Source organism: Lachnospira intestinalis, assembly GCF_040095895.1.
GTDB classification, from domain to species: domain Bacteria; phylum Bacillota; class Clostridia; order Lachnospirales; family Lachnospiraceae; genus Lachnospira; species Lachnospira intestinalis.
Map to the genome: position 1 here is coordinate 1 of NZ_JBBMFS010000007.1, position 115,343 is coordinate 115,343.

Sequence of the window (115,343 nt, forward strand, 5' to 3'; positions counted from 1 at the left end):
CCCTAGGGTATCAAACGCCTGTACAATATCGGGAAAATAACCTAAAAAAATTTGTCTGAAAAAGTGTTGACAATCCATAGCTGTAATTCCGCTATGGTGGAACATACAGCCTGTGCAGTAAATACTTCATAAGCTCTCCTTTCCACTTCTGGACATTTTGTCCAAAAGTTCCGTAAACGCAAAAAGGGCAGCTACAAACCTTTACGGTCTATAACTGCCCTTACGCTGTTGTATTTATGTTCTTTTGTTTCAAATCTGCAAACTGAAATTTTCAAGCGAATAGTGTTTCACACTCTTCTACTTCGAGAATTAATTGCTTTTTCATATCCTGTCATAAAACTCGCTATATTAAACAATTCCACCGTGCTTATATTGCTGTTCCCGAAGCTTATCCAACGATTTTGCTCCATCCGGGCTATACAAATCCAATAATTCCAAAAAATTACCAGACTCCTTACACCCATGCAATATCATACGCATACTATCCGCATCTTTACCGAATAACATACCCAACAGACTCATATCATACTGATTTTGACTATCACTTAATACTCCCTGCTGATGTAAATCCTCCATAAAACCATAAGAACGAACCTCGGTACCTATTCGCATCGCCACATTATATAAATCCGGATCAACAGTATGAAGATAATTTAGGTAGCGTGTCTCAATATTTCTATTGGGCGTGCCGCTCATCATCCAATTTGCTATATCTTCCAAAGATGCACCTATGGCAGCATCATCAATCAAATGCATCTGCCATCTTCCGCTTTCAGTCTTTGTAAAGGTATATTTTCCATCTTCCGAATACAATGTATTTGACCATGAGTTTTTTGGAGCCGCCTGGTCTCTGACAAGCACTTCAAATGCATCCATTGCAACTCTGTCTGGGATACACTTTTTCTCATCTGTTGGTAATTCCATTTTCCCCAATGCTACTGCAGTTTGCACTAGTTCATAATCCGATATGTTTTCTCCATGATAAAAATAAGAATTTTGTTCTTTCAATTTATCAAATGATGCCGGTAGTTTTACTTCTGCCAACTGTTCTTTGGAAACCTCAGTCCAATCTTCTTTTTTCTTACTACCTGCGGTCTGCATCTGCACTCTCAGACCGTTTGTAATCTTTGTACCATATTTTGCGTTTACCATATGTTCTGTTATTGTCACATGTGCAAACTGAAATAAACTCCTTTGGTTTCTTGTATTTCCGTAACCTTCAACTTTTACAGCATATGGAAATGATGACTTCGTATTCAAAACAGAGTAAGTACCTGTATAAAATGTATTTGCCGCTTGTATTCTCATAATATAACCTCCAATCCAAACAGACGCCATCCTTAGCTCATAATATTTATCGACATTTATTCATTTTTCTTTACAGAATGGAACGAAACCTGAAATTTGCAAGTGCTTATAACTTACAAATCATAATATATTCTTCGTCATTTTCATCAACAATTTCAAATCCTACCTTCCTATACATTCGGGCAGCATAATTCATCTTTTTTTATTTTCCACTAAATGTACATATTTATTTTATCATTTACAATAATCTCCTTACACTTTTAAGCCCCCTCGTGGCAAGCTACTCATATCCTATTCATTTTCCTTTTTGTCAGATGCAGGAATTTCATCCGACCTGCCATAAAATTTCTTTCTGTCTATTGCTTTTTAGTGTACTGTTGTTTAATATATTCCATGTGAGGATTCTGTTTTCATTTTTATCTTAACGAATGGGTCTTTACGCTATATGACTTTAGTCTCTGTAGAATGAATATTCAAGTTAAAGGTGAATTTTTATAAAGGAAACAGGCCAATTGCGATAATATAGGAGAAGAAAATGTATGCACGGATATTACCAAAACCTAAAAAAAATAGGTATGGAAACCAAAACAAAGAAATGCGTTAGGTCTTGAAATTGACGGTATGCCCCATGTACTCCACGCGGGCAAGAATATAGCTCACCGTCGTACCCCACCAGCGGTAGGGGTCTTCAAACTTGCTGTTTCTACGGTTACCCACGCCTTTTGCAGCAAGGTAGGCAGACGGACAAAGCACCTTTTCCTCGGACAGAATATCCGCAATCTGATACACGCCCTTGCCGTCATTGACCATGCGGAAGATGCGGCGCACAACGGCGGTAGCTTCCTCGTCGATAATCCAGCGCTGCTTGTTCTCCGGTCTTTCAGATACCCGTAGATGGGATGATTCCCGTGTGTATTCTCTGTGCCAGAGCATACTATGTGCTTTTTGAGTGGGAGCAGTACAAGGATAACCTTCTCTCCGTTTTTCAAATCAATAAGGGCGGGCTTGCCATTTATGGAGGCATCCTCGGCGGTGTTGCTGTTGTACTGATTTACTGCAAGGTCAAAGAACTTTCCTTCTGGTCGCTTGCAGATACGCTGATTCCCAGCCTTGTTCTTGGACAAGCCATCGGACGTTGGGGGAATTTTGTGAATCAGGAGACTTACGGAAATCTGATCACAAATCTAGATCTCCAATTCTTTCCGTATGATGTTTACATAGAGGAACTCGGGCAGTGGCATCAGGCGACGTTCTTCTACGAATCTGCACTGAATACACTGCTGCTGATTGTCATGCTGATCTCCTATCCGCATTTCAGAAAAAAGGATATCTGCTTCCGTTTTACATGATTGGCTATGGCGTGATACGCTGCTTTGTAGAGGGACTTCGTACTGACAGTCTATATCTGATGCCAAGAGTCCGCGTGTCGCAGGTGTTGTCTGGCTGCCTGATTCTATTGGGTGTTTTTCTTGTAGGTATTATTCGCAGAAGGAGGGATATACAGGCATGAAACTAATTTGCTCTTTATTTATCACATTCTTAAAAATCGGTGCGTTCACCTTTGGCGGCGGATACGCTATGATTGCGCTGCTTGAAAATGAGTTCGTTGAAAAGAAAAAATGGCTTGAAAAAAGCGAGTTTCTGGACATGGTTGCGGTAGCCGAATCCACGCCAGGACCAGTCGCCATCAACAGTGCGACTTACATTGGTTACAAAATTGCAGGATTTGCGGGTGCAACCATGTCCACACTTGCTGTCTGCATTCCATCTTTCTTTGTAATTTATGGTATCTCGCTGTTCTTTGATCAGTTTCTCAGTTTGCGCTGGGTTTCCTGCGCATTCCGCGGGATTCAGGTATGTGTGATCTATCTGATCCTTACCGCAGGACTGAAAATGCTTAAAAGTATTGACAAAAACACACTAAACTTGACGCTTCTCACGTTGGTCATGGCTTCCATGCTCTGTTGCTCGATCACGGCAGTTTCGTTTTCCTCTGTGTTTTACATCCTGATCTGCGGCGCGGTCGGGCTTGTTGTTTTCTTTCTGCGAAAAATCCGGAAAGGAGATGGGAAAACGTCATGATATATCTGCGTCTCTTTCTGAACTTTTTGATGATCGGTGCCTTGTCTTTCGGCGGCGGCTATGGAATGGTTTCGCTGGTACGCGAAAGGGTGCTTTCCAACGGCTGGTTGACAGAGAACGAGTTTCTGAATTTTATTGCCGTATCTGAATCCACACCGGGATCCCTTGCCGTGAATATGGCAACCTTTATCGGCTCAACACAGGGCGGAATCCTCGGTTCATTTGTTGCAACGCTGGGCGTGGTGTTGCCGTCATTTTTGATTATTCTCTTAATTGCATCCGCACTAAAGAATCTGATGAAATATGCACCCGTCAACGCCTTTTTATCGGGAGTTCGTCCGTGCGTTGTAGCGATGATCCTTGCGACCGCGCTCAGCATGGCGCTGTCTACGCTGTTTGGCCTCACAGATTTACAGGCCGGATTTGCGCCCGATTTGCGCTCTATCGCAGTATTTGCCATGCTCGGAGCAACACATCTGATTTGTAAAATAATCAGAAAAACAGCTCCATCGCCAATTCTGATGATCCTGTTTTCAGCAGGCCTCGGAATCTTGTTTTGGTGAATATTCTAGCATGGCGATTGATTTTATTTCCAACTTCAATAGCAATTCCTGCTGAACCGCGCTTATTTCATTGCGTATAATTTCGAGCGACATCACCCTTCATTCATGATGCCGCTCCGCGCTTCAACCATACCATTCTGCCACAAATGAGCTGACCATCGTTGTAATAGGGGATGTGAAAAAACTCGATTGAGTTTTTTCGCATCTCCATTTTTGTACCTGTTGTGTATAAATGACTGAAATCATGCGCAAAGAAAGCGCTCTTCCCCTACCCCATAGAAATTCTTTTTTGAATCTATGCGGCAGTTCTGTTTCTCATCTTTTTTTCTGATATTTATATAGATTGTGGCCTATCGCCACGAGTAAAACTTCCAGTTTGACTGAATGAATACCTCTTCGGATAATTCTCTTGTACCAACGGTCGTTTTTCATAATTCCGAAAGTGCCTTCTGCTTGTATCGAACGGTTCATTCGTAATAGCGCACCGTGGATACTTTCTAGGTTTTTGATTACTTCCTGATGCATAGATGATAGGTTTTCTCTCTCATTGGCTATCCCTCCATCTTTCAAATGTATTTTTGATTATCTCCACATCTTCCTCTGTATCAGAAGAAATAAATATATGTACGCTCTGAAAAGCTTTCTTTAAGCTATTGGCATAATCCAGTTCTGTGCCTTTCATCGGCAGCTTAATCAGCCTTATTCCTCTTTGCTTGCACATATATGCTTTCATTATTTCTATATTCTCATCGGCACTTTCTGACTCAATAGCCAACTTTTCTGAAGGTATGTATGTTTCAAGCGGAACTCCAAGCAATCGGTCAGAACCAAGTTCTGCTTTCAAGCCTTTCTTATTAGAATAATAGCTGACAGCCAAAGCAGGAAACAATGACAAATATTCTTGCTCACAAATTCGGCAGCCTTTATTCAATATCGTTCTTTCATTTATCTTCATACTCCACGAATGACCGTGCCTGCATTTCCACCACGCTCTCTTTGCTGAAGTTCGTGATACTTCTGTCGGCTTCAATTTATTCTGTTCATAATCCCATTCACTGAGAAGCTGATTATCTGTCGTCGCCAAATCATTATATCCGGCAAGAACTTCTCTCTCCGCACAAACGGGGCATACCGTACCTTTCACACGAGCATTGATAACTGATTTCCACTCGTTACCGCATTTACCGCATCTCCACCAGACATTTTTCCTCGACTTTGCATTTACCTCATCAGGTTTCAACGGCAAGTTTTTTTCTGACCACTCCGAAGCAATTTCAGGGTGTGTTGTCTGCAAATCGTTAAATCCTTTCAGGAATATGTACCCACTGCAATACGGGCAACCAATTTTATTTATTGTCCTGCTCTTAACAGCAGCTTCCCACTCGTGTCCTTTCTCACATCTCCAAATCACTTTCTTATGAGAACCAATAGAAACCTCTGTCGGTTTTATCTTATTCTTTTTCGACCACTGCTTTACCAGTAATGGTTCTAATGTCGCCAAATCGTTAATACCTGCAATCACTCTCGCACCGGAACATATCGGGCATTTTTCTCCATTAGAACGAGCCTTAACGCTTGCCTGCCATTCGTGACCGCAAGTACCTTTCCACCATACTTTTTTATTTGAACCGAAAGTAATGCCATCAGGTGTAAGCAGTAAATTCTTCTCTGACCACTCCGAAACAAGCTCCGGGTGTACTTCTGCTAAATTGTTGTTCATAGCCAAACCTCAACCTCCTTGTGCTTAGAGTATATGAAGTTTTGGCTTTATCTTGTAGTTTGCGAATATCCGTATAAATAGAAAAAGCCCTTTGAGAAAAGGATTTTTCCTCTCCCAAAGGGTAGTTTAACTTTTACTTAGAATTATCTTTTTTAATAACTAAGTTATAATTGCTATCATAATACAGTCCAAGTTCTCTACACATTCTATCGTTCACATTATCTAACGCTTTCTTATATTCTGCATACGTTGGAGACAGAACCATTAAATTAGGAATGAATATATCGTTATATCCTTTATTTTGTAACTCTTTCTGCATTTTTCTCTGTGCAATAAATGCTGGATGGTATTTCATTATACCGTTTTTTATTTTAGCACCTTTCCATACTTTTTCTTTTAGTCTTTCATATTCACTTTCACTCATATCACGATAATAGGCTATCATCTCATCTGCGGTTCTGGTTTCTTGTGCAATCCCACCTATCATCTTCGCACCTATTCCCATAATAAAAGGAACTTTCAATGTCGTTTCATCGCAATATTCTAATATATTCTGTAGTGCCTGCTTCTGTTCCAGAGTCTTCAACCTTACATTAAGAAATGGTTTGAAATGACTTTTAAAATAATCTCCCCATTCTTTTCCCGGTAGCAAAGACTCAATTGCATTTTCAACGGTTTGATAATCAAGTGCCTCATTTGCTTTGTCTGCGTCACCATCATCTATAAATTGCTTCAAAGCTTCAAGTTCTGAGTCTTTTAAAACTTTTTCCTGCACTTTTTCTTGATAAATACGAAGAAGAATACTTTTGTCGCCAGTTTCCAAAAGACTCTGTATGTCTTTAATACTAATACCGAGTTTTCTATATACTGAAATCTTTTTTAAAGTTTCAACATCTTGTGCAGTATAGTTACGATAACCATTGTTATCTTTATCCACTGACAGCAATCCTTTTTCTTCATAATACTTAACTGCACGCTTTGTCATTCCAACCTCATTTATAATTTCATTTAATAACATCAAATGCACCTCCTTATGATTTATGTTGATAGTATAAGCGTATACGCTGCGTGCAGGTCAAGAGTTTTTCGTCTTTCTTCTAAAAATGGGCAATCCCGATTTCAGGACTGCCCATTCATTCTGCTAATTATGCGATTTTTTCTTGCTTGCACCGATTTCTGCATCAATTGATGTAAGTTTGATGTAAATCGCTGTTTTTTTAGTTTTTTATCAAATGAAGTACGTCCCGTCTATTTTGTAAAACGGTACATCTTTACATCACGTCGACTGGCGTCTCCGTGCGTTTTTCGCCTTATGTCGGTGTTCGCAAGCGCACACCGCCGCAAGGCTCAGTTTCTCATCTTAATAGAGCTTTGCACCAGCAGGAATATGGTTATCAACCATAAGAAGATGAAGCTCTTCATCCTCTGAATCCTTAAGATTGTTTACTGCTGAAAGTAACATACCACAAGACTCAATTCCCATCATCTTTCTTGGTGGAAGATTGGTAATAGCGATAAGTGTCTTTCCAACAAGCTCTTCTGGCTCATAGTAAGCGTGGATTCCGCTTAAAATAGTACGGTCTGTGCCTGTACCATCATCAAGTGTAAACTGAAGCAACTTCTTTGACTTAGGAACTGCTACACATTCCTTAACTTTAACGGCTCTGAAATCTGACTTACTGAATGTATCAAAGTCTACCTCTTCTTCAAATAGAGGCTCAACCTTTACATTAGAAAAATCAATTTTTTCATTAGCTGTAAAGAAGCCATTATTATTTCCACAAGCTGCGCCATTATCAGATGAGTTATCCACTAAACTATCTGAGTTATTAGCAGGTGTCTTTCCGCCGAGTGTCTTCATCGTCGGGACCCTTTTTGTGGTTCTTTCATACTCGACCAAGCTGGTGTTAATACTATTAAATTCTCCATATTCCAATTATCCCCCATACTTCATATTTTTGCTCTACTTTGAGTCACTTTGCGGGCAAATGATGTAAAATATGATGTAAATGATGTAGGGCGATAGTAGTATATGCAAGAGCATAGTCATATACAAGAAATTATAACTTCTCTTATTTACAATGTCAATCCACATCAAAGTAACGCTGCCTTATCTTTTCTTGCTTCAGAACAAGAAAAAAGAACACACAACACTCTGTATGTTCTCTTTCTGTATGTGAAGTCCAATATTATCCTTTGAAGTAGCTATCCAATCCTTTGAACTCTGCCGCTTTCATTTCTTTTGTAACATCAGCATAGATGTTCAGTGTAGTTGAAATATCTGAATGTCCGAGTGCGTCTTGAATGACCTTTATATTTACTCCAGCTTCACACATTCTTGTTGTAAATGTATGTCTAAGCGAGTGACAGCTAAAATGAGGAAGTAACACATCAGGTTCATCACTGTGCAAAAACTGCTCATCATTGCAATCACGGATAATTCTTCGGATTGCTTTGTTGAGTGTGGCTTGGTGCTGTGCCTGACCAAAACGATTGATGAAAATAAAATCTGTATATCCGTCAATCGTGACCTCGCAATGAAGTCCTAAATCTTCCTGCTTCTGTTTCTCCTGTTCAAATGCTTCTTTCACAAAACCGAGCATTGGAACCTGCCTCATACTCGCCAGAGTCTTCGTTGTATTTACATTGAAATAACAGCCGCTTTTACTTCCCTCAGTTCTGTGGTCATAATATACAAGAGTATGATTAACATCAATCATTCCACTTTCCATATCAATATCACACCATCTCAATCCAGTTACTTCCCCCACACGAAGTCCAGTTCCTATCATTACTGCAAAGACCGGATACCAGTGTTCATATACAGGGTGGGTTTTCAGGAAATTCAGAAATAGCTCCTGCTCCGGTTTCGTCAACGCTCTACGCTTTTCCGACTGAAAACAATGTGCTTTTTTCAATTCTCTCAACACATTATCTGACGGGTTATTTCTGATGAAGTCATCATCGACAGCAATCTGTAAAACCTGATGAAGAACCGTATGTATATTATCAATCGTTGAAGGCTTCAAATTTCTTTCATCAACAAGATAATTGTAGTATTTCTTAATATCTGATTTCTTCAGCGTTGATATTCTTTTACTTCCAATCACTGGTCGCACAAAGGTATTGTACATATATTTGTAATTTTCAAAGGTATTATTCTTCAGCCCCCTTTTCATATTTGCCCAAAGGTCAAATAATTCATCAATGGTTGTGTATCGTGCTTCGGTCTTAATACCATCACATTTATCTTTCTGAATACGCTTTTCTTTTTCTCTCAGGTCATCTAAAGTTCTTGCGTAAACAAATCTTCTTTTCATCTGGCTGTCCTGCCAGCTAAATTGATAAGTACCGTCTTTTCTCTGAACCTCTCCGGTTTTCAGAACAACCCTTGATTTATCTTTTCTTTTTGTCGCCATTGTGTCCTCCTAAATTCTAAACTGCTTATCTATATATTTGTCCAGTCGTTCCCTCACAATATGGATTTTATTGCCTATCCATATTGCAAAGGGACAACCTGCTTGATTAGACAACTCACGCAACTTCGTTCTTCCTATACCGGAATATGCTGCGGCTTCTTCGATTGTCAGCCACTTTCTTTCCCATATCGGTTCTTCAGCATTGCTTATGAGTTTTTCCTGATATGTTCTTACTTCGGCAAGTAAGCGTTCATCATCATTCAAGGAAAGTAAGTTTTTCAATGTATTCATCAAAAATCCTCCTCTTAATCATTCGACGATTTCCTATATGAAGAACAAATGGGCATTCTTCTTGGCTTGTTAGTTTTCTCAGTCTTTCTCTACCTATGCCAGAATATTCAACTGCTTCATCAATCGTCAAATTAGACTTATGCCATATCGGCACATCATATTTTTTTCGGATAATCTTTTCTGTATCTGCCATTACGGAAGCACCTCCTTGTTTTTCTGCCCTTATGATAATTAAAAAATGGCGATGAGCCTATCATGCGAACCGACCCATCGCACATTTTACAAATCAGCTATATCGAATACGCATTATCAAGATATTCGTCCAGTTTTCTTCTTTTAATCAGTCGCTTACTTCCATTCCAAAGAACAAAAGGGCAAAACTCCGAGTCGGACATTTCTCTTAATTTTCTTGAGCCAATACCACAATAAGCTGCGGCTTCTTCTACTGTAAGATTGGACTTCTTCCAGATAGGAATAATGATTTTATTTTCTGTCATTGCTTCCCCTCTTTTCTTTCTTTGATGAATATCTGTCGGTAACAACATAATCCCAACCATCCCCATCACACTTATCACATCTGTCTTTTCGCTTTGCAAATGGGTCAAGTCGCCTTACAATATAGTCCGGATTGTGGATGTAATCATTCAGGCACTTCGGGCATAGACAACGAATATTTTCTTTTCCCTCCGGCTTGTAAACCCAAAGTCCAAAAGTCTTTTTCAAAGTTGCGTTTATCTGCCTGAAAAGTTTATCGTCATCTACCGTACCTATGTATTCACGCAAATCCTCTCTATTGACTGTCCGTATCTGCTCCAGAAGAACCATTGACGGTTTCTTCAGTCCAAACTCCTCGCCAAGAATAATGTGCGATGGCAAATATCTTTTCTTGATTACACTTGTAACCGCTGCAACAATAATCGTCGGAGCATTCTGGTTATAATCGTCTGCCTGAATGACAAGCACCGGACGTTCTCCGCTTTGTACTGAACCACTGTTATCTCCAAAGTCATAGTAGAATAAATCCCCACGACAAATCATTTTTTCTTTCATATACATAACCTCACAAGAATCTAATTTTTAAAGTGTCATTCGTATCCGGAATGAAATAACCCCTTCACTCATTTGGACAAAGGGGTATGAAATGCACACCCAAAATCAGAGATTTTCATAAAATTTGATAAAGTTTTTCTTTGCCGCAGCAATAGACTTATCTACGGAGCTGTAATATACGCCCTCCTGCTTTGCAATCGCTCTGGAACTCAGACCGCAGCACACATTCTTCATAAGGCGTTCCCTTTGAAGTGGCTGCAACATTGAAAGTGCTATCCTTGCTTTCCTGATTTCACACTGACGCAATTCTTCTCTTTCCAGTTCAAGCCTTTCTTCCTCTGCTCTTTCAAACGGGTCGTCAAACATAATGGCAAGTTCTTTATGGAACTGTGAGGACATTTCATCGTCATATCCATAGCAGTCAAGTGTGCGACTGCTTCTCTTTGCATACTTGTCCTCATTTCGGTTTGCATCGTCAATTACCTCTCCCTGTGCAATGGAAAGATGAACAAACGGAGAATATCTTTCTATAACAAGGGGATACTTCTCCCAAAGCTCTTTTACCGATAATTCCGTAATAATCGCCCATCTTTCAGCTCCGGTATAACCGTTATATTCGTATTTAAGATTTATCAGTTTACAATCCTTTACAAATAATTCTTCTTGTTCTGTTAATGTAAGTTTGTTTTTCATTTCCGTAATCTCCTTTGAATTTTGAAAAATTGATAAGTTTCAAAATTCGGAGATTACGGGTACTCAGCTATCTGGCACTGCCATACGTTATAAAACATAAAAGTCCTTTCCCAAGCAAGGGAAAAGACCTAATACTGCACGAAGCATAATCGAATAAAACAGCAACAAAAAAGCACCGTCGAATCTGGACAGCAAAGAATACTTCTATTCTTCACTTATCCGGCTTCGTACGGTGCTTGGTAGTTTAGCAAATAAATTGCTTATCTCCGCTTACTCGATTAGAAATCGTTTCGATATTTACTTGTAATATTCATCGCCTGCAATTCCTACTATATCCGTTCCTGCGGATTCTGCGGAAGTAAGCGAGATTTAAGATATGGACATTCTTGCATTTCTGACACTTCACACTCAAATGTCCGGTTGCGTCTGAAAATACTCTTTGTATCCTGAACCCACAAGTCGGGCAGAGAATATCACGCTCTTTCAGACTTTCTGCTTCTACTCTTGACAGAAGCAATCTCTTTTGTATTTCAGGTGCTACCTGAGTCTGTAACCTCATTGTGAAACACCTCCCAGATTTAGCTCATTGGAAATGTACTCAAGGATATTGTGATACTCAAATAGTCCCATATCTCTCAATCTGATAACCAAGGCTGTATAAGATACTCCGATATAAGCTGCCATTCTACGGATAACTGCTTTTTCCTTTGAAGTGATGGTATTATCGCCATAAACTTTTATCGGATTTGACTGATTATATTTCGCCAAGGCATTTTCAATAATTCTTCTCGGCATAAGAAGCGAAGCTCCCATTGTATCTGCCTGCCACTCAACAGACGCAAACATCTGAGCCAGTTCCTCTTTGGAATAACTACGCTCACTGTCATACTCTGCATGAAAGCGTCCTTCACTCGGCATTGCATACATCTTACTCAAGATATGATGTGACGCTTCGTGTGCCATTGTAAACCTGCGACGTCCCTGCTCCTTTTCGGCAAGAAGAAATTTATCAAGTACGATGGTATCTTTCGGGAAAACAAAGGGAATAATTTTTCCGTCCTGATGTACCAGCAGTGGTGTTGCTCCATCTGCCAGAAAGCCAATCCTGCCTGCATCATCTTCTGCGAAAGAAGCGTATTCAATTCGTAACATAAGAAATTCTGTAATGAAATGTTCTATGTCGATGGATTGAATCACTCGATTGCTAAACTTATTAGCATAAGCTGTTATCAAGCCTTCGCTGATTTCTTCCAACTCGGCTCTTGACATATAAATACTCAAGTTGTGTCCACCTCCGACTCCACCTTGTCCGGCGGTGCAACTCCTCCGGCAAAGTTCTGTTGTATTTCCGCACTATCCAAATTGATTAGATAGCGAATTCCTTCAAGTGTTCTCATTCGTCTGTCCTCTGCTATAGTTCTTTGATGATGTGACAAGCCACACCCTGAATGCAGCACTCATCTACAATGATGTCTTTCATCTTCTTATTTTCCGGATGGAGAATGATTTTCTTATTCTCATCATCTCGGAAGTAACGTTTCAATGTATTCTGATTATCCACAAGGGCAACTACTATATCGCCATCATTGGCTTCTACCTGCTTTTTAACAACCACAAGGTCGCCGTCATCTATCCCTGCATCAATCATAGACTGACCGCTTGCTCTTAATATGAAGAAATCTCCTTTGCCGAAAATAGCAGTAGGAAGTGATACATATTCTTCAATATTTTCTTCCTCATACTGAGGACTACCACAAGGAATAGAACCTACAATCGGTGTCTGTGTCTGTTCGCCACTGTACTTACGGGTCACATTGGTACTAATCTCCTGCCCGTCGTACTCAATCATATTCTTCTCAGCCATCTCTACCAAGTATTTATATGCTGTACCTCTGGCAATGCCAACAGCTTCCGCAATCTTTGTAGTCGATGGGGATTGTCTGTTTTGCAGGTAATAATCCTCGATATACTTTTTTATCTCACTCATAAGTTCAGGACTCTTGCTTCTCATACCTGCACCTCGCTTTCTTTTCTATCGGAAGCAATATGCTTTCGATAGTTTTATTATACCTGATGCGAAAATTTTTTCAAGTAGGTTTTTCGCAAAAGAAAAGAGGTGTCGCAATTTGCTAACACCTCTGCACCTTTTAACTCAATTTATTTCTTTTTAACTTAGTCAATGTTAAAAGTAAAGTTTTTATTTTCATTGAAAATTACAGCCCATAAAAGCTTTTTTGTTCAATAAACTTTTATTCTACAATTTGTGCAGACCGTCTGCACAATTAGATTGTTGCCTCACTGGGGCAACAATCTAAGCAATGTATAAATCTTTGGTAATAGTCGCATTGATTTTGGATTCACTGAGTCCAAAATCTTTAAGAACTCTTTTACTATGCATTATCCTTCACTCCATAATACTGATACAACATATCTGTCATTTTTATTCCATTGAAAATTTCCGCCCATAAAGGCTTTTTTGTTCAATGCAATTTGTGCAGACCGTCTGCACAAATTACTTTTTCATATCAATTCTACTTCTAATATCTTCTACGGCAGGTAATGCATTTTTCAAATCTAACGGTAAATCCGTGCATAAGTGATATTCACTGACACCAATCGGTTTTGACATATCTCTCAATGCATACTCTGCAATTGTTCTATTTTCATCTCTGCACAAAATAAGTCCCACTGATGGATTATCCTCTGGAGCTTTCACTAAATCGTCTAAAGCAGATAAATAAAAATTCATCTTTCCTGCCTGTTCTGGCTTAAACTCGCCAGTTTTAAGGTCTATTGCCACATAACATCTAAGCTTTGTGTTATAGAAAAGAAGGTCTATATAAAAATCTTTTTCCCCAACCTCAAGATGATACTGCTGTCCCATAAAGGCAAAACCAGTGCCTAATTCCATCAACAAAGAAGTAACATTTTTTACAAGTTCATTTTCTATATCTGTTTCCAACATTTCTTCCGTATAATCGATGAAATCAAACATATATGGGTCTTTCATTGTGCTTAATACCATATTCTTTTGTTCAGCCGGTAATCGTCTTTCAAAATTTGATATTTTGTTAGCAACTGCCTGTCGCTCATATAATTGACTCTTAACTTGGGAAGTCAAATCATCAACTGACCACTTATGTTCCAAAGTTTTTTCCAGATACCATATATATTCTTCTCGATTTGACACTTTACTCATCAATATCTGATGATGACTCCAAGTAATCCTTCCCAATCCGTACTCATCTACATCATCTTCCGTAAAAGTCTGTGCAAATTTCTTCATATATTTTAAATTTCTTACAGAATAACCTTTTGCACTTGGAAATCTCATCTTCATATCCTTAGACAGATTTTCCACAAATTTATTTCCCCACTCAGAATTGCGGATAATAACATTTCCAATAAATATATTTGTTTTCATTATCTCACTATTTACACTGACAGAAGCTCTGCATTTAGCCTGATTGACATAATCATTTATTTCTTCTACTGCCTGCAAATATTGATTTGACGGTGTAAGCATATTGACTCCTTCCTAATTGTGCAGACCGTCTGCACAATTTAAAAACATATCATTTTCATATTCATAATAATTGATTTTTCACACAAATTTTAAATCGTTTACGAATCACTACTCACTCTCCTGCATATCCTCATCGGCTTGTGAAATCATCTGTCTGTACTGTTCCTTCACATTTTCCGGTGCAAGTATCTGTACCTTGCCATTAAAGCCAAACACCCAACCGAAAAAGGTAGGACTGGCTGATACTTCGGTCTGTACTCTGAAGGAAGTCATATCATACGCAAGGGTTGTCACATCTTCTCCGAAACGGTCAACCATTGTTTTCATCAGACTATTATCACATCTTAAATCCACAAGAACTTTCTCGCCTGAGAACATAAAGAATACTTCCTTTGTGTAATTCTCAATATCAAAATCATCAGGCATAGAAATAATATCTTTATCCAATATCTCCGGCTTGGAAGCAATACGGTCTACCCTGAAATTGATAACCTTACTTTTCTTCTCAGAATATCCGAGAACATAATAATAGTCCCCACACCAGAGAAGTTTATACGGACTGAGCTTATATACTTCGCCCTTATTCTTCAGAACCTTCTTCTTTAATCCGGTATAATCGTAATACTGGAAAGAAATCTGTTTACTTGCATTGATAGCGTCATTTATAGCGTCGATGATGTAATATATCTGCTCATTATCGGGCTTAATGCGATTGACCACATAGTTATTACGCTTCAGCTTTGCCACCTGCCCCGGACTGGTCATCGTATGTATCTTCTCAATCAAAGTTTCGCTTTTCTTCTTGGTAATGAACTTCGATGACTCCACTGCGTCTATCAGCAGTTTCAGTTCTGGCAATTCAAACTTACGACTGGCTACAAAGTATTTGCTCTGAGTAGAATGGATAGTAACAATATCCATTCCAAACTCCTGAAGTGCAGCAATATCTTTTGTGACCGTCGTTCTATGTGCAGATATTCCGTATTCATCATTCAATATATTGATTAACTGAGTTGTGGAAAGAGGATTTTCTTCATCGGTTCTTTCCAGTAAAATCTTTTGTAAATATAAAATCCTTGGCTTTGTTTCCATAGCCTGCCCTTTCCAAATTTCTAATATGTATTATAACTCTCCTTAGCAACCATAGTTTTCTCATAACCTAATCGTTTATTCAGGAATATCATTTTCCAGTTTAATATCCTCTAATTGCTCTTACAATAGAGTCCGTATTCCATTTTACAATATCATTTGCAGCTCTTTTTACAACCAGTGATGTTCTTTCAGAAGCCCACGGCTCAATTGCAATGATTTTCTTCCCCATCTCTTGTGCCAGTTGAATCTCAATATTTATCCATTTGCTATAAGTTGAATAAACGCCTGCAAGAATCAAAACACAACTTGCGTGCTGCATTTGATTTCGAATAGCCGCCTTTAATTGATAATCATATGGTGCATTATGTATCGGGTCATCTTTAGGAACTGAATAATTCTTATAACTAAAATAAGCTTTTGAATCAAGTAGTCTAATCAAATCATTATATGTATTTGAATAATTCCAAGAGTGACTGATAAATAAATGGTATGTCATATAATCTCTCCTTTTTATTTAACAAAATTTCATGTAAACAATAGTAACAACAGCAACTCCATACAAAATGATGAACATTATTGGAAGGGTTCTCTCCAGCTTAGTACCATCTATATATTTTTTATTGTTTTTCAGTTTTTCCCACTCATCATTAAATGGCGTTACCGGAAGTCTCTTTTCGATAGTATTTATTACATTAAATTTCTCTGCATTAAGCAGCTTATAGTTTCTAATAAACAATAACCAAATAGCACAAACAACTATTCCTGCCACAAGGATAAACAAAGATTTTATATTCCACGTTATTGAAACGGCTGCAATTATCGCTAAGTTTAATGTAATAAAAATATTATTCATCGCATCTCTACGTTGACTAACTGAATTTGCCATTTCAACGCAAGTTTGCCATTGTGCTAATATAATTTCTGTTTTATCTTCTGCCACTTTCAATAAAACACCCTTTCTTTTTATTCCACACCCAACGCCTTATATACTGCATCTTCCGCACTGGAATAGAAAATCAAATTAAAGCAACCAATTAAATCCGATGGAACTGCTCCGATGTCTGCTGCTGATACGATAGGGAGCAAGACTTTCTTTGCCCCACTGTCCAAACATACCTGCAAGCTGTTTGCAAGTTCATCAACTTTGATAAGTGTTCCTGCAATACTGATTTCTCCAAGAACCGCAAGACTGCTTGCAACAGGTTTACCTAATGCCACTGAAGATAAAGCAATCAGTGTTGGCAATGCCAATTTGTCTGTCATACCAATGCCCTGCAAGTCTTGGTAATTGATGATATAATCCTTTGTCGTCGTACTGATAGAGCCACTGATACGGTTAGAATTGGCTTTCAGAAAATTAAATGCCGTGTTCGTTGCTTCTTTACATTTTCCATCAGAACCAAGACCTGAACGCTCAAATTTTCCATTACCCGGCATCATCTGAGATTCCAAACGGAATACACCAAGCATACCTGTTTTACCCTGAGCCACGGTATAGACTTGTCCCGGATTACACATTCCTTCCGGAATCAGCTTTCCACCGCCTTGCTCCGGTACGGATACATAGAATTCCTCAAATGTTTCATTATCAATGTATGAGAAATTCACATCATAGAACTCCATACCACCAAGTTTCTTTAACTGCTCTTTTACTCTGCGACGCATCTCAAGAGAAATCTTTAAAACTTCTTCCAGTTCTTCTTTTGTATATTCTCCATCAGGATAAAGCAGCTTAATAAATCCACCGACCATTTTTCTGACTGCAATCGTATCACGCTGATTTAAGTTCTTTCCAAGACGGAAATATTTATCAAGTGCATCTCCATACTGTTCTTTACGAAGTTCTCTGATAAACTCTGCAAGATAATCACTGATAAATCCATAATCATTTGTAAAGTGCTGCGGTCTGAATTTTGGAATTTCCCAACCCGGAATATAGCAATGCATACGGTCAAGGAATGCTGTATCTGTTCCCATTTCCGGTGGGAACGGAGCAAACAGACTTGATGTTTTCAACAGCACATCAACACTCTGGTTGATATTACCCACAAATACCATAGATGCAGAAGCAGATTTTTCTTCTTTTCCACGGGCAAAAGAACCGGAAGCCATATAATCTTTCATTATCTGGATACCGTCTTTATCTTTGAAATTGATACCTGCAACCTCATCAAAAGCAACACAATCCCACAAACCGACAAGACCAACTGTCTTTCTTGCCATATTGTAGAACAGATTTGCCACTGTTGTCTGACCACCGGAAACAAGAATACTGTTCGGTGAAATTTCTTTGTATAAATGAGATTTACCTGTACTTCTCGGTCCGAGTTCACACAAATTAAAATTATTTTCTACAAGCGGTAACATACGGGCAAGAAGCAGCCACTTTTCCCTTTCGGTCAGTGTATCCGGTTCCATACCGATAGAACGGAGCATTACGCTTATCCATTCATCTTTTGTAAATGCTTTTCTTCCTTGTTTCAGCTCATTGATGTCAACGTGTGGCATCTGAATCGGTGTCAATTTACGGATATGGATAGGAGAAGCATTCTTATCTTCCTCTATATATTCATATTCAAGTTGGACAATACACCAGATACCGCCACAAAGCAGGCGGTCAAATTTACTCGGATAATCTTCGCTAATCGGAATTGCTTTAATTCCAAGATTAGAAAACTCTGCTTCATAAGTATCTTTTTTAATATTCAGATTGACCGTAATCTTATCAATAACGGTATGACTTCCCCTCTGACGGAGCAATGAAAGGATTTTCTGTGCTTCGTCTGGTCGTACATAATTGTCTGCCAGTATTCTTTTTACATTCGCCACACCTTCTTCAATGATGGACGGGTCATCAGAACTGCAATACTGTCCAAGTAAAAATTCAAGCACATAAACCGGAACATTCGCACCTTCCTTGATGGATTTCGTCAAATCCTTACGGACAATCTTTCCATCAAAATAAGTACGGAGCTTTCTGTTTATATCACTCATCTCAGAAAAATTGGTGGTTTCTTCAAAGCTAAATGATGTGCTATTCTCAGTTACAATATTTTCCTCTGTTTCTACTTCTTCTATGCTTCCTTCATCATCTGCAAAATCAGCATAGCCCTGAGCTATATCTTTTTCAATGTTATCCATAATAATCTAATCCTCCTCATCGCACTTATCGGCAAGCTGCTCGATGATATGCAACATATATTCTTTCGCTATGCTGTCTTTTCCTAAGAAGTTATACTTTTCATCAAGATAATTCTCAATCTGAATCAGGATAGAAAAAATATTATTGACAATTCCAATCGGTTCATCAGTTGCGTCCGTTCCATAGAGCTGTCCACCCATTGTAAAAATCACGAGCCAAAATGAACCCAATGGATTACCTGATGAGAACATTGTTTTATAAAACTGCCCCATCTCCGTATTGTTAGCAATCTCTCTTACATATTGTTCCGGTGTTACACCAGTATGTATGCCTGAAAGTCTGACGGCATCATTCATCATTCTCAGTTTCACGGACTTTGGCTGTTTTGTCATCATTACAACATCGCAGATACAATTCAAAATCTGAAGTTCCAAATACGGAAGCAATTCTTCTTTTGAAATATCGTTTGTAATGTTTGACCTGTCAATCAAATCCTCATAGAAAAACTTCATTTCTTCTAATCGGTCTTCTATTGGTATCACACCAAGCCAGTCCACTTCCTTAATGGAAATCTCACGCACTTGGTTAATCTGATAATTTACACTGTCAATAAAGTTCTGACAGATTGTATTGGAAATATTACTGTCAGGATTTCCAAGAATCGAAAACCGCATAATGATTGACGTCGTATAATCAATCATATCCTGCAAATCTTTCTGCGTTCCGGATTTGTATAATGCACGAAAGAAGTTGACCCAAAAGCCACCTGCATAACTCTTACTTATAGATATGACATTTCGGAAATTGCCAACCTCTCCTCCGGTTCTCGCTGCACTTAAATATGCACTCTCCGAAAATGGAAAGCTCATATTATTGAAGTAAATCCTAATGATTTTACTCTGCTCTTTTGTCACTCTGCCCTGTCTTTCAATGACAAGAGCAAACGCATATAACGCAAGGTAGGTACTGCCTGAAGCTATCTCGTTCGGAATATATCGGCGTGACGCCTTTGTTACAACTTTTGATACAATATTGAATGCCCGTTCGCTATCACTGGCTATCTTTTCATAACATTCCTGATAAAACTTCTGTGTTTTAATCAGTCTTTTCTCTTTCTCTCTGCTCATATCCCGAACAGTCATTGCAACTGCAAAGGCTAAGGCATCAGAAAAGCCCCATCTTCCCATAAGGCGATACCCCCTTTTCAGATATTACCCGAAGAATCCAAAATCATCGGCAAATGCAATATCCATAATAATCTCGTGACGAAGAACTTCTATATCATTCTTATCGTCATAAGCAACCAAGTAGTATTTCTGTGATTTATCGTATTTCTTGTTCTTAAAGTTAAAGCGGAGTCTGAACATACGCTTCGTCGTATCTTTATCTTTCTTATCTGCAATAACAATATTCTCATTAGAAATCTTCTCGTTACTATCAGAAATGAAATATACTCGGTAACTTGTTTCTTTCACAACATCACTTACCGGCTCTGTCTGAACAAAATCGAGTGTCGTGATAAGATTTGTAATCTTTGAAGTCAGGCTTACAAGAGCAATCTCTGCGAGACTTGTTTCCTTTTTGCCCTTATCCACTTTCACATCAATCATTGGTACAAGCATTTCCTGCGGAGAGCAGCCGCCATGAACATAATTCTGTCCAGCTCCTGCAACCTTGAAAATATCTGAAGCAAGAGGGAACGATACAATACGCTCATCGACACTACCAAGTACCTTACCAACCGTTGTATGGCAAACGCCGTCTGCCTTGATTTCTTCGGCAGATATGGAATAACGCTGTCCAACACTGTTTGATTTTGAAGCAGCTCCGGCAATCTTATCGGTTGCCTGAATTTTATCTCTCTTATAAATAAATCCGTGGTCTGCTGTCACAATAAAATGATAAGTATTTGCCTGCGATGCAATCCTCTTTATCAAAGTATAAATTTCTTCGATTGCTTCTTCACAAGCGGTAAAGACTTCATTCTCAGAAGCCGCTTTATCTCCACGGGCATCTATCTGATTATGATAAATATACACAACGTCCTGTCCGGTAAAGATAGAACGAAGGTCTGCCTGCTTCATGGTTTTCATTGAATCGAACTGAACGCACTTACTGCTTATTTTATACTCTTTCAGAATAGCTTCCCTCTGCTCCGTGGAACTGCACGCTTTTCCGTCTACCAGTACATCATAAGACGGACTGTACTCAATCGTCTTATGCGGAAGCAGGGAAGCCATACCTAACGGTGTATAAGATGGAAGAACGCCTTGCATTGCTCCGATAGAAGCATTGCACTTCTCATCTGCCTGCATTTTTTCAAACAGCGTATGTGCAACCTCATAGCGGAGTGCATCGGATATAATAACAACAACTCTATCCTTTGAGTAATTGATGTGTCTTGCAAAGAAATCTCTCTGCAACGCAAGTCCTGTTTCTGCGTCTGCGTCTGCAAGTTCATTGTTCCAGTTCACTGTTATTCGGTTCAGATACTCATTGGTATAAATATTCTCAACCAGTTCCCTGATTTTTTCAAACTGCGTAGTATCTTCCAATTTATCAAAGTAAAAATAGAAGTATCTATAGTAGCGGTCAATCTTATAGGTTGTCTCCGTATATTCCTTAACTAAGTTTTTGATACCACTGACTGGCTGATACTTACCTTCAGCAATCATATCAAAGGCATTTTGAAGAATGAAATACTCACTGCGGAAGTTCTTTCCAAAATGTTGTTTCCTGCGTTCTACGCAAAGTTCCGGAATCGTCTTTCCATTCAACTTTGCTCCTATATCCTCATTCTCAAGTCTGCCGATAATCCAACTAATCAAAAGCTCATCAACACCTGCAAAGATATTGCAATCTACAAGTGTTTCGATTTCCATCTTCTCAAGATAATTTTTACCGTTGATTGCATTATAGATAATCTCTGAAATCTCATCAAAACGTGTACCATACAGATAACTGTTCATCAGGTTATCCATAAATGCAATGATATTACCGAATTTATAAGAAATAAATGGTTTCCAAGCCTGCGGCATATCCGTATGAATACTCTTAGCTGCATAAGTAACAAACATCGTGATAACCAATTTTTCAAGTGTTGGCTTCGGGTCATTATATCCAAATGCCACATCTGCCTGCTGCCAGAATGCAGAAAGCAAATCATACTTTTCAAACTCTGCAAGGTATTTATTATCCTGCAATCCATCGTCTGTCAAAATTGAACGCAACACTTCTTCAAAAGAAGCAGTCTTATCCTTGCAAAGAACGCTCATCAAGGCAACTTCTATCGTACTTCTGTTGAAATTTTCTATTTCCAAATCATAAAATTTCTGCGTTCTGTCTTTATTCGCAAAGAATTTAATATAATGCTGAATAACAGGCTTGTACCGTTCATCAATTCCTAAATCAAGAGTAAGCAAAGAAGCACGGTCGGCAAAAAATTCTTTGGAATATCGGATTGTATCTGCAAGATGATTATCCCTTATGCTCGGTTTCGCAAAAGGAGCATACACAAGGTAATTGGTTGTCGTATCCTCTCGTTCCAAGAAGTATTTAATATAGAACTGGTTGTCCGGCTCAAGATGTAGAACCTTTGCATTTTCCAATTCTATGCTGTCAATATCCTCCTGAAACTCCGCATTGGCATCATACCAAAACACAAGTTTACGGACATCACTTGCAAACTCACTATTTAATTTGTCTGTAATCTGTTTTAAGTTTAGTTCTGCCATAATATCTCCTAAAGACTTTTATTTATCATGAACTGATATCATATATTCGCAAAATGTGATTGCAGAGTTCATAACCAGTCTTGCTTCGCATTCTCTAATAGCTATTCTTCGGCTTCCAACTCCGTGAGCATCACTGTTGGCATTTCGCATTTCTGCAATAGATTGAACTATTTTTTCTAATCCGCTTAGCATATTATTAACTCGTTTGTCGTTTTCATTTCTCTGCTGCATATTAAACAATGATTTTACCTGATTGTATAATTTAAGCAAGTCGCCCTTTGAGATTTGCTCAACGTGGTTTTCTTCCAGTAGTTGAACAAGTATCTCTTCCATTGTGGTTCTTGATTTTGTTATGACACTGTCATAATTTCCCGAATTAAAATCATCATTGCACCGTTCTCTAAGTCCCTGAACATAAGGAATCGAACGTACATTTAGCTTTGGGGTTTCTATAACAGGGGCTTTGCCAACTCCAACAATCATAAAATGACCATTTATAAGCACAAGCTCCTTGCGGGATAATCGGATGCTATAATTGATATGTTCTATTGCCTTTTTCACAATTTGGCGATAAACCTCATCAACCTCATTCATATCAGCAATATCTTGTAAATTGGTAAACTGCTTTTCGCTAAATAGGAATCTAAACAGCTCATCACAACGCTGTTGTTCAATGGCATAATCAAGCAATTCTTCTACATAGCACCATCTACTTCCCCCAACAACATCTGTTAAACCAAACTCTGTACATAATGAACTCAGTTGTGTCGCTGTATAATATGGTAATCCATACTCTGTACCGTTATGCGTTACCAAAGACGGTCCATTTCCTTCCAAGAACTCGTATATTTCTTTTTTCTTAAGGACTTTAAAATTATCATCTTTTCCTGCCATAATCATTACCCCTGAACTTTTTTATCCTTCTCTTTTCCTAACTGATACTCGCTTTATTTAACTAAGTTCATATCCTATATATGCTTCATCTTCAGCGTATTTTTTTGCACACTGTGGACATAGCGATTTGAAATCTTCAGTATCTGTATCAGAAATTGCAGTTGTACATATCCCGTCTATATAAGGCATTTCATCTCCACATTCATCACAATAACATGACGTTTCTACTTCATAGCCACACACAAGGCATAACCATTTTCTATTTTGTAACATTATCATCGAATCATTTTCACATTGAGGGCATTCAAAAATTCTTGAATGAAGTAAATGTCTTCTTCTTCCAAATTCTCTAAGAATACCATATTGTGTTATGCAGTTTCTATCTGCCTTATGAAGCTCAGAATAATTGTCAAACTCTTCTCCACAAAACTTACACTTTATTTTTCCATTGCTTTCTAAAGCAAGGCTTTCTGTTCCGCAGTGTGGGCAACATACCTCCAAGTATTTACCATCTACATATTCTATCCTGAACCTATTTTCACTTTTTTCAAAATCCTTAACAATATCTTTTTTTCTTGCTTTATTAGCTGCAATATCTTCGTGTAAAAAATCTATATCGGCTGGTTCAATAATATTTTCATAATCCTCGAATTTTAGTCCCAAAATATCTCTGAAAATAAATTCAATCGCAGAAAAAGTTTTTGCCATAAGCTGCTTATGATATTCTCCATTTATGGAACATTTATAATGTTGAATTTGATTTCTAACACGACCAAGCTCATCAATATATGTTTCATATTGTTTTAAATCAACACCACATAATTTTTTTACTCTTTGAATTGCGTTTTTATATCCTACTGTTTGATTGTCATCATCTTGTAAATCTTTTACAGAATCAATATTTTCAAATAACAATGCCGGATGATTTCTTCTAAGTATTTCTTTAAGTAATAATTCAACACAATGAGCAGACAGAAGAATGCTAAATTTATATTGATTAGCATTATCTTCTTCATCGCCCTCGTTGTAATAATTCATTGCTTCCCTAAGTGAATCAAGAGCATTTTCTACCAACCCATATTCCAGTTCCATACAACACCTCTTATATTATTTCTTTGAAGGTGGAGTCCAACCTTCATCATAGCCAACAGTGTGAAGAAATGCTTTTTCTGTTCCCAATATCAGATATGTCTTTCCATCACGAACAACGATTGACCGATTCTGCTCGTCCTCCGTAAGTTGTAACGGTACAGATTCAATTATCCTTTTGTCACAACAACGCATATTTTCTAAACTAAATTGCTTCGTTTCATCATATTGTGTTAATATATGTTCTGCATCAAGAACAACTGACGGATACGGACAATCATAAAGCAACTTAATTGCATTGATGTAATGAATTTTTTCATTACTGTCTTTCATTACAATGTTAGCATTACAGCCTATGGTAACTTGATAACAATTCGTTGTAAAATCTTTAAACAAACTAACTGCTATATCATGCCTCATTAGTGCAGATTCCTTATCAAAATACTGCCCTTTTGCAACATTTCGGTTATGCTTAAGAAATTCCAAATTAGATATACGGCAATCACAATGGTTGTTATTCATGTGGTCAACCACATATCCCTTTTTAGTCATTTCTTCAAGCATTTCTTTTCCATACCACTTCTCCATAATATATCTATGTAATCCGCCACCCAGTGTCGCATTATATGGGTATCCTTTTTTCAAACTCCATACGTGACTCTTTATTTCGTCTACATAGTCTTCTCTGTATGTGGTTTCTACTACTTTATCCCAACCATCACGCATAATATAGAGTGTATTTCCATTTATCTCAAAGGTGTTTACGTTATTTTTCATTTTACACCTCAAATCTTCGCTAAAATCTGCATTTTCTTTCCATCGGCGGTCTGGACTTTTTCGTAATTGACTTTTACACCGTCATCAAGGTCGATGTCGATACGTGAAAGAGCCAAATGAGCGATTTTAGCATCATAGTCTTTGGTTTCCTTAATCTGTTTCTGGAGTTTTTCCTTTTGCTTTGTAGCGTTGGAAATTTCCTTGTTATCGTGGCTATTGTCTATAATTTCCTGCATACGAGCAATCTCTTTTTCATACACACGCTGAATACGATGCAGATACTCAACTCGAACATTACCAATGGTGTCTGCGTTCCAACGATGCATATAAACAAGAGCCTTAAATCCATTCTGCTTACCACTATCAAAAAGCCAATAAATCGGACGTTTCTGATAAGTCTTAATATGGTCTTTGATGAAATCTGTCAGGAAATAATTTCTGATTACTTCACGGCTTGTCTTTCCTTTATTACCAAGGGCATTCGCAATAAAATCAAGGTTTTCTTCAAGCGTATCTTCTCCGTAAACCTTTTTCAGCCAAGCACAAAACAGACCGACAATATCATCTTCAAAATATTCCTCGTCCGTAATTGGAATACAGTTATCCGCATCAGGTTCAAATGATAATTCTGTTGCAGTTTTCCAATCATCAGTATCATGGAATTTAGGATAATGATAATCCGCAAGAGATATACCTGCATAACTGCCTTCTATTGCTTCGCCATTTTTGTCTAATGCAGCCTGCCCTTTATACTTCCAATAAACATCATCGAAGTTTCCGCCTGCATATACAATCCCCTCACGTTCAAGAGAATAACGACCAAACATACAACCAACTGCATAAGAAATTAAACTCTTAATGTCCCTCTGCAAATCGGCTTTACGAACAGTTACATCTTTATCTTCTACTTCCGATGTTAATTCGTCCTGCAATCCGTAAATATCAATAAAAATGCGATTCAGTTCTTCTTCATTTGCTTTAAGCTGATCGAACCGTTCAACACATTCTTCTGACCACAATGCAAAAGCCGTTGACATTTTATTAGTAGAATAAGACACTAACGGATGCTTCTCAAAATCCCAAGATGTTTCAAAAGAATCCCAATCTTTTTTAGAAAGTTTTACTTGATGATTTACTATTGGTTCAACGCTATCACGCTCTGCTACAACAACTGGTAATTCAGCAATTCTCCCCGGTTTAAAATCTAATGTCTGAGATGTTACACCTAATACATATTTTGAAACGCAACTGTTCAATAATCCCAAAAAATACATAAGTAAATCATCATTCTTCAAATAAAGCATAGACCCTTTTGAATCGGCAAGTTTTCCTTGTGATGAAAAACGACACCCGAAATTTCCCGAACTGAGTGCAGTCCAAGAAATTCCCTGCCTGAATATATAATCCAAATTATAATTATGTGACCTGATTCTACCCGTTTTTTCGTCCTTAAAATTCATTATTTCAAAGCCGTCATTGTACCAATTTACAACATACTCATCATTGCCGTACCATTTTCTGAAATCTCCACCTTTATTATACGGGAACCATTTACAAGAACTTTGCACCGCATTATCTCTGGTTTTACAATTAGTTTTCATTCTATTTTTTTCAACTTCAAACCAATATCTCATAAAAAGGTCATTACTTCCCGTTGCCATACCTTCTCTTGTATTCCCATAGGTTGCGACAGATTGACTATGCTCAAATATTTTAAACATTATTTCCGAAACAAAATATGCAATAGGTTCATTGGGTATCTTATTAAACTCTTTAATATTAGCCTCATAAAAATAACCACAATCCTTATCCGTAATTGCTTCCAAAACTTTTTGTTTTTGAACTGCCATTCCACCTTTGAAATCAGACAGTCTGAAACACAACGCTTTCTCTGTTGCTCTCCCATTCTTTAAAACAAATGAGCAAATTGGTACGGTAGCTTCCTCAAATGCAGAGTATTCCATCTGTACCAAAGTAGTAATCGCTTTTATATCAATTATATATTTTCTTAATGCTTCATATGTCTTGATAAACAGCCATACAAACGGTGTCATAAATGCAGAATATCCATCTACTTTACAATAATCAAAGTTGCGGTAAATAAATACGCTAAACAAGTCGCCGGAATATACCTTATAATTATCAACAACAAATTTCTTTAACTGTCCTTCCAACTTATTCATATACGGCGGATTGGTACAAACAACAGCATACTTATTACTCATAATTTCAGCCTGTTTTGCAAGCTGTACCATCTGAGGAAGTATATCATTCAACCAAGCTGTTGAAAAAAGGTCTATCTGACCTGCACTGTTATCAAGGTTATTTAAATATGTAACAAATCCATTGTAGTCTTTCTTTTCTATCGTCTGTAATGTACCAATTTCCTGTGCGTCCTTATACACTTCAACTAAATATTCGCCAATTTTATTCTGTTCACTATCCGTTGTTAAACCATTACAAGCAAATTTATCAATAGAGTTACTTTCCTCAACAACTGCAAGATTATTGGATACACCTTTGGTTAATGCACGACGATTATAACTACGTGCTTTCATCATTACCGCAAAATACGCCAACTGATACGCACGCTTATCAATATCCATACCAAAAAGGTTATTTTCCACAATGCTTAATGCCGCATCTCTGTCGGAATATCCCACTTCACGGTAGATTTCCATAAGCACATCAAACGCATATACCAAAATATGTCCACTACCCATGCAAGGGTCAAAAAAGGTCAAATCAGTCGGATTGATTTTTTCATCAACATACTGGATTTCCCCGTTTTTAGGTGTGACGAAAAATTCCAGCTTTTCAGCCAACTTACTCTGTGGATTCCTTTCAATCCAATATCTTCCCAAAGAGTTGTCCACCATATAACGAACAACCCAATCTGTCGTAAACAACTGTGTTGCTGCTGGAATATCCGCTTTCTTTACTGTTCCTTTATAGATATTTACAATCTCGTCATGTTTCTTTGAAATATAATACTGATACAGCCAACCGATAATTTCAACCTGACCATCAGCCTTTATTTTTCCGTCATCAGTGTACATTTCATCGTTAATACGGAAGTCAACATCTTCAATATCGTTGATAAGATGATGAATAATCCCCTCTGGGTCCGTAAACGAAATTGTAAGAAGTAATTCCGAATAATCATCTGTCTTTTCAAACAGCTCCGGTAAAATATCGTGAAGCTTATTGCACTGCTTAATAAAAAGCATACGGAACAATTCATCCAGTTTATTATCGTCTTTTAACTGGATAATTCTGTCCTGCTCATAAGATGTAAATTCCAAATCGGTATCAAACGGTGTCGTTACTAAATCAGGCTCTTTCTTCGCCTTGTTCTCAGAAGAAAGCACACGAACACCAGAAGGCAAATAATCATTAACTTCCATAAAACGAATCGCAATCAAACGGTTGAACCAAGTATATGCTACTTCTTCAATCACATTTTCAAATGCTTCCTGATAACTTTTATAGCTGCGTTCTCTTGTTTGAATGGCTTTTACAAGAGCATCTCTCTGCTTAATTTCAACACCGGAGATTTTCATATAATCCTTTGTACCTACATCATAGAAATACGTATCACTTGTTGACTGCGGTAATTTCTCTACGATTCCATTCGCTGTAATACCAACTGTTCCGGCTTTATATTTAATATCTTCAATGAGCTTTTCTCTCGCCCACTCTGCAAATTTTCTTATTGCTGTTTTGTTCATCTTGCTCCTCCCAAAATACACTTTATACCTTCTCAACTTCATAAATTCGTACTATTTTATCAATCCTATCTTTTAATTCCTCAATAATAGCTTGACTGGTATAAATGATTTCTTCTCGCAATTTATATTTTTGTTTAATTTTTTCATTATCGTTGTATTTCTTGAAAAAATCATAATAGTAGGCTATATATTCTTCAGGAAGCATCTGCATTTCGATTACTGGCGTTCGATTTTTATATCTTTCTCCATCTATAATCACATTTAATGCAGAAGCATATATACATTTCAATTGACTATAAATTGGTTCAAACAGTCCATTTTCATAATCAATACACACTTCATCAGAATACATTCCCTCATTATTTAATAAACTCTTAATGGTTTTTTCATCAGCTACTTCTCCAACTATTTTTACAGGTTCTACAATCTCTTCTACTTCCCATTCATTTCCATCTCTATCGCTGTGATAACTTATACCATCAACGATACTTCCATATATCGCTTTATAACCATCTGTAAATATGTCCTCGATTATACTGCGTGCAATTCGTACTGGGTTAATATTATTATAGCCTTCTATTAACTGATATAAATCATTGCACTTTTTCTGTAATTCATCAGGAAATCCAAATTTATACGCATTATTTGCGATTTCTTTTAAAAGCTCAGCCTTTATTATTTCTTGAATATCCCAATCAAATTGCGAATATTTCTTTAGTTCATTTATCAATGGTTGATATATCTCATTTTTTCTCTCAATTGCAGTTGAAGATTCTTTCTTTCCTTTTATTACTCCTGCAAACCAACCGCCTACACCACCTATAATAAGCAATATAGTTCCAGAAATAACATCGCTCCATATTATATTCCAATCCATATTATTACCTTCTAGAACTCAATGTTAATAATTGTGTCCTCTTCCAGTGTATTCATCAATTTTTTTTCAAGTTCTGCAATGTACTTCTTAACATCTGCTTCATTCTCAAGCTGCCACGTAGCCGCATTGTTGATGGATTTAATACTGACTGTTTTCTTTCTTTTTACCTTTGGAGCAGGTACAGCCGGAGCAATCGTTTCTCCACCATAATTTCCGGTTTCTGCTACGTGAGCAGGCTGTTCTGCTGCAATGATTTTCGCTTCTTCTTTTTCAATCTCATTCAGACAGCGGACTTTGAGTGCGTCTGCTTCCACTTTGATATTTTGCAGCGTAGCCACATTATTACAGCTCATTGCCTTATCACTGATTTCTCTGAACAAATTTACATACTTATCCGCCAGTTTATCGTGGCATTTTTTGTTTTGCAGTTCTTCAAAGACACGCTGTCTTGCTTCCTGAATGGCATTATCTATCGGCTTCTGCATTTCGTTAAGGAGTTTGCTGTAAAGATTGATAAACGTGTCCAGTAAATCCGGTAATTTAAAGATTTCTGAATAAGGAACAGATTTCTTCAAAATAGACTTGATGTCCGCAACAACTGCTTCAATCTCACTATTTACAATGAATGTCTTACTGTCATCATAAATCTTCATCAGCTTCAGAGCTTTATCAAATATGCACTTTTGTTCTCCCCCAAAGAACTTCTTAACAGGCTCATAATCCTCAGCAAAATCGAGGAAATCATCTTTTTTATTGTCAATACCTGCAAAGAACTCATTGGAATATTTCATTTGCAGAACATCAGCCATCAGCTTTTTTCCAGAAGCAATAAGCTGTTTGCCCGGATATGCAGGCTGTGTCGCATAGTGAATATCCAATTTTTCAAGGTCATTCTTCAGATTTGATGCATAACCAAGAAAACTTCTCATAATCGCATCGTCATCATCACTTGCCGAAGTAACATTAAAGAGTTCTTTCATTACTGTACGGACAGATTTTTTCTGCTTTTCATTCGCTTTTACACGCTTCTCTGTCATCAGCTTTTCATTAAACTCTTTGCGTGTCAGATAACGGATAATTTCTTCCGTAGTCTTTGAAAACAATGTAACTGCATCGTTATTAACGAACATTGCAATTTCGCCGTCTTTGAACAACTTAGCAACAAGCCACTGTACATCAGCTTCTACAAAACCATACGGTGCTTTCAAGAAACGTTCCAGAATGGACTTCATAGAAGTTTTCATGTGACGCTGTGTGTTCAATGCAATATAGTCATTCACATCGTGCAAAGCCAATTCATTCTTTACAGTATTTGTACCTGCAAGTGTGAGCTGCTGTCCATTATTCTTAAATAATGTGCGAATATCCGACTCACTCATTGCCGTATCAATATAAGACAACTTATGATAAACAGTTGAAACTAGCTTGCCGAGGGCATCATTTATCTTGGAAGCAATTTCCTTTGCTCCACTCTGAATTTTATCGCCATTCACATAGATTTCTGCATTCTTCAAACTTTCTGAAAGGAATAACTTTGCAGCACCGTTTCTCTCACGCATTTCCACTTTCTTAGCTTCCTTAATGCTTTCAAACTGTGTAACTGCATTTGTTGCATCAAAGCGGATAAATTTTTCTATCTGCAAAGCAGAACGGATTTCATCAAGAAACGTTCTGTCGTCAGGCAATACTACAAGTACGCAACTTGACTGACCGGACAGAATTCTCATTGTTGTTTCATCTGCTCGCTCATCGCTGTTCGGAGTAAGGATTTTAAGTGTAATGTCATTATTCTGATTTGCCTTATATGGTTTATCATCAACAACCTGATTAAAAGCAAACGCATATCTTCCGTTGAATGCCGGATAGCGATACTTCTTTTCATCATAAAGACCGTCAAAAATCATCTCGGATACTTTGGCAATGACTTCTCCGGAATCTACATTTTGAGATTCAATCGCTCTGTTGATTTCCTGCTCCTCATCTGTCAGGAATACATAAATATCCCCGTTCTTCTGAACCAACGTCTGACGAACAAGACGTTTCAATGCATCTTCTACCTGCTGTGCAAGAGCCATACGGTCATCATTTACATTCGATACCATAAGACTTGTGATATTCTCAATATTTGCTTTGATTTCCTTAACGTACTTAATCATAAAGAGTGTTTTCAGTACATTAACATCAAAACATTCTTTTTCGTGATTTGGATTCAGATACTCATTATCTAAGGCACGGGAAATAACACCCTTATGAGAATGGTCAAGGAATTGCTCAAGGGCGTCATAGAACATATTAAATGGCACAATCGTTCCCGGCTCATCGTTCATAACTTTTACGGCAGATTCTTTAAACAACGCAAGCATAGAACGCTCGCCTTCTGCCAAATGCTTACCAGATGCACCGTGAGTACGAATGGAAGTCAGCACACTTCCAAGTAAATTAAACTGATATGGAATAAACGGATAGATATCCGCAAAATTTTCTCTGTCTGAATATAATTTCTTTTCAACACCATCGTTGAACAGAATCAGGTTTTTGATGACTGTTGCCTTATCATCATAAAGCAGTGTAAGCGTCTGTTTTCCTGCTTCGTTCTTTTCAAGGATTCTCTTTTTGATAACCTCATCTACATTGGCAGATGAAAGAGAAAGTCTAGTATCAAAACGTCCCTGAATTTTCGAGAAGTCATTTCCTTTTGTTTTTGTAATCGAATCAATATCCTGCTGACTTGTTACGATAATCCAAGCCTTGCCGCCGCAAGCAGTACCTAAATCTTCTGTTACAGTCTGAAGATTCAGCATCAGTTTGGAATCATCGCCTATGTACTGTCCAATCTCATCAATCAGGAATACGATATGATGATTGCTCTCTTTTTTATCAAGATATTTCTTAACAAGTCTGGCGAAATCCTCAACCTTATATGTATATTCTCCAGTAGCTTTCTCACACCAGTTTCTACCGGCTTCTATGCTCATAAATCCAATCTCATCAAGGACTTCTACCACATCGTCCTGAATGAAATCAAAGTCGCTGCGTGATTCCTCCCAAATAGAACCAAAGCTATCTTCAAATTTTTCTTTGAATAAATTGTACTTTCCTTCTTCTGTCAATTTGCGTTCCAAATCTGCAAGGAACGGATTAGAGCCACTAAATCCCTGCATTTCATTGAACACATTCTGCAATACGGAAACAATGGCAACCTTAGACTGTTTGCCATTCACTTCGCTTTTAGAGTCAATATTGAAAAGGACAACATCCGTCGGAATCGTACCTGCCAGTTTCATATCTGCAAGTACCATCTGGTCAGAAATTTTATTATCGTCGACGAAATAGTCAATCGCTTTCTTACCGCCAACTTCTTTATTTTCAAGGAGATAGGATAAAATCTTCAGGAAGTGAGATTTACCACTTCCAAAGAAGCCGGAAATCCACACGCCCATCTTGTCCGTATTTCCGATAATTCCTCTTTTGTAGCTTGCGAAGAAATCAGAAAAATGTTTCTGAAGTTCCCTTGTTACTACATATTCTTCAAGCTCTTGCTTAATATTTGCATCGTCATCTTGTCCAACTTTGATTACGCCTTTAATATCTCTGTCAATAGGCTTTGAAAACATATTCTTGATAATCATATTCCCTCTCCTCTTAATCCACGAGCTTAAATGCTCTGTAATAGTTATCGTCCTTTATCTCTCCAAACAGTACCAGTTCCTGACCGTCATAATTGCCCGGATAAAACAGCACTACCGGAACATTATCTATGACCTGATGTAAATTATTCAGTACCGTATGTGAACGCAATATCGGATAGCACTTTCCAATACCAGTAATAAACACAACCGCTTTCTCCGGCGTATTATCCCTGATATGATTCACTATCAGACTGTCTGATGATGTTATCCTCAGCATATTGCTGATGGATTTTGATACTCTCTCAAAGCCTTTTGTCTTTTCAAACTGATAACACTTTTCTAAATATCCTTTTTTGATAAGAATATCAATCATAATGTCGTAAAGGTCAAACACTACAACTTTGAAATCATCATCTGAGTTTTCACTTTTTTTCTTGATGTATTCTATCCTCTCACGGATATACAATTCTTTTTCAGCCGGATAATCAAAGATATAGTATCCGACTTCATTACCTAACCCTTTGTTCTCTCTAAACGAGGGTTTTTGTATCATTTCTTCTGCTTTATCTAATCGTTCATCAAGCGACATCATTTAGTCCACCCCCGTAATTGCTTTAATCATTGCACTCTCTCCACACGCTTCAAGATAACGCTCTAAAGCAATATCAAGAATTGGTGGCGTTATGGTTTTCTTCTTCTCAACAGCCGTTAAAAGGTTTGCATCAGTCAAATAGTTAAAATATATTGAGCGAAGCCTGCGTTTTGTACCATCTGTCCAAGCTGCAATATCTTCACTTTGAATTTCTTTATTCTTGAAAAAAATATTTACATCTGCGTCTTCGATTACTGGAATACCAAGTATATTTTTTTCACGGTACACTTCAAACATAAATTCAAAGAACAATCGGTCTGACCTGAGAATGGCAATCAAATTGATTACCTTTTGGGTTGCCAAGTCAGAAGTACAAAACAAGTCAATCAGTGTCTTATCCAATCTTTTGGCTCTATTCCAAATGTATCCATATATCCTTTTGGCTCGATACTCTTTTGCCGCACCAAAAAGATTTTCGTCTATACACATTTTTTTAATTTCTTCTTCGGACTTTCCATAGTCAATCAGCTTGATGACCTTCTTCATTTCAACAAACCAGAATGATTGGGAAATCAATCCTGCACTATATGTTTCTTCTACCATCTAATTCACCCTTTTGGTGGACATTAAGCCTTTTAATATCCAATTTTATTTTTTTACCGGAAGCTATGTTCCTTCTATTCGTCCAATATAACTTCACATATATCCCCAATATCACAATGGAACACTTTACAAATTCTCATCAGGACATCAAGAGATACTGTTTCGTTCTTATTCAACTTCGTCGCAACAGATGATGAAATTTCTGCTGCACGCATTAAATCCTGTCTTTTCATCTGATTATCAATCATAAGTTTTTGTAGTTTATTATAGCTTATTCTCATCTGTAACTCTCCTTTGTATTCTCCGTTTCTTCTGGTTACAGTTACTCGATTAACATCATACCATAAATAATCTACTTTTTCAAGATACGGACATTTATTCGCAACCCGTCATTGATTAGGTGTCATTTTTTGCTAACACCTAACAGTAAAGTAATTCAAAGCAAAAAAAAAGCTCGTCGATTAGGACGAACTTCTGTGTTTTATGGAAGTATTTGCTTTGATTGCTTTACAAGTGTATCTATGACTTCATAAATTCTGTTTCTATCTTCAGGAACAAGTTTTTCAAGCTTCTCATTCAGCATTGAGTTCTTGACTGTATATCCCGTTTCCAGAACATCTGTAAGAACCATATCTGATGATACACCTAAAGCATTTACTATCTTTATGAAAGTTTCGAGTGACGGAATTTTCTCTCCACGCTCAACCATACCAATATAATTTGTTGTCAAATCTGTTTTCTCAGCCAAATCTTCTTGGCGTAATTTCCTCGCAAGTCGGAACTTTCTTATATTCTTGCCGATTGTATCGAGCTTCATCACATCACCTCCCTCAGTGTGTTTCCATAACTAATAGTATAGGTTAAGTCGATTTCAAATCACACGCACCCAAAGGAAGTCAAACCAACCATTAGTGATGATTACCAACTATTTTTATGTTATACTATAAAAGTAGTAATTCACGATTGTTAATGGCAAAAGACAAATCACAACCCAAGAGCCAAGTCAAACAATCTCCATAGAATAAACTTAGGGGTAAAAAGGAATGGACAAACAAAAGATAATATTCAGTAATCGGTTTGAAAAAGAGAAATTTGAGGATTACAAAACAGATTTTGGAACTGGCAACGCAATCACTCCCGACTTTACGGAAGCTGATGATTTTTTGAAATTTATACAGAAAAACCGCAGAAGTGTTCCAAGTAAAGAGCGAATTGCTGACAAGGACAAATTCATCAAGACGGTTTACGAGCTATCCAATAGCTTTGGAATTGACGCTGACCTGATAGAATTTGCCGAGGGATATATCGCTAACATCTATGTAGATTATGCCTGCTACACTGGATATATCAAGAAGCTATTAGCAATTCTTTTTATCCTTGCCGATGATATTTCCTTTTTAGACGGCAGTAAAGAAAATGCCGATATGCTTTTTAGCTTCACTTATCACACACATCATATTTTCCTAAAAGACAGAGAAACAACCGATTTCTCATAATGTACCCGATGGCTACTCAACTGAGCAGCCATCTTTTCAATTTTCCAGACACCGTCTGGAATTTTTAATATGCCGGAATACCGTATCCATAGATATTGCTGCTTCCGACTGCGTACTGTCTTTGCTTGCAGGCGTCGCCTGAGTTGCCCTCTACGGTACAAACTGTGCCATTCTCACACTTCTCTACGATACCAACGTGGTCTGTTGTACCGTCGCCCTCCCAATCAAAGAAGATAATATCTCCTGTCTTTGGTTCATATGTGCGGTCTTGCCATTTTCCATTTGATTTAAACCAGTTTGCACCATCCACGCAACCTGCAAATTTCGGAACAAGTCCGCTTTCAATATATCCGCATTGGTCAGCACACCAAGATACGAAGCAGGCACACCATTCCACTCGGCTGTCAAAACCGTACCAACTCCAGTAAGGTTGTCCGCCCTGATTACCTAACTGTGTCAAGGCAACCTCAACAATCGCCTGATTACCTCCGGCAGTAAAGGCTCGTCCATACGGATAGTACCTCAGAACATGAGCGACATACTGCGTATCTCCATAACTGCTCCAACCAAGTTTGGAAGCCTGCATTGTCGAAAATTCTACCGCATTGGCATAGGAATATCCACCGTAATTCGTTTTTGCCCAAGAAATATACCCATTACCGAAATTGTAGCCTTGCAGGGCAAGTTTGATATGCTCCATATCTATCGGACTTTCCACCCCTGCCGAGGTAAGAGCCGCTTTCAATTCCTGAACTCCACACTGGATAGAATATTCAGGGTCTTTAATTCCATTGGGTTCGTGTGGATACTTCGTATTGAAACTTCCTTCTGCTGCCTGCATAGGGTCAAGTCCCCTACCGCCGCTTTCCTGCATCATAACCGCCTTGATAAGTTCTACATACTCAGGAATGCCGTACTCTTTGGCATATTTCTGTATGATAGGTTCATAGGCTTCTACCTCTGCACTTACCGGAGTATAGGAATTACTGTCACTTCCTCCTCCAAACATTGCTACGGCAGCACCAAACAATACGACAATCATAATAATCAGCACCGCTATCCAACCGCCTGCTGCGATTGCTGCTACAAGTGCTTTTGTCCCTGCAATAATCGCTTTGACTGTCGCAACAGTAGCTTTCGCTGTGGCTTTAACGGTATCTGCTGTGGCTTTCGCCGCTTTCTTTGCCGTCTGAGCTGCTTTCTGTGTTGCTTTGGCTGTTGTTTTTACTGTTTTCTGTGCTATAATGGCAGCTTCTTTTGTGGTCTTAATAGAAGTCTTTGCCGTTTGTTCTGCGGTCTTGACCGACCTTTGAACAGTATTGGTTGCACCTTTCGATACGGTCTTGACTGTCGTATTTCCTGCCGACCTTGCAGACTGTTTAATTGTTTTCTCCGTACGCTCCAGAGTTCGGATGCTCCGTTTTCCGACAGGATTGACCGATTGTTTCTGAAGCTGTTTCTCTGCACGCTTGGTCTTGAAATTCTCAATTCCCGTTTTGGCTTTCTGATAATTCTGTCTTGTTTCACGCACACCCCATCTGCCGACTTTATCTGCACGGTATGCTGTTTCGTGAACAGTCCTATCCGTTGCTGCTTCGATTTTATCAGAAGCATATTCCTCTGCGGAATTTTCCGAAGCATTCGTGGAATGTTCTGCCTTATCTTTCGTCATCACATAGGCTTTCTTCATTCGCTCCGTGGCAACTGCTGCCTTATTTATGGTCTTGATTGTACCTTTGCTTGTATCTCTTGTTTTTATATCAGCCATCGGTTTCCTCCTTTCTCGAAAAATAATAGAGAGTGGGGGTTAATCCACTCTCTTAGCGACAACAACAAGCCTGCCATTGTTTCTTGAATATTCACAAGTAGAAAGAGAAATAAGCTTGTCGCCATACTCTGCCGATACTCCGGTATCATACAAAGAAAGTTCCTTGCACTTAGCAACATACGCATCAAACTCTGTCGCATTTTCTGTGTCCGTAAACTCATAATACTTAAAGCTATCGGAGCTGTTTGTATAAACAACCGTCTTAAAGACTGCAATCACTTCATACTGGTGTCTGTCCGTCAGTGTATCAAAAGTAATATCCTTATGTTCTTCCCAAAAGCTTTTATTTCTGTACTTCATCAGTCCCGTAAACATAGAACCGTCATTCATGTGGTGTCCGTAAATAATGATGTTGTCTGAAGGTTTCTGCACATCACAATTTTCCTGCACATATGGACAGCCATAAGCAGAATAGGTCTTATCAAACTTGTGCTTCAGGTAGAAGTTCGGCTCATTTACAGACTGCACGACCGGATAGTTGATATTGGTATCCTCAACCTTTATCCAACCCACCATATCCTCATTCTGCCGATAGAGTTCAAGATATTCCGCAAGATAGTCCTTATCTTCCGAAAACGTCACGCCCTCATTTTCCTTTGGCGGCTCGTCCTCCACAATCTCCGCAAGGTTATCATAGACTTCATTCTGCTTGGCAGAGTCAATGTGATTACGGATAATAAAGAAGGTGCTTACAGACAACACTACCGTAAACACCACCGCAATAATAATATAGATTTTTCTGCTCATTTTCTCTTACCTTTCCATATCGTTTCTCTTAGGTGGAGTCAAATCTCTGCAATACTCCGGATACCTCAACTTGATACCCTCCATAAAATACGGAGCATATCCGCAACAGAACAGTTCCTCCGGTGTATAGAGATTTTCCCTGCCTTCTTCCGTAAATCCATTCCAGAGATTAAAGGCAAGGTGGCAGACCTTGACTGTGCCACTTGTCTGCCAACCGCCGTGCATACCTTCCGGTATGATACAGTCCCTCTTGAAATCAAACATCTTTCCGATGTTCATTCTCGTTTCTTCTGAAATACCCATCACATAGAAAAATGCTCTGTGATAGCAGTCATTGACTTTACACTTATCCAGATTTTCCAATACAAAATCTCTGTGTGCAGCATTGCGAAATTGAATTTTAGACATTATAAATCCCTCCTTATGCTTCGCCCGGCTTGGTCGTCATCAGTTTATAAAGTTTCGTGTTCTTAGGGAATTTGTTTGCAAACGGTACAAGAGAACTTCCCACCTTGATAAGTCCGTGTCCTGCTTCCACATTCGTGATATAGGACATCTGAAGGTCGGAAATATTCAGAAGTTTTGCAAGCTCAAGCCTGTCTGTGGAAGCCTGATTCAGCATAATGATAAACTCTGAGTTTGCAAGCATTGTTCTCGCTGTGTGGCTCTGCAAAAGGTCATCGACGTTCTGGGTAATTCCACTTGCGTATGCACCGTATTTTCTCACACGCTTCCACAAGGTAAAGAGGAAGTTTGCAGAATATTCGTGCTGGAACAGAAGATAAATCTCATCAATGAAGATAAAGGTATTCTTACCCTTTGCACGGTTCTGTGTGATACGGTTCAGGATAGAGTCAAGGACAACAAGCATACCAATCGGCATAAGCTGTTTACCCAAGTCAAGAATGTCATAGCAGATAAGGCGGTTATTGGTATCCACATTCGTCTGCTTTGCAAAAGTGTTCAGAGAACCATGCGTAAAAAGCTCAATAGCAAGTGCCAGTTCCTTTGCTTCCGGTTCGTCCTGCTGCAAAAGTTCTGCCCTGAAATCCTGCAAGGTCGGTATATGTCCCTGATAGTCATTCTGCTGATAACTGCGGTACACGCTTGCCGTGCAACGGTCAATGATAGACTTCTGCTTTGCTCCGAGATTTGTTCCGCCGATGAGCTGTTCACAAAGGGACATAATGAACTCAGATTTCAAAATGACAGGGTTTGCACCGTCGCCGTAATCCTTATTCATATCCATTGCATTGATGTGATTGTCGGAAGTAGCAGAAATATTGATTACTTCTCCGCCCATCGCATTGACAAGCTGTGAATACTCTCGTTCAGGGTCGATGATGATAATATCCGCATCTGAAGAAAGCACCTGATTGATGATTTCTCCCTTTGCCGCAAATGACTTACCGCCACCGGATACACCGAGAATAAAGGAGTTACCATTCAAAAGCTGCTTACGGTCTGCGATAATCATATTTTTGCTGATAACATTCTGACCGTAATAGATACCGTTCTCGTGGAAAATATCCTGCACCCTGAATGGGATAAATACCGAAAGGCTCTCTGTTGTAAGTGTTCTGAACGCATCAATCTTTCTTGCTCCAAACGGCATTACCGTATTGAGTCCATCTACCTGCTGAAATCTCAGTGTTGCAAACTGGCAAAGATGTTTTCTTGCTGTGGTAAGCAATGCTTCCGTATCATTCTCAAGCTGTTCCTTACTGTCTGCTGTAATAACCATTGTGATAACAGCGAACATCATTCTCTGGTCACGGGTCGTAAGGTCATCGAGGAACTCTTTCATTTCTTTCTTCTGCTGCTCCATATCATACGGAACAGTTGCAGAGAAGTTGTTATTGGCATTCTGCCTACGCTGCCAGTTTGTGATATTGGTTTCCACACCAAGCAGACGGTTCTCTGCTTCCTTTACTGCTTCATCAGTTGGAACGGGAACAATATCAATGGACATCATCAGATTTCTGTTCATATCCGTAAGTTCCGCTACCATACTGTCTTTGATATAGGACGCATATTCACGAAGAAAAAGGACTCTTCCATAACGGTTTCCCATCTTGAAATAGTCCTTTTCAAATTCCATTGTGTCGGGGCAGATATAATCCTTAAAATCGTGTCCCTTTTTTCTTGTTTCCTTAATATCAAAGTGAAAAGAACTTTCTTCTCCCACACGATAGAAGTCGTGGAAAATACGAAGTCTTTCGTCTGTTTCCAGTTCCACACACTTACTTCCAAGCCTGCCGAAGTGAGCAATCAAATCTGCACCGACACGGGCAAAATAAGTTCTTGCGTCCTCCACACTCTTTTTGTTGATGGAAATGGTAATATACTTATCCTGAACAATGGAGTTTGCACCCGTTGCCTTATCAAGAAGCATTTTGTTGTATTCCTCTCGATACTCGTCCAGATTATCTCCGGTTGTCGGAATAAGGATTGTCTGCTCAAAATCCAGTCTGTTGAGCCGACGATTATTGATTGTGATTTTTGTCGTTGCACCACTGTCAAGAGAGTTCAGAAGTTCGGAATATTCAAGGAACATCGCTTCCTTATCCTCACGGCTCGCCACTGCATAGTTAATATCCGTAAAGCGGTAGGTTTTTGAATATTTATCCTTTCCCACTTTGAAAATGCCATCATCAAAGATAGCTGCTACGGGAATCACGTCCTGCACCCCTTTCGGTACAACAAATTTTTCTTTATCCTGCTTAAACAGGTTCGTAAGAGTCTTAATCATTTGACTTCAATACCTCCTTCTGTTTCTGTTCAATGCTTGGCTTCATCAGTTCGTAATACACATTGGTGGAGTGAAACACCAGCTTCTTCGGCATCAAAAACTCCGATTTTATCCACGCATAGATTGCTTTTTCTGCGGTCATACCGTTGTACTTCACAAAGCCAAGTGCCGCAAACGGGGCAGCACCCAAAATGCACACCCACGATACGGTTTCCGTGCCAACATACGGTCTGAGCAAGAAATACAGTCCTACCGCAACGCCACAAGCGAGAACAGAAAAAATGAACTGTCTGAGCGACAGTCCAAAAAACATTGACTCTGTATAATTTCTGATTTCTCGGTTAATTTTTACTTCCATATCTGTTTCCTTTCCTGCGGTTTCGGTCTTTCCCCCTCACGCATTTATCATTCAGGCAAAAGACTTTGCCTTTTCGTTTACCGCCATAGTAAACACATTTCTTACAATCTCTTTGGTTCATCTCAAAATCTCTCCTTAAAGTCCCATCATCTCTCGGATAATACGGTCAGACATTTTCACTGCACCGACAAGAACAAGCATATTAAATACCAATTCCCCAATATATGCCCACACTTGCGTAACTGCTGCTGCGTCAGGATTCACTACTGGCGGCGATGAAGCAAATACGGAGAAAATAATACAAGCAAGTACAATGACTGCCCCTTCAAGCAGAACTGCACAATAGCTCTTGATAAAACTCTTGCCGACATTCTGTGTCGGTTCTCCTGCAAATGTGGAAAGCGGTATCGGTGCAAGTGCTGTGTACATATACAACTTGAAAAATCGTCCATACACTGTCATTATCAGAATAAACGACAGCACCGTGATAAATAATCCTCCAATAAGCGTTACCGCCCACAAAGGGATACTCTCAAAAAATCCGCAATCCTCTATGGTCGTTACCATCTCTGCGGGCAAAGTCGTCTGTTCCGAAGTTCCAAATCCGGCAGCATTCATAATGGTTGAAATCGTACCTTGCACGATATTAAATAATGCAAGCATAAGCTCCATTCCGTATGTGATAACACCTTTCGCCAGTGCAAAACGAACAAAGAGTTTCAGAGCGTGTTCCGGTTTCTTCACATCTGTAAAACTTCCGCAGGTCTTTACCATACCTATCACGAAAAACAATACAAGCAAGGCAAGCCCGATAGCCTGAACCGCACCGTTGATGTCAACGATAACCTTCCAGATATTCCCGCCCTTAAAGTTCTGCGGTGTAGTTGTGATGAGCGTCCATATTTCTGACAGTTTCTCATTCCAAGTTTCAAGGGCATTTTCAAGATTTTGAACTACCCAGTTATCACTCATTCAAAGCACCTCCTTACAATTAAGGGGTGTACCTTAACTTGGCACACCCCTCGATAACTGTGTAACTCTTATCTTAGCCTGTGATAAGAGTAAGGATTTCTTTCGCAAAAGTGATAATGACACCACCCGCAAGAGTCAGGAAGCCATTGGCTCTCTGAGAAGGGTCGTGAGATTTGAGTGAAAGACCGACCTGCACGATACCAAAGCCAAGCAAAATCATACCGATGGCACGGATAAGTCCGAAGATAAAATCGGACAGATTATTGACTACGGTAAGCGGGTCATTCGCTGCAAATGCAGTCGTTGTCATTCCAAGTGCCAACGCACCGACAATGACCATTGTGCAGTAAGCACGGAAGCCTTTCTTAACCTTTCCGGTCATAGGCAGTTTCTTTGTTTCCTGAATGTCAGTTGCTTTTTTCTTAAAAATAGTCATAGTTGAATACCTCCAAAATTTAATTTGTTTGATTGTTTATGAACAGAGCTTCCATCTCCTCCTCGGAAAGAAGTTCCCAGTTCGTTTCTTCCATTTCCTTTTCAGGAAGTGTTGCAGGGTCAATGTCCCAAATGGCAATCGAAGCAATATCTTTTGTGACTTCTCCATGCTTATAAGGACTCGCCTTTCCGTCTGTGGTAAGTGCCACATTCGGGTGTTTCATAATGTCATATTTGAAATCCATAATGGGTCTTTCCCCACGGATAAACAAAATAGCGTACTGATTATCGAGCATACGCACCTCATCAGGGGTAAGTAACTCTCTGCCGCTAATCTGATAGTTGGTGGAATAATTACCGCTTCTTCCGGTACTCTTTCCGAACGTGTTGGTATCAATGGTTTCCTTGCCCAACAGCTCCGACACATATTTATGGGTTGACTGCTCATTTCCACCAAGGTAAAGAAATTCATCGCAGTTACCCACAATGCTCTCCCACTGTTTTTCAAACAAGGCTTTAAGCTGTGCCAAGTTCTGTAAGATGATGCTTACAGATACCCCACGGGAACGCATAACCGACAGTATCTTGTCGAAGTCGTCCGGCAGTGAAACATTGGCAAATTCGTCCATCATAAAATGAACAGGCATCGGCAGACAACCGCCGTGGATATGGTCGGCTGCATAAAACAACTGCTGAAAAAGCTGTGTGTAAAGAATGGATACCAAGAAGTTGAAACTAGAGTCGTTATCCGGTATCAGTGCAAACAGTGCCACCTTTTTCTCTCCGAGTGACTGCAAATCCAGTTCATCGGCAGAAGTAAGAGCAGCAAGACTTTCCAAGTTAAACTTTTCAAGCCTTGCTGCAAGGGTTATCTGTATAGATTTTAATGTTTTGGAAGAACCGGAATGATAAGAGTGATAATACTTCAAAGCAATGTGGTCAGGATTATCTATCATCAAATCCGAAAACAGATTATCAAGCGGAGAAGGACTTGGGTCGTCCTCGTCCTCAATCGCCCCGGCTCTGAGCATTTCCATTACCATCGCAAAATTCTGTTCTTCCGGCGGTGCTTCATAATGCAGATAAAATACAAGTGCAAGCAGAAGCATTGACGCTGCCGTATCCCAAAATGGGTCATTGCTCTGTGAACCTTTCGGAGTGGTACTCTTAAAAAGATTGGTTACGAGCTTCTGCACATCATTGTCATTCTGCAAATAAACAAAAGGATTGTAACAATGGCTTTTCTCCATTGAAATCAAATCAAGCACACGTACTTCGTAACCTTTCTTCTCAAGAAGATGTCCCGTATCTCGCAGGATTTCCCCTTTCGGGTCTAATATCACATAGCTGTTTCTTGCAGCGTTCATAATATTAGGCTTTGCATAAAATCTTGTCTTACCTGCACCGGAGCCACCGCACACAAGCGTATTCAGATTTCGTCTGTGCTTCTTGGCATTAAGTCCAATGCACACATTCTGAGTCATCAGCTTATTTTCTGATAGTGGCTTTTGTCGGTACTTTTTATCAATGGCTCTGACATTGCCCCATTTGGCAGAACCGTGTTCTTCTCGTCTGCGGTAATTCTTTCTTGTCGAAAAGTAAATCCCGATACCCATTCCATAGCATAAAAGCAAAATGAGGACAGTTTTCAGGCTGTCCCCACATAATTTTATGGAAAATGGATTATCAAAGAGTGTCGCAAGATTGGCTGCTATCTCCGGCAATCCTCCGCTTATGGAAGGTGCAATCAGAAGTGCCAGCCATATGACCGGAACGATACCGACAATGGATAAAATAATGGCAGTCTGCCTGTCATTATCTCGCTTCATCTGAGCGTTTCCTTTCAATCACTTTGAACTTTTTCAATGGGGCATTTCCGACTTTTACAAGCAGGTCGTCTACTGCGTCTGCGGACTTGCCTTCCTCCATCAACTTTGTTTTCTCATCGTTTAAGGAGCGAATGACAACACCGTGTTCATAATCGTCCAAAGCAATGTGGTAGAGTTTTTCTTTTTCCATATCTGCCCTCCGTTATCTCTCATAGTCCTTTGAACGCTCCTGCTTCTTGCGGAACATTTCATCAGAGATATGACTGTGAATTTCTGCCATTGCATTTCGTGCCCTGGAAAGCTCCGCACGGATTTCTTTCGGCTCTTTGGAAGCCAGTCCCTCCGGAATACGGTTAATTGCAAAATTCTGTGTATCTACGCCATACTTCTTGCAAATCATATATCCGATACACACTGCCTGAAAGCCCATATCCCTGCGGCTGTAACTTTCGCTGTTGATGGAAAGCTGTGCGTGTCCAAGTTCCTGAGCGACACACTGAGCAACTGCTACGCTGTCGCCCACATTACGCTTCACATACAAGGTCTGCTTTTCATTATTATAGAAAGCTGCCATATTCGGATACGGAAGTTCATCGGTTGCCGCAACCTCCACCGGAGATACATCAAGCATTGTCGTAATAAGTGCTTTCGGGTCACGGTTTGCTGATACTGCCGGAGCTTTTCTTCCATTTGTCTGCGTAACATCAAATACCTTTTTGACATTGTAGGAAATACCCGGAGAACCATCTGCTCTTGTGTATTCCACTGGTTCAAGGATAGAAATACTCTTTGCCCCTTTGGTAATCTTCACATTGTCCTTACCCCAATCATCAAAATCTTTAAGCTGTGTCGCCTGCGGATACTGACTGTAAATAAGGAGAGCATTTGCTGCGGAATATCTGTCCATTCGACTCTGCGTATCAAGAAAACTCTTGAATTTCTCAGGGTCACTCACAATCTCACGGGAAGCGTCATCAATCATCTGATAGACCTTTTCTTTTTCTGCTCGCTTCTTTTCTGCATACTCCTCTTTGGATAATCTCGGCTGATTACCGCCAGCCTTTGCGGGTTTGAAATCATTTGTCATAGTGAATTACCTCTCTTTTGTTTTGGGTTTCTTCTTCGGCTGACGGTGTACCGTCTGACCGTTTTTCTGCTGCGGCTTCTTGCCGTCTTTCTTAACCTCCGGCTCTTTACGCTCTGCTTCTTTTTGCTGTTTTGCCTGTGCCTTGTAACGGTCAAGTTTCTCTTTGACCGATGGCTTTTCCACTGGCTTTGCAACACCCTTATCAGATTGCGTTTCTACCGGCTCTGAGTTTTGCCTTGACAGAGGGCTTTTGTCTGTTTTGGCGACTGAGGGGTTTGCGTTTGCTCGCTCCTCTTTCTGCATTGGATTTCTGACTGCTTCTTCCATAATGATTTCACTTTTGGATTTGGTCGGCTTTTCTTTCTCAACCGCTTCACGGTCTGCGATAGCCTTCTCTGCTTCACTGACAATCGAAGCCTTATCCACCTTGCCAAGTTCAAATCTTTCAACGATACGCTGAATTTTAGAAGCGTCCTCTGCTCTTGCAATAATATCTACCGGAGTGTTCTCTCCCTTTGTGTTCTTATCTCTGAGGACACAATAAAGAACGCCATAGCGTTTTGCCTGTTCGGTAAACTTCTTCAAATCCTTTTGCGGAATGGAAAAGACTTTCAGCTCCTTGCCTGACTTAATCATATTGGTAAGCCTTGCTTTGCCCTTCGTCTTTTGTTCCTGCTTCAGAACCGATACCAAAAGCAATGCGATATTCTTCGCCGCCGAACCGCTTAATCTTGCAGCAACTTCAAATCCTTCAAGCGAAAGCCTAACGACCTGCTCTGCTGCGTCACCACCGTTGTTCATAGCGTGATTTCTCCTTTCTCTGCTGTTTTTGTTCCTCTGTTTCGATATGCTCAAGGTTTTCTTCCATAACCTTTGACCTCTCCGCAATATCCTCGCAGAGTTTTACTTCCCGTCGGAGTTTTTTCAATTCTCCATTGATAGAAGCGATTTCATCTTTTGCCGCCTGAAGCTGACCATCATCAATATTTGTTCTTATCTTTTTTCGGAGATGTGTTCTTCCGGCAATCAGATTTTTCATCTGCTCCTCTAAGGAAGTCTTATATGAAAAAAGCTGTTCGTCCGTGGAAATATTTTCTCGTCCGAGCAGCCTTACTTCATCAGTAATCTTATCGAGCTTCATCAAATCATCTTTCAAAAGATAATGAAGCCTTGCGTTATTCTGTTTCTTATACTTGGGCAGATAACCAAGTCTGTAACAGTAATACAGATACAGCCCATAAAGTCCGCCTTTCTTTTTCAGCTTCTGCCCTCTGGTCTGCATACGGTACTGTCTTGGCTTGTAAGTCGCCCTCTGGAACGGCTCAATCTCTGCCCATCTGTCACGATTTTCTTTGATACGCTCTACAATCCGGTCATTGGTATAATCTGCTCCGAGATTTTTCAGTCGTATCGGCTTATCGTATCCCTTTGGAATGACCGTCCAGTATTTTCGGCTTGGACTTAGGTTATAGGCATATCCCATTTCCTTGAGAGCAAACTGAAATTCTTTCAGGGTCTTGCTGTGGTCGATAGCATAATCAATGGCTTCTTTTGCAACCGAGTAGCGTGTCGGCATACCTGCCTTTTCTTTCATCGTCAGATAATCCGACTGCTTACTGCGGTTCGGATTCGGGTCATAGTAAAGTCCGTACTTCTCACAAATTCTGTCTGCAACTTTTCGGAATTTGAACCACGCTTTTTCCTCTCCCCACAAATGTTTGCCATCGACAAAAGAAATAGAGTTGATGACAAAATGGCAATGCAGGTGCTTTGTGTTCAGATGGGTTGTCACAACAACCTGAAATCTTTTACCCCACACTTCATTTGCAAATTCCATTCCGATTTTCTGTGCCATCTCAGGAGATATATCTGTTTCCTTGAAACTCAAATATCCGTGATAGGCTTGGATACCGTCTGTCTTTTGGTACTGTTCCTTAACCGTTATGAACTGGTCACGGGCAATCGCCACATTACAGTTGATACCCTCAACATAAAATTCTCGCTCTGTTTTTTCTTCATCCTTTGCATAAGCAATAACATCAGCAAGAGCCTGATACTGTTCCGGTGAAAACTCCCTTTTGATATTTGCAGAAGTCTTTTCGGGATTGGTTGCATAGTCAATGACCTGACCGAGCCTTTCTGTTACCGACCACAACTTTGTTACTGCCATTTCATTTCGCTCTGATTTGGACGAAGATATGTCCTCTCAATCTCTGACTGGAACTTATTCCACTTTGCAGCTTCATTCTTCAGCATAGGTGCGTCAATGAAACCAAGTGTATTCGCTTTAGCCGCAAGCTGATTGATGTTATTACCGATAGAGGACAGTTCTCTCATCACATCATAGAAGCGGTCATCGGGTTTCTCTTTCGGCTCGTAACCTCTGATAAGTAAACGGATAAGTCCTGCTTCGGAAAGACAAGCCTTCTTTGCCTTTGCTGCCAAGTCCTGTGCTTCCTTGCGGTTAAAGCGTACAATCTTCTGAATGTTTCTCTTTCTCATAATCGGTATCTTCCTTTCTCTTTACTCTGCAATCTTTGTTAATCTGGAATAAGCACATCATCGTAACGCCAAGACAACTGCCGAGCAGTGTCCCAGCGGCGATAAGTAATAACTCTCTCAAATCAAGTTCTCCTTTCTCACGGGGTATTAGGGGCAACCCCTAACGAGCCTTTTACCGTTTGGGAAACTATGTTTATCCAAATGGTCTGCTCGCTAAGATTAAACATCTCCTCTGGGTTGCCCCGTTCTCAGGCTACTATCTCTCATAATCCTTTGATTTCGGCTTAAAAGGTTCAGCCACGATATTGCCGCCCACTTCCTTAGAAAAGCGTTCAGGATACTTGAACTGTTCCTTATACTTCTTCATCATATCGTCCGGCAAGCTCTGAAAGCTCTCACTCTCAGGCGGTGCATAACAGATAAAGAACTTGCCGCAGATAATATCAACCATCTCTTTCTTATCGTTGTCCTGCACATAAACAGCACGATTAAGCGGAAGTCCTCTCATCTTTCCTTCCTCATTACAGATGATTGCAACGTCATCATCAAAGGGCATATATTCCTCAATATCCCCGCCGACAACCTCCTGCATTGCTTCCAGACTGTCGTCGATTACAATTTCCTTCGGGTACTTTTCCGGTTCTACCAAGAGAACTTTAATCTTAGAATCATTCATCGTTCTTCATTCCTTTCGTGTATTTTTTTATTGTAAATTCCCATCCGCATACAAAGAAAATCGTTGAAGTCCTTACCTGCTTTTGGTGGCTCATCAACGATTTCATACTTACCCGGCAGAATAGTTTTTAAGGTCTGTGCTGCCTTTCTGCCCGCTATATCATTGTCAAAATGGATACGGATTTTCCTGACAGATGGGTTACTGCCAAGATACTTTTCCAGTGCAATCGGCACTTTACTGTCCTCAATTTTCTTTGCCGGAGAATACACCCCGGACAGCGAAACAAAGCTCATTTCTTTCCAATCCTGCCCGTTCAGCTTCGCAAGCGTGGCATAGGATAACAGGTCTATGGCACACTCAAAGAGGTGTACTTCCTCCAAGTTTTCCTTACCAAGCCGAAAAGAATAATCTTTTTTACTGCCACTGCAATCGCCCATAATCCTACGCTTATTCGTGGAACGGTAGGCTGCATATTTCGGTTCTTTCTTCTCGTCATAGCCTACAAACACAACATTGTGATACGGCAGGCTCTCAAAGATAAGGTCATTAGAGATACAGTAATTGATGATTTCAAAATCTATTCCTCTCCCGAAAAGATACTCTGTAATCACTCTGTTGGAAGCACATTTTTCAGGGAGAAGAAGTGGTTTATTTTCCTCTTTTGGCTGTGGTTTTTCATAGACCGGAGCCTGAATCGCTGTGTGTCCGATAATGGTTTCCACCGCTTCAAGGAAGCTGTAACCTTTAACCTTAATCAGATAATCCAAAGCACTCCTGCCACCGATACCTCTCGACCACCATATCCATTTCCCGTTTGAAATCTTCAAACTATCGTGGGTTCTGGTGCAATAGGTGTTACCTGAAAACTTAACCAGCTCATACGGTTCATAATTTCTCAGGTAGGTTAATAAGTCCATCTGCTTCGCCTGAATGATTAACTCAGGTGCGATAAATGGCATATCGACCACCGCCTTCCTGTTTATCTCTCATACGATTTCTCCTTTCTGCCGCCGACTGCTTCGCCCTCATCAGGCTCTCCGCCGACAATCTCATTTTCCTTTTTATCCATATTGAGCAGGATATTCAGCTCATCAAGTCGAGCAGTTTTTGCCCTCAATTCTTCCTCTTTGGCAAACGGCTTTTCGATTTCCTGCTTCGCTGTTTCAAACTGCTTTTCCGTATTTTCAAGGCTGTTTTTCGTATCAGCAAGTGCTTCTTCAAAGCGTTCAATGCCGTTATCTATTCTCACGATATTACCGTGAGAATCATCGCCAAGCGGTACATCTCTGCTTGTTTCGCCTTTTAATTTCACAACATAATTACGCTGAACCGTATCAAAATACAGTTCCATTTGAAAGCCACGGTACTCGCCAAGTGGTATCGCATCAGGACTGTTCATTGACTTGCAGGCATTGATGATTGCCTGACCTGCTTCGACTTTTTCGGAATAAGAAACACCCGATACCATCATTCCAAGCGGCTGCTCGTCTATCGGTTTCGGGTGTAATTTTGCTGTTTCAACATCTTTTGTAAGTCCCTCTACACGGGATTTCAAGTAAGCAATCTGTTGTGGATAGAACTTGATGACCTTATCCTCCAGTCCGTATTTCTCTGATAAGAAATTGGATTTTAACATCTTTAGCTTCTGTACTTGAATGTCTAAGTCCATCTTTTCTTTGATATATGGATTACCTGTTGCAAGCATTTTTATCTCCGCATAGGACAGTGCGGTTTCATCAATATCCTCTGCCGACCTGACCGGAGATTTGCTCGTCATAATCTGACTTGCGAACTTCTGCTTACCTTCCACAAGCTGATAGAGGTATGCATCAAAGGTCTGCTCTGTTACATAACGGTAAATATCTACCTTCGGATTTTCATTGCCCTGACGGACAATTCTACCGGAACGCTGCTCCAAATCTGAAGGTCGCCACGGACAATCCACATCGTGAAGTGCGATAAGTTTATCCTGCACATTCGTTCCTGCTCCCATCTTCTGAGTAGAGCCAAGAAGCACCCTGACTTCTCCCTTGCGGGTCTTTTGAAACAGTTCTTTTTTCTTCATATCCGTATCGGCTTCGTGTATGAACTTCACTTCACTTTCAGGAATACCTCTCTCAATCAGCTTCTTTCTGATGTCGTTATAGACGGAAAATGTGCCGTCATTCTTCGGCGTGGAAAGGTCACAAAACACAAGCTGTGCCGATTTCTTGTCGGCATTTTCTTTCCATATCCGATAGATGTTATCGACGCAGGCATTGATTTTACTGCCCTCAAAATCAGGCAGCATATCGTTTAGCATACGCTGGTCAAGAGCCAGTTTTCTTCCGTCATTCGTGATTTTCAGCATATTATCTACGCTTGAATCCACACCGCCGCCACGCACCTGCTCGGCTCTCTCTGCAAGGGAAGCAACCATCTCCTTCTGCATTTCCGATGGCTTTACTGCAATGTTATGGTACTTTGCTTCCGGTACTGGCAGGTTCAACATATCTGCTGTCTTAATGTCCGCAATCTCCTTGAACATCGCCATTAGTTCCGGCAAGTTATAGAATTTTGCGAACCTTGTCTTTGCTCTGTATCCTGTTCCTTCCGGTGTAAGTTCCACTGCCGTAATGGTTTCTCCGAAAGTGGAAGCCCAGGCATCAAAGTGCTGCAACCCATTTTTCACAAGCGTGTTGTACTGCAAATATCGCTGTATCGTATAGAGTTCCACCATACTGTTTGAGATAGGTGTACCCGTTGCAAATACGGTTCCTCGTCCTCCGGTAATCTCGTCAAGGTAACGACACTTCATAAAGAGGTCGGAAGATTTCTGTGCTTCCGTCTGTGCGATACCGCCCACATTACGCATTTTTGTATAAAGATAAAGGTTCTTGTAATAATGGCTTTCATCAACAAAAAGTCTGTCTACACCAAGTTCCTCAAAGGTTACAACATCATCTTTTTTCGTCTGGTCATTGAGTTTATCAAGTTTCTGCCTGATAGATTTCTTTGACTTTTCAAGCTGCTTTATGGAGAAGTTTTCCCCTCGGTTTCGCTTGAGTTCCGCAATTCCTCCCGTTATCTCCTCAAGCTGCTGTTCTAAGATTGCCCTCTGTCTTTCAATGGACATCGGGATTTTTTCAAACTGTGAATGTCCGATGATAACTGCGTCATAATCTCCAGTTGCAATCCTGCCGCAGAACTTTTTACGGTTCTTGGTTTCAAAATCTTTCTTTGTTGCGACAAGGATATTCGCCGCCGGATAGAGCTGCAAATACTCAGCCGCCCATTGTTCGGTCAAGTGATTTGGTACAACAAACAGTGACTTGTTACAAAGCCCAAGCCTTTTCGACTCCTGTGCTGCCGCTACCATTTCAAAAGTTTTTCCTGCTCCGACTGCGTGTGCAAGAAGTGTATTTCCTCCGTAAAGGATATGAGCAACCGCATTTTTCTGATGTTCCCTGAGTTCAATTTCAGGATTCATACCATTGAAGATGATATGACTTCCATCATACTCACGAGGTCTGACGCTATTGAATTTCTCATTGTAAGATTTGCAAAGCCTTTCCCTTCGTTCAGGGTCAGACCATATCCAGTCCTGAAATTCCTGCTTAATCATTTCCTGCTTCGACTGAGCAATCGCTGTTTCCTTTTTATTTAGGACAGCCTTTTTCTTTCCCTCATCATCTTCGATATAATCAAAGATACGCACATCTTTTAAATTCAGCGTTTCCTCAATAATCTTATAGGCATTGATGCGGGAAGTTCCGTAAGTGTTATATGCCCTTACATTTCCTTTGTCATAGGATTTGCCCTCAATATTCCACTCACTCGTAAATGGAGAGAAGTGAACTTTGATATTCCACTGTGCATAGCGTGGTGTTTCAAGCAAATGAAAGATAAACTCCTGCACATCGTCCGGTGGCAACCAAGTTGCACCAAGTCGCACGGAAATTTCACTTGCAGTCAGGTCTTTCGGCTGCACCTTTTGAAGTGCTTCTACATTGACCTTATAATCTTCCGGATAGAGTTCTGCCGAGTTCTTTGCAATCTTCAGCTTTTCCTTGACATTACCCGAAAGGTATTCATCAGCCATCAGATACTTCGGTTCGTAAGAATTTCCATACTCATAAAGCGGGTTTAGGAAGATAACACCCTTTAAGTCCTCAAAGATTTCATTCTCCGATTTACCGGAAAGCTCCATCATATAGTCCATATCAATCGTGGCTTTTTCTCCAAGAGATACCGCCAACGCTTCGCTTGCCGTATCAACAGAAGTAACCGGAGTATGCGGCTTAATTGTCCTCTTAGAAAACATATCAGCCTTACGTTCCAGTTCTCCGTCCTCTCCGATTATCTCCAATGCGGAAAGCAAAGAGAATGAACTGTCCTGCGAAAAAGCAGAGGTATTTGCACGGCTGTTAATGAGTCCGTACTTACCTGAAAAGGTATCATAAAGTCTGTTTAATCGCTCCTGCTCCGCTTTGATTTCGCTGTCAGGGTAATCTTCTGTCTGCAATTCAATCAGCGTTCTGACGGAATTTCTAATAGCAATCATACCCTTAATTCGGTTCTCTGCGGTTGCCGACACTTCCACCGGAGTCATACGGGAATTTTCACGATAATAGATTTTATTGTCCACCACTGTATAGGAAAAGTTTCTCACTGTCGGGTCTGCCGGAATAGAATTATCTTCCTCCTCCAGTTCTTCCTCGACTTCATATTCCGTGATTTCTCCGTGAATGTTTGCTACTGCTTCATCAAGCTGTGCTGCAAGGTCTGCATTTTCATACGGCACACAAGTTGCTTCCATACCGAAACGCCCCGATACCATTTTCATTTCTCCAAGTATCATTTCGGGGTGCTGCACAAAATACGAGTTCATCTTAATTCCGTTCTCATCGGCATCAAGATGAACCCAATCCGGCTCAATATCTATCAGTCTGTCACGCTTTTGCAGGATAAGAATATCCGAAACGACTTCCGTTCCTGCATTACCCTTAAAGGTATTATTCGGCAATCGAATTGCTCCAAGAAGCTCTGCTCTCTGTGCAATATACTTTCGTACTGCTAAAGTTTCCTTATCCATTGTGCCTTTGCTCGTTACAAGAGCCATCACACCGCCGGGTCTTAACTTATCAAGGGACTTGGCAAAAAAGTAATCGTGTATCAGGAACTTATGCTTGTCGTACCTTTTATCTAACACCTTAAAATCTCCAAAAGGCACATTGCCAACCACTCCATCAAAGAAGCTGTCCGGCAGATTGGTTTCTTCAAATCCTTGTGCCGCAATGGTTGTTTTCTGGTAAAGCTGCTGTGCAATCCCTGCGGAAATCGTATCAAGTTCCACACCATAAATCTTACTGTCCTGCATTGCGTCCGGCAGCATACCGATGAAATTACCGATACCGCAGGACGGCTCTAACAAGTTGCCTTCCTTAAAGCCCATCTGCTCCATTGCCTTATAAATGGCTGTGATAACTTCAGGTGGCGTGTAGAACGCAGTCAATGTGCTTTCTCTTGCCGAAGCATATTCCTCCGGTGTTAATACCGAAGAAAGTTCCAGATATTCCGTTGCCCACGCTGAATTATTTTCATCAAAGGCTTCTGAAAGCCCACCCCAACCGACATACTTTGATAAGATAATCTGTTCTTCAGGAGTGGCAAATCTGTTTTCTTCCTGACATTTTTTAAGAAGCTGTATCGCCATAATATTTCTGCGGAAGCGTTCCTTTTTACCAACTGTTTCAACCTCATTTTCTCTGAGATTAAAGGTGTGACGTTCTGCCATAGACACATCAGGGTGCAAGTCAAAACCTTTGACTTTTTTCTTCTGCTCCCAAGCGGGAACTACCGGCTCAGGCTCTTTTTCATTTCTTTCTTCGGCAGGTTCTTCCTTTACAATCAAATGCTCATTCATCGGATTCTCACGCACTTTTCTGTCAAACTCTGTGCGTGAAAATTCCTTATTGAACAGTGGCATATCATAGTCATAGAGCATTACTCTCTCATCATCAACAGATAAGATTTCGTACTCAGAAGCACCGATATACACCTTATCGCCAAGATGATATTCATATTTCACATCTTGCGATATTTCCGCTTCTTCAGGTTCTTTTTCGGCTAGTTCCTGCTCCGGTGGTGCATTAGAGAGTATCTCACGGTTTCTTTTCGTTTCCTCGATTTTGGCTCTGCGTTCCTCTTGGCTTTCGAGCCACTGAGGATAGTGTTCTTTTTCCTTTGGATTTAAGTATCTGTCCATTCGGATAAGTTCCCCGATACGCTTCTCCACCTGCGACCACGAAAGCGTGATATGTGGCTTCTCTTTACCGATACCTTTCGTAATCGTAATACCTTTTCCATCGTGGCTCTCATCAATGCCTGCTCCGATTATGACGGGATAAGAACCGCCCCAACCGTATTCATTTTTCAAGAAGTCGGCATTTTCTTTTGCAGAAAGGCTTTTTTCAAACTGCTCATAGATACGCATTTTTCCCTCAGAAAATCCGCTTCCATTCGCAAGAACAGCGTCGATAATCTCCTGAGAAAAAGTAAAGGCAGAGGTTTTCTTTTCCTCTGCCCGACCGTCTAATATGAATGTCATCTGACCGTCCATTGACGGTAATGGTTTTATGCTGTCACTTAATTCTCCCAGTAATCGCATAGCTTCAAAATGTCGGGCAATAACAGCCCAATCATAAAAGCTCTGTGCGGTTCTGCTGTCGTATTTGCCCTCCCACAAATGCAGAACGTTTTCAAAGGTCTTGTACCCTACTGTCCTGCCATCCTCTAAAGTAAGTTCGGTATAATCATTATTGAAAATACTCTTTACATACTCTGTGCGGTCTTTGTTATCAGGATTACGTTCATAATAATCTTTGATTTCTTCCAGACTTGCTGACAAATGTGGTGTCGTTCTGAGAATTTCATTGATTACTTCATCACGTCCAAAGAACGGAAGGCTTTTATCCTCGTGCGTTCTATCGTAATACTCTAAGCGAATATCACTTCCGCTTTCACGATTTCCTGTGCCGAGCTGCGAAGGGAGTTCATCAGACGAACCCATTTCATCATATCCTCCGCTTTCATCTGTTCGGTCACTCCCTCTTTCTGTGCCATCTGGCTCAGGATTGTTTCCTCCATCTTGCTGGCTCTCTGTTCCACTTCCGCCAAGTGCTGTGTCAGTTCGCCCCTCGTCAGGAGATTGTAGTAAAGGACTCTGTGATGTTCCTTCAGAAACTCTCTCCTCATCTGAGCGTATCTGCCCAGCGTCACTTCCGGCTGCTGGGGAAGTTTCAGGTTCGGAAGGCTGTAATCGCCCACCATCGTGTAGGTCAGTTCGTTCATTGTCCAAACTCCTTTCGTCGTTATTTTCAACCTTATTGTATTCATTTCTGTCCTGACCGACAATTATGCGATTTTGACGGTTGAGTGCAGTAATTGTTTTAGATATTTCCGTCAATCCCATTTCTGCAATATCACTGGTAGCAAATCCAAGTGCATTGAGTGTTTCCTGCGTATTGAAGTTAGTAACATCTCTGAAATCATCAAGTTCAAAATAGCCGTCCGTATCAACGCCAAGCCTTGACATCATCATATATGCCACACTATTTGTCACGACATTTTTATAAATGAAAGCCACAATATCCTCTTCCACTTCCTCAAAGGAACTGCCCTCGGTTGCATAGTAAAGGTCTTGCAGATAATCAGGGATATTATCCTCTGCCGCATTTCTTGCTGCTCCCATAATTGCTTCGGCAAGACTGCTCTTATTCTCAATCTCTCCGAAAGTGCTTTCCAATGTCTCAATCACATCAGCTTCGTATTCCTGACGCATATCCCAAATCGGAACTGTTCTTGAATATCTGCTTTCGTGAGTATCTGAAATATCAAAGTAATGTGTCAGTCTTTGCCGTGAACGGTTCTCATCAGCAAAAACAGCAATACCTCTTGCACCTCGGTTGACCCATCTACCAAAAATTTTGTTCCACTGCTCTATCTCAAGAACCGCTGTTGCATCGGGTCGCTGTGCATATACAAGAAGCTGTTCGTCATAGCGTAACTTATAATTTCGGCAAGCCGAAGCTAAGAATGCCTGCCAGTTCTGAGGATTTGACACAACCGTTTTGCAGGTGCGGTTGTAAAGCTCAGAAATAAGGTCATATTTTCGTGCCATTACTCTTGCACCTCCTTATCGCTGTTTTTCTCTGTTTCTGGTCTTGTTTTTTGACGGTTCGGATTGATTGATAGGTTCAACTTTGCTTCCACTAAGCTCCATTTTTTCAGCAAACTCGCATATATGATAGCAGCAATTTCCGACATACAAATGGTAGTCATCAATATACTTGCACACTCTGTCTGCTGTGTGTCCATCACGAAAAGTAATCCTGATTTTTCCACCATCGGGAATATAGAATTTTAAGTTGTAATGACTGTCTATAAATCGAATTTGCTTTTCCTGCGGCTCTGCTCTATTCTCCTGTTGCTTCATTTTCCTTACCTCTCATTTTTGTTGCTTCATCAGAACCGCCGCCCAAATACGAAAAGAGTTTACCGGACTTTGTATTCTTCTGAAGCTCCATAATCACACCCATATCAGGAATCGTGATATTCGGGATTTTCAGGATTGCTTCCATATCAAGCTGCTGCAACTTTTTCTCCGTATCACAACCGGAGTCAAAGAGTTTATTCAGCACCTTGACCTTATTCTGAAAAGTTGCTTTGTCTTTCACGAAAATACCTCCTTAGCTAATGTTGATTACAATAGAAATACTGCCGCTCTGTTCTTCTTTCTGCGGATTACGTGAATACTCAGGAAAAAGGGACTGTACTCTCTGCCTTGCCCTGCGTATGGTTTCAAAACAAGGAAGTCCGTATGCTCGGTAATTAAATACAATATCCTCAAGCGGAAGATTTCCGGCAGGTATATATCCGTATTGGTTGTAATAATGCAGAATGAGAAGCATATCATCATACCTCGACATCGGGCATTCCTTTAAGATTTCAAGCACTCGGCTCTCCACCGTTTTCTGTTGTTTCATAATGTTCCTCCAAAAATTAAAGGGACAGAGTTTTTACGCTCTGCCCCGACTGGTTAATGTTCGCTTGTTACTTACTTCTTACGGTTTTTAACCTGAAGAAAGATAAAGCCGCCGACAATAACGGCGACTAATGCGATAGCGATAATTGTCTTTGCTTCCATTACTCGTTACTCTCCTTTTTCTTCTTTTTGTGTGCAACAACAGAAGTTACAGCGATACCGACAGCAGAAAGTCCGGCAAGGACATACCAAAGTTTCATATTGGTATCATCTCCTGTTTTCGGAGTATCTCTTAACTCATTGTGCATTTTTACAACGGCTGTTTCATCAAGTTTGATAGTAACATTCTGGTCGGCAGGTGTGATATATGCGGCAGACGCATTGTTTGCCACTTCTGATACGGTATATTCGCCAATACGAAGTCCCTCAATCACGATTTCGCCGTTCTTATCTGTTTCAAATGTCATATCATAACCGTTTGCTCCGGTTACTCTGAACGCAAAACCTTTAACCTTACCATCTGAAGATGTCTTGACGATTTTCAGTGTTCCACGCATAGCTTCATTGATAAATCCAACACCAGCCTTATTCTCAACGGAATAAGTTGTTTCGTCTTTCTCAATGAAAACAGAGTATTCTCCCTTATCAAGCAGGAAGCCCTCTGGTGCTTTTGTTTCACGGACAATATATTTTCCGTAAAGAAGCTCTTTCATCTCATAAATTCCGGTTTCGGTTTCTTTAAGATTTCCGATAAGTTCATCGCCATCATCAATCTTTCCGTTCTCATTGGTGTCCTTATATACCTCAAAGGTTGCACCCGTAAGTTTGTTATCTGGATATTCAGCGTCCATCTTCGTGAGTCTGATATTGCCGTGAACATACTCATTGACAATCTCAATTTCAACTACCTGCTCGGCTTTGCTGATATTGACCTCATACGCTTTTTCATCAAGAACAAATCCCTTTGGCTGCTCGATTTCTCTTACAATCCATTTGCCATAAGGAACTTTTGCAAAAGAAAAACTACCGTCTTTTGCAGAGGTAGTCGTCATAAGTGCAGTATCCTTTGTAAATTCTGTTTCTTCGGCTTTGAAGATACCGATAACAGCACCCTCAAGTGCTGCTCCATTCTCGTCAATCTTCTTACCTGATACAGAACCATAGATAAGTTCATTCTTGATTTCTTTTCCGTCATTCACTTTGATTTCAACCGTTGCGGTATCCTGACCTGCGTATTCAAATACAACCGGATACTTCGTATCAGAGAGAATATAATGCTCATCGGTTGCAATCTCTTTGACATAGTATTTGCCAAACGGAAGGTCTGACTTCATAACAGCAGTTCCATTTTCATTTACGCTGATAATCTCAATCAGTCCATCAGCCGGAATAACGGTACCGCTTGCAGATACAATATCTTCTGCGGCATAAAGACCAAAGCTGATATTTTTGATTTCTCCGTTGTCGCCAATACCAAATGTCTTATCCTTTTCAATGGCTTTTGCAAGGCTTACCTGAACTTTCTGTCTTTCGTTATAGAATGATGTGGAAGTTTCGGTAACAGAGATATTCTGACCTGCATAAGTAAGCTCAACCGTATGTGTTTCGCCACTGATTACCATTCCATAAGGTGCGGTAATTTCCTTGACCTCGTATTTTCCGAGATAAAGTTCTTTGCTCTTAACAAATCCATCGGAGCTTGTTGTGATAGTATCTACCACTTCGCCCTTTGAATAGCGGAGTGTACCGTCCGGTGTACTAATATCTTCCGCAGCACGGACTTCATAAACTGCACCCTCAAGTCCTGCCACTTCATAAACAGGCTGATAAATAACATCACTGTCCTCAGAACCACTTACATTGACACCACTAAATACTTCTCCGGTCTTTTCAACCGTGATAGTACCTTTCTGTGCCATATTCGGCTTATTGACTTTCACAACAGTTACGCCGCCTTCCTCTGTGGAATTTTCTTCGGTAATATCAAAATATACCGGAGTATCATCAAGTACATATCCGTATGGAGCTTGTACCTCTACGATGGAATATCCCTTGCCGTAATCTAATTTCTCAGGTGTTACAAGAGAACCATTTGCGTCGGTATAGAACACATCAATCGTGGTCGGTGTCGGATAAGTAAAGGTCATTTTGACCTGATTGCCCTGTGGGTCGTAAATCTTAAATCCTGCTCCTGCATACGGAATACTCTTTCCGCTTTCTGCGTCCACCTTGACTACATTGACAAAACTCTCAAAGTTACGGTTATTGATAAGATAACGGTAGGTCTGTGCGTTCTGTGAAATGAACACATCAAAATCGTCCATCATCTCTCTGCCTTCCCAACCGGAAGTCTGGTGTACGGTATAAATACCATACGGCATATCTTTTGTCTGACCGAAGCCATTTTCATCGCATACGATAGTATCTCTCTCGTCTTTATTGGCTGCGTCATAGCTTCCGGCAGATTTCAGGTAAATCTCAAAGGAAGCACCCTTTTCAGGTGTTTCAATCTTTGTTTCTCCGTCATCGGTATGTTTGATGATAGCCACATTGCCTTTGATTACCTGCTCGGTTACATCATTGGAAGTAAGGTTGTGTTCCACCTCATAAAGTTTCGGGTCTGTACCTACTTCATGGATAGTCTTATCAAGCAAATATCCCTCTGACGGTGTAATTTCTCGGATTGTCCAGTCGGTATCACAAACATATTCTTTAGTAGTGAACTGACCGTTTTCATCAGTAACATACTTATCTACAATCGTTTCGCCCTTATAGATACCATAAACTGCTCCCGAAAGTTTGGCATTGCCCTGTGCTTCGCCTTTCTCAGCGTCGCTCTTTGTTACTGTTACAGTAAATTTCTTCAAAATGTTATTGAAGTTTCTTGTGGTTACTTCTTTCCACTTCACTGGTGCAGTCTGATTTTTCGGTACAACATAACGGATAGCTGTGTCCACTTCTTCAAGAGTATATGGTTCAGAACCACTGATAAGCACATCTTTGAAAGTTGCCACACCGTTTTTGTCTGTAACTGCATACTGGTCAACAGCAGCACCGGAAAGAGAAGTACCGAAAAGATGGAACTTCATACCTTCAACAAGATTATCTTCTGAGGACTTCACTACCTGAAGGTCGCCACGCTTCAATTTGTTATTAAAATTGACCTTTGCAACCTGTCCTGCTACAACAGTAACTCTATGTGTTTCCTGCGGCTCGTACTTATCGTATGCCTGCTCGGTTACAGTATAGATACCCGGCATAAGGTTATCAATCTGGAACTTACCGCCATTGGCTGTTGTAACCGTCTGATTGATACCGTTTCCGGTAATCGTGAAGTTAATACCGTCAACCTTGCCGTCCTCACTGGTCTTTACAATCTGACAAGAACCATAGCTGACTTTCATCTTCACATAACCGTTGATACTGTCGCTTACTTCCTGAGCATAGCTGACAACATCCTGCACACTGGAATTCTGACCGTGTTTGCCCTCTGACCATACAACCACACCTCTGCGGACTGCATTTTTCTTGGTTGCGGTAATGGTAAATTCCTTACTCGGTGCTGTATCCATAGAAACCGTAAGTTTGTTACCATTCACTGAAAAGCTCACTCCACTGATGCTTGCCTTGAAATTATATTTGGACAGCACATTATTGGAATCTGTCAGAGTAGTTGTGTACTTGCTTCCGTTCCACTCAAGTTCTATTGTCTTTGCCGAACCGGATGATTTATTACAAAAACTCGGTATGGTCGCATGGTTCTGTACACTCTGCACCATACTGTTGTAATAACTGAAAATCTTATTGCGAAGCGGATGCTTTGCATTGATGACATCTTTCACATTGCTGCAACCACTGGCTGCTACATGATTGAAGTTCACATCACGCTCTCCGATAACAGTTTCCCAGATAAGAAGCTGTGTGGCATAAGCCTGTGCAATGCTGTTTGCTGCTGCTTCATTCTGTGACCTCCAAGATGTCGAGATTGTCCCACGATAGCCATACTGTAAAATACGACCAACGAAAAGACGGATTTCATCTCCGGAAATAACCCCGTTGGATGCAAGGTTATTAAAATAATTTTCGTCATACTTATTCATTGTCTGACCGACCTTGAGCGAAATTCCAGGCTCAATACAATAAGCAACATTGCCTGAGTATGAGCCAATAGCCTTAAGATTGGTAAAATTGGAACGTCCGGTATGCCAACCATTTTTCAAGGTCAAATTGCTATGTCCCCATACCCCATCGTAATTAGCATCGCCATCACGAGGGAAATCGACCATATAAACATCGGCTTTTTCTCCCGAAGCAGCATATGCTGTTGTCGAGCCAATGCCTGCAAAAGTGGTCACACACATAAGGGTCGCCAAGAAAAGCGACGTGACTCTTTTGAATTTTGACTTTATCATTGCGTTTCCTCCTGTAAAAATTGAAAAACACACCGTATCTCTACGATGTGCCTTTGTGGATTTTCTCTTACGACAAGATTTACCTGCCGAAAAACAAATGCGGATTTTTCGTTAATTTTTCATTTTACCATACACCTCCAGTCCGTTCATACTGTGCGATTGCCCCTTAGAGATAGACATATACTTTGAGATAGTTATATTCAAGTGAGATAATATATATCATTTTCGGTAGGTAGAAGTATAACTAAGGGGTTAGAGTGTGAGAAAGGGGAACTGTAACTCAGGCTATCTGCTGTCACGTTCTGCACGATTACGCAAAAACTTGTTGTAATGCTCCAATGCTTTGCAGACAAAATCCTCCGTCTGACTGACGGGAATGTTTTTCGGGATAAGCTGTCTTACTCTGTCGCCCCTCAACACGATTTTTTCCTTTTGGTTCGGCTTTTCCTCAGACATAACAGCGTGGATTGCTTCGGTTGTAAGGTTGCCCTCGTTGAATAACTTTCGCATACGGATTGTCTGGTCGTGTGACGGGGTTGCGTCATTTAGGTCGATTTCGTCAACCACATCACGCTGGCAATCTTCATCAAGATAAGAAAGTTCCACGGCAGGACGCATTTTAATACGCCCCTCATCAACAAATTCAAGCAATTCAGGAACAAGGTTTGTCAGACGAACATATCGGTAAATTTGATTTTTGCTTTCGCCCGTCTTATCAGCAAGTTCATCGCTTGACTTTGCAAACTCTAAATTGTTCCCCACTGGGGAATTATTTTTTGCTGGTCTGCCTGCTTGTCTTTTCATTGCTTCCAAACGCATTTTATAGGCAAAGGCTTTTTCACTTGGCAATATCTCTGACCTCTGGAAATTACTCTCAACCATTAAAATGGTCGCTTCATCTCTGTTCAGGTCTACAATCTCACTTCTCAGTGTTTCAAATCCTGCCAGTTCACAAGCTCGCTTTCGTCTGTGTCCTGAAACAAGTTCGTATCTGCCGTCCTCTTTCTGCCTTACCGTTGCCGGAGTAATCACTCCTCTTTCCTTGACACTCTCCACAAGCTGCATCATATCTTCATCGTCCCTGACCTTAAACGGGTGGTCGGGGAAATCATCAATTAGCTCCAATGGAATATCTCGGATTTTTGAAAGCTGTTCTTCATCTCTCTGTGCCTGCGTGGTAAATAAATCATCGAGCTTCGTGAGAGTGAAGTCGCTCTTTCTTCCTGCCATCGGCTAACACCTCCTTTGTAAATTCAGCGTATGCCTTAGACACTGTGCTGTTTGGCTCATAAGCATAAATGCTCTTGCCTTTGGAAGAAGTTTCAGCGGCTTTTACGGCAATCGGGATTTGTGTTCGATACATTCTTATCTGATTACCGAAGTTTGCCCTGAGTGCTTCCACCGTACTCTTTGCAAGGTTTGTTCGGCTATCCACCAAAGTAAGCAGCATACCGTCTATCTTAATATCCGGATTGATATACTTCTTTACTTTTGAAATGGTCTGCACAAGCTGTGTCATCCCCTTTGCAGGCAAATACTGAGCCTGAACCGGAATGATAACACTGTCTGCCGCCGATAAAGCATTGAGCGTAACCATACCAAGTGAAGGCATACAGTCTATAATTACATAATCATATCTGTTCTTCACTTGACTCAGATAATTCTTGAGTGTAGTTTCTCTGCTCATTGCGTTTACAAGGTTAAATTCCATTGCTGAAAGCTCAAGGTTTGCCGGAACAAGGTCAACACCTTCTTCGTGGTGCAGGATACCAACCATAGGGTCTGTCATCGTTTCATTGATTACATCTGTGAGTTTCGTTGCAAGCGTGATACCCAAGCCGTCTGTATCCTGCCAACCAAGACAAGTCGTTAAATCGCCCTGCGGGTCTGCGTCTATGAGCAATACTTTCTTGCCCTGCATTGCAAGCCCGACTCCAAGATTAACTGTTGTGGTGGTTTTTCCGACTCCGCCTTTCTGGTTACATACGGAAATCGTTTTGCAGTTTGACACTTCTTTTTGCCCTCCTTTCTGAAAATTCATAGCCACCGCATTATGGCTATGTACCTGACCGACTCATTTCCTAATCGGTCATAGCAATATTTGTTCTCAACACCCCTTGCCAAGCAAAATGCTTATGGGAAGTCACTAAGGAACAGACTGCTTATCTGTATCATAGGATTCTAACCTCTGCCGGGTACTCCGCCAGCTCCGTAGAGAAGTATCATTATCATTCTGACTGTCATCGCCATATCAGGAGCAACCTGATACTCATAACCGGAGTTCTCGCTATTCTGAAATACAGAAATCACGGCGTACCTGCTAAAGTGGCTATCATCAGAAATAAAGTCTTAGTGAATGACTTATTCAATTTTCAAGCGAAAAGGCTTCCGTTTTTGCTATCCGGAATGAACCCCTTCACTCATTTGGACAAAGGGGTATGAAATGCACACCCAAAATCTCCGCTTTTCCAAAAATATTTCAAAAAAATTTTTGGAAATTAAAAAAGCCGTCTGCTCCGGTTAGGAAACAGACGGCAAAACACGTTCTAAATGTATTCAATTTTCAATTTCTTTTTCTTTGCTTCCAGCACTTTGCAGAGGACATCATCTACTGCATCGGTGTATCGTCCCTGAGCTGCTAAATTGTTCTTCAGTTCAATGAGCGATTGTATCACTCGGCTTCGTTCTTCTTCATTTAAGTATAGATGATAGGTTTTCTCTCTCATTGGCTGTCCCTCCATCTTTCAAATGTATTTTTGATTATCTCCACATCTTCCTCTGTATCAGAAGAAATAAATATATGTACGTTCTGAAAAGCTCTTTTTAAGCTGTCGGCATAATCCAGTTCAGTGCCTTTCATCGGCAGTTTAATCAGTCTTATTCCTCGTTGCTCACACATATATGCTTTCATTATTTCTATATTCTCGTCAGCACTTCCTGACTCAATAGCCAACTTTTCTGAAGGTATGTATGTTTCAAGCGGAACTCCAAGCAATCGGTCAGAACCAAGTTCTGCTTTCAAGCCTTTCTTATTAGAATAATAGCTGACAGCCAAAGCAGGAAATAGAGATAAATATTCTTGCTCACAAATTCGGCAGCCTTTATTCAATATCGTCCTTTCATTTATCTTCATACTCCATGAATGACCGTGCCTGCATTTCCACCACGCTCTCTTTGCTGAAGTTCGTGATACCTCTGTCGGCTTCAATTTATTCTGCTCATAATCCCATTCACTGAGAAGCTGACTGTCCGTTGTCGCCAAATCATTATATCCGGCAAGGACTTCTCTCTCTGCACAAACGGGGCATACCGTACCTTTCACACGGGCATTGACAACGGATTTCCACTCATTACCGCATTTTCTGCACTTCCACCAGACGTTTTTCCTCGACTTTGCATTTACTTCATCAGGTTTCAAAGGCAAGTTCTTCTCCGACCACTCCGAAGCAATTTCAGGGTGTGTTGTCTGCAAATCGTTAAACCCTTTCGAGAATATGTACCCACTGCAATACGGGCATTTACTCCCACCGGAACGGGTAGAAATAAGGGTGTTCCACTCTCTGCCGCAATCCTTACACCTCCACCAAGCCTTACGATTGGCAAAGACCGTAACCTGAGTTGAAAGTAACGGATAATTTCTGTCCGACCACTCGGCTGCTACATCCGGCAGAAGCGTTGCAAGGTCATTAAATCCTGCCAACACTTTATTGTGGGAGCAATACGGGCAACCTGTTTTATTTATTGTCCTGCTCTTAATGGCAGCTTCCCACTCGTGTCCTTTCTCACATCTCCAAATCACTTTCTTATGAGAACCAATAGAAACCTCTGTCGGTTTTATCTTATTCTTTTTCGACCACTGTTTCACCAGTAATGGCTCTAATGTCGTCAAATCGTTAATACCTGCAATCACTCTCGCACCGGAACATATCGGGCATTTTTCTCCATTGGAACGAGCCTTAACGCTTGTCTGCCATTCGTGACCGCAAGTACCTTTCCACCATACTTTTTTATTTGAGCCGAAGGTAATATTATCAGGTGTAAGCGGTAAATTCTTCTCCGACCACTCCGAAACAAGTTCCGGGCGTACTTCTGCTAAACTGTTATTCATAGCCAAACCTCAACCTCCTTGTGCTTAGAGTATATGAAGTTTTAGCTTTATCTTGTAGTTTGCGAATATCTGTATAAATAGAAAAAGCCCTTTGAGAAAAGGATTTCTCCTCTCTCAAAGGACAACCTGACAAACAGAAAGTTGCCGCTTTCCTGTACTTACCATTTTTCATTAAAGCGGCTGCATCATCTCAAGAATGATTCCATCCGGGTCTCTGAAATAAAACGCTCTGCTTTCCCCAAATCCATCTGCTCTAAAATCGAAATACTGCGGTTCAGACAAGCACTCCACATTATTATCTACGAGATGTTTGTAAGCAGAATCAATATCATTTGTGTAGAAACATACTTCCGAGATGGATGTTGTAAACAAATCAGAGGGAACTTTCTTTACTTCGTTGTTTACAAACTGAATCAGCTCAACTGGCGGTGCTTCAACAACCTTGGAGCCATTCAAATAAGCGACCCTTGCTTTGCAATTTACTCTACGAAACATTTTATCTGTTTCTTCGCCTTCCATAAAAATCTCTCCTTGAAACTCAAGCCCAAGGACATCTCTGTAGAATGCAATTGAGCGTTCCAAATCAGAAACCGTTAGTCCTACATGATAAATTCTTCCAACCATATATATTCCTCCTGTAAATTTCGATATGTATTTTTGTTTGTTTTAAAAATGGGCAATCCCGATTGGAATTGCCCACTCATTGCACTAATTATGCGATTTTCTCTTGTTTGCACCGATTTCTGCATCAATTGATGTAAGTTTGATGTAAATCGCTGTTTTTTCAGTTTTTTATCAAATGAAGTACGTCCCGTCTATTCGGTAAAACGGTACATCTTTACATCATCTTAATAGAGCTTTGCACCTGCCGGAATGTGGTCATCTACCATCAGAAGATGAAGCTTTTCTTCGCCTTCTTCTTCATGAATAGCACTGAGGAGCATACCGCAAGAGTCAATGCCCATCATAGCTCTCGGTGGAAGATTTGTGATAGCGATAAGCGTCTTTCCAACCAGTTCTTCAGGCTCATAATAAGCGTGAATACCGCTTAAAATGGTTCTGTCTGTGCCTGTTCCGTCATCAAGAGTAAACTGTAACAGTTTCTTTGACTTCGGTACTGCAACACACTCTTTAACCTTTACTGCACGGAAATCTGACTTACTGAATGTATCAAAATCAACAAATTCCTCAAATAAAGGCTCTACCTTTACCTTAGAAAAATCAATCTTTTCAGACTCAGTTTTTACATTTTTTTCAGGTGCTTCAGAAGCTGTATTATTTACATCATTTTTCTTATTTACACCATCTAAGGACTTCATTGTCGGGAACAATAAAACATCTCTGATTGCTGCGGAATCTGTCAGCAGCATAACCATTCTGTCGATACCGAATCCGATACCACCCGTTGGCGGCATACCGTATGCCAGCGCATTTAAGAAGTCTTCATCTGTGTGGTTGGCTTCGTCATCACCGGCTGCTGCCAGCGCATCCTGTGCCGCAAAACGTTCTCTCTGGTCAATCGGGTCATTTAATTCAGAGTACGCATTTGCCATTTCCCAGCCGTTCATAAACAGCTCGAAACGTTCTGTATATTCCGGTGCGTCCGGCTTCTTCTTTGTCAGCGGAGAAATATCTACTGGGTGATCCATAACAAATGTCGGCTGAATCAGATGTTCTTCTACATATTCTTCAAAGAATAAATTTAAGATGTCACCCTTCTTATGTCTTTCCTCAAATTCAATATTGTGTTCCTTTGCAACAGCTCTTGCTTCTTCAAGTGTTTCAATCTTTGAGAAATCCACATTTGCATATTTCTTAACAGCATCAACCATTGTAATCTTCTCAAACGGCTTTGAAAAATCGATTTCGATATCACCGTATTTTACAACCGGTGAACCGTTTACCTTTTCACATACTGTACGGTACATGGTTTCTGCAAGTTCCATCATGCCGTTGTAATCGGTATATGCCTGATACAGTTCCATTAATGTAAATTCAGGATTGTGTCTGGTGTCCACACCTTCATTACGGAATACTCTGCCGATCTCGTAAACACGTTCCATGCCGCCGACAATCAGTCGCTTTAAGTATAATTCCAGTGAAATACGAAGCTTTACATCTTCGTCCAGTGCATTGTAATGTGTTTCAAATGGTCTGGCAGCCGCGCCGCCTGCATTGGAAACGAGCATTGGTGTTTCTACTTCCATGAAGTTTCTGCCATCAAGGAAGTTACGGATTTCCTTGATAATCTGTGAACGCTTCATAAATGTTGTTCTGACTTCCGGATTTACAATTAAATCCACGTATCTTTGTCTGTAACGCACTTCTGTATCTGTTAAGCCATGGAACTTTTCCGGAAGCACCTGTAAGCTCTTTGTTAAAAGTGTGATTTCAGATACATGAACAGACATTTCACCCTTCTGTGTTCTGAAAACTTCACCCTTTACGCCGACAATATCGCCGATGTCAAATTTCTTAAAACGTGCATACGATTCTTCTCCGACAGAATCTCTTGCTACATATAACTGAATGTTGCCCTTTAAATCTGCCACATTGCAGAAAGAGGCTTTACCCATGACACGCTTTGCCATTAATCGTCCTGCAATGGATACTTCCTTGCCTTCAAAATCTTCAAAATGTTCTTTAATATCCTGTGTATGGTTTGTCACATCGTACTTTGTAATCTCGAATGGGTCTCTGCCTTCTTCCTGCAAAGTCTTTAACTTATCCATACGGTTCTTAATCTGTTCATTGACATCAGGCATCTGTGTATTATTCTTCTCCGCCACTGTTCTTTCTCCTTATCGACTATTCATTTATAATTTCTACAATCTTATACTCGATTTCGCCTGCCGGTGCTTCTACCTTTACGATTTCTCCAACCTTCTTGCCGATGAGAGCGGCACCGAGCGGTGATTCGTTGGAAATCTTATTGTTTAAGCTGTCTGCTTCGGAAGAACCGACGATAACATACTCAATATCTTCATCATATTCGATGTCATGCAGCTTTACAACACTTTCCATTTTAACACGGTCTGTACTCTTATCATTGTCCTGAATGATTTCTGCATTGCTTAAAATTGCTTCAAGCTCTGTAATCTGTGTTTCAATATCTCTCTGTTCGTCCTTGGCTGCATCGTATTCTGCATTTTCAGATAAATCGCCCTGCTCTCTTGCTTCCTTTAACTTCTGGGCAACTTCCTTTCTTCTGACAACCTTTAAGTTCTCCAGTAATGCAACACGTTCTTCGTAACCTTTCTTTGTAAGAAACTGTTTCTCTGCCATTTTCATCTATCCCTTTCTACATTTATAACATTTTAAAACTAGTCATAATATTATAGCCTAATCATATTCATCTGTCAATCAGCTGTATCAAACTTCACTTTGTTTCATCAGCCCCGTGTACCATATCCACCAGTTGTTCCAGTTCTTCAAAATGCTCCACCTGATTGACCCTGCCGCGCAGTGCCGCAGAATGTTTCATGCCTGCCGTGTACCATGCAAAATGCTTGCGCATTTCACGGATTCCGGTGTATTCGCCCTTTGCTTCAATGAGCATTTTGGCATGGCGCAGTATCATATCACAGATTTCTTTTGTTGTCGGCGGTGCAAGCACCGTCTTATCTTTTAAATAGCGGCTCACCTGTGAAAATATCCATGGGTTGCCTCTCGCACCGCGTCCAATCATCACGGCATCACAGCCGGTTTCTTCAAACATCCGGATAGCGTCCTGTCCCGTTAAAATGTCACCGTTTCCGATCACCGGAATTTTAACCGTTTCTTTAACCCTGCGGATAACGTCCCAGTCTGCCTTTCCCGAATAATACTGTTCTCTTGTACGCCCGTGTACGGCAACTGCCGCCCCGCCGGACTCCTCAATCACATGGGCAATTTCCGGTGCATTAATGCTTTCATCGTTAAAGCCCGCACGAATTTTAACCGTTACCGGTTTTTGAACGGCTTTTGCCATGGCTTCTACGATTTTTCCGACCAGCACCGGATTTTTCATCAGTGCCGAGCCTTCACCGTTATTGACAACCTTTGGAACCGGGCATCCCATATTTACATCAATAATGTCAAACGGCCGTTCCTCTACACGCTTTGCAATCTCACCCATCACCTCCGGATCTGAGCCAAACAGCTGCAATGCAATCGGGTGTTCGTTCGGTGTTACCTGCATTAATGCTTCTGTATTTTTATTGCCGTATAAAATTGCCTTTGCGCTGACCATTTCCGTATACAAAAGACCGCAGTCCATTTCTTTGCATAACAGACGAAATGGCAGGTCTGTAACGCCTGCCATCGGTGCCAGTACAACAGGATTTTGTATTTCTACATTTCCTATAAACATTCACACTCTCCTATTCGTTATTCTCCAAGGAAAAACACCCGGTAAAACATTTCCATCGACTCTAACAAATCCCGCTTTTCATACTGTAATTTCTTAATCAGCATACCGCAGGCAATGTCATCATAGAGCAGGTCATTTTCATCGGCTTCAGTTTTAAATAACAGCGTGCCGTTTTCGTCAAATTCAAGTGTTAAAATGCCGCCGACTTCCTCGGTAAACAGCACACACATAATTTTTAATTCATTTTTAATATCCTCCGGAAGCTTGTCAAAGGCTTCGTTCAGATAAAACTTTTTCTCATACGCACTGGATGCGCAAAGCACTACATTTTCATTAAACATATCCATATAATCCTCTCACTGATACTTCTCCTGCCGATATGACCGCCTGTGTGCCGTCCTCTTTGGTCACAAGCAATTCCCCATGGCTGTCAATCCCCGCCGCAACACCGGTAAATTCTTCTTTTGCGTCACAAATCCGCACCTGCCTGCCCGCATTGATTAACAATTCATTATAATCCTGCACCAAACCGCTTAAATCGCCTGTATTTAAAAACTTCTGATAGTATTTTGTAAATTCTTCGGCAAACAGTGCTACAATGCGGCTTCGTTTGATATTCTTTCCTGTTTCGACAAAAAGAGACGAGGCAGTTTCTTTGATTTCGTCTGCAAATTCCGTTGTGTTGACATTGATTCCAATACCAATCACTACATAGTGGATACAGTCAAGCTCTGCACTCATCTCTGTTAAAATGCCGCAGACTTTCTTTTTATTGATAACGACGTCATTGGGCCACTTAATATGACATTCCACGTCTACGCCTGTTTCCGCAACTGCCCTGCGGATTGCCATAGTCACTGCCATCGCTGCAACGATTGTAAGCATGGAGGCATTGGCAGGATTAATCTGCGGACGTAACAGCAGTGTCATCCAGATTCCGCTTCCTGACGGAGACACCCATTGTCTGCCCCGCCTGCCCCTGCCGCCGGTCTGGCTTTCCGTAATATAAAGTGTGCCGTCTTTTGCTCCGTTTTCTGCATTTCTTTTGGCTTCATTGTTGGTGGAATCAATTTCCGGCGCATAGACCACTTTTTTTACCGTATCGTCGGGATTTAACTGGCTCTCAATTTCCTCTGCCGTTAAAATGTCCGGATATCCCGTAATCTTATAGCCCTTATTCTGCACCGCCTCAATCGTATAACCTTCTTCTTTTAACTGGTTGATTGCTTTCCATACGGCAGTTCTTGACACCCCCAGCTCATCACATAACATCTGACCGGAAACATATTCATTTGTTGTTCTTAACTGTCTTAATATCTTTGTTTTCATGAATCCCTGCTCCATTAGAATCTTTCATATAGCAGGGCTGCCGCACTAAGAATCTGTCTTTTCTCTCTTAGTACGGCAGCCCATTTTTACGGCTGATGCTTCTGCCGGTTCTTACATCTTACAATACTGCCAGTCCGACTGCTGCACTTACAATCAGCAGAATCACTGCGGCAATTATCAGAAATACTCCCGACAGCCTTTTTTTATTCATAAATGCTTTTATCCCGGATAAGCCGTTGATAAGCGCTCCTGCCAGGAAAACGATTGGAAATAAGATTCCGCTGTTACTGCGCAGAAACAGGATTAAGATAAATAAAATCATAATCACTGCCGTCAGTGCAATCGTTGCATAGTCAATCAGCATTTTAGATTTCCGGTATGCTCCACTCGTGGTATAATACATCTTCTGCTCCGTTTCTTTTTTTGAATTAATAAGCGCCCAGTGTTGCTGCCATTACCGCTTTAATGGTGTGCATTCTGTTTTCCGCTTCATCAAATACAACGGACTGCTCAGATTCAAATACTTCGTCCGTTACTTCCATTTCATCTAAGCCGAACTTGTCATGAATCTGCTTGCCAATCTTAGTCTTTAAATCATGGAAAGACGGCAGGCAGTGCATAAAGATTGCATCCGGTGCTGCATTTTCCATAACTTTCTTATTAATCTGGTACGGTAACAGTGCCTTGATTCGCTCTGCCCATACTTCGTCCGGTTCACCCATGGATACCCATACATCGGTATATAAAACTTCAGCGCCCTTTGTGCCTTCTTCTACGTCTTCTGTCAATGTAATTGAACCGCCGCTTCTCTTTGCCCATGCTTCACACTGTGCTACCAGCTCTTTATCCGGGAAATATTCTTTTGCCGTGCAGGCTGTGAAATGCAGTCCGAGCTTTGCACAGACAATCATCAGGGAATTACCCATGTTGTATCTTGCATCGCCCATATAAACGAACTTCACGCCCTTTAATCTGCCGAGCTTTTCACGGATTGTCAGCATATCCGCAAGCATCTGTGTCGGGTGGTATTCGTTAGTTAAACCGTTCCATACCGGTACAGATGAATATTTTGCCAGTTCTTCCACAATCGTCTGCTCAAATCCTCTGTACTCAATGCCTTCAAACATTGTACAAAGCACTCTTGCCGTATCTGCAATGCTTTCTTTCTTGCCAATCTGGGAACCCTGCGGGTCAAGGTAGGTCACGCCCATGCCTAAATCATGTGCTGCTACTTCAAAGGAACAGCGTGTTCTTGTACTTGTCTTTTCAAAAATGAGTGCTACATTTTTACCGCGCAGCGGCTGTTCTACAATGCCTTTCTTTTTCATATCCTTTAACTTTGCGGATAAATCAATCAAGTACAGAATTTCTTCCGGTGTAAAATCCTTTAATGTTAAAAAATCGCGTCCTGTTAAGTTCATGTGTCCTCCTATCCCCTGCCTGACGGCCGGGTTCTCATTTTCTTATTCATTCATTTTATGAACAACGGTATCAATTTCTCCGACAAGCTTATTGATATCTTTGTTAATATCATTGATAAAATCGGATAACTTTCCGACTTCTCCGGCAACCACCGCAAAGCCTCTGCCGTTCTCCCCGGCTCTTGCCGCTTCAATACTCGCATTTAACGCAAGAATCTTCTGCTTTCCGTGAACGGTATTTAGCTGTACCGTCTTTTCCTTAATCCTGTTGACCAACTCTTCGGCATCCTTTGCGCCTGTACCCAGCTTTCCAATAATCTGTTTATTGTGCTTTTCCATATATTGGGCATTAATATAGTTGTTTAAAACCTGCCCCAGCAGTTCTGCACTGGCACGGATTGCTTCTTCACTGCGTATTGTGACCTTATGTAATGCTGCAATATACCGGTCTTCATTGACACCAATTTCCCTTGCGACCGCACGGAACTTTTCATCGTCCGGTGTTTCGGACAATACCTGTCCGCCAATCACAGAGCCAACCACTTCGTCCCCGATTTTTAACTCGATACCGAAATCAATCAGTCCTGCATGACAGAAATATACGCCCTTGCCTTCCCTGTCGCACTTTTCGCATCGTCTGCACCCTTCCGGACTTTTTCTTGTCAAATCAATACAAAATTCCGTAAAATTATAACACTCGGAAATGTATCTGCCATCAGCACCTACAGCGACTGTCGCAAGTCCCGTAGCTTTCGCCCAGTTGGACATAATCTGTTCAAACTGCTCCATATCACAAAAATCTTTAATATTTATCATATGAATCACCTCACGCACATATCATATTTATTCATATTATATCAAAAAGCTGTAAATATTCAAGCACTGTTTTCCATGAAAATACAGGAGTTTGTATCTGAAAATTCCATCAATATAAAGAAAACGGTACTTCTGTAGAACTGTATTCATTATTTCTGAATACAGTATACAAAAATACCATTCCATAAAAACTACTATTATTTAAATGATTAATAGAAGCAATGGCTTCCGATAATCATATAACTGTCATAAGATGAATAATTTGCGATGGAAAGCGAACGGAAAAATGTATAATTTCCTACATTGTTCACACCGGATAAAGCTTCCTTTGCTGCCTGGATACATGCCTGGTTCGGACCGCTTGACAATCTGGCTGCAAATTTTGCGGATGGATTGCCGTTGCCGTCTGATACACCTGAAAACTGCTTTGGTGCATAAATTACTGATGTAATGGAGCTGCCCCACTTGCCGCTCTTTACACGATTTAAAACAACATTTGCAACTGCAAGCTTTCCTTCATAGCTTTCGCTTCCTGCTTCCCAGTCTATGATGCATGCCAGAAGCCACACTTCCTCGTCGGATGCATCCACAGAAGAACCGTATGTCGTGCCGACACTTGAAAGCGCCTGCTTTTTCTTGGCTGCTTCCTCCTCTGCTTTTCTTGCAGCTTCTTCTGCTGCAATCCGTTCTGCTTCTTCTCTCGCCTCTTTTTCTTCTGCTTCTTCGAGCGTATAACCGGCAACAAGCTCCTTGTCCTGTTCTTCACTCTCCTGCATTACTGCCTGGGCTTCCTGTCCGAAACATAACTGCGCATTTTTTACATAGCCTGTAACATTTCCGGAAGTAATCTTTGTCCATTCTGTACCTGTTTCATCCACATATACTAAAGAATAGTCATATAATCTTCCGACTGTTTCGGCATCTTCGTCAGCACCTGCTTTGACTTCAATATAAGAATCGGTTAAAGCAACGGCTTCTGCTGCGTAATCTTGCGCGCCTGCAAAATTGGTTTCATATACTGTTTCGTAACCTGCTGCAACAATATCGGATACCTTTTCTACGTAAGATACCTGAATATTTGATGTATTATTCTGTTCTGTACTTTGCTGCTGCTCATAGGTAGTTTGTGCGTCGGCTACTACTGGCACTACTGGCATAAGACACATCACCATTGCTACTCCAGCGTACTTCGCCGCTATGCTACTTCTAAGTTTCATAAAGTTTTTCCTTTCCGGTGTCCTTTCCGACACCTGACAAAATGTTACAGAATTGTTACATTTTGTTACGAAAGTATAATACCAAAGTTACACTTATTTGTCAAATTCGTTACAAAGCCGCATAGATTCTAGGGTTTCCGTTTATTCCCCGACAGTTTCATTGATTTTTTTATAAAAAATTTAATTTTACAAACCGCCTTTTTAGAAATCCGCCTGTCTTTTATCAAGATTTTGGCGCTGTCCATGAGGTCGTTTTAACCGCATAAGCGGTATACACCGCAAGTGCGCACTAAAAAAGGGACACAGATAACTATATCCATATCCCTTCAAAATTATTACAAATTTGTTAAAAAAAGTTACAATTCTTAATTACAACACGTTATAAATCCATTTTCTACCTGACCCCTGTCCGGCGCTGGCGGACTGCTTCAAATGTAAGAATCGTACAGGCTACTGCTGCATTAAAAGACTCGACCTGCCCCTGCATCGGAATCCTTACAAGTACATCTGCCGCATCAGACGAAGCTTTTGTCAATCCGTTGGCTTCGTTTCCTATCAGAAATGCACTGGAGCCGGTATAATCCGGATGTGTGTATTCACAGTTTCCATCCAGATGCGCCGCATAGAGCCGCACACCTGCCTGCTTTAAATCCGCAAGCTGCTGTGTAAAATCTTTTGCATAAAAGAACGGAACCCTATAGACAGAACCCATTGTGGAGCGGATAGTCTTTGGATTGTAAATATCCACGGTGTTCGGACTTAAAATCACGCCGGTCACGCCCGCACCCTCTGCCATTCGCACAATTGTTCCCAGATTTCCGGGGTCCTGTAAATTTTCAACAAGCAGAAGCAGCGGTTTATCTTTCATCATATCCTGCACCGTATATTGTGCCATTTTTACAATGGCAAGCGCACCCTGCGGTGTCTTGGTATCTGACATTTGCGCGAAAACGATGTCGCTGACAAGTTCTGTCTGTTCTTTTGCAAATTTGTTTAAAAACGATACATTTGCCGCTGCAAAACTTTCCGAAAAATAGACTTTCACCAGTCTGTCCTGCGGTACTTCCGACACCATTTTCATGCCTTCGACCACAAACTGTTTCGTTTCTTTTCTGGTTTTCGCCTTTTTTTGCAGGGAAACAACTGTTTTTACCTGACTGCTGCTTGTACTTGTAATCATAGTTTTTTGTATCCTTATCTGTTATTTTGAAAGCAATGCGCTGATATTAAACTCGTATTCGTCAATATCCTTTGTCATTGCCAGTGCTTCATCGATGTCAAAATCGACAAATTTACCGTCTTTATACGCTACCAGACGGTTACTCTTGCCTTCGCAGAGCAGATCCACCGCATATGCCCCCATTACAGAAGCATAGACTCTGTCCTTGCAGGTCGGTGAACCGCCTCGCTGCATGTAGCCTAAAATGGTTGCTCTTGTTTCAATGCCTGTGGCTGCCTCGATTCTTCTTGCCATGCCGGTAGAATGTCCGATACCTTCTGCATTAATAATCAGATGATGCTTCTTTCCGCGCTTTCTTGCTTCTATAATATGGTTAATTAATGCCTGTTCGTCATTGTCATAACGCTCCGGCAGTAAAATGTCTTCCGCACCGTTTGCGATGCCACACCACAACGCGATATAACCTGCATTTCTGCCCATAACCTCGATAATACTGCAACGCTCATGGGAAGTCGATGTATCACGGATTTTGTCGATGGCTTCCATTGCCGTATTGATTGCCGTATCAAAACCAATTGTATAATCGGTACAGGCAATATCTAAATCAATTGTTCCCGGAAGTCCGATGGTGTTGACTCCGGCTTCCGCAAGCTTTTGTGCACCTCGGAATGAACCATCGCCGCCGATAACGACAATACCGTCAATCCCGTGCTTTTTGCAGACTTCTGCGCCTTTTTTCTGACCTTCCGGTGTCATAAATTCCATACATCTTGCCGTGTAAAGAATTGTACCGCCACGCTGGATGATATCGGCAACACTGCGCTTATCCATATCAATAATTTCTTCATTAATTAATCCATTGTATCCCTTCTGGATTCCTTTTACCTTCAGCCCCTTGTTAATTGCCGTTCTTACAACTGCTCTGATTGCCGCATTCATTCCCGGTGCATCACCGCCACTTGTCAAAATACCAATTGTTTTTATCTGTTTTGCCATAAGAACTTCCCCTTCCTTTCTCAATCATCTGTTATATTCCTGCTGTTTTCTATTGTATCTCATAAAAATGTGCATTTCAATATGAATATTCTATGATTTCTGTCAATTTTCCATATAATTTCTAGGTTGTTTCGACATTTTTTGTACCGAACACTTCCCGGAGCTGTGCAACCAGCCCGGCTTCTACTTTGACATTCATGGACGGCGGGAGCTGTTTTTTTAGCTTTTCCTCGGCACAGTAAATGATGACACTATCGTGTCCGTCTGACGGTGCGAGTATCTTTGTCAGTTCCTCCTGCTTTTCCTGATATTCTGCCATATTGGCAAAACGAATCCAGAGCTTCTGCGGCACACTGTCAAAGCTGACAATTTTTTCACAAATAAGTTTTCCATTCTCATCGGCATTGGCACTGACACGTCCCGTTACAAATACTTTATCGCTTGTATCAATGACACTGCGGTAGGTGTTAAAGCTCTGTGGAAAAACAAGTACTTCCACCGTGCCTACAAGGTCTTCAATCGTAAGAAATGCCATGAGCTGTCCGTTTTTGGTCGTTTTTACGGTTTTATCCATAATCATGCCGCCGATTGTAACCCGCGTATTGTCTTTTGCCTTTAATTCGCCGGTTTCCTCGTCCAGTTCAAAATCGGTCGTCATCGCAGAAATGTGCCGTTTCCACATCGCCGCGTATTCATCCAGCGGGTGTCCGCTGACGTAAACGCCCAGAATCTCCTTTTCAAATGCGAGCAGTTCTTCTTTATAATATTCCGCTACGTCCGGCATCTGCACTTCATAAGCCGTCTTTTCTTCCTCAGATACAAAATCAAACAGTGACATCTGACCGGATATGGCATCTTTACTCTGTTTTACGGCATTATCCAGTAATTGTGCATAAACAAACATCATCTGTCTGCGGTTATTGCCAAAGGTGTCAAATGCCCCCGATTTTATGAGATTTTCAATGGTACGCTTATTTAATTCGGAAAACATCCTCGTGATAAAGTCCTGCATGGTCGTAAACGGTGCATTTTTCCGTTCGTTAACAATGGCTGCAATTGTCGGTCTGCCAAGACTTTTGATTGCAGACAGACCAAATCGGATTGCACCGTTTTCAACGGAAAATCCACGCTCGGACTCATTCACATCGGGCGGTAACAGCCGGATATTCATCTGACGGCAGGCATAAATGTAACCTGCCACTTTTGCCGTATTATCGACTACGGAAGTCATCAGCGCCGCCATAAATTCTACCGGATAATGCGTCTTTAAATAAGCTGTCTGAAAGGATACCACCGCATAGCACGCCGCATGGGATTTGTTAAAGGCGTATTTTGCAAAATCAATCATTTCATCGTAAATTTTGCCGGCGATCTTTTCATCAATGCCGTTGTTGACACAGCCCGGCACATTTTCATCCGGATTGCCGTAAATAAAATTTTTCCGCTCTTTTTCCATAACGGAAGCTTTCTTTTTTGACATGGCACGGCGCACTAAATCGCTTCGTCCCCAGGAGTAGCCTGCAAGGTCACGTACAATCTGCATAACCTGTTCCTGATACACGATACAACCGTAAGTCGGCTTTAATATTGCCTCTAACTGCGGACAGTCATATGTAACCGCATCCGGGCTGTTCTTTCCTTTTATATACTGCGGAATAAAGTCCATCGGACCCGGCCGGTACAGTGAAATTCCGGCAATTAAATCTTCGATATTCTGCGGTTTTAATTCCTTCATGAACGACTTCATCCCCGCACTTTCAAGCTGGAAAATACCGTCACATTTTCCCGTACCGATTAAATCGTAAACCGCCTTATCGCTGTAATCAATCGCATCAATCGAAAATTCCGGTGTGTGCTTGCGGATAAGCTCCTCCGCATCATGGATTACCGTAAGGGTACGCAGTCCCAGAAAATCCATCTTGAGCAGTCCCAGTTCTTCCAGTGTTGTCATAACAAACTGGGCAACCACCGAACCATCCGAGCCGACTGACAGCGGTACATATTCATCAACCGCTTTCTGGCTGATTAAAACACCCGCCGCGTGCATGGAGGCATGGCGTGGCAGTCCTTCCAGACGTTTACTCTTATCAATTAAATCGCGCACCTGTTCATCGGACTCGTACGCTGCCCGCAAATCCGGATTCATTTTTAACGCTTTATCAATCGTAATCCCAATTTCGCGTGGCACCATTTTAGCAATGGAATCTACCATGGCATAGGGCAGGTCCAGTACACGGCCTACATCCTTGATAACGGCACGCGCTGCCATCGTACCGAATGTAACAATCTGCACCACACGGTCTTTTCCGTATTTATCCACAACATAATCAATGACCTCCTGCCGTCTTTCATAACAGAAATCGACATCGATATCGGGCATGGACACTCGTTCCGGATTTAAAAAACGTTCAAAAATCAGACTGTATTTTATCGGGTCAATATCGGTAATACCAAGGCAGTATGAAACCACACTGCCCGCCGCAGAACCTCGTCCCGGTCCTACCGGGATTCCGTTGACACGCGAATAATTGATGTAATCCCATACAATCAGGAAATAATCGACATATCCCATGGTCTGAATAACCGAAAGTTCATATTCCAGACGTTCTTTGATGTTGTAAATCCCCTGTGTGCTGTCAATCTCCCCGTCTGCGTTCATATCCGGGTAACGCTTTGCCAGTCCTTCATAGCATAAATGATTCAGATATGACCATGAATCATATCCTTCCGGCACTTCGTACTTTGGCACTTTTGTCACGCCAAACTCAATTTCCACATTACAGCGCTGTGCAATCTTGTACGTATTTTCAATTGCCTGCGGTGCATACGAAAACAGCTCTGCCATTTCTTCCGGCGACTTGCAGTAATACTGCCCGCCCTCGTATCTCATTCTGTTCTCGTCCGTTACCATCTTGCCGGTCTGGATACAGAGTAAAATGTCGTGTGCATCCGCATCTTCTGCATACGTATAGTGGATATCGTTTGTCGCAACCAGTTCAATATTTAATTCTTCCGACATACGGACTAACTGCTGATTGACATACTGCTGTGTGGAAATGCCGTGATCCTGCAATTCAAGAAAGAAATTGCCTTTTCCGAAAATGTTCTCATAGCGTTTTGCCGCTTCCATTCCCATCTCATACATATCACGCGCAAGATAGCGCTGCACTTCACCCGCAAGACATGCACTTAATGCGATAATGCCCTCGTGATACTCGGTCAGCACTTCATAGTCTACCCGCGGCTTATAATAAAATCCTTCTGTAAATCCCCTTGAAACAATCTTCATCAGATTCTGATAACCGGTATTATTTTCCGCAAGCAGTACCAGATGATAATAGCGGTCTTCAGATTCGCCCGGTGTCTTTTCAAATCTCGAACCTGGCGCTACGTAAACTTCACAACCAAGAATCGGCTTAATACCGGCTTCCTTCGCCGCTTTATAAAAATCAATGACACCATACATGACACCGTGGTCCGTAATCGCAAGGCTGTCCATTCCCAGCTCTTTTGCTCTCTTTGTAATCTCTCCGATTTTACTCGAACCATCCAGCAGTGAATATTCCGTATGGACATGTAAATGTGTAAAATTCATACTAATCCCCATTCCGCAGGCGATTTCTCTTCTGCCATCAAGGCAGCCTGCTCCAGCTTTTGTAATTTATTGTAGCATAAATCAAATAAAATGAGAACTTAAAAAACTATAACACAGACTGACAATCTGCCATAAAGCACTGCCGCCTGTATTTATTTTCTATAAATACAGGCGGCAGTGGAACCTTCCGGCTTATTCAACGCAGCTGTTAAATCCAGCTGTTAAAAATATACAATAGAAAAACCACAATCGGATTGCTGTTATATATGGCAAGCGTGACAGGATTCACTTCTATTTGACCATAGAGCCAGCTTCCTAATCCGGTTGTGCTGATTAAGGATACAAAATATAAAATAATACAGACAGCCATAACACCCTGCACCAGACCGAGTAAAAGTCCCAGAATTCTATTGACACCACCCAGTATCGGAATATGGTTGGCAACAATAAACATACGTTTTACAATTCCCAACAGAATGCTTAATACCAGCACCGTCAAAAAGTATGAAATACCTGTCAATATAAACTGCGTAATATATTCTGCAGCATACTGCGCAATGCCGCTCTCCTGCACAATTTTATTACCTGCCTGTGCCATGTTGTTCTCCAACTGCTCAACCATCTGCTTTGGCAGATAAATCCCCTGATTCTGCAGTACTCCTGCCGTATCTTCTCCGGTATGATCCAGCTGCTCATCTACAGACTGGCTCAAACGGTCATTGATAGTTTTTTCACAGGATTGTTCAATCGAATGATAAATTCCTGTGTGATTTACCATAAAATCTTTGACTCTGGGTGCAAGACCATTCGCCGCAATCAAAATGACAACCCATGCTGCAATGGAATAAAACACCATAAGAACACCTCTTTGGTATCCACGTACCATATTAAAAAGTACAATTCCAAAAAGTACAAGCACTACTAATGACATTCTTTTCTTTCCTTCCCTAAATATAAATTGATATTATCCCATTTCTTTTACCCTGTCAATCTTTATTTCAAAACGTGCGCTGTCAAGCGTACTGTTAAAAAATCCCCATCAGCAGCTTATTTACTGCTAATGGGGATTTCATATCTGAAACTTTTATGATTTATTGCTCTGTGTTCCGGTCTTCCTCTTTTTCTGTATTCTGTGCCGGAACATCTTTATCCGTCTGCTCTGGTGATGGCTGTTGTGCTTCTGTCTGCTGCGGGTGTTCCCACGGTGCAGGCGGTGCCTGATTGACCGTTGAGGAATAGCTTCCGTCTTCATTAAAGGATACGCTTTCTGCAACCTTTTCTGAAATCGTCATATGGCTTGTATCTACCGGTTCAGGAATTCCTTTGACCTTACGGTAAATTTCCATAAACTGCTTTCCGGTAATTGTTTCTTTCTCATACAGATATTTTGCAATCTCGTCTAATACATCGCGGTTTTCGGATAACAGCTTCTTCGCTTCCGCAAAGCACTCTTTTAACAGTTCTTTAACTTCATCATCAATCATTGCCGCTGTCTCATCGGAACAGTTCAGTCTTGCACTACCGTCCAAATATTTGCTTTCAACGGTTTCCAGACTCATCAGCCCGAATTTTTCCGACATACCGTACTGGGTAATCATGGCTCTGGCAATCTGTGTTGCCTTTTCGATATCGTTTGACGCACCGGTTGTTACCGTATCAAAAACAACTTCTTCTGCGGCACGTCCGCCAAGCAGTGTTACCAGTCTTGTCATCAGTTCGTCCTTTGTCATCAGGTACTTTTCTTCTTCAGGCACCTGCATAACGTAGCCGAGAGAACCCATTGTACGCGGTACAATTGTAATCTTCTGCACCGGCTCGGCATTTTTCTTTAATGCCGTAATCAGCGCATGACCGACTTCATGATATGCAACCGTGCGTTTTTCTTCCTTGCTTAAAATGCGATCTTTCTTTTCCTTACCGGCAATAACCACTTCCACGGCTTCAAATAAATCCTTCTGGGATACCACTTTTCTGCCGTCCTTGACTGCCGCAATCGCCGCTTCGTTAATCATATTGGCAAGATCTGAACCAACCGCACCGCTCGTTGCAAGTCCGATTGCTTCTAAATCAACGGTATCATCCATTAATACATCTTTGGAGTGAACCTTTAAGGTATCAATTCTGCCCTTTAAATCCGGCTTATCGACAATAATTCTTCTGTCAAAACGTCCCGGCCTTAACAGCGCTTTATCAAGCACTTCCGGCCTGTTCGTTGCGGCAAGGATAAATAAGCCCTTAGAAGAATCAAAACCGTCCATTTCTGCAAGCAGCTGGTTTAATGTCTGCTCACGCTCATCATTGCCGCCGCCATAGCGGGAATCTCTGCTTTTACCGATGGCATCAATTTCATCGATGAAAATGATACACGGTGCCTGCTTCTGTGCTTCCTTAAATAAGTCACGCACACGTGATGCACCGACGCCGACAAACATTTCTACAAAATCAGAACCTGCCAGCGAGAAAAACGGTACATTGGCTTCACCGGCTACCGCCTTTGCAAGCAGGGTTTTACCGGTTCCCGGAGGTCCTACAAGCAGTGCGCCCTTCGGCAGTTTTGCACCGATACTTGCGTATTTATCCGGATTGTGCAGGAAATCGACGATTTCTGTCAGAGACTCCTTGGCTTCATCCTGTCCCGCTACATCTTTAAATGTCACGCCGGTCTGCTTCTGTACATAGACCTTGGCTGTATTCTTGCCGACACCCATGCCGCCCATCATACCGCCGCCTTTAGACAGTCTTCTGTATACAAATGTAAACATCAGATAGATAAACAGAATCGGCAGTACATAAACCAGCAGAAAATCAATAATAGACGAACTCTGATCCGGAATATATCCTGAATACGTCACACCTTTATCGTCTAATTTATCTGTAATATCCTTATCTTTAATATAACCGGTATAATACGTATAGGAAAATCCGTTACTGTCTTTTTGTGAATCCGATGGCTGGATTAAGATTCTGTCCGAGTCGAACTTGACTTCTGAAACCTTATCCTCATCTATCATCTGCAAAAATTCAGAATACGTAATTTCTTTATACGTTGCATCTTTTATCATGCTGTTTAACATCGTAATCGCAATAAATGTAATTACGCCTGCAATCAGTATAATAATGATAGTATTCATATTTTTCGGCTTTTTGTCATTTTTGTTGCCGTTATTGGGGTTATTTCTGTTGTTATTATCCATAAATTCCTCCGCCGGACCGTCATTATTTTGTAAAGGGCAGTACACTGTACCCATTTATTTCTTATTATAAATACAATATCACGATAAATCAATAAAAAATCAGTAAAATTCCTTACTATTATTGTTAGCATTTGTATGAAGTATTCATAATCTTTTTAGATTCTTGTTGGCGTTTTTGCTGTGGTCTGTTATGATTAAACCCGTAACAAGATGTCTGTATTGCATAAGTGTACCGCATAAAATAATCCGCAGACATCATAACCGCAGGCTTTGATTGAGAAATGGGAACAGATAAAATGACACAATTTTTAATTTCAATTATGGATATAACACCGCTGTCGGACAGCCTTTCAGGCGACAAGGCACTGTATGACAAGGCTTTTAAACTTGTACCCGGATACCGGCAGCAAAAAATCTGTAATTTAAAAAATGATGCTGCAAAATGCCGCTCTCTTGCCGCCGGACTTCTGCTCAATTACACAACACGCGCATTTATATCCAGCTCTGTTACAGGCTCTTTGGCAGACAATACACCGCTTGCCAAAAAACTTCCATTTCCGGTCACTGTTTCAGATGCTGCCAGCGCCTATATGCAGGAATACGACTATGAAACCGCCTGCGGCGCAAACGGAAAACCTTACTTTAAAGGCCATGCAGATCTGCATTTTAACCTTTCCCACTCCGGGAATTTTGCGGTGTGTATCATTGCCGGTACGCCCTGCGGTATCGACATTGAGGGAAACCGCCCGTTTAAGCCGTCCGTTGCAAAAAGATTTTTTTCAGAAACGGAATATCACTGGATTTATGATACAGAAAATGTATCTGTACAGGCGGAACGTTTTTTCCGTCTCTGGACTTTAAAGGAAGCCTATGCCAAAGCCACTGGAAACGGGATTGCCGCAGAAATTTACGCAGCGTCCTATATCCCGGATACGGACAGCGATGGTCTGTGCTTTGCAGATTCTGAAACTGCCGCGCATTTTCAAATAAAAGAAGCCGAATACAACGGACTGCGGATTGCCGCGGTGCTGTCGGATTCTGCTTTCTGATATATTTCTTAATTTTATTCTGTTTGTAATGCGCTTGTGCAATTCCTATAATTGTAGTATGATTTACGTGAATACAAATATGGAGGATATGTATGTATTTTGACAGACTTGAAAAAAATCTGATTGATATTATTAAAGAAGAACAGGCAAAACTGGGTTTTCGCAAAGAAGCCATCCGCCTGTACTATCCACTCAGTTCCCTGAATCATTTTTTTGAAGCAGAGGATTCTGAAGCCGAAATGCTTGCAAGGCTTTCTGGATTTCCGGCTTCTCTTACGAAAAAGCTGGGAAATGTCACGGTTACGGCTAAAAAAGACCGCTTCTGCTTTCATATTCCGGAAGACGGCAGCGTCTATGTGCATGAGCATACCGATGCCAACGAATTTATCCGCAGTCTGGTAGAACTTTTACAGCACCACGGCTGTACCATGGACGATATTTTTTCCTTATTTAAGGATACTTCTGAAAATGTTATTTTTGAAGAAATGAATCACGGCGAATTTGACTGGCTGGTGCGTTTTACCGGAAACGCAGACGACCCGTATTACTACTGCTTTAAAGATGAAGGCTGTCATATCATCTATCACCGGTTTCTGCCGGAAGACTATGCAGATTTTGAGTTTTAAATGGGGAGCGTGTGAAAGAACATCCCTCAACGTTGTCACTTGACTTCGGTCTGTCCTTTCACACGCCTTTCACACGCTCCTGCAGGGTCATGGTGCCCCCGGAACAGACGTGACAACGGCAGGTCAAATGCCGTCACCGTAGTGACCGCCGCCTAATCAATCCTCCCCCCAATGCTCATTCACTACAAATAAACCAACACCAATAAAGTCCCGACTGCCACCCACCCCATAAATGATAAATGCTCCTGCCGAAGTTAAGTGCTAACGTTGAGGCAGGAGCATTTATCATTTACCTAGTTGTGTTTTTCCTGATATTCCAGTGCCGCGCCGATGAATCCTCTAAAGAGCGGATGTGGTCTGTTTGGTCTGGACTTTAATTCCGGATGAGCCTGTGTTGCTAAGAACCATGGGTGGTCTTCTACTTCTACCATTTCCACAATTCTTCCGTCCGGTGAAATACCGGAAAGCTTCATACCGTTTTCTACTAATACATTTCTGTAATCGTTATTGACTTCATAACGATGACGATGTCTTTCATGAATCGTTTCTTCACCGTATACTTCATACGCCTTGCTTGTCTTATCGAGTACACATGGATAAGAACCCAGTCTTAATGTACCGCCGATGTCGTCTACCCCTTCCTGATCCGGCATTAAGTGGATAACCGGGTGTGTTGTATCCGGCTTTAACTCAACGCTGTGTGCATCGGAATAGCCAATAACATCTCTTGCAAATTCCACGATGGATAACTGCATACCAAGGCAGAGTCCTAAGAACGGCACCTTATTTTCTCTTGCATAGCGGATTGCCTGAATCTTTCCTTCGATACCACGGTCACCGAATCCACCCGGAACAAGGATACCGGATACATCTGAAAGCAGTTCGGCTGCATTTTCTTCCGTAACCAGTTCTGAATCCACCCACTTGATTGTTACATCGGCTGAGTTGTATACACCGCCGTGCTTTAATGCTTCAACAACACTGATGTAGGCATCATGAAGCTGGATATATTTACCGACAAGTGCTACCGTAACTTTCTTCTGTGGGTTCTTCCAAGCCTTGCACATTGCTCTCCACTCGTCTAAATCCGGTTCAGGGCATTCAAGCTGTAAACATTCGCAGGCTACCTGTGCTAAATGTTCTTCTTCCATTGCAAGCGGCGCATCGTATAAGATTTCCACATCGAGGTTCTGTAATACATGTGACTTCGGTACATTACAAAACAGCGCAATCTTATCTTTGATACCCGGCTCTAACGGATGTTCGGTACGGCATACTAAAATATCCGGCTGGATACCCATTCCCTGTAATTCTTTAACACTCGCCTGTGTCGGCTTTGTCTTCATTTCTCCGGAAGCCTTCAGATACGGAATCAGGGTAACATGGATTAAAATCGCATTCTCCCTGCCGACTTCGTGCTGGAACTGACGGATTGCTTCTAAAAACGGCTGGCTTTCGATATCACCGACTGTACCGCCGACTTCGATAATGGCAATCTTTGTATCCTTTGTTGAGAAATCCCTGAAAAAGCGGCTCTTGATTTCATTCGTAATGTGCGGAATAACCTGTACGGTTCCTCCGCCGAAATCACCGCGGCGCTCCTTCTGTAAAACAGACCAGTAAACCTTACCGGTTGTTACATTGGAATTTTTATTTAAGCTTTCATCAATAAATCTTTCATAATGTCCAAGGTCCAAATCCGTTTCCGCACCGTCATCGGTTACAAAAACTTCTCCATGCTGAATCGGGTTCATTGTTCCCGGATCAATGTTGATATATGGGTCAAATTTCTGCATTGTTACAGAAAAGCCGCGTGCTTTCAGCAGGCGTCCGAGTGATGCTGCTGTAATTCCCTTTCCAAGTCCTGAAACGACTCCACCTGTTACAAAAACGTATTTTACGGGCATTAGTTCCTCCATTCTGCCGTATCCGGCAATCCCAAAATTTACAGTAAAAAGAAATATCCGGCAGCATAAAACGGCTACCGGTATGATTTCTTTACATTATTATTCGTATTATACAACGGAAATAAATATATTTCTACTGTTTTTTTATAATTTTTTACTTTGCGAACTGACTCTGATACAGATTTGCATAAAATCCCTGCTTTGCAAGCAGTTCTTCATGATTGCCCTGCTCAATAATTTTGCCATCCTTCATGACTAAAATGACATCGGCATTTTGTATCGTAGACAGGCGGTGCGCAACGATAAAGCTCGTCCTGCCTTCCATCAGCTTTGCAAATGCGTTCTGGATCTTAATTTCTGTTCTTGTATCTATGGACGAAGTCGCTTCATCTAAAATGAGCATCGGCGGGTGGCACAGCATCACTCTTGTAATACAAAGAAGCTGTTTTTGTCCCTGTGATAATCCACCGCCATCTTCTGTGATAAAGGTATCATATCCCTTTGGCAGTCGCTTGATAAAGCTGTGTGCATGAACGGCTTTTGCTGCCGCAATCACCTCTTCATCGGTCGCATCCGGTTTGCCCATGACAATATTTTCACGGATGGTTCCGGTCTTTAACCATGTATCCTGCAATACCATGCCATATCCCGCACGCAGGCTGTGTCGGGTCATTTCACGGATATCAATGCCCGATACGGAAATTTTACCGTCATTCACATCGTAAAAACGCATGAGCAGGTTAATCAGTGTCGTCTTTCCGCAGCCGGTCGGACCGACAATTGCAATACGCTGTCCTTGCTTTACATGCAGGTTAAAATCTTCAATGAGCTTCTTATCCGGCACATAAGAAAATGCTACGTGTTCTAAATCAACCGTTCCATCTACATTTTCAAGCACTGCGGCATCTTTGCTGTCCGGGATTTCCGGCTCTTCTTCGATTAATTCAAAGATACGTGCCGCACACGCAATCGCATTCTGTAATTCTGTCACAACTCCGGAAATTTCATTAAACGGCTTCGTGTATTGGTTTGCATAACTTAAAAAGCAGGATAACTGTCCGACCGTCAATCTGCCGTAAATGGCTGAAATTGCGCCGCTTACCGCAACCCCCGCATATACAAGGCTGTTGATAAAACGGGTAGACGGATTGGTAATCGATGAATAAAAAATGGCTTTGAGTGAACATTTCTGCAGACGGTCATTAATTTCATCAAATCTTTCAAGCGCCTCATCTTCATAGCAGTATGCTTGTACAACCTTCTGTCCGCCAATCATTTCATCAATCAACGCCGTCTGCTCGCCACGCGTTTCAGACTGTAATTTAAACATCTGATACGTATGCTTTGCAATAAAGCTTGCCACAAACAGGGACAGCGGAGTAATTACAATAACTACAAGTGTAATTTTTACATTAATAGATAACATAAATCCGAGTGTTCCAAGAATCGTCAGCACCCCGGAAAAAAACTGGGTAAAGCCCATGAGCAGACCGTCCGCAAACTGGTCTACATCGGCGATAACACGGCTAACGACTTCACCGTAGGAGTGTCCGTCAATATATTTTAACGGCAGCACTTCAATCTTTTCAATCGCTTCGTCACGGATATCCCTTGTCACATGATACGTAATTTTGTTGTTGCAGATATTCATAATCCACTGGGACAGTGCCGTAATTGCAATAACGATTCCGACTTCGGAAAGTATCGCCGTAATTGCCTTAAATTCTACATTCTGCGGTCCGATAATGTAATCAATCGCATTTCCGATTAAAATCGGCACATATAAAGATGATGCCACGGTCACTGCTGCCATTAAAATTGACAGAATCAAAAAGAACCAGTAGCGTTTAATGCGCAGCAGCACTTTTTTTACGGTTGTACCTGTATTTGCCTTTGCCATAACTTACGCCTCCTTTTCTTTCCGGAACTGTGAATAATAAATTTCCTGATATACTTCGCAGTTTTCAAGCAGTTCTTCATGTGTTCCGATACCTGCCACATTTCCGTCATCCAGCACGATAATCCGGTCAGCGTGCATAAGCGATGCCGCACGCTGGGATACGATAAACAGTGTCGGTGCATCTTTCATTTCACGGATTGATTTGCGCAGTGCCGCATCGGTTGCATAATCGAGTGCCGATGCACTGTCGTCTAAAATCAAAATATCCGGTTTTCTTACGACTGCACGGGCAATCGTTAAACGCTGGCGCTGTCCGCCTGATAAATTTTTACCGCCCTGGTCGACAAAGGAATCAAGTTTACCGTCTTTTTTCTCGACAAATTCCCGTGCCTGTGCAATGTCTAATGCTTCCATAATTTCCGTATCGGTCGCATCCTTTTTCCCCCAGCGGATATTGTCACGGATTGTTCCTTTAAAAAGCTGTGCTTTCTGCAAAACAATGCCAACTTTCTCTCGTAAGGCTTCAATCCGATAGTCTTTGACGTTGACACCGTCAATATAAATCTCACCCTTTGTCACGTCATAAAAACGCGGAATCAGATTGACAAGGGACGATTTTCCGGAGCCCGTACCGCCGATGACACCGATGGTCTGTCCTTTCTTTACCGTAAAGCTGATGTCTGTGAGCGATTCATCGCCCGCACCGCTGTAGCGTAAGGATACATTTTTAAATTCCACTGCCGCAGCCTGTGTATCTGTGCTTTCCGTGGTACTGCCGTTTTGCATACTGGACTTAATACTAAATACATTTTCAATTCTGCCCGCACAGGCGAGTGCCTTGGTAATGTTGATAATCAGGTTTGCCAGCTTGATTAATTCAACGAGAATCTGTGACATATAGTTATAGAGTGCCACAACCTGTCCCTGTGTCAGTGTTCCTGCATTGACACGCACCGCACCAATCCAGATCAGTGCGATAATGGAAATGTTGACAACCACATAGGTCAGCGGATTCATCAGTCCGGAAATCTTACCGACAAATTTCTGTAAATGATTAAGCTGTTCATTGGCCTGTTTAAATTCTCTGATTTCATTTTCCTGCTTGTTAAATGCACGTACAACACGCACACCGGTCAGGTTTTCCCTTGTAATGCCAAGAATCTTATCCAGTCCCGCCTGTACTTTTTTGTAAAGCGGTCTTGTGGAGAGCATAATGCCAAAAACGATGACTGCCAGTACCGGAATCGCTACCGCAAAAACAAGCGCCGCTTTGACGTCAATCGTAAATGCCATAATCATTGCACCGAATACAATAAACGGGGAACGCAAAAACAGGCGCAGTACCAGATTGACACCGTTTTGCACCTGGTTAATGTCACTTGTCATACGTGTAATCAGTGTTGACGTACCGATGGTGTCCATTTCCGTAAAGGAAAGGCTCTGGATATGCTTAAATAAATGATGGCGCATACCGGTCGCACAGCCGACTGCCGCTTTCGCCGCAAAATACTGTGCTGTAATGGCACAGGTCAGCCCGATAACTGCCAGTGTCACTAAAAGCAGGCTCATTTTTACAATGTAGCCTTTATCCGCATTGCCGATACCCGTATCAATGATTGCCGATACGACAAGCGGTACAAACAATTCAAACAGTGCTTCGAGCATTTTAAACAACGGCGCGAAGACACATTCTTTTTTGTATGCACTCAGATACATCCAAATTCGCTTCATATTTTACCCCTTTTCTATCCGCACCAGACCGCCTGTATTATCATAGGACCAGTTCTGATTTAGGACTTGATTTCATACGTTTGTTATTTTATCATAAATACATCAATACAGAAAATATTTATAATGTATATGTGATATACGTTTTTTATATAGGAAGGATTTTTGATATGGATTTGAAGCAGCTTTCTTATTTTGTGAAGATTGTTGAAGAAGGAAGTATTTCAGGGGCGGCAAAGAAGCTGTTTATGTCACAGCCGCCGTTAAGCAGTCAGATGAAGCTTCTGGAAACTGAATTGGACTGTACATTGTTTGAGCGGGGTTCACGCACAATCCACCTGACGGAAGCCGGAGAAACCCTTTATAATTACAGCCGTTCGCTGTTGCAGTTAAGCAATGTTGCAAAGCAGGAAACCATGAATGCGGCACGACATTTTAACGGTGTACTGCGTATCGGTATTGTTTCTTCCTTAATCGGTTCGGACGCGCTTGGCTGGCTGTGCGGCTTTTCCAAGCAGTATCCCGGTATTCATTATGAAATTAATGAAGCGGACACCTACCACCTGCTTTCCCAGTTTGAGACCAATGCCATCCACCTTGCACTCCTGCGCACGCCGTTTCACACGGACTCGCTGACCTGCAAGAAGCTGTTTACGGATTCACTGGTTGCAGTGGGGCAGGAATCATTTTTTGCCGACGACCGTTCTTCTTCCATTACGCTTGATGATCTTACGAAGCTCCCGCTTATCGTATACCGCCGCTGGGAACACCTTTTGCGGAAAGAATTTGAGGACAAGAACCTGAGTGCGAACTGGTTCTGTATCAATGACGATGCCCGTACAACCCTTTATTTTGTGGAAATGGGCATGGGGGTCGGTATTATCCCGCAGTCTGCCGCCACGCTGGTTCAAAAAAAAGGAATTGTATGCAAACCGGTTAAAAACTGCGATATCGCAACCGATGTTGTCCTTGCATACAATTCCACTTATCTGCCGGAATGCTCCCGCGCATTTATTGAGTATCTGGACACCCTGTACCCAGATATTCCATAAGTCTGCTCCACGCATATCTGCGTTTCGTCTTAAAATATCCGTTATACACTTCAAAATTTGTATAAGAATGTTCAAACTGGCGCGAATACAAATGCGCCAGGTCGACCTGCTGTGTAAAGGTCAACGTCTTCCCGTTTTCAAGCCAGCACTGCATATCCAGATGTTTTAAAATGAGATATCCGATGACACCGATTTTCGCCTTTAAAAGAATTTCGCTGTCATTGACCGCATTCAAAAAATATCTGTATACATAATACATCATCAGCTGCTCGTACTCGTATTCCTTCTCCTTATAATATGCCGCAAATTCAGACAGCTCCCGTTCATAGTCCTCCGCACCGCAACAGTTTTTAAAATATCTGCTGTTTCTTTCAAGACAGACGTACCAGTCCGGGTTGATAACTTCCATGCCGGCAAAGCGGTCAAAAAAATGCGGGATATTTTCATATGACGTATGATTTTTTCCGCCGTATTTCTTTTTCAAATCCTTTAAACGGTCTTGCAGATAATCCGCCTGTGCGTATGCCTGAATTTCATAATCCATTAAATCCACTCTGTCGGTATCCAGCTTCTTTTGCAGTTTTTTTGCAAAATCCAGATACAGCATACAACGCTCCTCTATTAAAAATGCCCTGTTGCGGATGATATTATACGCCGTTACCCTTGCCTGGCGCAGCTTAAAATATAACTGCGGATCGATATTATTATAGGAAGAAACGGTTTCATCTGTTTCTTCTACCGTAAATGTCAGCGGCTTTTGATAGCTAAACATCAGCTCGCCGGCTGTTTTACAGGACGGCGCCAGTCCGATTTCCCGCTCACTGCCGTATTCGTTGATAAAACGCGGAAATTCGGCGCACGTATCACACAGCTTATCTTCGCCCAGTGCAATAAATAAATCACACAGGTTCTTGTCATTTAAAAACGGGCATCTGCCGTTTTGCAGCGTAAAGGTACAGCCGCCGCCCTCCTCCGGCACCATAACCGACTGTAAGCGCTGTCCGAAACTTCCTGCAACCGTTTTGTAATAGTCATACGACTTTTCATCTACATCCACGTCCCAGCCCGCACAGCACGTATCCGTACATGCCCCTGCAATACATTTAAAATCTTTATAATATTCGGGTGTTCTAATTTTCATCATTTCCTGCTTCTTTCTAAATTTCTTTGATACCAGGGTCAAAAGGTCTAAACCCACATGAGCTTGCTCATAAGTGGGTGAATGACCTTGTGACCCGCCCTAATATGAGCATAAAAGCAGGACGATAGTTCTGCGATATGCGAATATTGGGCAGGATTGTGGGAGTGCGCAGCACGGAACAATCCGCAGGTATCATTATTGGGGGCTTTTGCCCCCAACAGCATTTTTAGTATAGCATATCTTATTTTTTTTACAAATACAGATTGTAGCATTTTCAATTACAGTGTATAATATGATACAATGTCAAAAAATAAATCGACAAAGAAAGGATAAAAGTATGCAACGTACAAAACAAAATCATGCTTGGCGCGTATTTCGCCTGCTGTTGATTTTTTTCTGTATCGGTCTGTCTTTACAGTTTACTTCCTGCGGCAAAAAGCAGGCTGAAAACACTGTTTTTTCAGTAGACGACCTTTCCGGCAAAAAAATCGGTGTCCAGCTTGGTACAACCGGCGATACGCTCGTATCAGATTATGAAACGGACGGTTCAAATACAACCGTTGAACGTTTCAACAAAGGAAACGATGCCATTCAGGCATTAAAACAGGGAAAGATTGATGCAGTTGTCATTGATGCACAACCGGCACAGTCTTTTGTTGCCGCAAACAGCGACTTAATGATTCTCCCTGAAGAATTTGCTAACGAAGACTACGCTATTGCAATTGCAAAAGGCAATTCTTCCCTGACAAGTTCTATCAACGACGCTTTAAACACATTAAAAGCCAACGGCACGCTTGATGCCATTTTAAACAATTACATCGGGGAAAATATCGGACAGACTCCGTATACCTCTCCTGAAAATGTAAACCGTTCCAACGGCACACTGGTTATGGCTACCAATGCTTATTTCCAGCCGTATGAATACTATGAAAACGGCACGATTGTCGGTATTGATGTCGATGTCGCCACGGCAATCTGCGATACTTTAGGAATGACCTTAAAAGTAGAGGATATGGAATTTGATTCTATCATCACTGCCGTATCTTCCGGTAAAGCCGATGTTGGTATTGCAGGTATGACCGTTACACCGGAACGTCAGAAAAATATTGACTTTTCAGATTCTTACACCACTTCACAGCAGGTTATTGTTGTGCGCAATAACGATGCCGTATCCGGCGGTACAAGTCTTTCTGAAAAATTTAAAACAGACTTCTTAACCGATAACCGTTATCAGTTCATCCTGACCGGTCTGAAAAATACACTGATTATCGCAGCCTGTGCCGCATTAATCGGTATTGTCATCGGTTTTTTAGTTGCCGTTGTCCGTTCAAGCCATGACAAAACCGGCAATTTAAAGATTTTAAATGCAATCTGCACCGTTTACCTGACCATTATCCGTGGTACACCAAGTATGGTACAGCTGCTGATTATTTACTATATTATTTTTGGCTCTATGAATATCAGCAAGCTGCTGGTGGCAATTCTGGCATTCGGCATTAACTCCGGTGCTTACGTTGCCGAAATTTTCCGTTCCGGTATTATGTCTATCGACAACGGACAGTTTGAAGCTGCAAGAAGCTTAGGCCTTACCTACCGTCAGACCATGCTTAGCGTTATTCTGCCACAGGCATTTAAAAATGTACTGCCTGCCCTTGCAAATGAATTTATCGTGTTACTGAAAGAGACCTCTATCAGTGGTTATATCGGACTGACCGATTTAACCCGCGGCGGTGATATTATCCGAAGCATTACATATGATGCTTTCCTGCCATTACTCGGTGTTGCATTTATTTACCTTGTACTGGTTGTTATTCTTTCGGCACTTGTAAAGAAACTGGAAAGGAGATTAAGAAGCAATGAGCGAAACTAAATCAGATGTTCTCCTCGAAGTCAAAAACCTGCACAAGGCATTTGACAAACATGTTGTTTTAAATGATGTCAATACGACCGTCCGCAAAGGCGATGTCATTGCCATCATCGGACCTTCCGGCTGCGGTAAATCCACATTTTTACGTTCGTTAAATATGCTGGAAATGCCGACCGGCGGACACGTTTTATTCCACGGCACGGATTTGACCGATAAGTCGGTCAACATCAACCAGATCCGCGAAAAGATTGGTATGGTATTCCAGCACTTTAATCTGTTCCCGAACATGACCATCCGTGAAAATATCTGTCTTGCACCGGTCAAATTAAAGCTGATGACAAAGGAAGAAGCTTCTAAAAAAGCTGATGAACTCTTAGAGCGTGTCGGCTTAAAAGATAAAGCGGATACCTATCCTGCCATGCTTTCCGGCGGACAGAAACAGCGTGTTGCAATTGCCCGTGCGCTGGCAATGAATCCGGAAGTCATGCTGTTTGACGAACCGACTTCTGCGCTTGACCCGGAAATGGTCGGCGAAGTTTTAACAATTATCAAAGAACTTGCCCAGTCCGGCATGACAATGTTAATTGTTACGCATGAAATGGGATTTGCAAAGGAAGTTTCCAACCGCTGTATGTTCTTTTCTGACGGCAATATCACCGAAGAAAATGCACCAAAGGAATTTTTTGAAAACCCACAGAGTCCGAGATTGAAAGAATTTTTATCGAAAGTACTTTAATAAAAATATCCCCCAGCCATTGTCATTTGACTCCGGCTGGGGGTGTGTTTTTATTAAAGACTTAAATCAATATCAACCGTTCCGTTGTTTGCATATTTCATATAGTCAAACAGCTTCGGTGCCGCAAGAAGTTCCAGCGGGTCTCTTTCATGTTCATCGTCTTCAAATATTTCTGCCACTTCTTTAATTTCCGGGTTTGATAAAGAATTCATATATTCTTTTAATTCCAGTACAGTCATATTAAAAAGTTCTTCTTTACTTTTCATGCGTTCATTACTCCTTTTCTTTTTCAAATTTAATCGCCAAAGCCGTTGAAAATAACCTTGCCGGCATTCCACAGTTCAGCTGTTCTTTTTGCCGCCTCAAGTCTTCCGGCATCGTCTTTAAAGCCAAATGTTGCCGACTGGCAGCCGCAGTCCATGCACATGACATAATAACCGCTGTTTTCTTCTTCTAAAATAGAAGGTCCTAAACATCTCGGACAGTCTTCTAATTCAATCATTTCATAAATTTCCATGTTAATCTCCATTCCTCAGGCATTTCACTGCCGTGATTTCAACGCTGTGGGAAAACACTTGCCGGATTTTCCCCACTTTCATGCTATTCTATTATACATGAAATTTGTCTGTATGTGAACCTAAAAATCCGGAGCAGTTCAAACTTCCCCGGATATACTCCTGTGATAACCCCGACTGTCCGGCAATCTGACCGATAATATCTTTGTCATAATAGCCTATGCCGAGTTTTTTAGCTGTTTCTTCACCGATAAAACGTCCGCCGCTTCCAAACTCTCTGCTGATTGTAATAATTCTTTTTGCCATTACTGCTTCCTCCTCAACTTAATTTTTCCACTCTATTCTTACTGATTTTCTTTAAAAATGCATATCCTGCTGCACAGGCAACAAGTTCTGTTATCGGAAATGCCCACCAAATCAGGGAAATGCCTGCTGTTCCGTTTTTTACAAAAATTGAAAAAATTCCTGCTAGTGGTAATATAATGACAAGCTGCCTAAGCAGTGAAATCACAAGCGATTCAAGACCGCCGTCCAACGCCTGATAAATGCCCTGATAGGCGACATTGATTCCCGCAAAAATAAAACTGATTGAAATAATCCGCATTGCACTGATAAAATACGTTCTTGACTGTCCCGCATTAAACAGCGTGGCAAATGCGTCCGGAAAAATTTCTGTAATAAAAATCCCTAAAATCATCAGTGCCGTCGTGTATATCAGACCATATTTGATTCCGTCCCGGATTCGTTTTTTACTTCCCATTCCATATGCATACGCTATGATTGGCGTAATGGCATCTCTTAAACCAAATGCTAAGAACAATACAAACTGCTGGACTTTATAAAACAATCCGTATGCAGTCTGTGCAGAAGGACTGAACTTCAAAATCAGATTCATGACATACACCATGACAGACATCAGCGCCTGTGCAATGATTGCAGGCAGACCTATTGAATAGATTCCTGCAATCGTTCTGCCATCCGGTTTCATGAATTTTATTCCATGTTCAAATTCCCTATTTAATTTCATATGAAAAATAAATAACAACCCTGCTGATACAATCTGACCGATTACCGTAGCATACGCAGCGCCCTCTACGCCCATTTCAGGAACGGGTCCGATACCATAAATCATTACCGGGTCCAAAATAATATTGACCACAGCACCCACAACCTGTCCGATTGTGGAATAAAGGGAACGCCCTGTTGCCTGTAACAGCTTTTCAAATAATGAAAAGAAAATAATTCCAAAAGAAAGCACACAGCATATTCTTAAATAACTTGTTCCCATTGCAATCACTTCCGTGTCAGCCGTCTGTGATGAAATGTATGCCTTCACTCCAAAAATGCCAAACAACAGACATACCGCACAAATTATCACACCTAAAAACAGACTGTTTCCGGCGACTTTCGCAGCTTTTTTGTTTTTTCCCTCTCCAAGAGTTCTTGCAAGAAGCGCATTCGTTCCCACACCGGTTCCGATTCCGACTGCCACCATAAGCATCTGTACCGGAAATACCAGTGTCAGCGCATTCAAAGCCGCTTCACTCCCCACTTTCATATTGCCGACAAAAGCACTGTCCACAATATTGTAGACTGCCTGCAGTGCCATGGATAAAATCATCGGTATTCCCATCTGCACCATAAGCTTATTTACCGGAATTTCTTTCATTTTGTTACTTTCTGCCATTTTAATCCTCCTTGTTTGCGAAGCAAATGCGACTGCTCTTTGCAGGAGCAGAGGATTTGTCCTCCTTGTTTGCGAAGCAAATGTCTGCTATGTATGCTATGCCCAATAGCTTGCATAGCATGCGCCCTTTGCAGGAGCAGCGGATTTGCCTCTTTGTTTTTTTGCACAAAAAAAGTGTGTAGTTACCGCATAAGTTGGACTTACGCTGATAAGCTACACACTTTTTAATGGCGTTATAGATTTAAAATAAAAAAAAGAGCAGCAAAACTGGATTTACGCTCGTCTGCTACTCGTTCAAGGACTATTATATTTCTGATTTTTAAAAAAGTCAAACAAAAAAGTTTTTATAAAAGAGCTTATTTTTTGAAAAAATGAAAATCACAGCAGTCACCGCCGTAACCTAAGGTTTTTGTCCGCGTAAAACCTATTTTTTTCAAGCCGCCGTATGTCACATCATCGACATCACAGAACAGGCGGCACAGATTTTCACAGCCGTTTTCCACGCAGGCGGTGTGCCACAGGCATTTTTTAATCGTAACATCATAATAATCATTTCCATATGCCTGCGTACTTTCTTGCAAATCGGTTGTACGCATAATTTTAAGAAAGATATTGCTGTAAATGGCATAAAATCCCGGTACTAATTCCATTTTAGCCGTTGAAGCGTGTTTTTTTGCTGCTACTTTATCAAGCATATATTTTCTCATATACTTATATACATCTTCTTCTGAAAAGCCTTCCTCAGACAAGCACTTATGCAACGCTATGCGTGGAAGTATCGTCTGGGCAAGGGTTTTCATCTGATTTTCGGATTTATTTTTTGTATTCTGAATCAATGTATCCAGCATTTTTTCCTGCCTGTCAGATACTGCACATCCCTTTTTATTTCCGAATTCTTCAATTAAAAATGCTTTTATCTGCTTTTGCTGTTTTATTTTCATCGTTATCACACCCCTCTTTTTGTAACTTCTAAAAAAATTCTGTACCATACCTGTATTGTATCATAAAAATAACGGCACGGTATATTCATTTTAAAAATATACCGTACCGCTATTTTACTCTATTCTACCGGACCGCTCCATGAAGAAAACAGTTTTGCATGGCTGTCTAAATCCGCCGTATTTACGGTTATCTTCCCGTCTGCAACCGTATATTGAATATTCATCGGATTACAACCGCCCGCAGTGCCGCCTACACTGTCCATTTTAAATACATTTCCGCAGTTCTGACATACTAATTTGCCGCTTCTCTTCTTGAAATACGCTTTTGGAGAAGGATTGCAGGTCTGACAGGTGTTCAGTGATAATCGTGCTGAGCCGTCAGACGCATTTACGGCAATCATCTGTATATTGGTTCCGTTTGAATCATAATTTACATATAACGGATGTTCTGTCAGTGTACCGATATCTATTGCTAACTGTCCGTTTTCTACGGCAGGCGTTATGTATGACGCAGCTGCGGCGTTTTCTGTCGAAGCTGTACTTTGAGCCGCCGTATTTTTAGAACCTGCACTTTTATCTTCTGTACCCGGTGTAAATTCATGGGTGATTCCGTAAGTCTTTACTATCATTTTGTAATTACAGCCGTTAATAACATCTTCCGGCACATTTATCGTCCATTTTACCGGAATCCCGGTATAAACCGTAATCTCCGGATACGTTCCGAAATCCAGATTGCTTTCCACATACTGAATATCCCCTGACTGCGCTATCACCGCCGTATCAAATTCCGCTGTATTGTGATATCCCTGTGAAATTCTGACCGGATTCATGCCTGCCAGACCCACTCCCTGTGAAAGCATTGCAAGTCCGAGCACCACAATCAGTATCGCGCCTGTCTGCATGACAAGCTTCGTATATTTTTCCCCAAGCGCCGATACAAGGCTTCCAAGCCCCAGCATCAGCGGAACCGTGCCTAAGCTGAACATCAGCATTGCCAGTGCTCCCGATATGGGATTGCCCAAACCGAGTGCAATAATCTGCATAGACTGCATCGGACCGCATGGCATAAATCCGTTTAACAGCCCGACAACAAACGGTCTTTTTTCTGTTCTTTTTTTCTGATTGATTTTTATGACGGACTTTCGCGGGAATCTGATTTGAAGCTTTCTCAATGCCGGAAAAATCCCCAGCATATTGATTCCCATTATCACCATAAATAATCCGGCTGTTATTTTTAATATGCCCTGTAACAGCAGCGGCATTCCACTGCCCGAACCGCCTGTCAAAATCATTCCTGCTCCGCCAAGCACAAATCCGACTGCCGTATACGAAACTACACGTCCTGCGTTGTACAGTACCGAAGGCATGATGACATTTATTCTGGATGAACTTGTATTCTCAGCGTTCCTCGAAGGAATACACTGTGAAAGATGAATCCCGCCGCACATCGCTATACAGTGAACAGATGTTAAAAGCCCTACGATAAAGAGCATGCCATAGCTCATTTGGGAATCGGCAAGCATTGACGGAACAAGTAAATTTAAAATACCAAAATGCTGTAACAGATAATACAGTAAAATAATAACCGCCAGTGTTCCAATCCTTCTAACCCATTTTAAAGAATCTGCCTGCTTTTTATCGATAACTGTATAATCCAGCTTCTCAATAATCGCAGCAATACGGTTTAATGTCACTATTTCCGGATTAAATTCTATTTCAGCCTGTCCTTTGCTATAAGAAACCTGCACTTTAGAAATTCCTGCTGTATTCTTTAATTCCTGCTCTATTTTATTCTGACAGTTAATACAGGTCATGCCATCGATAATAAGAACTTTTCTTTCCATTCCCATGTTTCATTTTCCTTTAATATTACCGGTTAAAATATACCCCTGTGGGGTATTAATATCGCAGATAATTATATACACCAATGGGGTATTTGTCAACAAAATTTTAATTGCACACTGTTTTGTCCTCTGTAAATACCGGTAAAAAATCAAAAACCGCCATAAGAAACAGACAGCTTAAGGTGACTATTTCTTTGGCGGTATTTTTTATAAATAAAGGATTACTCCCGTACCTTTAAAGCTTGATTTGTGCCATACGTTCAGCATGTGTCGATAGGGTAATTGAGATGCAATCTGCTCTACAGTAAAACCATTTATGTTTAGTTTTTCATCTATTGTAAGTTCCTTGGATAACAGTGCTCCCAGCAGACGGTGCAGTTCATACGTGTCATCATGTTTCGGCAGATTTTACATCTGGAAAATGGACAAAACCTCCAAATTTTCCGTATGCTTTGAGCTTTAATCGCATATCTAAGCGATTTTTCGTCCATAAATACATATATTTTTGATTTTATACTAGCGGTTCAATTCAATATAATCTATTGCCTGTTTCCACCCATGACCAGGCGCATCATCGCCCCAATACCTGCTGGTTATCTCATCCAATTCGTCTACACACTTTTGCAGCTTTTTTATATTGGCTTTGCGCTCCTCCCGCGTTATAGTTTTCAAGCTTTCATTCTTTACTTTATATGCCATGCTTTGTAAAAAATTAACAATATCAAAATATTCCTCTGAATCTTCAAATCTCGTGTCTCCGGGAAAGCAGTCAATTACCTTTTCAAAAGCTGTTTTCATATCTTCTGCCCCTGCCTGGCTTAATGTCTCAGCAATATAAGGTACAAATTGCACCATTTCGCACATTATAAACCACCAGCCTTCGTATCTCCAATTTCCAATCAGATTAACAAGAATATGTAAATGAACTAACTGTGGCGTAACCAGATTCTTTATATCCAATAGTGAACCTTTCTCCCATAAACAATCTGATTTCACTGCAAGAACACTCTCATCTATATCTTTAACATCACCATAGAACTCTTTTATCGTAATCATATAATTTTACCTTTCGTACAGAAATTTTAATAATTAACATTATATATGCCTAATCTATCTCCCTCTCAACAACCACCTCACAATAGACGGTTTTATTTCAAAGGTTTCACAAAGGTCTGCCAGTACATGCGGATAGCAGTTTGCCATGCCAATTCTTATTATCTTAACCAGTTTATTATTTCTTTTTCAGACTGTTCAAACGCCGCCATACATTCCTTTTTGTGTTTCCCAAAGCTTTTATACATCATGCCGACAAGCGGAATCATGCGGTATAATCTCCGGCCACGCTTCGTCTGCACCTCCCGCAATCATCAATATTCTTGCATTTGTCTTTTTGATCTCTAAATGTGCTTTTTCTTCCGCCGCCTTATCCTGATAAGCTTCATAATACGCAAGCCACATGCCCATAACTTTGTGCGAAACGCTTTCTGTTTTGTAGTATTTTGAAGCCTTTCATTTCCAGCGGACATCTGTCGGGCGTGTCCGGAAGCCCCTCTGCGCCAAACAATGATACGGCTAAGCCGGTGAATCCATAATCCGCAAACCGCTCTGCTATTTTAATCCCCGGAAGAAAGCTCTGCTCTCCGCCCATAATCACAATGACTGCTTTGCCGTTGGTCTGCTCCGGTTCTGCAAGATGTCCCACAAGACCATGTTCCTTCATATTAAAATTTATATGTTTTAATTTTACTGCTGTCTTCTTCATGCTTTCTTCCCCTTATCTCATATCATGCGTTGGCTGTCCTGCCCCTTTAAATGTCCTTTCCAATAATTTTTCCAGTCCCAACCTTGTGTCCGCCCTCCATAATCGAAAACGTTGCTCCGACACTGACCTCACTATAATGATACTCCTCAAATGTAAATTTTATAATCGCCGGAATCGGAACATCAAATCGGTCAGCCTGCAATTCAACAAATGTAATTCCCCAGTAATTTCCCGCGTTATCAAAAACAGCATCGGGTCGGTATCCCACTTGCGGCAGACTGCTTCGCTGTCCGGCATAAAAAAAGACTTCTGCTAATAAGTACATGGTGTGTTTCTCCGTTTACTTTTTCTGTTGTATAAAATAAATAGTGTTTGTAAATTAAGTAATTATTCATTTACCTATTCTATATCTGAAATCGTGCCGATAAAAAAACTTTCCTTATACAATTTCCAATAATTCGCTTATGTCATCAATTACCCAATCTGCTCCCGCCTCTAACAAACTATTTTTGCCTGAAACCCCATAGGTTACTCCACATGTATACACACCTGCATTTTTGCCCATAAGTATATCAAATGGCATATCCCCAACGACTAAAGTGTCCTGTGCATTATATGACAACTCATTTAATGTCTTTTTTACCAGTTCTGCATTAGGCTTATGCAAAGTAGTATCTTCTGCTGCTAACAAATACGAAAAATATTTTGCAATGTTCATGCTTTCAAGAAAACCAAGTAATGAATCTCGTCCTCTTGAAGTAGCAATTGTGCAAACAATACCTTTTTCATTTAATCTGTTTAATGTTTCAATCATATTAGGAAATAATAACGGCGGGATTGTTTTCTTGGTTTCATCAAAAATTTCACGATATTTTTTCATACATAAATCAATCATATCATCTGACAATTCCGGACATAACTTCTGAAATCCTATTTTTGCTGACATACCAATTGTATCGGCACAAGCCTGTTCTTCTGCCACATCTAATCCCATCTGACGTAATGTTTCCTGTTTTGAAACTACAATCGTCTTTTTGGTATCCATTATCGTTCCATCAAAATCAAATATTATAAGTTTTATATTCATAATTTGTATACCTGTTTTCCCTCTAATCCCCTAGTTTTTTCACGACTTCCTCAAACTCATAAAACAAATCAATATACTTTTCAACAATTGTATTGCAGTGCTTTTTTACAATTTCACAATCATAATCATGCGCAAGTTCATTTCTCACTTTTAACATATCCATCCATGCATCATCTGAAATTAAATTTGCCTTAAAAGCTTCCCGCAGGACTACCCTTGGCGAGCCTGCCACAAAACCTGTTATCGCGTAATACTGCACCAGTATATCTTTCATAACCTTCCATGACAAATCAAATGTTATACTAAATTTAGCACTTGTCCCACTTAATACAAAAGAATCTGATAAATCTCTTTCCCTTGCCTCCGACAACGCCTCCAGTGAATTACAAAAAGATTTAAAACGTCTGCTAAATTTTTCGTCCATATTGCTTAATATCCTCCAATAACAATTCATTCCTGCAAGTATCCATATTTAATAAATCCACGCTGTAAAGTGTCGGCAGTTCTTCTATTTTTTCAACAAGTTCGTCAAAACATTCCACTCCTGACACCGCTATATCAATATCACTGCGTTCTCTGGCTGTCCCCTTTGCCCTTGAACCATATAAAATCACTTCATCTGCATGAAAATCCCTGCACAGCTTTGAAACCTCACATATCACTTCATCTGCTTTCATCAAAATCACCTGCCCAATATTCTTATATCCTAAAACATGTACTGTATCTTTAATATATATTATCAAAAAAAAGCAATTCCGTATAGCAGAAATAATAACAAGCGGTCAGTCAAGTCAAGTGACAACGGTGAACTGACCGCTTGTTATTATTTACCATTATTTACATATTCCGCAGTTCCTCCCGGCTCCCTATCTCCAGTTTTTCAAAAATATGCTGCATATGTTTTTTGACTGTCGTTTCGGAAATGACCAGTTCTTCTGCAATTTCCTTATTAGAGCGCCCGGAACATGCCAGTCTTGCGACCTCTGCCTCCCTCTGGGTCAGTCCTTTGTTACGGAACGCATAATAAATCTGTTCTGCCGTTTTATCCCGCTTATCCGTATTTTGTCCGATACCGCTTTCATATCTACCGGCTGTCGATTCCTTTACCTCTATGGCACTTTCTTTTAAGACCTCCTTTTGTGCATATTCTTTTTGTATATTTTTCATATTCTTTTCTTGTAGGACACTGCCCTCTTGTTCACAATCCTCCCGTATACTTTCACTTTCCTCCGTCACATCTCCCACCGGTTCATCTTCCTCCGCCGGCTTTTCGGGCTTTAAAAGGATATATAATATCAGGCTGTACAGCAGCGGACGACAGTTCAGTGCAATATCCGCGAGCAGATTTTCATAGCCTTTCGGCTGGTTTAAGCGGGCAAATAAAAACAAAAACGTTGCAATATATCCCGCTGTAATGATATTTTTACAGAACGTATTCCTCCACGAGCTGCGGCTGTCCGTGTTGAATACTGCCGGTACTGAAAACAGCAGACTGCCGGAAAACACTGCTGCCAGCGCTTTCCAGTCCAGCAGCAGTCCGATTTTGAATTCTGACAGATATGCCACCATCAATACATACAGTATCACTGTTGCAAATTTCACAATAAATTTTTTCATACGAATCCTCATTTCGCAGGCATTTTTGCTACTTCTGTATGTATTCAATCTTTTTACGCTGTAATACTGCGGATACCGGCAGTAACAACAGGCTGAATACCAATGCATACATCAATGGAAGAATTGCAACTGCAAAATTATTGCCAAAAACCTGCATATATTCCTGCGCACTGTACTGCACGGCATCCGGCATAACCTGTACAACAACCACAAATGAAAACAGACTGATAAATACACCTGCATAAATCAGCAGCTTTTGAACCAGCTTTACTGCTTCAATACTTTTATTCAGCTGTAATAATGTAACTTCCGAATTCTTGTGCATAGAGATTGCAAGCCCTTTGCCAAAATCTTTTGCAAATCCCGAAATGCATACAGCCGGAATTACAAGCAGTGCCAAAAAAATGAGTCCCGGCAGGTCTATAAAATATCCAATCATGCTAAAAGACCCCTGACTTAAAAATACCATACAAAAAATTGCTGCAACAACTGAAAGAACAGATACAACTGTAACCATAACTTTCTCCTTTCTGCCGCTTCCTGCGGCGGTTGATTTATTTTGTTTACACCTTTTATTTATCAAATCCGGCTGAAAATAAAAATACTACCATAGACGAATCCTGGTAGTATTTTTAGTAGTATCTTTATTTTTTGCCTATTTTAAGCCTTTTTTCATGCGTTCAAGCTCCTCATCCAGTGAATCCTGTGTTGAATCTTCACCGGCTGCATCTTTCTTTTTCCCCTTATGCTTTTCTTCCTTATATGCATCGGAGAATAAGACCTTTGCAACAAATCCTGCTCCGCCAAAAATCAGCACGAGCATAATAACCCATTCATACATTGATATTGAAACCATGTAAATATTTGTATTTAAAATAATGGATGCTACAATCAAAATAACACTCAATGCCGTAAACAACTTCGATGCAAAAGAGGCTCCGCTTGCGAACATCCATATAATACCGATAATAAACGGAATCATAATCATCCCCGAATTCAGACGGACACCACCAAGCATAATTGTTCCGCCGTAACCGAACCAGCCGGACGATACAACCACTTTCTGGGATAAAATAAACAACCCCACAATCAACATAACAACTCCGGCTACAAACTGTTTTAATTCATTTTTTGCACTTTTCATACACTACCCCTTTTCTCCTTTGAAATTTTACTCCGTATCCTGTTCTTTTACTTTACCGGATTCTTTTTTCTATGGTAAACCATCAGCGTTACCCCAAGCGCCACGATAAAAACGGAAATAAACTGGGAGGTGGACAAAAATCCGACCGCCCCGCGGTAATCATTTCTTAAAAACTCAATCAGAAATCTTCCGATACCGTACAGCAGTAAATAAATACTGCCGATATCGCCTGTTATCAGCTTTTTCTGCTGATATAAAAAACGGTGTGCAATCCATATCAGGATTGCGGCAATCAAAAAATCCCCTGCTGCTGAAAGAAGCTGTGTCGGAATAAGCTTTATGCCTGACGGCGCCATGCTGTCTGCGGGAAATGTAATGCCCCATGCGGCGGTTGTTTCCCGTCCGTAACAGCAGCCTGCCAAAAAGCAGCCGATTCTGCCAAAACCCTGTGCAAGTGCCACTTCCGGCATGATTAAATCAAAATACTCCAAAAATACGAGTTTTTTTACTTTGCAGTAAATCCACGCCGCAAGCACCCCCGCAATAATGCCGCCGTAAACAACAAAGCCCTCAGACCCCAAAACCGCAAGCGGGTCTTTTAAGAAATCCTTAAAGCTTACAATCACATACAAAATCTTTGCGCCTAAGAATCCGCCGATGATCGCAAGAATTGCGATATCAATCACGGATTCGTCTTTCAACTCCAGCTTTTTTGCCCGCTTACACCCAAGCACCAGCGCCAGAAGAAATCCCAGTCCAATCATAAAGCCATATCCGCGTACATGAAAATTTCCGATTTGAAACAAGTCGATTTTCATTGATGTTTCCTCTCTTTCCGGCTAGTCCATTGCCAAATCCTGTCTTGCTTTTTTCATGCGTTCTTCAAACTGCACATAAAAATCGCGTCCGTCATACGGCAGTGCAAAGAAGCTTTTTAAAATATACATTGTTAAAATTCTGTTCTGCCCTTCATCCAGTCCCTGCTGTGCCGCCTGAATTTCCTTTAAAAAAGCATGCCATGTCACAAGAAATGCGTTATACGCTTCTAAATCCGGCGTATCCAGCCACTTTTTCACCTTGATTTTCGTGAGATTGTGCTTGTGGCACTCGTCCTTTTGCAGGATATACTGAAAATGTGTGTCGTCCTGCCAGTATCTTCCCAGCGGAAACAGCCGGCAGATACCCGGTCTTGCACCGTGAATCCGGCAGCGCTGCTGTTCATTTAAAAATGTACAGGTTTCGTTTTCCCCTGCCATTTTCAGATTCGGTAGAATCACGCCGTCTACGACATTTAATGCCAGATGTTTCTCCACCAGACTTTCAAACGGCATCTGAAGCTGTCTTGTCAGACGGCAGATATCATACGGGTCTAACACAATCGAATCTCCCATGCCGTGACAGCATACGGAATTGCAGCCCTGACACTGATTCGTATCTGTCTTTACCATATCATTTTCACTATATAACTTTCCATCGGAAATTTCTTCCAGACTGCAGTTTCTAATCATTCTATTTTAACCTATCCAAACAGATTCTTTCTCAAATCGCTGATCTTTGTATGATATGTGGAAATGCTTTCTGAATCCGGTATGTAATTGTTTGGACCTTTCTTAAATACTATTTTTAACAAAATCGGTGTGATAATCGTTGTAATAACAACCACGATAACAACCGGTCCCATAAAGGCACTGCCCATCATGCCGAGTGCCGCACCTTTGCTGGCTACAATTAAGGCGACCTCGCCTCGTGAAATCATGCCGACACCGATGCGCTTACACTGATACGGCTTGTATCCGCATATCTTTGCACCGAGTCCGCAGCCAATAACTTTGGTCAACACCGCTACAATAACTAATACAACGGTAAATGCAATAATCGTTCCTGTCATATTCGGCAGTTCTACCTTCAGTCCGATACTTGCAAAAAATACCGGTGAGAGCAGTAAAAATGAAAGGGTGTCAAAACGGGACTGGATAAATTCAGAACGCTCTGTATTGGAAATAATCAGACCTGCAATATATGCACCTGTAATATCCGCAACACCAAACCACGCTTCTGCCACGTAAGATATTAAAAGGCAGAATACAAAAGCTATGATGGCATGTCTGTGACGTCCGCGGTCAGCGCTTTCAATCCATTTTTTATAAAACTTGTAAAATACAAAACCCACAACACCTGCAAATACAAAGAATAATACAACCTTTAACAGTACAACCGCTACATTCACCGATTCATCTGCAAGACTTGTAATAATTGTCAGAGCCACAATACCTAAAATATCATCAATAATGGCAGCCCCTAAAATCGCGTTGCCGGAATGAGTTTTTAATTTGCCCATTTCCTTTAAGGTTTCAACCGTAATGCTGACAGAAGTTGCCGTCAGTATAACGCCGATAAATGCATTCTGAAGCACAACGCTGCATGAGGCATCCGAATCAATAACACCCGGCTTGTTAAAGAAATATGCAACGGCAAATCCACCGATAATCGGCACGATAACGCCACAGAGTGCAATAACAAATGCAGCTTTTCCGCTCTTTTTCAGCTCTTTAATATCTGTTTCCAGTCCGGCGCAGAACATCAGTACGATAACGCCAAGCTCCGCTACATTACTTAAAAACTCCGTTTCCGTAAGCAGCCCCAGCATAGACGGTCCTAACAAAAGACCGGCAAGCAATGAGCCGACAACCTGCGGCATCTGTACACGCTTCGTCGCCAGCCCCAATACCTTTGTACAAAGCAGTATCACTGCCAAATCCAGTAAAAACTTGTAACTTTCCATCGTTACATCCTCCAAAAAATTTTCTTCCTATTATAAATGTATGTTAATAGCGATATAAACTTTATACTCCACTTACCGCCCAATGTCAACAAATTTCTCACAATGGCCGGTTTTGTGTATACACTTTTTTGAAGGCTGTCGGCAGTGCATATTCCTTTTCCAAAGCCTGCTCTGTTATCCACGTAAAATCCGAATCCGGGGCTGCTTTTCCACATTCGATAAGATAACTGTCCATATGCCACTCGATATGTGTGAAAATGTGGCACACCGGACTGCCTTTTTGTATCCGACAGTCCGTGATTCCACACTTTTCAAGCCACTTTTGAATTTGCGCTATATCTGCTTTTCCCGAAAGATTCGGCAGTTCCCACATGCCACCAAGCAATCCGTTCTTGGCTCTTTTTTGCAGTGCCAGCCTGCCCGCATGTATCATTAAAAGCACGGTCTTTTCTTCGATTCTGCGCTGTGCTTTCTTTTTCTTTACGGGATACGCTGGCTGTGTGCCCGCTGCACAGGCACTGCATAAGCTTTGTAGCGGACATTCCGTGCATCGCGGTGTACCGTTTGGCATGCAGACAACTGCGCCCAGTTCCATCAGGCTCTGGGTAAAGATACCGCACTTGTCCACAGGATAAATTTCCTGCAATGCCGCTGTGATTTCATTTTTAAATTTTGTATCGGAAATTTCTCTGGAATCTGCCGTCAGACGTGTCACCACGCGAAGCACGTTTCCGTCCACCGCCGCATAAGGCTTATTCCATGCAATCGAAGCGACTGCTCCCGCCGTATAAGCACCGATACCCGGCAGGGACAAAAGCTGTTCATATTCGTTTGGGAAAATGCCGTTATATTTTTCACAAATCTGCTGTGCGGCTTTCTGCATATTTCGCACCCGCGAATAATATCCAAGCCCCTCCCACATTTTTAAAAGCTCCTGCTCCGGTGCCGCGGCAAGTGCCGCCACATCCGGAAAACGCCGTAAAAAACGCTCGTAATACGGAATCACCGTATCCACTCTTGTCTGCTGCAGCATAATTTCCGATACCCACACGCGGTAAGCATCGGTATTTTCACGCCACGGCAATACACGGGCATTTTTTTCATACCACGCAAGAAGCGGTTCTGTAATTTGTGACAGTTGTGTTAAATCAAGAGGCATAGTTACTGTTCTCCGTCCATTTTTTCGCGTACCTTCTGCGCCGAAGGAGTTGTTGCAAGCCCGCCTTCGCTCGTTTCCTTTAAACATGCCGGAAGCGCATTGCCGATACGGCGCATCGTATCAATGACTTCATCGGGTGCAATCGCACTGCAGATACCCGCCAGTGCCATCTGCGCACTGGTGACAGCATTGACCGCACCGGCTGAATTTCTTTTAATACACGGCACTTCTACCAGTCCGCAGACCGGATCGCAGGTCAGCCCCAGCATATTTTTTAAGGCGAATGCCATGGCATTGACAATCTGTTCATCGTCGCCGCCCTGCAAATAAGCAAGCCCTGCCGCCGCCATGGCGCTTGCCGAACCGATTTCTGCCTGACAGCCGCCGGACGCGCCCGCAATGCTTGCATTTTCCGCAATCACCGCGCCGATTCCCGCCGTCAGATACATCGCTTCCACCATTTTTTGTTCCTCTGCCCGGAAATATTCCTGATATGCCAGAAAAACTGCCGGAATCACGCCGCATGCACCGGCCGTCGGTGCAGCAACAATCCGCTTCATGCAGGCGTTGGACTCGCCCATTTTGACTGCCTTTTCCATGACAAGCCCAATGTATTCTCCCGCAATATTTTTTCCTGCCGCATTATAGCAATGCAATTTTTCGCCGTCGCCGCCCGCCAGTCCACTTGCCGATTTTAAATCTTTATCATACGCGCTGTCTGCCTGCTTCATCGCTTCATACATCCGGTGCATCGTTTCAAAGGACTGCTCTTTTGTAACCTGCCGTTCTTCCATATCCGCCCGGCATACAACCTCCCACAAAGGTATCTGATATTCCTTTGCCAGATTTAATAAATCCTGAATTGAATGATAAATCATATACTCTCCATTCCGCATTGTTTTTTGTATACAGCTTTTATACAAGGCTCAGATACGTTACTTTTTTAATACCCGAAAGCTGTTCTAACCGGTGGACAATCTGCTCCGGCACTTCCTGGTCGCACTCCAGCACCATAACTGCATCGCCGCCGCGCGCCGAGCGGTACAGCTGCATGGTTGCGATATTAATGCGAGCTTTTGCAAGCATGGCAGTAACTTCCGTCACGTGTCCCGGCTGGTCGAGGTTATGCACGACTAACGTCGGATATTCGCCTGTGAAATTGGTCTGGATTCCGTCAATCTGTGCGATGTTGATTCTGCCGCCGCCAATCGACTCTCCGATGACCTCTAACGTCCTTCCCGTTTCCCCGGTAAGATAAATCTGTGCGGAGTTCGGGTGGGCTTCCCGCAGCTGTGCCGTGCCGAAAGTAATTTCAATTCCTTTTTGCGCTGCAATTTTTAAGCTGTCCGGAATCCGTATATCGTCCGGTACCATGCCAAGAAGTCCTGCCACTAAGGCTTTCTGTGTGCCGTGTCCCTTTCCTGTTGCAAGAAATGAACCGTATAATAAAATCGCTGCTTTTTTCACCGGCTCTCCGAGCAATTTTCCCGAAATGTAGCCGATTCTTACCGCTCCCGCCGTGTGGGAGCTGGACGGTCCGACCATGACCGGCCCGATGATGTCAAAAATGTTCATAAGATACTCCGTTTTTTATTCCATTTTTTTCTCAATTGCCTCAATAACGGTCTTTAATGCTTTGATTCTCGCATATTTTTTGTCATTGGACTCTAAAATGTGCCACGGCGCATAGGCTGTATTGGTCTTTTGCAGCATTTCATTGACTGCTTCCTCATACAAATCCCATTTTTCACGGTTGCGCCAGTCCTCGTCTGTAATCTTCCAACGTTTTTCCGGTGTATTTTCACGTTCCTTAAAACGTGCAAGCTGTGTATCCTTATCAATCTGCACCCAGAATTTTACAATAACTGCATTCCAGTCTGCCAGCTCTTTTTCAAATTCATTAATTTCCACATAGGCTCTCTGCCAGTCATTTTCACTGCAAAAGCCCTCCAGCCGTTCAACCATGACACGGCCGTACCACGTTCTGTCAAATATCGCAACATGTCCGGTCTTTGGCAGTCTGTTCCAAAAACGCCACAGATAATGTCTTGCCTTTTCATGCGGTTCTGGACTTGCAATCGGGTGTACTTCATACCCCCTTGGGTCTAACGCTTCGGTAATACGCTTGATATTTCCACCCTTTCCTGCGGCATCCCAGCCTTCATAGGCAATGATAACCGGTATTTTTTTACGGTATAATTCATTGTGCAGTTCGCGCAGACGCTTTTGATACTGATTTAACAAAGTATCATATTCTTCCTCTGTCAAAGTCTTATCCAACGCCACGTCTGCCAGCTTTTCAATCGGTTTTAACGGAAATGCATTCTGTAACAGCGGCACTGCCAGCGTACTGTTTTGAAGTGCCGTGTCAATTCCCTGCACCAGTGTTTCCAAAATCTGTAACTGCGCCCACTTTTTATCTTTGGCATCTACCAGATACCACGGCGCGCTCGACTGGTTCGTATCGCACAGATACTGCTCATAAACATCCATGCATTTATCATAATGCTTATTCTGCCATACATCATGTTCACTGACTCTCCAGCTCGTATTTTTGTCATCCGCCAGCTTATCCAGCCGCTTTTTCTGCTCCTTTTCATCAATCTGGAAGAAAAACTTCATCAGCAGATAACCGTTGTCTGTAAGCTGTCTTTCAAAACGTTTGATACTTTCTATTTTCTTTTTATACTCCTGCTCGGATAATTCCCCGCGCAGCTTTTCCCTTGTCACTTCGCTCATCCATCCGCTGTCCATAAAGACGAATTTGCCCGCTTCCGGTATCTTTACAAAATGACGGTATAAGAACGGCTTGCGTGCTTCTTCTTCTGTCGGCTCATCCATAACTGCCACTTTAAAAAAGCGCGGGTCGATATTTTTAATAATCTTTCCAAGCACACTACCCTTGCCTGCCGCACCCCAGCCTTCTAACAGCACCAGCACCGGCAGTTTCTTTTCCTTCATCAGAATCTGCTGCTGTTCTAAGCGCGCACGCGCCTTCTTTAAACGCTGTTCCATTTCCTCTTTTGACGGTTGTTCCAATCGGTTCCAGTCCTTTAACATAAAATACCCCCGTTTCCGCCGCTTTGCGGCTTATCCTTTTATTTTACTTTTCATTATACTGTATCCTGCGATTTTTTCAATGTCCGGCTTTACCTAAGATATCTTCTGACATTGTAACACAAATACTCCGGAACTAATATAGGTTATTTTCTCCCAATTTCAACTTTTATATTGCTACATCCGTGCCATTTTGATAGACTATAATTTATCTAAAATCCTATAAATGATGTGCCTGACCGAATGTGATTCGGGTCTGCCCGTCATTTTAACAACCACATTTTATTAGGAGGAATTATGAATTTCTTAGAAGAACGCATTACAAAAGACGGTATTGTAAAAGAAGGAAATGTCTTAAAAGTAGACAGCTTCTTAAATCATCAGATGGACATTCAGCTGTTTGATGAAATCGGTGAAGAATTTAAGCGCCGTTTTGCAAACGAACATATTAACAAGATTCTGACGATTGAAGCTTCCGGTATCGGTATTGCCTGCATGGTAGCGCGCCATTTTGATGTTCCGGTCGTTTTCGCAAAGAAGTCAAAAAGCATTAACATTGAAGGTGAAATGTACGTTGCGGAAGTGGAATCCTTCACCCACAAAT

The 115,343-nt window shown here is 41.2% G+C and carries 107 protein-coding genes and 3 pseudogenes (1 of these 110 running past the window's edge); 11 read left to right on the forward strand and 99 right to left on the reverse strand.

Translation table 11 applies throughout. From position 1 onward, the window contains the following. Positions 1 to 348: 348 nt before the first annotated feature. From WMO37_RS08945 to WMO37_RS08955, 3 genes and pseudogenes are all read right to left on the reverse strand, one after another. Complete coding sequence (locus WMO37_RS08945; protein WP_227090084.1) at positions 349 to 1,308, reverse strand: hypothetical protein; 960 nt, start codon at positions 1,306 to 1,308, stop codon at positions 349 to 351. 106 nt (positions 1,309 to 1,414) lie between these two features. Further along, positions 1,415 to 1,510 (reverse strand): annotated as a pseudogene (locus tag WMO37_RS08950) (GNAT family N-acetyltransferase); the annotation flags it as partial. 398 nt (positions 1,511 to 1,908) lie between these two features. Further along, positions 1,909 to 2,241 (reverse strand): recombinase family protein, encoded by a 333-nt coding sequence (locus WMO37_RS08955; RefSeq protein WP_227090083.1) that lies wholly within the window; start codon positions 2,239 to 2,241, stop codon positions 1,909 to 1,911. Positions 2,242 to 2,246: 5 nt separating this feature from the next. On the opposite strand from WMO37_RS08955, the gene WMO37_RS08960 reads away from it, so the two are divergent. Genes WMO37_RS08960 through WMO37_RS08970 form a run of 4 tightly spaced genes read left to right on the forward strand, consistent with a single transcriptional unit; the run spans position 2,247 to position 3,953 of the window. Beyond that, positions 2,247 to 2,657, forward strand: coding sequence for a prolipoprotein diacylglyceryl transferase family protein (locus WMO37_RS08960; protein WP_496111648.1), 411 nt, complete (start codon positions 2,247 to 2,249; stop codon positions 2,655 to 2,657). Then, positions 2,654 to 2,818 (forward strand): prolipoprotein diacylglyceryl transferase family protein, encoded by a 165-nt coding sequence (locus WMO37_RS14935; RefSeq protein ID WP_496111649.1) that lies wholly within the window; start codon positions 2,654 to 2,656, stop codon positions 2,816 to 2,818. Before WMO37_RS08960 ends, WMO37_RS14935 begins: the two co-directional genes overlap by 4 nt. Further along, positions 2,815 to 3,390 carry a chromate transporter gene (locus WMO37_RS08965; RefSeq protein ID WP_109257243.1) on the forward strand — a complete coding sequence of 192 codons (576 nt, stop codon included), beginning with the start codon at positions 2,815 to 2,817 and terminating at the stop codon, positions 3,388 to 3,390. Before WMO37_RS14935 ends, WMO37_RS08965 begins: the two co-directional genes overlap by 4 nt. Beyond that, complete coding sequence (locus WMO37_RS08970) at positions 3,387 to 3,953, forward strand: chromate transporter (RefSeq protein WP_349154832.1); 567 nt, start codon at positions 3,387 to 3,389, stop codon at positions 3,951 to 3,953. The genes WMO37_RS08965 and WMO37_RS08970 overlap by 4 nt, the downstream gene beginning before the upstream one ends. A gap of 295 nt (positions 3,954 to 4,248) precedes the next feature. Here WMO37_RS08970 and WMO37_RS08975 read toward each other — a convergent pair. From WMO37_RS08975 to WMO37_RS09115, 29 genes and pseudogenes are all read right to left on the reverse strand, one after another. Next, positions 4,249 to 4,493: pseudogene (locus WMO37_RS08975) on the reverse strand (transposase); the annotation flags it as partial. A 4-nt stretch (positions 4,494 to 4,497) separates the two neighbouring features. Continuing rightward, on the reverse strand, positions 4,498 to 5,673 hold the full coding sequence (locus WMO37_RS08980) for a zinc-ribbon domain-containing protein (protein WP_349154834.1): 1,176 nt from the start codon (positions 5,671 to 5,673) through the stop codon (positions 4,498 to 4,500). A 133-nt stretch (positions 5,674 to 5,806) separates the two neighbouring features. Further along, complete coding sequence (locus WMO37_RS08985) at positions 5,807 to 6,691, reverse strand: MerR family transcriptional regulator (protein WP_349154835.1); 885 nt, start codon at positions 6,689 to 6,691, stop codon at positions 5,807 to 5,809. A 342-nt stretch (positions 6,692 to 7,033) separates the two neighbouring features. Further along, the gene (locus tag WMO37_RS08990) at positions 7,034 to 7,609 is read right to left on the reverse strand and encodes a hypothetical protein (protein WP_349154836.1); all 576 of its coding nucleotides are present in this window, start codon (positions 7,607 to 7,609) and stop codon (positions 7,034 to 7,036) included. A 253-nt stretch (positions 7,610 to 7,862) separates the two neighbouring features. Then, positions 7,863 to 9,092 carry a site-specific integrase gene (locus WMO37_RS08995; RefSeq protein ID WP_349154837.1) on the reverse strand — a complete coding sequence of 410 codons (1,230 nt, stop codon included), beginning with the start codon at positions 9,090 to 9,092 and terminating at the stop codon, positions 7,863 to 7,865. A 9-nt stretch (positions 9,093 to 9,101) separates the two neighbouring features. Continuing rightward, positions 9,102 to 9,383 (reverse strand): excisionase, encoded by a 282-nt coding sequence (locus WMO37_RS09000; RefSeq protein WP_023920548.1) that lies wholly within the window; start codon positions 9,381 to 9,383, stop codon positions 9,102 to 9,104. Next, positions 9,349 to 9,576 carry an excisionase gene (locus WMO37_RS09005; protein WP_002594705.1) on the reverse strand — a complete coding sequence of 76 codons (228 nt, stop codon included), beginning with the start codon at positions 9,574 to 9,576 and terminating at the stop codon, positions 9,349 to 9,351. Before WMO37_RS09005 ends, WMO37_RS09000 begins: the two co-directional genes overlap by 35 nt. A gap of 97 nt (positions 9,577 to 9,673) precedes the next feature. Next, a complete protein-coding gene (locus WMO37_RS09010) occupies positions 9,674 to 9,880 on the reverse strand; it encodes an excisionase (protein ID WP_002594704.1) in 207 nt (68 codons plus the stop codon). After that, positions 9,867 to 10,433: a type II toxin-antitoxin system PemK/MazF family toxin gene (locus WMO37_RS09015; protein ID WP_002594703.1), complete on the reverse strand. Its 567-nt coding sequence runs from the start codon at positions 10,431 to 10,433 to the stop codon at positions 9,867 to 9,869. The genes WMO37_RS09010 and WMO37_RS09015 overlap by 14 nt, the downstream gene beginning before the upstream one ends. Before the next feature lie 105 nt (positions 10,434 to 10,538). After that, positions 10,539 to 11,126 carry a hypothetical protein gene (locus WMO37_RS09020; protein ID WP_055291085.1) on the reverse strand — a complete coding sequence of 196 codons (588 nt, stop codon included), beginning with the start codon at positions 11,124 to 11,126 and terminating at the stop codon, positions 10,539 to 10,541. Positions 11,127 to 11,681: 555 nt separating this feature from the next. After that, on the reverse strand, positions 11,682 to 12,407 hold the full coding sequence (locus WMO37_RS09025; protein ID WP_055057003.1) for an ImmA/IrrE family metallo-endopeptidase: 726 nt from the start codon (positions 12,405 to 12,407) through the stop codon (positions 11,682 to 11,684). 130 nt (positions 12,408 to 12,537) lie between these two features. Further along, on the reverse strand, positions 12,538 to 13,137 hold the full coding sequence (gene lexA, locus WMO37_RS09030; RefSeq protein ID WP_055161134.1) for a transcriptional repressor LexA: 600 nt from the start codon (positions 13,135 to 13,137) through the stop codon (positions 12,538 to 12,540). 501 nt (positions 13,138 to 13,638) lie between these two features. Next, complete coding sequence (locus WMO37_RS09035) at positions 13,639 to 14,652, reverse strand: PDDEXK nuclease domain-containing protein (RefSeq protein WP_118278832.1); 1,014 nt, start codon at positions 14,650 to 14,652, stop codon at positions 13,639 to 13,641. 108 nt (positions 14,653 to 14,760) lie between these two features. Next, positions 14,761 to 15,744, reverse strand: coding sequence for a helix-turn-helix transcriptional regulator (locus WMO37_RS09040; RefSeq protein WP_349154838.1), 984 nt, complete (start codon positions 15,742 to 15,744; stop codon positions 14,761 to 14,763). 100 nt (positions 15,745 to 15,844) lie between these two features. Beyond that, on the reverse strand, positions 15,845 to 16,240 hold the full coding sequence (locus WMO37_RS09045; RefSeq protein ID WP_278607804.1) for a TIR domain-containing protein: 396 nt from the start codon (positions 16,238 to 16,240) through the stop codon (positions 15,845 to 15,847). 18 nt (positions 16,241 to 16,258) lie between these two features. Continuing rightward, positions 16,259 to 16,684, reverse strand: coding sequence for a RipA family octameric membrane protein (locus tag WMO37_RS09050; protein WP_349154839.1), 426 nt, complete (start codon positions 16,682 to 16,684; stop codon positions 16,259 to 16,261). A gap of 23 nt (positions 16,685 to 16,707) precedes the next feature. Further along, on the reverse strand, positions 16,708 to 18,738 hold the full coding sequence (brxL, locus tag WMO37_RS09055; protein ID WP_117886558.1) for a protease Lon-related BREX system protein BrxL: 2,031 nt from the start codon (positions 18,736 to 18,738) through the stop codon (positions 16,708 to 16,710). A gap of 153 nt (positions 18,739 to 18,891) precedes the next feature. Further along, on the reverse strand, positions 18,892 to 20,073 hold the full coding sequence (locus tag WMO37_RS09060; protein ID WP_349154840.1) for a hypothetical protein: 1,182 nt from the start codon (positions 20,071 to 20,073) through the stop codon (positions 18,892 to 18,894). A gap of 24 nt (positions 20,074 to 20,097) precedes the next feature. Continuing rightward, the gene (pglZ, locus tag WMO37_RS09065; RefSeq protein ID WP_349154841.1) at positions 20,098 to 22,620 is read right to left on the reverse strand and encodes a BREX-1 system phosphatase PglZ type A; all 2,523 of its coding nucleotides are present in this window, start codon (positions 22,618 to 22,620) and stop codon (positions 20,098 to 20,100) included. Between the two features lie 18 nt (positions 22,621 to 22,638). After that, positions 22,639 to 23,514, reverse strand: coding sequence for an abortive infection family protein (locus WMO37_RS09070; protein WP_349154842.1), 876 nt, complete (start codon positions 23,512 to 23,514; stop codon positions 22,639 to 22,641). 57 nt (positions 23,515 to 23,571) lie between these two features. Further along, positions 23,572 to 24,606, reverse strand: a complete 1,035-nt coding sequence (locus WMO37_RS09075; protein ID WP_349154843.1) for a hypothetical protein — start codon at positions 24,604 to 24,606, stop codon at positions 23,572 to 23,574. Between the two features lie 15 nt (positions 24,607 to 24,621). Further along, the gene (locus WMO37_RS09080; protein WP_349154844.1) at positions 24,622 to 25,380 is read right to left on the reverse strand and encodes an HNH endonuclease; all 759 of its coding nucleotides are present in this window, start codon (positions 25,378 to 25,380) and stop codon (positions 24,622 to 24,624) included. 8 nt (positions 25,381 to 25,388) lie between these two features. Further along, a complete protein-coding gene (pglX, locus tag WMO37_RS09085) occupies positions 25,389 to 29,111 on the reverse strand; it encodes a BREX-1 system adenine-specific DNA-methyltransferase PglX (RefSeq protein ID WP_349154845.1) in 3,723 nt (1,240 codons plus the stop codon). Between the two features lie 22 nt (positions 29,112 to 29,133). After that, positions 29,134 to 29,988 (reverse strand): hypothetical protein, encoded by an 855-nt coding sequence (locus WMO37_RS09090; protein WP_278607800.1) that lies wholly within the window; start codon positions 29,986 to 29,988, stop codon positions 29,134 to 29,136. An 11-nt stretch (positions 29,989 to 29,999) separates the two neighbouring features. After that, the gene (gene brxC, locus WMO37_RS09095; protein ID WP_278607799.1) at positions 30,000 to 33,617 is read right to left on the reverse strand and encodes a BREX system P-loop protein BrxC; all 3,618 of its coding nucleotides are present in this window, start codon (positions 33,615 to 33,617) and stop codon (positions 30,000 to 30,002) included. A 13-nt stretch (positions 33,618 to 33,630) separates the two neighbouring features. After that, positions 33,631 to 34,206: a DUF1788 domain-containing protein gene (locus WMO37_RS09100; protein ID WP_117886577.1), complete on the reverse strand. Its 576-nt coding sequence runs from the start codon at positions 34,204 to 34,206 to the stop codon at positions 33,631 to 33,633. A 3-nt stretch (positions 34,207 to 34,209) separates the two neighbouring features. Continuing rightward, positions 34,210 to 34,812, reverse strand: coding sequence for a DUF1819 family protein (locus WMO37_RS09105; RefSeq protein WP_349154846.1), 603 nt, complete (start codon positions 34,810 to 34,812; stop codon positions 34,210 to 34,212). Positions 34,813 to 34,886: 74 nt separating this feature from the next. Then, entirely contained in the window at positions 34,887 to 35,093 is a 207-nt protein-coding gene (locus WMO37_RS09110; RefSeq protein WP_101069754.1) for a helix-turn-helix domain-containing protein, read from the reverse strand. Positions 35,094 to 35,293: 200 nt separating this feature from the next. Further along, positions 35,294 to 35,629: a helix-turn-helix domain-containing protein gene (locus WMO37_RS09115; protein ID WP_055215124.1), complete on the reverse strand. Its 336-nt coding sequence runs from the start codon at positions 35,627 to 35,629 to the stop codon at positions 35,294 to 35,296. A gap of 226 nt (positions 35,630 to 35,855) precedes the next feature. On the opposite strand from WMO37_RS09115, the gene WMO37_RS09120 reads away from it, so the two are divergent. Next, positions 35,856 to 36,308 carry a hypothetical protein gene (locus tag WMO37_RS09120; RefSeq protein ID WP_349154847.1) on the forward strand — a complete coding sequence of 151 codons (453 nt, stop codon included), beginning with the start codon at positions 35,856 to 35,858 and terminating at the stop codon, positions 36,306 to 36,308. Between the two features lie 64 nt (positions 36,309 to 36,372). On the opposite strand, the gene WMO37_RS09125 is transcribed toward WMO37_RS09120, so the two are convergent. From WMO37_RS09125 to ftsH, 40 genes are all read right to left on the reverse strand, one after another. Beyond that, the gene (locus tag WMO37_RS09125) at positions 36,373 to 38,076 is read right to left on the reverse strand and encodes a lysozyme family protein (protein WP_349154848.1); all 1,704 of its coding nucleotides are present in this window, start codon (positions 38,074 to 38,076) and stop codon (positions 36,373 to 36,375) included. Between the two features lie 39 nt (positions 38,077 to 38,115). Next, a complete protein-coding gene (gene srtB / locus WMO37_RS09130) occupies positions 38,116 to 38,883 on the reverse strand; it encodes a class B sortase (RefSeq protein ID WP_349154849.1) in 768 nt (255 codons plus the stop codon). 6 nt (positions 38,884 to 38,889) lie between these two features. Beyond that, a complete protein-coding gene (locus tag WMO37_RS09135; protein ID WP_002594682.1) occupies positions 38,890 to 39,291 on the reverse strand; it encodes a DUF6075 family protein in 402 nt (133 codons plus the stop codon). Between the two features lie 13 nt (positions 39,292 to 39,304). Further along, positions 39,305 to 41,635 carry a VirB4-like conjugal transfer ATPase, CD1110 family gene (locus WMO37_RS09140; RefSeq protein ID WP_349154850.1) on the reverse strand — a complete coding sequence of 777 codons (2,331 nt, stop codon included), beginning with the start codon at positions 41,633 to 41,635 and terminating at the stop codon, positions 39,305 to 39,307. Beyond that, positions 41,628 to 41,993: a PrgI family protein gene (locus tag WMO37_RS09145; protein ID WP_023920514.1), complete on the reverse strand. Its 366-nt coding sequence runs from the start codon at positions 41,991 to 41,993 to the stop codon at positions 41,628 to 41,630. Before WMO37_RS09145 ends, WMO37_RS09140 begins: the two co-directional genes overlap by 8 nt. Positions 41,994 to 42,128: 135 nt before the next feature. After that, positions 42,129 to 42,965 carry a VirB6/TrbL-like conjugal transfer protein, CD1112 family gene (locus tag WMO37_RS09150; protein WP_349154851.1) on the reverse strand — a complete coding sequence of 279 codons (837 nt, stop codon included), beginning with the start codon at positions 42,963 to 42,965 and terminating at the stop codon, positions 42,129 to 42,131. Positions 42,966 to 43,038: 73 nt separating this feature from the next. Beyond that, positions 43,039 to 43,401 (reverse strand): hypothetical protein, encoded by a 363-nt coding sequence (locus tag WMO37_RS09155; RefSeq protein WP_015512775.1) that lies wholly within the window; start codon positions 43,399 to 43,401, stop codon positions 43,039 to 43,041. Positions 43,402 to 43,420: 19 nt separating this feature from the next. Continuing rightward, on the reverse strand, positions 43,421 to 45,229 hold the full coding sequence (locus WMO37_RS09160; protein WP_023920511.1) for a VirD4-like conjugal transfer protein, CD1115 family: 1,809 nt from the start codon (positions 45,227 to 45,229) through the stop codon (positions 43,421 to 43,423). Continuing rightward, positions 45,216 to 45,419, reverse strand: coding sequence for a hypothetical protein (locus WMO37_RS09165; RefSeq protein WP_008789327.1), 204 nt, complete (start codon positions 45,417 to 45,419; stop codon positions 45,216 to 45,218). The genes WMO37_RS09160 and WMO37_RS09165 overlap by 14 nt, the downstream gene beginning before the upstream one ends. Before the next feature lie 12 nt (positions 45,420 to 45,431). Then, positions 45,432 to 46,316 (reverse strand): LtrC-like protein, encoded by an 885-nt coding sequence (locus tag WMO37_RS09170; RefSeq protein ID WP_349154852.1) that lies wholly within the window; start codon positions 46,314 to 46,316, stop codon positions 45,432 to 45,434. 6 nt (positions 46,317 to 46,322) lie between these two features. Next, a complete protein-coding gene (locus WMO37_RS09175) occupies positions 46,323 to 47,117 on the reverse strand; it encodes a PcfB family protein (RefSeq protein WP_148486020.1) in 795 nt (264 codons plus the stop codon). Next, positions 47,101 to 48,486, reverse strand: coding sequence for a relaxase/mobilization nuclease domain-containing protein (locus tag WMO37_RS09180; protein ID WP_148336038.1), 1,386 nt, complete (start codon positions 48,484 to 48,486; stop codon positions 47,101 to 47,103). Before WMO37_RS09180 ends, WMO37_RS09175 begins: the two co-directional genes overlap by 17 nt. Then, a complete protein-coding gene (locus tag WMO37_RS09185; protein ID WP_002594670.1) occupies positions 48,477 to 48,818 on the reverse strand; it encodes a plasmid mobilization protein in 342 nt (113 codons plus the stop codon). Before WMO37_RS09185 ends, WMO37_RS09180 begins: the two co-directional genes overlap by 10 nt. Next, positions 48,781 to 48,939 (reverse strand): DUF3789 domain-containing protein, encoded by a 159-nt coding sequence (locus WMO37_RS09190; protein ID WP_087203228.1) that lies wholly within the window; start codon positions 48,937 to 48,939, stop codon positions 48,781 to 48,783. Before WMO37_RS09190 ends, WMO37_RS09185 begins: the two co-directional genes overlap by 38 nt. Positions 48,940 to 49,074: 135 nt before the next feature. Then, positions 49,075 to 49,494, reverse strand: a complete 420-nt coding sequence (locus WMO37_RS09195) for a DUF3846 domain-containing protein (RefSeq protein WP_055166874.1) — start codon at positions 49,492 to 49,494, stop codon at positions 49,075 to 49,077. Beyond that, positions 49,491 to 50,453 carry a DUF3991 and toprim domain-containing protein gene (locus WMO37_RS09200; RefSeq protein ID WP_349154853.1) on the reverse strand — a complete coding sequence of 321 codons (963 nt, stop codon included), beginning with the start codon at positions 50,451 to 50,453 and terminating at the stop codon, positions 49,491 to 49,493. Before WMO37_RS09200 ends, WMO37_RS09195 begins: the two co-directional genes overlap by 4 nt. 20 nt (positions 50,454 to 50,473) lie before the next feature. Further along, positions 50,474 to 57,655, reverse strand: a complete 7,182-nt coding sequence (locus WMO37_RS09205) for a helicase-like domain-containing protein (RefSeq protein ID WP_436970280.1) — start codon at positions 57,653 to 57,655, stop codon at positions 50,474 to 50,476. Between the two features lie 15 nt (positions 57,656 to 57,670). Next, positions 57,671 to 57,970, reverse strand: a complete 300-nt coding sequence (locus WMO37_RS09215) for a hypothetical protein (protein ID WP_055233347.1) — start codon at positions 57,968 to 57,970, stop codon at positions 57,671 to 57,673. Then, complete coding sequence (locus WMO37_RS09220) at positions 57,951 to 58,211, reverse strand: hypothetical protein (protein WP_023920501.1); 261 nt, start codon at positions 58,209 to 58,211, stop codon at positions 57,951 to 57,953. The genes WMO37_RS09215 and WMO37_RS09220 overlap by 20 nt, the downstream gene beginning before the upstream one ends. A gap of 12 nt (positions 58,212 to 58,223) precedes the next feature. Next, positions 58,224 to 58,520, reverse strand: coding sequence for a hypothetical protein (locus WMO37_RS09225; protein WP_015512770.1), 297 nt, complete (start codon positions 58,518 to 58,520; stop codon positions 58,224 to 58,226). A 160-nt stretch (positions 58,521 to 58,680) separates the two neighbouring features. Continuing rightward, positions 58,681 to 62,931 carry a SpaA isopeptide-forming pilin-related protein gene (locus tag WMO37_RS09230; RefSeq protein WP_349154855.1) on the reverse strand — a complete coding sequence of 1,417 codons (4,251 nt, stop codon included), beginning with the start codon at positions 62,929 to 62,931 and terminating at the stop codon, positions 58,681 to 58,683. A gap of 285 nt (positions 62,932 to 63,216) precedes the next feature. Continuing rightward, positions 63,217 to 64,161, reverse strand: a complete 945-nt coding sequence (locus tag WMO37_RS09235; RefSeq protein WP_087212021.1) for a ParB/RepB/Spo0J family partition protein — start codon at positions 64,159 to 64,161, stop codon at positions 63,217 to 63,219. Then, positions 64,118 to 64,942: a ParA family protein gene (locus WMO37_RS09240; protein WP_054754259.1), complete on the reverse strand. Its 825-nt coding sequence runs from the start codon at positions 64,940 to 64,942 to the stop codon at positions 64,118 to 64,120. The genes WMO37_RS09235 and WMO37_RS09240 overlap by 44 nt, the downstream gene beginning before the upstream one ends. Positions 64,943 to 65,477: 535 nt before the next feature. Next, entirely contained in the window at positions 65,478 to 65,657 is a 180-nt protein-coding gene (locus WMO37_RS09245) for a hypothetical protein (RefSeq protein ID WP_002594660.1), read from the reverse strand. Continuing rightward, on the reverse strand, positions 65,654 to 67,039 hold the full coding sequence (locus tag WMO37_RS09250) for a zinc-ribbon domain-containing protein (RefSeq protein ID WP_349154856.1): 1,386 nt from the start codon (positions 67,037 to 67,039) through the stop codon (positions 65,654 to 65,656). The genes WMO37_RS09245 and WMO37_RS09250 overlap by 4 nt, the downstream gene beginning before the upstream one ends. A gap of 171 nt (positions 67,040 to 67,210) precedes the next feature. Continuing rightward, positions 67,211 to 67,663 carry a VOC family protein gene (locus tag WMO37_RS09255; protein ID WP_147585470.1) on the reverse strand — a complete coding sequence of 151 codons (453 nt, stop codon included), beginning with the start codon at positions 67,661 to 67,663 and terminating at the stop codon, positions 67,211 to 67,213. 224 nt (positions 67,664 to 67,887) lie between these two features. Continuing rightward, the gene (gene lysS, locus WMO37_RS09260) at positions 67,888 to 69,804 is read right to left on the reverse strand and encodes a lysine--tRNA ligase (RefSeq protein WP_436970281.1); all 1,917 of its coding nucleotides are present in this window, start codon (positions 69,802 to 69,804) and stop codon (positions 67,888 to 67,890) included. A gap of 43 nt (positions 69,805 to 69,847) precedes the next feature. Further along, complete coding sequence (greA, locus tag WMO37_RS09265; RefSeq protein WP_022431946.1) at positions 69,848 to 70,324, reverse strand: transcription elongation factor GreA; 477 nt, start codon at positions 70,322 to 70,324, stop codon at positions 69,848 to 69,850. Positions 70,325 to 70,418: 94 nt separating this feature from the next. Then, positions 70,419 to 71,390 carry a tRNA dihydrouridine synthase DusB gene (gene dusB, locus WMO37_RS09270; protein WP_022431947.1) on the reverse strand — a complete coding sequence of 324 codons (972 nt, stop codon included), beginning with the start codon at positions 71,388 to 71,390 and terminating at the stop codon, positions 70,419 to 70,421. 17 nt (positions 71,391 to 71,407) lie between these two features. Then, complete coding sequence (locus WMO37_RS09275; RefSeq protein ID WP_227090126.1) at positions 71,408 to 71,731, reverse strand: DUF6145 family protein; 324 nt, start codon at positions 71,729 to 71,731, stop codon at positions 71,408 to 71,410. Next, on the reverse strand, positions 71,724 to 72,719 hold the full coding sequence (locus WMO37_RS09280; RefSeq protein WP_349154858.1) for a biotin--[acetyl-CoA-carboxylase] ligase: 996 nt from the start codon (positions 72,717 to 72,719) through the stop codon (positions 71,724 to 71,726). The genes WMO37_RS09275 and WMO37_RS09280 overlap by 8 nt, the downstream gene beginning before the upstream one ends. A 118-nt stretch (positions 72,720 to 72,837) precedes the next feature. Beyond that, a complete protein-coding gene (locus WMO37_RS09285) occupies positions 72,838 to 73,122 on the reverse strand; it encodes a DUF6637 family protein (protein WP_022431950.1) in 285 nt (94 codons plus the stop codon). Positions 73,123 to 73,147: 25 nt separating this feature from the next. Beyond that, positions 73,148 to 74,140: an ornithine carbamoyltransferase gene (gene argF / locus WMO37_RS09290; protein WP_022431951.1), complete on the reverse strand. Its 993-nt coding sequence runs from the start codon at positions 74,138 to 74,140 to the stop codon at positions 73,148 to 73,150. A gap of 42 nt (positions 74,141 to 74,182) precedes the next feature. Further along, positions 74,183 to 74,956, reverse strand: a complete 774-nt coding sequence (locus tag WMO37_RS09295) for a PocR ligand-binding domain-containing protein (protein ID WP_349154859.1) — start codon at positions 74,954 to 74,956, stop codon at positions 74,183 to 74,185. 209 nt (positions 74,957 to 75,165) lie between these two features. Then, a complete protein-coding gene (locus tag WMO37_RS09300; protein WP_227090070.1) occupies positions 75,166 to 76,173 on the reverse strand; it encodes a cell wall hydrolase in 1,008 nt (335 codons plus the stop codon). A gap of 394 nt (positions 76,174 to 76,567) precedes the next feature. Beyond that, positions 76,568 to 77,353 carry a TrmH family RNA methyltransferase gene (locus WMO37_RS09305; protein ID WP_227090069.1) on the reverse strand — a complete coding sequence of 262 codons (786 nt, stop codon included), beginning with the start codon at positions 77,351 to 77,353 and terminating at the stop codon, positions 76,568 to 76,570. A gap of 21 nt (positions 77,354 to 77,374) precedes the next feature. Further along, positions 77,375 to 78,349, reverse strand: coding sequence for a 6-phosphofructokinase (pfkA, locus tag WMO37_RS09310; RefSeq protein WP_022431955.1), 975 nt, complete (start codon positions 78,347 to 78,349; stop codon positions 77,375 to 77,377). Between the two features lie 121 nt (positions 78,350 to 78,470). Then, positions 78,471 to 81,944, reverse strand: coding sequence for a DNA polymerase III subunit alpha (locus WMO37_RS09315; protein WP_349154860.1), 3,474 nt, complete (start codon positions 81,942 to 81,944; stop codon positions 78,471 to 78,473). A gap of 208 nt (positions 81,945 to 82,152) precedes the next feature. Beyond that, positions 82,153 to 82,875, reverse strand: a complete 723-nt coding sequence (locus tag WMO37_RS09320; RefSeq protein ID WP_349154861.1) for a CvpA family protein — start codon at positions 82,873 to 82,875, stop codon at positions 82,153 to 82,155. Positions 82,876 to 83,035: 160 nt separating this feature from the next. Then, entirely contained in the window at positions 83,036 to 85,138 is a 2,103-nt protein-coding gene (ftsH, locus tag WMO37_RS09325) for an ATP-dependent zinc metalloprotease FtsH (protein ID WP_022431958.1), read from the reverse strand. 296 nt (positions 85,139 to 85,434) lie between these two features. On the opposite strand from ftsH, the gene WMO37_RS09330 reads away from it, so the two are divergent. Continuing rightward, entirely contained in the window at positions 85,435 to 86,187 is a 753-nt protein-coding gene (locus tag WMO37_RS09330; RefSeq protein ID WP_349154862.1) for a 4'-phosphopantetheinyl transferase family protein, read from the forward strand. Positions 86,188 to 86,279: 92 nt separating this feature from the next. After that, a complete protein-coding gene (locus WMO37_RS09335; RefSeq protein ID WP_022431960.1) occupies positions 86,280 to 86,813 on the forward strand; it encodes a DUF3877 family protein in 534 nt (177 codons plus the stop codon). A 293-nt stretch (positions 86,814 to 87,106) separates the two neighbouring features. Here the strand turns inward: WMO37_RS09335 and pyrG are convergent, their stop codons facing one another. From pyrG to WMO37_RS09350, 3 genes are all read right to left on the reverse strand, one after another. Next, positions 87,107 to 88,720: a CTP synthase gene (gene pyrG, locus WMO37_RS09340; RefSeq protein ID WP_022431961.1), complete on the reverse strand. Its 1,614-nt coding sequence runs from the start codon at positions 88,718 to 88,720 to the stop codon at positions 87,107 to 87,109. Between the two features lie 154 nt (positions 88,721 to 88,874). Continuing rightward, on the reverse strand, positions 88,875 to 90,620 hold the full coding sequence (locus tag WMO37_RS09345) for an ABC transporter ATP-binding protein (protein WP_227090066.1): 1,746 nt from the start codon (positions 90,618 to 90,620) through the stop codon (positions 88,875 to 88,877). A 3-nt stretch (positions 90,621 to 90,623) separates the two neighbouring features. Further along, the gene (locus WMO37_RS09350; RefSeq protein ID WP_022431963.1) at positions 90,624 to 92,351 is read right to left on the reverse strand and encodes an ABC transporter ATP-binding protein; all 1,728 of its coding nucleotides are present in this window, start codon (positions 92,349 to 92,351) and stop codon (positions 90,624 to 90,626) included. A 167-nt stretch (positions 92,352 to 92,518) separates the two neighbouring features. Here WMO37_RS09350 and WMO37_RS09355 point away from each other — a divergent pair, with 167 nt between their 5' ends. Further along, positions 92,519 to 93,400 carry a LysR family transcriptional regulator gene (locus tag WMO37_RS09355; protein WP_349154863.1) on the forward strand — a complete coding sequence of 294 codons (882 nt, stop codon included), beginning with the start codon at positions 92,519 to 92,521 and terminating at the stop codon, positions 93,398 to 93,400. On the opposite strand, the gene fliB is transcribed toward WMO37_RS09355, so the two are convergent. Then, on the reverse strand, positions 93,360 to 94,541 hold the full coding sequence (fliB, locus tag WMO37_RS09360; RefSeq protein WP_349154864.1) for a flagellin lysine-N-methylase: 1,182 nt from the start codon (positions 94,539 to 94,541) through the stop codon (positions 93,360 to 93,362). The two genes, WMO37_RS09355 and fliB, sit on opposite strands and share 41 nt — an antisense overlap. Before the next feature lie 337 nt (positions 94,542 to 94,878). On the opposite strand from fliB, the gene WMO37_RS09365 reads away from it, so the two are divergent. Together WMO37_RS09365 and WMO37_RS09370 are read left to right on the forward strand one after the other, a co-directional pair. Next, a complete protein-coding gene (locus tag WMO37_RS09365) occupies positions 94,879 to 96,411 on the forward strand; it encodes an ABC transporter permease subunit (RefSeq protein ID WP_227090062.1) in 1,533 nt (510 codons plus the stop codon). Beyond that, entirely contained in the window at positions 96,398 to 97,144 is a 747-nt protein-coding gene (locus WMO37_RS09370) for an amino acid ABC transporter ATP-binding protein (protein WP_227090061.1), read from the forward strand. Before WMO37_RS09365 ends, WMO37_RS09370 begins: the two co-directional genes overlap by 14 nt. 53 nt (positions 97,145 to 97,197) lie before the next feature. Here the strand turns inward: WMO37_RS09370 and WMO37_RS09375 are convergent, their stop codons facing one another. The 23 genes and pseudogenes from WMO37_RS09375 to pap form a co-directional block, all read right to left on the reverse strand. Next, entirely contained in the window at positions 97,198 to 97,410 is a 213-nt protein-coding gene (locus WMO37_RS09375; protein ID WP_349154865.1) for a hypothetical protein, read from the reverse strand. 29 nt (positions 97,411 to 97,439) lie between these two features. Further along, the gene (locus WMO37_RS09380; protein WP_227090059.1) at positions 97,440 to 97,661 is read right to left on the reverse strand and encodes a Lar family restriction alleviation protein; all 222 of its coding nucleotides are present in this window, start codon (positions 97,659 to 97,661) and stop codon (positions 97,440 to 97,442) included. 130 nt (positions 97,662 to 97,791) lie between these two features. Beyond that, positions 97,792 to 97,965: pseudogene (locus tag WMO37_RS09385) on the reverse strand (cytidylate kinase-like family protein); the annotation flags it as partial. Positions 97,966 to 97,978: 13 nt separating this feature from the next. Further along, positions 97,979 to 99,346, reverse strand: a complete 1,368-nt coding sequence (locus WMO37_RS09390) for an MATE family efflux transporter (RefSeq protein WP_349154866.1) — start codon at positions 99,344 to 99,346, stop codon at positions 97,979 to 97,981. A gap of 356 nt (positions 99,347 to 99,702) precedes the next feature. Then, positions 99,703 to 100,287, reverse strand: coding sequence for an L-2-amino-thiazoline-4-carboxylic acid hydrolase (locus WMO37_RS09395; protein WP_227090057.1), 585 nt, complete (start codon positions 100,285 to 100,287; stop codon positions 99,703 to 99,705). 119 nt (positions 100,288 to 100,406) lie between these two features. Beyond that, on the reverse strand, positions 100,407 to 102,137 hold the full coding sequence (locus WMO37_RS09400) for a Fe-S-containing protein (protein ID WP_349154867.1): 1,731 nt from the start codon (positions 102,135 to 102,137) through the stop codon (positions 100,407 to 100,409). 510 nt (positions 102,138 to 102,647) lie between these two features. After that, a complete protein-coding gene (locus WMO37_RS09405; RefSeq protein WP_227090054.1) occupies positions 102,648 to 103,187 on the reverse strand; it encodes a hypothetical protein in 540 nt (179 codons plus the stop codon). Between the two features lie 237 nt (positions 103,188 to 103,424). Next, entirely contained in the window at positions 103,425 to 103,595 is a 171-nt protein-coding gene (locus tag WMO37_RS09410) for a hypothetical protein (protein ID WP_227090053.1), read from the reverse strand. Next, positions 103,570 to 103,893, reverse strand: a complete 324-nt coding sequence (locus WMO37_RS09415; RefSeq protein WP_349154868.1) for a dienelactone hydrolase family protein — start codon at positions 103,891 to 103,893, stop codon at positions 103,570 to 103,572. Before WMO37_RS09415 ends, WMO37_RS09410 begins: the two co-directional genes overlap by 26 nt. 46 nt (positions 103,894 to 103,939) lie before the next feature. Continuing rightward, complete coding sequence (locus WMO37_RS09420) at positions 103,940 to 104,218, reverse strand: hypothetical protein (protein WP_349154869.1); 279 nt, start codon at positions 104,216 to 104,218, stop codon at positions 103,940 to 103,942. A 114-nt stretch (positions 104,219 to 104,332) separates the two neighbouring features. Then, the gene (locus WMO37_RS09425; protein WP_349154870.1) at positions 104,333 to 104,980 is read right to left on the reverse strand and encodes an HAD family hydrolase; all 648 of its coding nucleotides are present in this window, start codon (positions 104,978 to 104,980) and stop codon (positions 104,333 to 104,335) included. 22 nt (positions 104,981 to 105,002) lie between these two features. Continuing rightward, the gene (locus tag WMO37_RS09430) at positions 105,003 to 105,404 is read right to left on the reverse strand and encodes an HI0074 family nucleotidyltransferase substrate-binding subunit (protein WP_349154871.1); all 402 of its coding nucleotides are present in this window, start codon (positions 105,402 to 105,404) and stop codon (positions 105,003 to 105,005) included. Continuing rightward, entirely contained in the window at positions 105,388 to 105,657 is a 270-nt protein-coding gene (locus WMO37_RS09435; protein WP_349154872.1) for a nucleotidyltransferase family protein, read from the reverse strand. Before WMO37_RS09435 ends, WMO37_RS09430 begins: the two co-directional genes overlap by 17 nt. 160 nt (positions 105,658 to 105,817) lie before the next feature. Further along, positions 105,818 to 106,597 (reverse strand): response regulator transcription factor, encoded by a 780-nt coding sequence (locus WMO37_RS09440; protein ID WP_022431974.1) that lies wholly within the window; start codon positions 106,595 to 106,597, stop codon positions 105,818 to 105,820. 28 nt (positions 106,598 to 106,625) lie between these two features. Then, positions 106,626 to 107,114 (reverse strand): hypothetical protein, encoded by a 489-nt coding sequence (locus WMO37_RS09445; RefSeq protein ID WP_022431975.1) that lies wholly within the window; start codon positions 107,112 to 107,114, stop codon positions 106,626 to 106,628. 138 nt (positions 107,115 to 107,252) lie between these two features. Continuing rightward, a complete protein-coding gene (locus tag WMO37_RS09450; RefSeq protein WP_022431976.1) occupies positions 107,253 to 107,741 on the reverse strand; it encodes a hypothetical protein in 489 nt (162 codons plus the stop codon). 47 nt (positions 107,742 to 107,788) lie between these two features. Continuing rightward, positions 107,789 to 108,559: a prolipoprotein diacylglyceryl transferase gene (locus tag WMO37_RS09455; protein WP_022431977.1), complete on the reverse strand. Its 771-nt coding sequence runs from the start codon at positions 108,557 to 108,559 to the stop codon at positions 107,789 to 107,791. Positions 108,560 to 108,580: 21 nt separating this feature from the next. Beyond that, positions 108,581 to 109,249, reverse strand: a complete 669-nt coding sequence (locus tag WMO37_RS09460; RefSeq protein ID WP_022431978.1) for a YkgJ family cysteine cluster protein — start codon at positions 109,247 to 109,249, stop codon at positions 108,581 to 108,583. A gap of 11 nt (positions 109,250 to 109,260) precedes the next feature. Next, entirely contained in the window at positions 109,261 to 110,523 is a 1,263-nt protein-coding gene (locus WMO37_RS09465) for a cation:proton antiporter (RefSeq protein WP_349154873.1), read from the reverse strand. Between the two features lie 97 nt (positions 110,524 to 110,620). Continuing rightward, positions 110,621 to 111,682, reverse strand: coding sequence for an A/G-specific adenine glycosylase (gene mutY / locus WMO37_RS09470; RefSeq protein ID WP_349154874.1), 1,062 nt, complete (start codon positions 111,680 to 111,682; stop codon positions 110,621 to 110,623). A 2-nt stretch (positions 111,683 to 111,684) separates the two neighbouring features. Beyond that, positions 111,685 to 112,560 (reverse strand): L-serine ammonia-lyase, iron-sulfur-dependent, subunit alpha, encoded by an 876-nt coding sequence (gene sdaAA / locus WMO37_RS09475; RefSeq protein WP_349154875.1) that lies wholly within the window; start codon positions 112,558 to 112,560, stop codon positions 111,685 to 111,687. A gap of 37 nt (positions 112,561 to 112,597) precedes the next feature. Next, positions 112,598 to 113,257 carry an L-serine ammonia-lyase, iron-sulfur-dependent subunit beta gene (sdaAB, locus tag WMO37_RS09480; protein ID WP_227090041.1) on the reverse strand — a complete coding sequence of 220 codons (660 nt, stop codon included), beginning with the start codon at positions 113,255 to 113,257 and terminating at the stop codon, positions 112,598 to 112,600. A gap of 15 nt (positions 113,258 to 113,272) precedes the next feature. Then, the gene (pap, locus tag WMO37_RS09485; RefSeq protein ID WP_022431983.1) at positions 113,273 to 114,742 is read right to left on the reverse strand and encodes a polyphosphate:AMP phosphotransferase; all 1,470 of its coding nucleotides are present in this window, start codon (positions 114,740 to 114,742) and stop codon (positions 113,273 to 113,275) included. Positions 114,743 to 115,036: 294 nt separating this feature from the next. Here pap and WMO37_RS09490 point away from each other — a divergent pair, with 294 nt between their 5' ends. Next, positions 115,037 to 115,343: the 5' portion of a xanthine phosphoribosyltransferase gene (locus tag WMO37_RS09490; protein WP_349154876.1), read on the forward strand. It continues 275 nt past the right edge of the window; 307 of the gene's 582 nt are visible here — the first part of the coding sequence; its start codon is at positions 115,037 to 115,039; its stop codon lies off the right edge, out of view.

Excerpts from the sequence above, each read along its gene's own strand:
- WMO37_RS08945 (WP_227090084.1), bottom strand. The coding sequence starts at position 1,308 with ATGAGAATACAAGCGGCAAATACATTTTATACAGGTACTTACTCTGTT.
- WMO37_RS08955 (WP_227090083.1), bottom strand. The coding sequence starts at position 2,241 with ATGCTCTGGCACAGAGAATACACACGGGAATCATCCCATCTACGGGTA.
- WMO37_RS14935 (WP_496111649.1), top strand. The coding sequence starts at position 2,654 with ATGATTGGCTATGGCGTGATACGCTGCTTTGTAGAGGGACTTCGTACT.
- WMO37_RS08965 (WP_109257243.1), top strand. The coding sequence starts at position 2,815 with ATGAAACTAATTTGCTCTTTATTTATCACATTCTTAAAAATCGGTGCG.
- WMO37_RS08970 (WP_349154832.1), top strand. The coding sequence starts at position 3,387 with ATGATATATCTGCGTCTCTTTCTGAACTTTTTGATGATCGGTGCCTTG.
- WMO37_RS08980 (WP_349154834.1), bottom strand. The coding sequence starts at position 5,673 with ATGAACAACAATTTAGCAGAAGTACACCCGGAGCTTGTTTCGGAGTGG.
- WMO37_RS08985 (WP_349154835.1), bottom strand. The coding sequence starts at position 6,691 with ATGTTATTAAATGAAATTATAAATGAGGTTGGAATGACAAAGCGTGCA.
- WMO37_RS08995 (WP_349154837.1), bottom strand. The coding sequence starts at position 9,092 with ATGGCGACAAAAAGAAAAGATAAATCAAGGGTTGTTCTGAAAACCGGA.
- WMO37_RS09000 (WP_023920548.1), bottom strand. The coding sequence starts at position 9,383 with ATGAATACATTGAAAAACTTACTTTCCTTGAATGATGATGAACGCTTA.
- WMO37_RS09005 (WP_002594705.1), bottom strand. The coding sequence starts at position 9,576 with ATGGCAGATACAGAAAAGATTATCCGAAAAAAATATGATGTGCCGATA.
- WMO37_RS09010 (WP_002594704.1), bottom strand. The coding sequence starts at position 9,880 with ATGACAGAAAATAAAATCATTATTCCTATCTGGAAGAAGTCCAATCTT.
- WMO37_RS09015 (WP_002594703.1), bottom strand. The coding sequence starts at position 10,433 with ATGAAAGAAAAAATGATTTGTCGTGGGGATTTATTCTACTATGACTTT.
- WMO37_RS09020 (WP_055291085.1), bottom strand. The coding sequence starts at position 11,126 with ATGAAAAACAAACTTACATTAACAGAACAAGAAGAATTATTTGTAAAG.
- lexA (WP_055161134.1), bottom strand. The coding sequence starts at position 13,137 with ATGAGAAGCAAGAGTCCTGAACTTATGAGTGAGATAAAAAAGTATATC.
- WMO37_RS09035 (WP_118278832.1), bottom strand. The coding sequence starts at position 14,652 with ATGCTTACACCGTCAAATCAATATTTGCAGGCAGTAGAAGAAATAAAT.
- WMO37_RS09040 (WP_349154838.1), bottom strand. The coding sequence starts at position 15,744 with ATGGAAACAAAGCCAAGGATTTTATATTTACAAAAGATTTTACTGGAA.
- WMO37_RS09045 (WP_278607804.1), bottom strand. The coding sequence starts at position 16,240 with ATGACATACCATTTATTTATCAGTCACTCTTGGAATTATTCAAATACA.
- brxL (WP_117886558.1), bottom strand. The coding sequence starts at position 18,738 with ATGAGTGATATAAACAGAAAGCTCCGTACTTATTTTGATGGAAAGATT.
- WMO37_RS09060 (WP_349154840.1), bottom strand. The coding sequence starts at position 20,073 with ATGGGAAGATGGGGCTTTTCTGATGCCTTAGCCTTTGCAGTTGCAATG.
- pglZ (WP_349154841.1), bottom strand. The coding sequence starts at position 22,620 with ATGGCAGAACTAAACTTAAAACAGATTACAGACAAATTAAATAGTGAG.
- WMO37_RS09070 (WP_349154842.1), bottom strand. The coding sequence starts at position 23,514 with ATGGCAGGAAAAGATGATAATTTTAAAGTCCTTAAGAAAAAAGAAATA.
- WMO37_RS09075 (WP_349154843.1), bottom strand. The coding sequence starts at position 24,606 with ATGGAACTGGAATATGGGTTGGTAGAAAATGCTCTTGATTCACTTAGG.
- WMO37_RS09080 (WP_349154844.1), bottom strand. The coding sequence starts at position 25,380 with ATGAAAAATAACGTAAACACCTTTGAGATAAATGGAAATACACTCTAT.
- pglX (WP_349154845.1), bottom strand. The coding sequence starts at position 29,111 with ATGAACAAAACAGCAATAAGAAAATTTGCAGAGTGGGCGAGAGAAAAG.
- WMO37_RS09090 (WP_278607800.1), bottom strand. The coding sequence starts at position 29,988 with ATGGATTGGAATATAATATGGAGCGATGTTATTTCTGGAACTATATTG.
- brxC (WP_278607799.1), bottom strand. The coding sequence starts at position 33,617 with ATGATTATCAAGAATATGTTTTCAAAGCCTATTGACAGAGATATTAAA.
- WMO37_RS09100 (WP_117886577.1), bottom strand. The coding sequence starts at position 34,206 with ATGTCGCTTGATGAACGATTAGATAAAGCAGAAGAAATGATACAAAAA.
- WMO37_RS09105 (WP_349154846.1), bottom strand. The coding sequence starts at position 34,812 with ATGGTAGAAGAAACATATAGTGCAGGATTGATTTCCCAATCATTCTGG.
- WMO37_RS09110 (WP_101069754.1), bottom strand. The coding sequence starts at position 35,093 with ATGAGAATAAGCTATAATAAACTACAAAAACTTATGATTGATAATCAG.
- WMO37_RS09115 (WP_055215124.1), bottom strand. The coding sequence starts at position 35,629 with ATGAAGCTCGATACAATCGGCAAGAATATAAGAAAGTTCCGACTTGCG.
- WMO37_RS09120 (WP_349154847.1), top strand. The coding sequence starts at position 35,856 with ATGGACAAACAAAAGATAATATTCAGTAATCGGTTTGAAAAAGAGAAA.
- WMO37_RS09125 (WP_349154848.1), bottom strand. The coding sequence starts at position 38,076 with ATGGCTGATATAAAAACAAGAGATACAAGCAAAGGTACAATCAAGACC.
- srtB (WP_349154849.1), bottom strand. The coding sequence starts at position 38,883 with ATGAGCAGAAAAATCTATATTATTATTGCGGTGGTGTTTACGGTAGTG.
- WMO37_RS09135 (WP_002594682.1), bottom strand. The coding sequence starts at position 39,291 with ATGTCTAAAATTCAATTTCGCAATGCTGCACACAGAGATTTTGTATTG.
- WMO37_RS09140 (WP_349154850.1), bottom strand. The coding sequence starts at position 41,635 with ATGATTAAGACTCTTACGAACCTGTTTAAGCAGGATAAAGAAAAATTT.
- WMO37_RS09145 (WP_023920514.1), bottom strand. The coding sequence starts at position 41,993 with ATGGAAGTAAAAATTAACCGAGAAATCAGAAATTATACAGAGTCAATG.
- WMO37_RS09150 (WP_349154851.1), bottom strand. The coding sequence starts at position 42,965 with ATGAGTGATAACTGGGTAGTTCAAAATCTTGAAAATGCCCTTGAAACT.
- WMO37_RS09155 (WP_015512775.1), bottom strand. The coding sequence starts at position 43,401 with ATGACTATTTTTAAGAAAAAAGCAACTGACATTCAGGAAACAAAGAAA.
- WMO37_RS09160 (WP_023920511.1), bottom strand. The coding sequence starts at position 45,229 with ATGAAGCGAGATAATGACAGGCAGACTGCCATTATTTTATCCATTGTC.
- WMO37_RS09165 (WP_008789327.1), bottom strand. The coding sequence starts at position 45,419 with ATGGAAAAAGAAAAACTCTACCACATTGCTTTGGACGATTATGAACAC.
- WMO37_RS09170 (WP_349154852.1), bottom strand. The coding sequence starts at position 46,316 with ATGACAAATGATTTCAAACCCGCAAAGGCTGGCGGTAATCAGCCGAGA.
- WMO37_RS09175 (WP_148486020.1), bottom strand. The coding sequence starts at position 47,117 with ATGAACAACGGTGGTGACGCAGCAGAGCAGGTCGTTAGGCTTTCGCTT.
- WMO37_RS09180 (WP_148336038.1), bottom strand. The coding sequence starts at position 48,486 with ATGGCAGTAACAAAGTTGTGGTCGGTAACAGAAAGGCTCGGTCAGGTC.
- WMO37_RS09185 (WP_002594670.1), bottom strand. The coding sequence starts at position 48,818 with ATGAGAAAGAGAAACATTCAGAAGATTGTACGCTTTAACCGCAAGGAA.
- WMO37_RS09195 (WP_055166874.1), bottom strand. The coding sequence starts at position 49,494 with ATGAATGATTCTAAGATTAAAGTTCTCTTGGTAGAACCGGAAAAGTAC.
- WMO37_RS09200 (WP_349154853.1), bottom strand. The coding sequence starts at position 50,453 with ATGCCATTTATCGCACCTGAGTTAATCATTCAGGCGAAGCAGATGGAC.
- WMO37_RS09205 (WP_436970280.1), bottom strand. The coding sequence starts at position 57,655 with ATGGCACGAAAATATGACCTTATTTCTGAGCTTTACAACCGCACCTGC.
- WMO37_RS09215 (WP_055233347.1), bottom strand. The coding sequence starts at position 57,970 with ATGAAGCAACAGGAGAATAGAGCAGAGCCGCAGGAAAAGCAAATTCGA.
- WMO37_RS09225 (WP_015512770.1), bottom strand. The coding sequence starts at position 58,520 with ATGAAACAACAGAAAACGGTGGAGAGCCGAGTGCTTGAAATCTTAAAG.
- WMO37_RS09230 (WP_349154855.1), bottom strand. The coding sequence starts at position 62,931 with ATGATAAAGTCAAAATTCAAAAGAGTCACGTCGCTTTTCTTGGCGACC.
- WMO37_RS09235 (WP_087212021.1), bottom strand. The coding sequence starts at position 64,161 with ATGGCAGGAAGAAAGAGCGACTTCACTCTCACGAAGCTCGATGATTTA.
- WMO37_RS09245 (WP_002594660.1), bottom strand. The coding sequence starts at position 65,657 with ATGAGAGAGAAAACCTATCATCTATACTTAAATGAAGAAGAACGAAGC.
- WMO37_RS09250 (WP_349154856.1), bottom strand. The coding sequence starts at position 67,039 with ATGAATAACAGTTTAGCAGAAGTACGCCCGGAACTTGTTTCGGAGTGG.
- WMO37_RS09255 (WP_147585470.1), bottom strand. The coding sequence starts at position 67,663 with ATGGTTGGAAGAATTTATCATGTAGGACTAACGGTTTCTGATTTGGAA.
- lysS (WP_436970281.1), bottom strand. The coding sequence starts at position 69,804 with ATGCCTGATGTCAATGAACAGATTAAGAACCGTATGGATAAGTTAAAG.
- greA (WP_022431946.1), bottom strand. The coding sequence starts at position 70,324 with ATGGCAGAGAAACAGTTTCTTACAAAGAAAGGTTACGAAGAACGTGTT.
- dusB (WP_022431947.1), bottom strand. The coding sequence starts at position 71,390 with ATGTTTATAGGAAATGTAGAAATACAAAATCCTGTTGTACTGGCACCG.
- WMO37_RS09275 (WP_227090126.1), bottom strand. The coding sequence starts at position 71,731 with ATGTTTAATGAAAATGTAGTGCTTTGCGCATCCAGTGCGTATGAGAAA.
- WMO37_RS09280 (WP_349154858.1), bottom strand. The coding sequence starts at position 72,719 with ATGAAAACAAAGATATTAAGACAGTTAAGAACAACAAATGAATATGTT.
- WMO37_RS09285 (WP_022431950.1), bottom strand. The coding sequence starts at position 73,122 with ATGTATTATACCACGAGTGGAGCATACCGGAAATCTAAAATGCTGATT.
- argF (WP_022431951.1), bottom strand. The coding sequence starts at position 74,140 with ATGAACTTAACAGGACGCGATTTTTTAACATTAAAGGATTTTACACCG.
- WMO37_RS09295 (WP_349154859.1), bottom strand. The coding sequence starts at position 74,956 with ATGATAAATATTAAAGATTTTTGTGATATGGAGCAGTTTGAACAGATT.
- WMO37_RS09300 (WP_227090070.1), bottom strand. The coding sequence starts at position 76,173 with ATGAAACTTAGAAGTAGCATAGCGGCGAAGTACGCTGGAGTAGCAATG.
- WMO37_RS09305 (WP_227090069.1), bottom strand. The coding sequence starts at position 77,353 with ATGATTACAAGTACAAGCAGCAGTCAGGTAAAAACAGTTGTTTCCCTG.
- pfkA (WP_022431955.1), bottom strand. The coding sequence starts at position 78,349 with ATGGCAAAACAGATAAAAACAATTGGTATTTTGACAAGTGGCGGTGAT.
- WMO37_RS09315 (WP_349154860.1), bottom strand. The coding sequence starts at position 81,944 with ATGAATTTTACACATTTACATGTCCATACGGAATATTCACTGCTGGAT.
- WMO37_RS09320 (WP_349154861.1), bottom strand. The coding sequence starts at position 82,875 with ATGTCATTAGTAGTGCTTGTACTTTTTGGAATTGTACTTTTTAATATG.
- ftsH (WP_022431958.1), bottom strand. The coding sequence starts at position 85,138 with ATGGATAATAACAACAGAAATAACCCCAATAACGGCAACAAAAATGAC.
- WMO37_RS09330 (WP_349154862.1), top strand. The coding sequence starts at position 85,435 with ATGACACAATTTTTAATTTCAATTATGGATATAACACCGCTGTCGGAC.
- WMO37_RS09335 (WP_022431960.1), top strand. The coding sequence starts at position 86,280 with ATGTATTTTGACAGACTTGAAAAAAATCTGATTGATATTATTAAAGAA.
- pyrG (WP_022431961.1), bottom strand. The coding sequence starts at position 88,720 with ATGCCCGTAAAATACGTTTTTGTAACAGGTGGAGTCGTTTCAGGACTT.
- WMO37_RS09345 (WP_227090066.1), bottom strand. The coding sequence starts at position 90,620 with ATGGCAAAGGCAAATACAGGTACAACCGTAAAAAAAGTGCTGCTGCGC.
- WMO37_RS09350 (WP_022431963.1), bottom strand. The coding sequence starts at position 92,351 with ATGAAGCGAATTTGGATGTATCTGAGTGCATACAAAAAAGAATGTGTC.
- WMO37_RS09355 (WP_349154863.1), top strand. The coding sequence starts at position 92,519 with ATGGATTTGAAGCAGCTTTCTTATTTTGTGAAGATTGTTGAAGAAGGA.
- fliB (WP_349154864.1), bottom strand. The coding sequence starts at position 94,541 with ATGAAAATTAGAACACCCGAATATTATAAAGATTTTAAATGTATTGCA.
- WMO37_RS09365 (WP_227090062.1), top strand. The coding sequence starts at position 94,879 with ATGCAACGTACAAAACAAAATCATGCTTGGCGCGTATTTCGCCTGCTG.
- WMO37_RS09370 (WP_227090061.1), top strand. The coding sequence starts at position 96,398 with ATGAGCGAAACTAAATCAGATGTTCTCCTCGAAGTCAAAAACCTGCAC.
- WMO37_RS09375 (WP_349154865.1), bottom strand. The coding sequence starts at position 97,410 with ATGAAAAGTAAAGAAGAACTTTTTAATATGACTGTACTGGAATTAAAA.
- WMO37_RS09380 (WP_227090059.1), bottom strand. The coding sequence starts at position 97,661 with ATGGAAATTTATGAAATGATTGAATTAGAAGACTGTCCGAGATGTTTA.
- WMO37_RS09390 (WP_349154866.1), bottom strand. The coding sequence starts at position 99,346 with ATGGCAGAAAGTAACAAAATGAAAGAAATTCCGGTAAATAAGCTTATG.
- WMO37_RS09395 (WP_227090057.1), bottom strand. The coding sequence starts at position 100,287 with ATGAAAATAAAACAGCAAAAGCAGATAAAAGCATTTTTAATTGAAGAA.
- WMO37_RS09400 (WP_349154867.1), bottom strand. The coding sequence starts at position 102,137 with ATGGGAATGGAAAGAAAAGTTCTTATTATCGATGGCATGACCTGTATT.
- WMO37_RS09405 (WP_227090054.1), bottom strand. The coding sequence starts at position 103,187 with ATGATTACGATAAAAGAGTTCTATGGTGATGTTAAAGATATAGATGAG.
- WMO37_RS09410 (WP_227090053.1), bottom strand. The coding sequence starts at position 103,595 with ATGGGCATGTGGCTTGCGTATTATGAAGCTTATCAGGATAAGGCGGCG.
- WMO37_RS09415 (WP_349154868.1), bottom strand. The coding sequence starts at position 103,893 with ATGAAGAAGACAGCAGTAAAATTAAAACATATAAATTTTAATATGAAG.
- WMO37_RS09420 (WP_349154869.1), bottom strand. The coding sequence starts at position 104,218 with ATGTACTTATTAGCAGAAGTCTTTTTTTATGCCGGACAGCGAAGCAGT.
- WMO37_RS09425 (WP_349154870.1), bottom strand. The coding sequence starts at position 104,980 with ATGAATATAAAACTTATAATATTTGATTTTGATGGAACGATAATGGAT.
- WMO37_RS09430 (WP_349154871.1), bottom strand. The coding sequence starts at position 105,404 with ATGGACGAAAAATTTAGCAGACGTTTTAAATCTTTTTGTAATTCACTG.
- WMO37_RS09435 (WP_349154872.1), bottom strand. The coding sequence starts at position 105,657 with ATGAAAGCAGATGAAGTGATATGTGAGGTTTCAAAGCTGTGCAGGGAT.
- WMO37_RS09440 (WP_022431974.1), bottom strand. The coding sequence starts at position 106,597 with ATGAAAAAATTTATTGTGAAATTTGCAACAGTGATACTGTATGTATTG.
- WMO37_RS09445 (WP_022431975.1), bottom strand. The coding sequence starts at position 107,114 with ATGGTTACAGTTGTATCTGTTCTTTCAGTTGTTGCAGCAATTTTTTGT.
- WMO37_RS09450 (WP_022431976.1), bottom strand. The coding sequence starts at position 107,741 with ATGAAAAGTGCAAAAAATGAATTAAAACAGTTTGTAGCCGGAGTTGTT.
- WMO37_RS09455 (WP_022431977.1), bottom strand. The coding sequence starts at position 108,559 with ATGAAAATCGACTTGTTTCAAATCGGAAATTTTCATGTACGCGGATAT.
- WMO37_RS09460 (WP_022431978.1), bottom strand. The coding sequence starts at position 109,249 with ATGATTAGAAACTGCAGTCTGGAAGAAATTTCCGATGGAAAGTTATAT.
- WMO37_RS09465 (WP_349154873.1), bottom strand. The coding sequence starts at position 110,523 with ATGGAAAGTTACAAGTTTTTACTGGATTTGGCAGTGATACTGCTTTGT.
- mutY (WP_349154874.1), bottom strand. The coding sequence starts at position 111,682 with ATGCCTCTTGATTTAACACAACTGTCACAAATTACAGAACCGCTTCTT.
- sdaAA (WP_349154875.1), bottom strand. The coding sequence starts at position 112,560 with ATGATTTATCATTCAATTCAGGATTTATTAAATCTGGCAAAGGAATAT.
- sdaAB (WP_227090041.1), bottom strand. The coding sequence starts at position 113,257 with ATGAACATTTTTGACATCATCGGGCCGGTCATGGTCGGACCGTCCAGC.
- pap (WP_022431983.1), bottom strand. The coding sequence starts at position 114,742 with ATGTTAAAGGACTGGAACCGATTGGAACAACCGTCAAAAGAGGAAATG.